Genomic DNA, 115,343 nt, shown 5'->3' on the forward strand with positions numbered 1-115,343 from the left:
GCGGAACTGGGCGGGCTGCAGCCCGGTGAACGGGAAGATCCACTCCGAGCGCGCCGCCGTGATCACCTGCACCACAACATGATCCACCATGGACCCGCCACCGAGTTACGAGACATCCCTTAGATGCGCGCCGATTTCCGCGCTTAGCTCAGCCGGGTTGCCGCGGCGGGGAACGTCCTGGCCGGGGAGATCGGCGACGGACCCACCTCGGACGCTCTGGCCATCACGCCTTGATTACCGGAAGGTGAATTTCGCGCGGTGTCGCGCTCGCCGGTGAAGGCGGTATAGCCGCAGGTGATGGAGCTTGATCGAGGAGTTCAGCCCAACCAAGGTGGTAACCTGCCGCCCTTGTTGTTGTGAGTGCAGAAAGGACGTTCGTGTGACTGACGACCCCTCCGTGGCGGAGTCCGCCGCCAAGGTGCCGAGGCGACGCCGGTGGGTCGGCCTGTTGGTGGTGTTCCTTGTTCTGCTCGCTCTGGGTGGCGGTGGCGCGGCGGCATACTGGCAGTTTGTTGACCGGAAGGATGAGGATCCGGGGGTGACCGCGTGTCGCTCGGCGGGGTTCGTGGTGCGGGCCGCGCGGGGTGAGGTTGTTCCCGACGATGAGGTGCAGCGGGTGGGGGAGCTGTTTCAGCGTTCCACTCATGAGGATCTGAAGTCTGCGGGGGTCTTCGCGGCGGGCGCGGTACAGCGGGTGCAGAATCCTCGCGCTTCGCCGGCAACAGCGGACTTCCGGCAGTTCAACCTGGCTGCCGCAGTTCCCAGGTTGATCGCTGCCTGTGGAAACCACCAGGTCACCGTCAAGGGATAGAAGCGGAGTTGGGTGTCGCTGCGGCCAGATGCATGGTCGCAGCGACACCCAATCCGATAAGCGGCCTACGGACGGAGCCGGGTTGGCGTCCGGTACGGCCCCGCGGCGGTGGTGCCGCCCGACTCGTCCAGTTGACTACCAGCCGGTGGCGATGGAGGTTCTCGGGCTCAGTAGTCCGTTGGCAGCGCCCGGGTAGAGATACACGGTGCCGGTGGAGTTGTCGCGGGCGATGACATCAGGTTTGCCGTCACTGTTGAAGTCGGTGAGGCCGAATGAGGTGAAGTTGCCCCAGCCGGTGCCGACCTGGCTGACGTTGTTGGGTGGGAAGTCGTACAGGTTGAGGATGCCGGTGCTGGTCAGGCGGGCGTATACGTCGGGTGTGCTGTCGCCGACGACGTTGGCGATGCCGAAGGTGCTGTAGTTGGTGGACCAGCCGGTGCCGAGCAGTACCCGGGTGGCCTGGCGCCTTTGGGCGAGAAGTTCAGCCAAGGCGTCTCCAGCTTCGATTTAGTGCGCTCAGATGAGCGTGAACTCGCGATGAGTATCTGTTACGAGATGGGCAACCCTGGTGGCTGTGGGAAGTGGACCGAAGAGCTCTGGAGTAAGCATTTCGATTTTATGGCAGAGAATCTTCCGGCAGACGATTCCCTGCCAATTCTCGGCCTTGCGGGAAAGCTCGGAAGTCGTGGTGTCGGGCCAGGAAAGGGTTCTCCGCTGACGGGAGCCTGTAGCTTCAGCGGGGACACGAAGGTCCTGATGGCCGACGGTGCGGCCAAGCGCCTGGATGAGGTGCAGCCAGGCGACGAAGTGATCGCCGCAGACCCAGAGTCCGGCGCACAAGGTCCACGGGTCGTTGAGCACGTGTGGATTCATCCAGACGAGTTGATCGACCTCGAGGTCGGCGGCGCACTCCTCACCACCACCGAGGACCACCCCTTCTGGAACCACACCGACCGCCAGTGGCAGCGAGCCGACCAACTCGATCCCGGTGATCTGGTCCTCAGCCCCCGTGGACTCCACACCGTCGGTGGCCTCGTCCGCTCATCGACCCAGACATCCCTCGCCTACAACCTCACGGTCAGTTCCATCCACACGTACTATGTACTCGCCGGCAACACGCCAGTGCTCGTCCACAACACCAATGGTTGTCGGACTGCCTCAAAGTATGAGGACATCACAAGCCCTGGCGCCCGCATGCCGAATAGACTTACTGATGTCGGCCCCAATGAATTCGGGCGAAACCTTGAGGCAAATGGGTGGATCCGTACCGACAAGGGCCCCAACATCATGTACGAGAAGGATGGGGCAAGGTACTTCCTTCGCGGGAAGGCTGACAGTTACGGAGGGTGGACGGCCGACTTCTACAAAGCGGGATCCAAAAAGGCCGATATTAAGATCAGATTGGGCGACGACTGATGGTAAGGGTGGGTTCGATCGTGGCTGATCGCAAAGGATATTTGGACGTTCGCACCCATGTTTCGACAGTCTTTAATCCTAATGCCAGGCTACCCAACCAGGTCTTTAGGGGGGATGCGCGGAACTCGCTGTTCTGTGAGTTTGACGCGGTCCTCGCCCCGGAGTTCTGGCCGGCGCTTCGCGCGATGGCCGGATGGCATGGCGATCGACAGGTTGAGCTGCTGGTTCTTGAACCAGATTGCGATGAGTTCTACTTTCCGGAGTATCGTGTGTATCCGGCGGTGTCGCTGTCTGTCGAGGCTGATTTAGACGACTACTGGGCGGCGATCGGTTATGAGCCCGACGATGACGTTATGGGGTCGATCGCGATCTCGGCTAAAGTCATTGCTGTGACCGGGCCCTCCGGAAGATGGGGGTGCTGGGGCGAGAGGGATGCCGAAATTGCGGTTTTCCAGGGTTTCCCGAATGCGACTGTGCGGAATGAATGGCGCACCCAGTTCGGGCCTTTTCTGGGGGTGTCAGGAGCGTTGGATACGTATCTTCCCTTGGCCTTCGCGGGTCGGACCGTCCCCGGGGAGTACGCCGCCATCTTGGCCACCAACTATGGCCCTTCGACTGATTTACCTTCATGAGATCACGAAGTCCGTACTACGTCGCTGGAATAGAACCCTTTCGGCGGTGACCCCTGCGCCGCTGGCGAAAACCTAGAATCTCACTGTAGGTGATGAAGCGTTGTCGTTGGTCGTAGCGGTCCGCCTGGGTTGCCGTCACGGCTGCCGTCAAACACCTGTAGCTAATGTCGATGTATTGATCGATGCATGTCGATTGATTGGCTGAGTGGTCAGCTGAGATGTGGTCCGGGATCGCTGCTTCTGTTGCGGCGGTTGATCCCGGACTTCCCGTGCGGCATGGCGGGTGCTTCTGTTCTGCCGGCGTGCGGACTGTGAAGCTTGTGTTCGGTATGTGCTGCCGGGCCGACCGCCCCGGCCGGGCCAGCCCGTCCGGTAGTGCGCTGCCGGCCACGATCGACCTGACCGGCGACCCCGACCGGGTCCTGACCAGCTCGGACTTCGTCGCCGCGGCGGAACTCGGTACCCGGAGCACGTATATCGGCATGCGCTACGACCTGCTCGACAAGATCGCCCGGCTGGCCGGCAGCGGGCTCCTGACCGTCACGATCGCCCGCACCTTCACCCTCGATGCCGTCCGGGAGGCCGCCGACCTCAGCTGCTCCGGGCGGCCCGTCGGCAAAATCGTCCTGCTGCCGTAGTCACCACCCGGCGAGACGACGGCGTACGCGATCGGGAGACGATCCGATCACGTACGCCGTCGAGCGGGACCGTGGCGTCTGACCGGCACGTCGTCGCCGTCGCGGAGAACATCGCGCAGGAAGAGCTGCGCCAATGGAACGAACGCCACGTGCCGCCGGCGCAGCCGCGATGGCGAGACGCCCCGGCCGGTCAGCCGGCCGTGGCGGTCAGTGCGGCGTGCAGGTGGTCCCGGGTGTCGTCGTCGAAGGCGACGAGTCGTATCCGGTGCACGTTCGTCGGTGTGGATCTGAGCGTCGCCACGGCGATCCGTGCCGCCCGCTCGGCCGGGAAGCCGTACACACCGGTGGCGATCGCGGGAAACGCCACGGTCCGGGCGTCGAGTTCGTCGGCGACCTGCAGGCTCCTGCGGTAGCAGGAGGCCAGCACCTCGTCCTCGCCGTGGCCGCCGCCCTCCCAGACCGGCCCGACCGTGTGGATGACGTGTCGTACCGGCGGGTCGAGGTCGAACGCCGGCGTCGGCATCGCGTCACCCGGCGGGCAGGGGCCGATCGCGCCTCCTGCCCTGGCCAGCCGGGGACCGGCGGCGCGGTGGACCGCCCCGTCGACACCACCGCCACCCAGCAGCGACTCGTTCGCGGCCGTGACGATGACGTCCACGTCCTCCCGCGTGATGTCGCCCAGCACCACTTCGATCGTCGCCACAGCGGAATCCTGGCACAGATCGGACGACCACGTCGTCACGACCGCGCCTGCTGCGTCAACCACCCGCCGGCCCGTGGCCACCCGTCGGCCAGCGTCCGGTGGTGACGCTGCCGAGTGCCCGGCCCACGACAGACGCGGAAGCACCAGCACGCGGCCCGCCCGCCCTCACCGACCTGTGGTGTCGATGCGGGCCAGGATGCCGTTCTCCAGGGCCGCCCACAGGGCGCCGTCGGGTCCGCGGGTGATGCCGTGCGGCTCGCAGTGCGGCGTGGGCAGGTCATGGACTTCGATCGTCCCGTCGGTGGTGATGGAGCCGACCCGGTTACCTGCCCACTCGGTGAACCACAGGGCGCCGCTGCCGCTGGTGGTGATGGCGTGGGGGCGGCCGGCGCGGTCGGGTAGCGCGAACTCGTCGATCGTGCCGTCGGGGGTGATCCGCCCGATCTGGCCGGCGGTGATCTCGACGAACCAGACGGCTGCGTCGGGGCCGGCGGTGATCCCTACCGGGGCGGCGGCCTCCGTGGGCAGCGGAAACGTGGTGACGGTGCCGTCGGTGCCGATCCGGCCGATCGCGTTCGCCTGGTTCATCGTGAACCACATGGCGTCGTCGACGCCGGCGGTGATGGCCGACGGGTAGGCACCGGTGACCGGGAGCGGGAACTCGGTGACCGCACCGTCGGTGGTGATCCGGCCGATGCGGTCGGCGTTCATCTCGGTGAACCACAGGGCACCGTCGGGTCCGGGCGCGATGCCGTACGGTCCACCGTCGCGGCTGGGTACGGCGAAGTGGGTGGTCTCGCCGTCGGTGGTGATCCGGCTGATCCGGTGGGCCCGGGACTCGGTGAACCACAGCGCGCCGTCGGGGCCGGGGACGATGATCGTGGGCTGCCCGGCGGGGTCGACGAGGTAGGTGGTGGGTTCCTCGCCCGGGACCACACGTCCGACCTGGCCGCTGTGGGCGAGGGTGAACCACAGGGCGCCGTCGGGTCCGGTGGTGACGCCGTACAGGCCGCTGCCGGCGTCGGCCACCGGGTGTTCCTGGATGACGACGGATGTCACGGGGTTCGCTCCAGTTCGTTGTCGACGGCGATGCGTCCGATCTCGGCGGGTGTGCCGGCCATCAGGAACCGGGTTCCCGCCGTGATGGCACAGAACCTGCCGAGGACCAGCTGTTCCGGCCCGAGGTGGTAGAGCACGTTGCGCTGCTCGAAGCCGGTCGGGTCGTCGGGATCGTCGTAGTACGTGTATTTCCCGACGACGATCCCGGGGGAGGTGACCGGCGGCTTGAGAAACACCACACGCGGCTGCGTCGCCATCGGGTGAGGAGCCGTCGGGTCGGGTGTCACGGAGAACCTCACTCGTTAAGGCTACGGTTGTAGCGATAACATCCTGGCATGGCGTCGCCACCACCGACAAGCGATCATCCCGACGGGACGATCACCGGCCCCGCGCGCCGACCCGGCGGACGCAGCGCGGCGGTCCGCCGCCGCGTCCTCGACGCCGCGCTCGCCCAGTTGGTCCAGCACGGCTACGACTCCCTGAGCATCGAGGTGGTCGCCGAACGCTCGGGTGTCCACCGCACGACGGTCTACCGGCGCTGGCGGGACGTCGGTGGCCTGCTCGCCGACGTCCTCAACGAGGCGGGTGCCGACGCCTGGCGTCCACCCGACACGGGATCGCTCGAAGGTGACCTGGTCGGGGTCAACCGCGAGGTCTACACCGCACTGACCACCGACCCGGTGACCATCGCGCTGATCACCGCGTCCTTCCGGTCCGAGCGGGCCGCCCAGGCCCTGAGCGCCTTCTGGGCTGGCCGGTACGACCGCTGCGCCGACATCACCCGACGCGCCGTCGAGCGCGGTGAGATTCCGCCGGGCACCGATACGCGCCGACTGCTCATCGCCACCACCGCCCCGCTGTACCACGAGCTCGTACTCCTGCGGGCGGCGACGGACGCGGACCTTCCCCACCGTGTCGCCCGTAGCGCGACCACCGCCGCCCGCGCGGGCGCCTTCGCCGACCCATAGCACAACGCCACCCCGAACGCTTGAGCCATTGTCATCGTGACGGGCAGGTCAGGGGCGCTGCGGGAGGCCGGTGTCCCATCGACCTGCCCGCCGCGACCGCCGACGAGAAGCTGGAAGCTCGTGACTCCTGTCCCTCCAGTCCAGAGGGCTCAGGGGCCCGCCGACCTGGCGTTCATCGGTGGATCGAGGCTCAGCTCGGTTCGACGTACGCCAGCTGAACGAGCGTGGGGCGACGGCCGCGACGCATCAGCCGCCCGCGGCCCGGAGGTTGGACGGAGAGGTGGGTCTGCGGCCAGAGTTGGCCCTCCTGCCGTTCACCCGAAAGTAGCAGTCCCGCGCAGCCGACTTCCTTCATTCGTTGCGGCACCGGCTCGTGGATCGCCCGGCCGGCACCTCCGCTTCGCCGCGCCAGCACCAGGTGGAAGCCGAGGTCGCGGGACTGCGGCAGGAAGTCCAGAAACGGGGCCAGCGGCCCGGCCCCGCCGCCGGGGAGCAGGTCGTAGTCGTCGCACAACACCACGACCTCCGGCCCGGACCACCAGGAGCGGGCCCGCAACTGCTCGACGGTCAGCGTGTCCGGGGGCAGCCGCCGGCGGATCTCCTCGGCAACGCCGTGCACCAACCCCTGAGCGGCGCTCGCGGTGCCCGCATAGGCACCGCGATAGGGCTCGGGTACGACGTCCAGCATCGTCCGGCGCAGGTCGATGACCGCGAAGACGACCTGGTCATCGGTGAACTGCGCGGTCAGGTCCCGCACCAGCAGCCGGAGCAGGGAGGTCTTGCCGCTGGCCGCGTCGCCGAAGACGAGCAGGTGCTGGTCGGTGCCGAACAGGTCGAGCATGGTGGGGCGCAGCTCGGCCTCGTCGAGCCCGAGCCGGATCCGCCCCTCGGGTGGCGGCCCGGCGGCCACCTCGGCGTACCCGACCATGGTGGGCAGCATCCGGATGGCCGGGGCGGGCGGCCCGGTCCAGGCCGCGGCCACCCGGGAGACCAGATCGTCCAGGCCCTTCGGCAGCGTGCCGACGTCGTCGATGCCGTCGATGCGCGGCAACGCCACATGAGCCATCAGCGCGTCCTGGGTCAGGCAGCGACCCGGGGTGTCGGCCCGCAGGTTCTCGGCCGCCTGCCGCTTGATCGTCGAGTCCAGCGGATCGTTCAACCTGAACTCGATCTTGGAGCCGATCACCGCCTGGAGCTGCATCCGCAGATCCGCCCAGCGCCCCGCGGTCAACACCAGGTGCACGGCGTAGCCGAGACCCCGCGCACCGATGTCCTGCACCAGGTCGGCCAGATCCTCGAACTCGGTTTTCAGCACCGGATAGTTGTCGATCACCAGTACGACGTCGGCGGCCGGCAACTCGGGCAGCCGACCCTCCCGGTGCATCCGCCGCATGGTGTCGATCGAGTCGATCCCCCGGGCGGCGAAGAGTTCCTCTCGCTCGGTCATCAGCATGCCGACCTCGGAAACCGTCCGGCGGATCCGGTCCGGGTCCAGCCGACCGGCCACCCCGCCGACGTGGGGCAGCCCGGCCAGCGCGTTCAATGCCCCACCGCCCACGTCGATGCAGTAGAACGCGATGTCCTGCGGGGTGTGGGTCAGCGCGGCACCGACCACCAGGCTGCGCAGGAAGGTCGACTTGCCGGTCTGTGGCGCACCGAGCACGCAGACGTGCCCTCCGCTACCGGAGAGGTCCAGGACGAACGGCTCCTGCTTCTGCTCGGTGGGCCGGTCGAGCAGGCCGACCGGGATCCGTAGCCGTCCGCGCCGCTGGACCGGGGCCACCAGCCCGTACGCCGGATCGGTCTCCAGCGGGCCGGTGACCGCGTCCAGCGGCAGCGCGGCGGGCAATGGCGGCAACCAGATCCGGTGTGCCTGCCGCCCGTGCTCACGGAGCCGGCCGACCACCACGTCCAGCGTGCTCGGTGCGGTCACGCTCTCGGAGTCCGGGTGCGGCTCGTCGGGGACCAACGGTTTCGGCAGGTGCCGGGCCACGTTGTACATCAGGAAGACCACCGGGTCGGGCGCGGCGTCGACCACCTCCTCGCCGGCCGGCGGCCGGTACGTGTCGGAGACGTACGCCGCCTTGAACCGCTCGAAGACCGTGGTGTCGACCTTCAGATAGCCGGAACCGGGCAGCGACGGCAACCGGTACGCGTCGGGCACCCCCAGCACGGTCCTGCTCTCCTGTTCGTTGAAGGTGCGCAGCCCCAACCGGTAGGACAGGAACGACTCCAGCCCGCGCAGCCGGCCCTCCTCCAACCGTTGTGAGGCGAGCAACTGGTGGACCCCGATCGACCGGCCGATCCGGCCGATGGCGATGAAGAGCTCGATGAAGTCCGGTTTGGCGGTCAGCAGCTCGCTGAACTCGTCGATGATCACCATCAGGTTGGGTAGCGGCGGCAGCGGACGGCCCGCGTCGCGCCGCCTGTTGTACTCGGTGATGTTGGCCAGTTGCCCGGCGTCGAGCAGGATCTGCTGCCGGCGTTTCATCTCGCCCTGGATCGCGTCGTGCAGCCGGTCGACCAGCCCGGCGTCGTCGGAGAGGTTCGAGATCATCGCCGAGGTGTGCGGCAGGTGTTCCAGCCCGGCGAAGGTGGCACCCCCCTTGTAGTCGACGAGGACCAGGCTCAGCCGCTCGGGCGGATGGGTCATCGCCAGGGTGAGCACCAGTGTCCGCAGCACCTCGGACTTGCCTGAGCCGGTCGCCCCGACGCAGAGTCCGTGTGGGCCCATCCCGCCCAGCGCGGCCTCCTTGATGTCCAGGTACGCCGGGCTGCCGTCCGGCCCCACCCCGAACGGGACGGTGAGGAAGTCCGGCAGCAGCCGGGGTGCCCACAGCGCTGCCACGTCGTAGGTCGCCTCGTCGACGATGCCGAGCAGGCCCCGCAGGTCGACGGTGGCCTCCAGCGGGGTGTCGTTCGTGGTGTCGGCGACCAGTCGCAGCGGCGACACCTGCCGGGCCAGCGACTCGATCTCCGACAGGCCGATCCGGTCCACCGTGCCGGCCGGTGCGCCACTCGACCGCCTCCGCCGGTCCAGGATCTCCTCGGCCCGGGTGTCGGTGACCTTCCGCAGATCCTCCACGGTGACCTGATCGCCCACACAGCGCACCCGGACGTCCACGGCGGACGGCTCGAACTGCTGCTCCTCGACCAGCACCACCACCGCCATGCCCAGGTCGTCGGGGTGCAGGCCGGCGTCGAGGTGACCGAGCGGGTCGACGCGTCCGGCGGAGACCTGGTCGACCACCACGACCAGCCGGCCGCCCCGGAACCGGTGGTGCGGATCGCCGAGGCGGCGGGCCCGGTTGACCTCACCGACGCGTCGGGACAGCTCGGCGGCCAGCAGCGACGCCAGGGCCGCAGGCTCTGCGGCGACCAGCCGTTGCGGGGCCGGGCCGTCGTACTCGCTCGGGTGCAGGCAGTGCGGAAACCACTTGAGCCAGTCGAACTCCGGCCCGGCGGTGCCACCGAGCAACCAGGCCAGCCGTACGTCGTCCGGGGCGTGCAGGGTGACCAGTTGCGCCACCAACGCGCGGACCAGGTTGCGGGTGTCGGCCGGGCTGCCGACCACCGAGACCACACCGGTGACCGGCACCGCGACCGGCATGTCGTCGAGCAGCCGGTCCCGGTCCACCACCAGCCGGGCGGCGGCGAGGGTGACCGGATCCAACTCGACGAGCGGGTTGTGCTCGTCGGCCTGGAGGGTGACCCGCCGCCAGAGGCGGTCCTGCCCGCGCCCGACCCGCAGCACGAGGAAATCCGGGTCGGCCAGCCGCCGTTCCCACCGCCGGTGCGGGTCGCGGAGCAGGTCGGGAAGCACCTCCGGAGCGGGGTGGCGGTGCCGGGCGGCGACCCGCTGGGCTGCCGCGTCCGCCCGGATCTGATCGCGTACGCCGTCGATGTACTCCAGGTACCGCTGCCGTTGCCGGGTGAACCGGCGGGCCGTTCCGGTGCGCTGGGTGACGTAGGCGGCGATCCCCCCGAACACCGTGGCGATCAGCATGCCGAGGCCGGCGATCATCATGATCGGGTTCTGGTTGGCCATCATCATGAGCAACATGCCGGCGCCACCCATGATCGGGAGGAAGACCTGCATGACGCCGGCGAACCCGCCGCCACCGTCGGGCATGCCCGGTGGTGAGACCACGTCGAGCGCGGTCGGCTCCGGCTCCGGTGGCGGAACCCGAGCCGGCCGGTGGATCACCCGTTGCGTCATCGCGACCCCTCCCGGGCCGGGCCGATCAGCGCCTCGGCCAGGTGACCGGTAGTGCTTCGACTGCCTAGAGTAGTACCGGTCGACACGCTGAGCCGACCGTGCGGGGACGGAGGGTCATGGCATCCCGATTCACCCGGGTGACAGTGGTGGCTGGCGGACGCGCCCTCGACGTCAGCCTTCCGGCGTCCCGCCCGCTGCTGGAGTTCGTGCCACAGGTGTGTGAGCTGCTCTCGCTGGCCCCCGAGGCGGCCGGTCGGTGGAGACTGTCCACGGTGGGCGCGGGCGGGCTCGACCCGCACCGGTCGCTCGACGAGGCCGGCATCGTCGACGCCGAAACGCTCTACCTGACCCCGCCCGAGCAGGCGCCACTGCCACCGATCGTCGACGACGTCGTCGACGAGGTACAGGCCACCCTGGACGACGACGGCAGCGAATGGCGGGACTCCGCCCGGATGACGGGCTGCGCCGGGTTGGCCGGGGTGGCGGTGTTGACGTTGACGTACGCGATCACCACCACGCCGGTGTCCGCGTCCGTCGCCGCGACCACGCTGGTCGCGGTGGCCGCGCTGACGGCGCTGGCCGGCCGCCTGCTCCGCGCGACCGGTGGGGAACTCCTGATCGCCTCGGCGGCACCTGCCTGGCTGGTCGCCGGCCTGGCGGTGGCCCGAACGGCCCACTGGCCGGAACCGGCCCGGTACACCGCCGCCGCTCTCGGCGTCGGGCTCGGCGTCGCCCTGCTCGCCCTGGCCGGCGAACGCTGGTACGGCGTCGCCGCCGGTGGCCTGACGATGGCGGTGCTCGGCGGGCTCGGCACCGTGCTGCTCACCGCCGGACTCGATCCGCAGCGCACGGCAGCGGTCGGTGCGGTGGTGGTCGTCTTCGCGGTGGGGCTGGCACCGCAGCTCGCCCTCGGTGCCGCCGGCCTGGTCGACCTGTTGCGCCGCCAGGAGGAGAGCCAGTGGGTCGGCCGGCAGCTGGTCGCGACGGCAGTACGCCGTGGCCAGTCCGTACTCTCCGGCCTGGTGGTCGGCATCGCCCTGGCCGCCACCGCCGTCTGCGTGGTGCTGTTGACGCGGGCCGGTGTCGGTGCGCCGCTCGGCGGGGCGCTGGGGCTGGTGTTCGCGCTGCGGTCGCGGGCCTTCACCCGGCGGGGGCAGGTGCTGCCCATGCTCGTCCCGCCAGCGGTCACGGCCACCGTGGTGGTGATCGGCGGCGTACGACTCGCCGACGCCGACGGGGTGGTCGCGGCCTGGACGACCGTGGCCGGTGTCCTGGCGGTGGCCGCGGTGGTGCTCTGGGCCGGACGGCCGCGCCTGGATGACGTCGGTGCCGCCCGGACGCGACGGCTGTTCGACCTCGTCGAGGTGGTCACGGTGGTCAGCCTGGTGCCGTTGGCGATCGCGGTGTTCGGCGGCTTCGACTGGGCGGCCGGCTGAGTGCCCCGTGTCAGCCCGCCAGGTGGGGAATCCGGCGGACGGGCCACCGGTCGAGTCCGCGGCTGCGCGCATCGACCGATCAGGCGATCCGGGTGGCCGGCGGTTCGGGCGTGACCGGTGCCTCGGGCCCGATCGGCGGGGCGGTCGTCGGCGGCTCGCTGGTGACAGGTCGCTCGGTGACGGCCGGCGTGCCCGTGGCGAACTGCGCGACCGCCCCCGCCGCCCGGGGGCGACGTTGGTCGGCGAGCAACCCACCGATCGTGGTGATCGCCCAGACCGCCACCAGCAACAGCGCGCCGACGACCAGACTGGCGATCGCTGCCGCGTAGGGACGGCGCAGTTCGCGCGGGCCACGCCGCGACCCGTGCAACAACGCGGCCTTGGCGGTGGCGGTGCGCAGCGTGTGCGCCTCGACCACCACCCGGTCCCGGTTGTCAGCCATGGCCGGCCCGGTGCCGCTCGTCGACCCGGGGCGACCCGGGCCGGCACGCGGTCACTGCGTCGTCCCGTCGGTGCCCGCCAGGTCGTCCGGGCCGGCCGGGGCGATGCTGCGGCCCACCGCGACGATCACGTCGGTGAGGACCTGGTCCAGCTCCGGATGGGGCGTCGCGGCGCTCAACAGGGCGGTCCAGGTGGTGCCGGGCAATGGCAGGAACAGTTGCAGCACCGTCGAACGCACCCGGGTCAGGCCACCCGGCGGCACCGTGGACGCGACGTCGCGGTGCAGCAGTGCCGGGCCGACCGGCGTCTCGACCTCCTGCGTCGTGCCGGTGCGCGGCAGGGTCTGCCGGACCAGGGCGAGACCGGCCGGTTGGGGCGCGGAGTCGAACCAGCCCAGGTGCAGCCCGGCGCTGCCGACCACGCCTGTCGACATCCGACCCAGCTGGATCAGGCTCAACACGGTGCCGGCGCGTTGACAGTCGGCGACGAGTTGCTCGACGAAGTCGAGCGCCGCCCTACGCTCGGCGGCGCGTAGCCGCTGCCCGAGGAACCGCTCGTCCACCAGCCGGACGGCGTTGCGCTGCCAGGACTCCGGATTGGTGTCCAGCAGCGCCCAGTCCGACGGGATGCCGATCAGCCACGCGAACCCCGGGTGCGGGGCGTGGGGGTTGAGTTTCAGGTCGTGCGCGGGCAGCGGGTCGCGCATGGACACGTCACTCATACCGCGTCCCTACGATTCCTTCGGACGTAACGCGGTGGCCACCTGGTTGTCGAAATCGGCGACCATCTTACCGATCGCGCTGGAGAGCCCACCCCACTCGCCGATGTTGTTCATCAACTCCAACAGGCTGGTCTTCCATTCGTCACGGAAATCGGAGATCGAACTCTGGATGTCGGCGTGATCGCCGGTCAGCCCGGCGCAGTCGACCACCCCTCGATGGTCGGTCTCCAATTGATCTCCGAGGGTGGTCAGATTTCCGCCTAGGCTCACCAGCGTCGCATAAGGATACTGAACGTACGTCATCCCGCCTCCCCGCTGTCGCGCAGCAAGGGTAACAACTACCGTCTATGTGGGAGAACGAGATGACCGAATACCGACAGGTCGGTCGGACAATGTTGCGGGCCCTCGATCCCCGGCTCACGGCTGTGGTGCGGGCCGAGCGGCACCGTGCGGCGGTCCTCTCGGCCCGGCTCCGGCCGGCGACGGTCGCCGTGGTCGGACCGGATCCGGGTGGCGGTCGCTCGACGGTGGCGGCACTCGTCGCCTCGCTGTTGGCCCGGCACCAGGACGTCGGGGTGCTCGCCGTGGACGCCGGTCGGGGCGGCGGCCTGCACGACCGGCTGGCGGTCCGGCCCGACGGCTCGACCCGGGCGGTGCTGGCCGGTCTCGGCCTGCGCGGCGCGGCCACCGACCGCGGGCCCGCCGTGGGCCACAGGTGGCTGCGGGAACGCCTGTCCCTGGCCGATCGGGCGCTGCTGCTGGCGAGCCCGGTGGGCGATGTCGAGCCGCCGGTCACGGCGGCCGAGTATGGGGCGGTCTCGGCTGCCCTCGGCCGGTGGTTCCCGGTCCGCGTGGTCGACACCCCGCCGTTGACCGTCGATCCGGTCGTGCCGGCCGTGGTGACCCGGGCGGACCGGGTGGTGCTCGTGGCGGCCGACGACGCGCACGCCGGCGGGCGGCTGGTCGACTGCCGGTCCTGGATCGCCCCGTTGCTGCGAGAACCGCTCGACCGGATCGTCGTGCAGGTGCTGACCCGCCGGGACGCGCGGCCCTCCGCCACGGTGCCGCAGCCCGGTGGGCTCGGTGCCGTGCCGACCGAGGTCCTGCCGTACGACCCGGCGCTGCGCGCCGAAGGTGCGCTGCGATGGCCCGAACTCGCCCCCGGCACCCGGGAGGTCATTTCTCGGCTGACCGCCCGACTCGTGGAAGATCTGCGACTGCGGTGATCAAATTTCACCTTCTGCGAGATAGGCGACTCAAGTGGTGATCAAACTTTGTCAAGCGTCTATGTTTGGGTGATTGCGGATCGAACTCATGGGAGGCTTCGATGGGCGCGAAGTTTTCGATCACTGACAATGCAGTCAATCAGCACTCCTCCAATCTGGACACATCGGTCGCCGCACTGAACAGTCAGGCGCGCTCCTTCATCAGCGCGATCGAGCCGCTGCCCGCCGTCTGGAAGGGCGCGGCCTTCCAGAGTTGGGACCAACTCACCCAGCGGTGGAACACGGCGATGGCCGACCTCAACAAGGCACTGACCGACATCACCGGACGGGTCGGCTCCGCCGGCCAGCTGTACGACACCTACCACTCGGAGCAGACCAGCCAGTTGCAGTCGACCATGGGGTCGGCCAACTGGGATGGCGCCAAGTTCCGGGCCTGACGGGAGAGGTTACGGGGATCATGGCTGATGTCTTCAGTTACGACGAGTCGACCGCCGGATCGGCGCAGGGCGACATCGCCTCGGTCGCCAACGGGGTCCAGGCGAGTCTCGACGACCTGACCAACTTCGTCACCCGGGTCAAGGCCAACTGGGAGGGCGACGAAATGGAAATATATAACGGAATCCAGACCCAGTGGAACACCGCGGCGACCACCGTCAAGCAGATCCTCGACTCGGTCAAGCAGGCCCTGGGCCAGACCACCACCTCCGTGCAGGAGATGCGCGGCCAGGTACGCGGCACCCTGCAGGGCTGATCCAGCCTACGGCGGCGGCGTCCGTCCGCCGATCAGATCCGGACGCATCACCTCAGCATGCCGGCGCTCCACCGGCGGCGTAGGGCCGTACCCGGTGAGCACCGACCGGCGTAGCTGACATCCAGGCGTGGACACGGGAAGGTCCAGGCGAGATGGCGGAATTTCCGGCGCATCTGTTCAGGATGGAAGGCGACCCGTCGGCGATCCGGTCGTCGGCGGCCAGATGGCACAGCTTCGGGTCGGCGGCGGCGCAGGCCGCCAGCGAGATCACCGGACTGGACACCAGTCAGTTCGTCGGGCCGGAGGGCGACCTGTTCCGGCAAGGGCTCAACGCCCGGATGCCGGCGCACCTGCGGATCACCGGCGACGCGTTCGGCAGGGTTTCCGGCGGCCTGACCGCCTTCGCTGACAAGCTGGCCTCGTTGCAGGACCGGATGCGTCCCCTGGCGCAGCGCGCGCCAGCCCTGTGGGCGGCGCTACAGAGTGCCCAGGGTCGCACCGAACGCGCGGCGGAGGCCGACCGGCAGCACCAACGGGAGCTGGACGACCGGCCGCCGGAGGAGAAGGCCACCGCCAAACCCGACCCGTACCGCTCGGACAGCGGGCCGGCCGGGGCGGCGCTCTCGCAGGCCCAGCGGGACTGGGACGAGTGCGTCGGCCAGGCCGGCGCGTTGCGCACCGAGCTGTCCACCGCCGTGCGGGACTGCGTCCGGGTGGTCAACGAGGCCAAGGGCCTGCGGTTCAAGGAGAACCCGAAGTGGTGGAACCTGAAAGGTCAGGCCCAGAACTTCATCCGGGACAACCAGGAACTGCTGCGGCAACTCTCCGGCGCGCTGAAGATCGTCTCGCTGGTCGCCGGACTGCTCTCGTTCATCCCGGTGCTCGCCCCGATCATGGGTCCGATCGCCCTCGTGGCCGGCGCGGCTGCCCTGATCATCGACGCCTCGCTCTACGCGGCCACCGGCAAGGGCAGTCTCACCGACCTGCTGATCGACGCGGCGCTCACCGTCCTGCCCGTCGGCAGGATCCTGAAACTCGGCAAACCGGTCCTGGCCCTGGCCAAACGAGGGTTGCCGGCGCTCGGCAGGGGCCTGGGCCGGGCCCGCTCGGCGCTCGGGGGCCTGCCCCGCCCGAGCATTCCCATGAGGGGGCGCAACTGCGCGGGTGATCCGATCGACGTGGCCAGCGGCGAGGTGGTCCTCACCCAGACCGACGTGGAACTGCCCGGCCTGCTTCCGGTCGTGCTGGACCGCAGTCACCTGTCGTCCTACCGGCTCGGCAGGTGGTTCGGGCCGGCCTGGGCGTCCACCCTGGACCAGCGGATCGAGCTCGACGAGGACGGGGTCTGCTTCGTCACCGAGGACGGCATGGTCCTCACCTATCCGCCGCCCGCGGCCGACGACGGCGCGACCGCGACCATGCCCGAGACCGGGCCGCGCTGGCCGCTCACCCCGACCACCGGCGGCTACCGCGTCGACCAGCCCGACACCGGCCGGAGCCTGCACTTCCAGGCCGTTGCCGACCAGCCCGAACCGGAGGGGGAGGGACCGCCCGTCCAGGTGTTGCCGCTGTGTGCCGTTACCGACCGTAACGGCCATCGGCTCGACCTCGACTGGCGGGCCGGCGAGATCACGGAGCTCCGGCACAGCGGCGGCTACCGCGTCGCGGTGGACACCCTGCATGGCCGGGTGGCGGCGCTGACCCTGCTCGGCGCGGATGCCACCGAGGACGCTCTGACGCTCGTCCGGTTCGGCTACGACGAGGAGGGCCACCTCGCCGAGGTGACCAACTCCTCGGGCCGTCCACTGCGGTTCACCTACGACGACGAGGGGCGGCTCACCCGCTGGCAGGACCGCAACGAGCAGGAGTACCGCTACACCTACGACGAGCAGGGGCGGTGCACGGCGGCCGACGGGTCGGGCGGATACCTGGCCGCCCGGTTGCACTACGACCCGACCGCCCGCAGGACCACGGTCGTCGACTCCCTCGGCCACAGCACGATCTATCACCTCAACGAACGCGGACAGATCCAACTGCTTACCGATCCGCTGGGTAACGCCACAGCTGCCACCTGGGACAGGCTCGACCGAAAGCTGACAGAAACCGACCCACTGGGGCGAACCACTCGTTACGCCTACGATGACGACGGGAACCTGGTCGAGGTCACCCGCCCGGACGGGGCGCGGGCGACCGCCACGTACGACGACCTGCGCCAGCCGGCGGTCGTCACCGACGTCGACGGCGCGACCTGGCGTCGCGGGTACGACGAGCGCGGCAACCTGACCATGGTCACCGACCCGACCGGCGCCACCACCCGCTACGCCTACGACGAGACGGGTCACCTGGCCGAGGTGACCGACGCGCTCGGCAACACGCTGCGGGTGTCCACCGATGCCGCCGGGCTGGTCAGCCAGCTCACCGAGCCCACCGGCGCGGTGACCAGCTACCGGCGTGACCGGGCCGGCCGGATCACCGAGCTGACCGACCCGGTCGGCGGCACCACCCACCTCGGCTGGACCGTCGAGGGACGGCTCGCCTGGCGGCGCACCCCCGACGGGGCGAGCGAGGAGTGGACCTACGACCCGGAAGGCAACCTGGTCACCCACACCGACCCGACCGGGGCGACCACCGAGTTCGAGATCGGCGCCTTCGACCTGCCGGTGGCACGTACCGGGCCGGACGGCGCCCGGCTGACCTTCGGCTACGACACCGAGCTGCGCCTCACCACGGTCACCAACCCGCAGGGGCTGACCTGGCACTACGACTACGACCCGGCCGGGCGGCTGCTCGCCGAGACCGACTTCAACGGCCGCGTCCAGACGTACACCCATGATGCCGCCGGCCAGCTGGTGGCCCGGACCAACGGTGCCGGGCAGACCATCGAGCTGGTCCGCGACCGCATCGGCAACGTCGTGGAGAGGCGCACCACCGAGGGCACCACCACCTTCGGGTACGACCCGACGGGCCGGTTGGTGCACGCCACCTCGCCCGAGGTCGACCTCCGGTTCGACCGGGACCCGCTGGGGCGGGTGCTCACCGAGATCCGGGACGGGCAGGCGGTCACCTCGTCCTACGACCCGCTCGGCCGGCGCACCCACCGACGTACCCCCTCCGGGGTGGAGAGCGCCTGGGAGTACGACGCCGGCCACCGGCCCACGGCGCTGCACACCGGCGGCGCGACGGTCGGCTTCGCCCACGACGCGGCCGGCCGGGAGACCCGTCGCACGGTCGGCAGCCTCGCCCTGACGCAGAGCTGGGACGCCAACCACCGGCTGCTCTCCCAGATCCTCACCGCGAGCCCTGCCGTCGGCGGCGTGCCCGATCTGGTCGCCCACCGCGCCTACCGGTACCGCGCCGACGACTACCTGGTCGGCGTCGTCGACCAGCTCACCGGCGAGCGTCGGCTGGAGCTCGACCGGGCCGGCCGGATCACCGCCGTGCGGGCCGCCGACTGGACCGAGCGGTACACCTACGACGACGCCGGCAACGTCGCCACCGCCACCTGGCCGGGGACCACGGCCGGCGGCGTCGCCGGGCCCGGCACAACGGATGGCGACGGCGGTGCACGGGGCGAACGGGAGTACACAGGCACCCTGATCCGTCGGGCGGGGGACGTGCGCTACGAGCACGACGCCGCCGGCCGGGTCATCCTGCGGCAGGTCAAGCAGCGTTCGACCAGGCCGTCGACCTGGCGCTACACCTGGGACAGCGAGGACCGGCTGGTCGCGGTGACCACCCCGGACGGCACCCGCTGGCGCTACCGGTACGACGCGCTCGGCCGCCGGGTCGCCAAGCAGCGCCTCGACGCCGACGGCGGGGTGGCCGAGCAGGTCGACTTCGCCTGGGACGGCCCGCGCCTGATCGAGCAGACCCACCGGGGCGCGACCGGCGACCGCACCAGCACCTGGGAGTACGCCCCCGGCTCGTTCACCCCGATCGGTCAGACCGACGCCGCAGGTGACCAGGGCGAGGTGGACCGCCGCTTCTACGCGATCGTGACCGACCTGGTGGGTACGCCGACCGAGTTGGTCAGCCCGGACGGCGAGGTCGCCTGGCAGCAGCGGACCACTATCTGGGGCCTCCCGACCCATGTCAGTGCCACGGGGGTCGACTGTCCACTGCGTTTTCCCGGCCAGTTCCACGACCCGGAAACGGGCCTGAGCTACAACTTTCAACGCCACTATGACCCCGCTACCGGGCGGTATGCCAGCAGCGATCCCCTCGGTCTGCTCGCCGCTGCCGATTCCTACGGCTATGTCAGCAACCCTACGGATCTCGTCGACCCGCTCGGCCTCGTTCCGTGCCCGCTGCGGCCGGGTGGGCACCAGGTGAACGACGTTGCGCCGCACCGCGTGCTCTCACCCGGCGTCAACCGAGCAGTCGGCAACAAAAACATTGCCGCGGACGGAATGGTGCAGAGTCACCACATCATCCAGAACGAGTGGGCGGTCAACAATAAGATCTCCGGCTATTCCCGCGGTGACGCCCCGGCGATCCTTCTCCGCTCGTCCAGTGGAGAGGCCCATGCTCTCATCAGTGCGGCTCAGCGGGCCCGCCGAACGGCGATGGGCTATTCCACCAGTATTCAGTCTGAGTTTCAGGCCTCTTATCGCCAACTCTTGAATGCCGGTGTCTCGCAGGATGTGGCTCAAAAGGCCATCAAAGATGCATATAAGTACTTCAATGACCTTGGTGCAATCTGAGTCGCCGCTTGAGGAGGTGTGGGTTGAATGACGATCGGGAGGAGATCGCCCGGCGAGTGGAGGCGCAGGCGCGGTTCCGGCCGCCGGAGGCTCTGCTGGACATCTGGACGGGCGTGCGACCGATGACCGCCGCCGAGGCGGCAGTCGATGTTTCCCTTTATGGTCCGGACGAGATCGCCGAGCGCAACCTCACATACGAGGTTGCGGAGTATGCGCCCGACATGATGCTGATCGGGGACGATGGGGGCGGCCGTGGCTTGTTCGTCGCCGGTGGCGACCCCGACCCTGAGGTCCTCCTCATCGGGTTGGGTGCGGTGGGATCCGACAGCGGTGCGCGCATCGGGCGGTTGTCGAGCCTGCTAGAGAACGACTTCCATGCACTGGGGCTGGCCGACGCAGAAGAGGAATCACCGGTACCGATCGATCCGATCGATATCTTGATCACTCATCGTCCCGGTGTCAAGGCGATGGTGGAGATCCGCAGGTTGCTTCACCTCTCGCTACCGGTAGGCGCGCTCGTCGGCGTGGATGCCCGGTTCCCGATGGTTGTGCTCACCAATGTTCGCTACGCGAGGTACGCGGAGGCCATCGATCAGCTCAACCTGAGCCATCGGTGCTTGGCTGTTCGTCCGCACATCCCCGCATAGGTTCCGCCTGCGCTCGCCGTGATTACGTTCGCGCAGAAGTAAAATCGAGAACCGTCGTTGATCTGTCTGATCCGAGTCGGTCAGTGATGCTCAGATCCGCTAGGGTCTTCAGTATGTCGTCGCAGGCTTTGGGTCCCGAATCGGCATCAGGCGGTGTACTTGTACGGCCGGGATCTCGGCGCAGGAGGATCGCCCTCTCCGTCATTCTGGCAGTTGCCCTGTTGGCGATGGTGGGCATCGGGGTCGGGGTCTATCTGAAGTCGGTGGAGTCCGACGTCGGGCGGGTGGACGCGTTCACCGAGGTGCCGACCGAGGCCCGACCGCCGAAGGCGCCCGAGGCGCGCGACGCCCGCAACCTGCTGATCCTCGGCAGTGACTCCCGCGACCCGGAGAACACCGGCGGCTCGCGCAGCGACACGATCATCCTGGCGCACATCCCCCAGGGCGGCACCAGCGCCCAACTCGTCTCGATCCCCCGGGACACCTGGGTGCACGTGCCCGCCTCGAAGAACGGCCAACACGGTAACCGGGACGCGAAGATCAACGCCGCGTTCGCCTGGGGCGGGGTCCCGCTGCTGGTGCAGACCGTCGAGGAGTTCACCAAGGTCCGCATCGACCACGTCGTCATGGTGGACTTCGCCGGCTTCAAGGAGATCGTCGACGCCCTCGACGGCGTGCAGATCGACGTCGAGCGGAGCTTCACCTCCACCCACTCGCTCAACCCCGACGGCCGCCGCGAGTTCGTCAAGGGCCCGCAGACCATGGACGGTGCCGCCGCCCTGGACTACGCCCGGGAGCGCTACGCCTTCCCCGACGGCGACTTCGCCCGGATCCGGCACCAGCAGCAGCTCATCCGGGCCGTGCTCGACAAGGCCGCCTCCGGTGGACTGCTGGCCAACCCAGGCCGGCTCGACGACTTCCTCCGGGCCACCGCCGACGCGGTCACCGTCGACAAGACACTGTCCCTCGTCGACCTGGCGACCGAGCTGCGGCACCTGCGCGGCGGCAACCTGACCTTCGCCACCAGCCCCAGCAGCGGCACCGGCATGATCGGCACCGAGAGTGTGGTGCTGGCCGACGAGGCGAAGGCCCGAACGCTCTACACCGCCATCCGCCGCGACGCCGTGCCCGACATCCTCGCCGCGAGCAAGCCCCGGTAGGAAAGCCGCCAGTACCGACAACCGTCAGCCGGTGCGGAACAGCGGGAGCGGCCGGCCCCGGTAGCCGAGCAGGAACTGCTCCGGGTCGGCGTCGAGCACCGAGTCGAGCACCGCCCCGAAGACGTCCCGGAAGTCCGTGGTCGCCTTGAGGTCACCCCGGTCCAGGTCGGTCAGGCTGGGCGGCTCGCCGTGGAAGCCGCCGGCCACCCGCGCCCCGGCCACCAGCACCGGCCCGGCCGTGCCGTGGTCGGTGCCGGCGGAGGCGTTGGCGCGTACCCGTCGGCCGAACTCGCTGTAGACGACCACCGCGACCCGCCGCCCGGCGTCGGTGCCGGCCATCCGGTCCACGAAGCCGGCCACCGCCGCGTCGAGCTGCCCGAGCAGCGCGGACTGCGCGTCCCGCTCGGCGGCGTGCGTGTCGAAGCCGCCGAGGCTCACCGAGTACACCCGGGTCGGCACCCCGGCCTCGACGCAGCGGGCGACCAGCGCGAGCTGCGCGCCGAGCGCGCCACCTCCGCCGGTGCCGGTGGCCGTGCCGGCCGGGTCCGCGTCGGCCGGGCCGGCGGCCGGCGTCCCCGCCTCGCGGACCAGCCGGCCCATCTCGACCAGATCGGCGTACGCGGCGGCGGCCCGCGCCTGCATCGCCGGCTCGTCGGCCTGCACCCGGCCCAGCGCGGCCACCATCGGCGGCTGCACCCAGTCGGGTAGCTCCAGCCCCTGGTAGCTGACGCAGGCGCCGACCCGTCGCCGCCCCACCAGCAGGGGTGGCAGCACCGGCTCGAAGCTGACCGCCGCCTCGACCGGGGCCCGGGTGTCGTCCAGCCACCGGCCCACCCAGCCGGTGTCGGCCGGCCCGCCCGGCGCGGCGGTCTGCCAGATGTCCATCGACCGGAAGTGGCTGCGGTCCGGCTTCGGGTAGCCGACCCCGTGCACGATGGCGAGCCGACCCGCCGCCCAGAGCCTCGCCAGGCCGCGTAGCGCGGGGTGCAGACCGTGCTCACCGTCCAACCTCAGCACCTGCTCCGGCGGGCAGGCCAGCTCGGGCCGGGCCGCCCGATAGACCGGATCGGCGTACGGGATGACGGTGTTCAGCCCGTCGTTGCCGCCGTAGAGGGTGACCAGGACGACGGTGTCCACCGGCCGCCGCGCCGACGGCTGTCCGGGGCGGGCGGTGTCGAGCAGGCGGGACAGGGTGAGCGCGCCGGCTCCGGTGGCGAGGGCACCGCCCCCGAGCACCCCGGAGGCGAGCAGGAACCGTCGACGGGTCAGCCGGTCCATCGTCAGGTCACCTGGTATTCCGGGCTGACCAGCCCGAGGGTGAGCATCAGTCGCGAGTTGCCGGCGGCCCGCAGCACCTGGTACGTCCGGTCGGTCCAGGTGTCCACGCAGAGCAGGTGGGCCACTTCCTCCGGGGTCAGCCGCTGCGGGCTGAGCTGGCTGGCGAGCTTACCGGCCAGCGACAGTTTCAACCGGGCGGCGGCGGAGGTCAGCCAGGCCGCCCCGGCGGGCCAGCCGCCCACGCTGGGCGGGGCGAACGGGCGCTGGCCGAGGCCGCCGAGCCCGTCGAGCAGCCCGACGATCGTCTCCGGTGGCAGGGCGGCCGGGCGCAGCCCGAGCTGTCGTAGTGCGCCGACCAGCCACTCGACAGGCTGTTTGACCATGGTGGCCCGGGTGGCCGGAAACGCCTCGTCGGCGAGCAGCACCCGCAGCATGGTCATCGGTTCGGGGAAGGCGGCGGCCATCGCCTCCCGGGTGTGGTCGGGCAGCGGTCGGGTGCTGGAGCCGTAGCGGTGCCAGAGCCGGGCGGCCACGAACCGGGGGCACGCCGGGTGCGCCAGCACCAGGTCGACCAGGCTGTCGGCGGTGAACCGCCCGGTCACGCCGAGGATGGTGTGCGGGCCGTCGTCGTGCCGGCGCGGGTCGAACACCGACCGTGGTACGCCGAGGTCGATCCGCCAGCCGGTCAGCGCCCGTCCGGCCTGCTGCACGTCCGACTCGGTGTACTGGCCGAGACCGAGGGTGAACAGCTCGAAGAACTCCCGGGCGAGGTTCTCGTTCGGGGCTTCCCGGCTGTTCGACTGGCCGTCCAACCAGTGGATCAGGGCCGGGTCGACAATCATCCGGCGGGCCAGTTCGCCGAATTCGCGGGATTCCCGCATTGCGCAATGTTGGGCCAACATTAATTGCGGGCTTTTGACCTTGACGATCGAGGTGGCCCAGTGGCCGTGCCAGAAGAAAACCAGTTTCTCCGTGGCCTGGTGGTCGGCGACTGTCATCCGATCCAGCCACCATCGGGTGAGGGTCGTCGCCTGCGCGCGTCGCCGCCCGTCGGCCGCCGCCCGTTGCGCGTCGGTGGGGCCGGGCCTGCCGGCGTACGGGTCGGGGCCGAGCGAGGGCAGAGGTGACCGGGTGGCACCGAGGTCGGGGCTGACGGGGCTGGTCAGCGCCGCCAGGGTGGCGGTGAAGCCGGCCCGCCGGGCGGCGGCCAGCTCGTCGGCGGTCGGCCCGAACCCTGCCCGGCGCAGCAGCAGCGCCACGTCGTCGGTCATGGTGACACCACGGATGAGAATTCCAACAGGGAGAGACGTCTCATGATCATCGCGATCTTCCGCCGATGGTCGGCGAGCAGATCCGTGTCGCGACCTTACCATTCCGTCGACACGGTTCGAAATCGAGTTGAGTAGATCGGTATCTGTGCTCCTGAGTGCTGTCCGGTTGCCGATCTCAGAGCTCCGACGGATGCGTGACGCTGAATATATTCGCTATCATCGGCCTCTGCGCGCTTCGCCGACCGTCCACACTTATGCGGGGGTACGAGGTGATGGATCAGCGTGTTCCGCCCGACCGACACCGCCCGCCCCCGGGGCGGACACCTGTGGCACTCGCGGGGCCCGACAGGTCGGCGGGTTGCTCGATGGCGCTGGTGCACGAGTGGTTCACCGCCACCGGCGGAGCGGAACAGGTCTTCCGGCACCTCACCGAGGTCTTCCCGACCGCCGAGCGTTTCGCGCTCTGGAGCGACGACGACTCCGACCCGCCGCAGCTGCGGGCGTCGTGGCTGGCCCGGACCCCGCTGCGGGGCAACAAGGCCGCCGCCCTGCCGTTCATGCCGCTGGTCTGGCGGACCCTCACCCGCGAGCGGTTCGACGTGGTGATCTCCTCCAGCCACGCCTTCGCGCACACCGTCCGGCTCGGGCGACCCGACCGCACCCGGCATCTCAGCTACGTGCACGCCCCGGCCCGCTACCTGTGGAACCCTGCCGTCGACGACCGGGCGACCGGCCCGCTGCTGGCTGTTCCCCGCCGGGTGATGCGGGCCCTCGACGTCGGGCTCAGCCAGCACGTGCGCAGCTACGCGGCCAATTCCATCGAGGTACGGGACCGGATCCGGCGGCACTGGCGACGCGACGCCCGGGTGATCAACCCCCCGGTGGACGTGGACTTCTTCGCCGCCGCCCCGGCCGCCGACCGAGCCCAGCCGCGCGACTACCTGCTCGGCGTCGGGCGCTGGGTCCGGTACAAGAACTTCGACCTGGTCATCGCGATCGCCGAGGCGGCCGGCATGCCGCTGGTCATCGTAGGGTCGGGGCCGGAGGAAGCCCGCCTGCGGCGTCTGGCGCACCAGGCGGGCGTGCCGGTCACCTTCGAGGTCCGGCCGGACCGGATCCGGCTGCGGCAGCTCTACTGGGGTGCCCGCGCCCTGCTCTTCCCGGTCCACGAGGACTTCGGCATCGTCCCGGTCGAGGCGCAGGCATGCCGTACGCCGGTGCTGGGGTGGCGACGCGGCGGCCTGTTGGAGACGGTCGTCGACGGGGAGACCGGGGTCCTGGTCGACTCCGCCGATCCCCGCGACCACGCGGCAGCGCTCGGTCGGCTCGACGAGCTCGACCCGACGTCGATGCCCCGGCAGGCGGCCCGGTTCTCCGCGCAGACCTTCGCCCGCCGGGTGACCGAGTGGGTCGCGTATGAGTGCGAGTGACCCGATGCGGGTGCTGCACGTCACCCACACGGCCCAACCCGGCGGCGCCGAGCTGGCCCTGGCCCGGCTGCTCACCCAGCCGCATCCCTGGCGGGCGACCCTGCACGGCCCGTCTCACGGCACTGCCTTCGACCAACTCTCCGACCAGGAGGTGCCGCAGGCCCGGGACCTGCCGGCGCTGCCCACCGGGGGCACCCGCAGCCGGGCCCCGCTGCTGGCGGCCCGCTACCTCGCGGGCCTGCGGGACGCAGCCCAGGTGCTGCGGCGCAGCCCACTGTTTCGGGAGGCCGACCTGGTGCACGCGAACACGGCCCCCGCCGCGATCATCTGCGCGCTCGCCGACCGGACCCGACGACGCCCCCTCGTGGCGCACCTGCGCGGCCCGTTGACCGTCGAGAGCCTGGGGCCGATCGGCCTGCCCGCGTTCCGCGCGCTTGCCGTCCGCCGCGCCGACGGGCTCATCGCCAACTCCCGGTTCACCCTCGCCAGCGTTCCCCGCAGCACCCGGTTCCCGGCCCACCGAACGGTGATCCAGAGCCCCAGCGGGATCACCGACCGGATCCGGCAGCCCCGGATCCGTGCGGAGGTACGGGCCGTCGGCATGGTCGGTCGCCTCCAGCACTGGAAGGGCCAGCACGTCTTCCTCCGCGCATTCGCCGCAGCCCTGCGCGGAACCGGGGTTCGGGCGTACCTGTGCGGGGCGCCGCTCTTCGGCGAGGCGGCCTACGAGACGTGGCTGCGGGAACTCGCCGGCGAACTCGGCATCGGCGAGCAGGTGACGTTTCTCGGCCACGTCGATGACCTCACCGGCTTCCTCGACTCGATCGACATTCTGGTGCACGCCTCGCTCGGGCCCGAGCCGCTGGGACAGACCGTGTTGCAGGGGTTGGCGCGGGCGCTGCCGGTGGTGGCCTCGGAGGGCGGCGGGCCGGGGGAGTGGATCCGCTCGGGAAGCAACGGGATCCTGGTCCGCCCCGGGGACCCCGACGCGCTGGCCGCGGTGCTGCGTACCCTGGTCGGCTCGCCGCGGCTGCGGCACGACCTGGCGACCGCCGCCGCCGGCACCCCGGGTCTGCTCTCCGACGCCGAATGCGTCGACCGGCACGCCGAGTTCTTCGCCACCGTCCACCGGGCGGCCGTGACGGGACCCGCCAGGTGAACCGATCCGTTCCGCGGATCGGGTACGTCCTGGCCCGCCCACCCGGGCTCACCGAGACCTTCGTCCCCGCCGAGATCCGGGCGGTGCGGGCGGCTGGGGCGACCGTCGAGGTATTCGTCGTCGCCCCGGACGCCAACCGGCACGTCGAGCTGCGCCGTGCCGCCGTCCGGCTGCTCCGCCGACCTGCTGACCTCCCGGCCGACCTGCGCCTGCTCGGTCTGCCGTCACGCCACGACGAGTGGTCGTCGTTGGCCCGTGGTGCGCTGGCCAGTGCCGCCGCCACCGCGCTCGCCGCCGAGGTCGACCGCTTCGATCCGGACGTCCTGCACGCCCACTTCGTCAACCTGCCCACTGCGGTCGCAGTCCTGCTCGGGCATCGGCTCGGACGGCCGGTGACGGCAACCGCGCACGCCGCCGACTTCCTGCTCGACCCGAACCCCGTAGCTCTGCGTCGGCGGCTGAGCCGACTACGGCACCTCTTCGTCGTCTCCGCCGCGACGGCCGACCAACTGACGGACCGGGGAGTGCCGATGTCGGCGATTCCGCACCGGATCGTCCGGGCCGCCGTCGACGGCCGACTCCTCGACGCCGCACCGGTCGATGCCCCACCAGAGGCCGTGCCGGGCACCCCGACGAGGCTCGTCACCGTCGCCCGGCTGGTTCCCAAGAAGGGAGTGGAGACCGCCATCGACGCAGTGGCCAGGCTCACCGATGACGGACACTCCGTCCGGTACGACATCTACGGCGAGGGGCCGCTACGCGACGACCTGAATCGCCGGGTCACCTCGGCGGGCCTGACCGAGGCGGTGACGCTGCACGGCGCGGTGCCACATCAGGTGGCGACGACCGCGCTGGCCGGCGCGGATGTCGCCGTCCTGCCCTGCCGACCCGCCCCGGACGGCGACCTCGACGGCATTCCGGTGTTCCTGATGGAGGCGGCCAGCCAGGGCATCCCGGTGGTCACCACTGCCGTCTCCGGCATCCCGGAACTGGTCGGCCCGGGCAGCGGCTGGCTGGTTCCCCCGGACGACCCGGTAGCCCTCGCCGCCGCGATCGGGGCGGTGGTCGACGACCCCGGCACGGCCCGACGCCGGGCCGGGGTGCTGCTGACGCGGCTCCGGTCGGAGTTCGCCCCGGCGGTGCAGGCCGACCGGTTGCTGTCCGTCTGGCGGGACCTGGCCGGGACCGGACCGACTTCGCCGATCGCGACACCTGGAGGTGGCCACCGGTGAGCCTCACGGTCGTCTCGTCCTACTTTCCCGCTCCGCCCGACCGGGGTGACCCGGTACGGGTGTCGATGACGTTGCGAGCCCTGGCTCAGCTGCCGGGCTGCGCACTGCTGGTGGTCCATCGCCCGACCACCACCGCGGAGCACGTGGCGCAGCTGCGCCGGATGCTCGACCCGATGCCGGTCCACACCTTCCCGGCGACCCCGTTCCGCGGTGACCTCCTCGGGCCGGCGGGCCGCTACCCGGAGGCCCTCGCGCACGGGCTGCCGCCCTGGATCAGGAGCCGCTACAGCGCAGCGCTGCACGACGAGCTCCGGCGACGCGACGGGGCCGCGTTGGCCCTCGGTGAGGCGGCCGGAGCCTACTTCCGGGGGACCCGGCTGCGCTGGCACTGGGACAAGGCCAACGTGCTCGCCGCCAGCGTCCGGCAGGAGATCGAGACGGCAGGTGACCCGGTGCGCCGGCTGCGCGCCCGTTATCTGACGCTGGTCTCGACCCGGTTCGAGCGGCGGGCCCTGGCACGCTGCGCGACGGTGTCGGTGACCAGTGACGACGAGGCCGACCGGCTGCGCCGGTACCACGGCCGGGACGCCACCTTCGTGCTGCCCAGCTGCGTCCCCCTCCCGACGGGGCACCTGCCCCGACCCCGGGAACGGCAGCTGGTCTGGCTGGGCAGCTTCGCCTACGAGCCGAACCTGACCGGCCTGCGGCGCTTCCTGGCCGAGGGATGGCCGCCGCTGGCCCGCGCCGGCTTCACGCTCACCCTCCTCGGTTCGGGACTTGCCGGGTCGACACGGGCCGAACTGGGACAGCACCCGGGGGTACGGGTCCGGGGCTACGTCGAGGACCTGCGCCCGGCGCTCGCCGGTGTCCGGGCCGGCATCGTGCCACTGTGGAGCGGTGCCGGCGTGAAGCTGAAGACGCTCACCCTGCTGGCCCACGCGATTCCGGTCTTCACCACGAGGGTGGGTGCCGAGGGGCTGCCGGCGAGTCCCGCCGTCCGGATCGCCCCGGACCCGGCCGCGATGGCCGGACAGATCCTCGGCACCCCACCGGGCGCACTCGACGCGATGGCCGTCGAGGCCGCCCGCCTGGTCGGGCAGGGGTTCTCCGAGGCCCGGTTCGCCGAGCGCCTGCTCACCGCACTCACCGCGCACGGGTGTCTCACCGGTGGCGACACCGGGTCGGGGCAATGAGGGCCGCCGGACGGTTGGTCACCGCCACCGCCGCGAACCTGCTCGTCCCGGTCAGCGGGCTGATCGTCAGCCCCTTCCTCTCCCGTGAGCTCGGACCGGAGGGGCGGGGACTCTTCGCCGCACTCACCCTGCCGATCGTGGTCTGCGGCTGGCTGGGCACCTACGGGCTGCAGGACGCGCTCGCCTTCCACGTGCGCCAACGCCGGTTGTCCCGACGGGACGCCGCCCGGGTCAGCATGCTGGCCGCTGTTCCGCTCGGTCTGGTCGCCGTGCTGCTGCTGGGGGTGCTGGGCCTGTTCGTGTTCGACCGGACGGCCGGCGAGCGGCAGCAGTTCATGCTGCTGACACTGCTCGCGCCGGTGCATCTGTTGACGAACCTGGTCATCGGGGCGCTCACCGGCGCCTCGGACGTCGGCGGCGTCAACCTGATGAAGGCCGTGCCGGCCGTACTCCGAACGGTTCTCATGGTCATCGCCTGCGTGGCATTCGATCTGAGCCCCTTCTGGTCGGCGCTGCTCGCCCTGACCTCGACGGCCACCGGCGTCCTCTTCGGGCTGCCCCGCCTACGCCGTCGGGCAGGCCCGGCGAGCTGCGTCGAGACGGAGAACGGCACCGCGCCGGTGGTGCCGCCCGGACCAGCCCGTCGTGCCGGGGCGGTCGACCGGCCCGGGCCGATCCCCGTGCGGTCGCTGGTCCGGTACGCGCTCGTCTGCCTGCCGGGAGTGCTGGCGGCGACCTCCAGCGCCCGGCTCGACCAGGTCGTCGGCCTGCCGCTGCTCGGTGCACGCGAACTGGGCTTCTACGCGGTCGCGGTGAGCGTGGCGGAGCTGCCGACCGTGGTCGCGACCGCCGCCCGCACCATCCTGATGGGCGGGGCGGACGCCGAGGGCGTCACCTCGGTGCTCTGGGTGGCCCGGATGGCCCTACCTGCGGCGGCGTTCGGCTGCGCGGTCCTCGCCGCCGGCGCGGGGCTGCTGGTACCCCGGTTCTTCGGCGTCGCCTTCGCCCCGGCGGTGCTGCCCACCGTCATTCTCTGCGCAGCCACCGTCGTCTACACCTGCGTGCAGGTGTTCAGCGCCCTGCTGCTCGCCCACGGTGAGCCGGCCCGGTCCTCGGCCGCTCTGGTCGCCGGCTCGCTCACCGGTGTGCTGCTGCTCGTGGTGTTGGCCCCGTCGGGCGCGGTGGGTGCGGCCCTGGCGAGCCTGGTCGGGTACGTCGTCGCTGCCGGTGCCGCGGCCAGGTCGGTACGCAGGTTGGTGGTGGTGCCGTCACTGCGCGCGGTGACCGTGCCGTACGCCGCTGATCTCCGCCTGCTGTGTGCCCGGCTCGGGTGGACCCGGCGGGAGCCCCGGCACAGTCCGACCGAGGCGCAGGACACCGTCGGTTCGCGGGTACCCGACAGCGGCAGGAGCGAGTGGTGAGCATGTTGTCCCGCGATCGGATGGTCGCCGGCCTTCAGCGGGCGGGCTTCCTGGGTCGCGGGGATCCCGCCACCGTGGACCGGGTCGCCACCGGGGGCGTGGTCGTCCTGCTGGGCCTGGCCTGGGTCAGGGTCACCATTCCCTCACTTCTGGACCTGCTGTCCAACGGGCGACCGACCTTCAACGCCGCAGTGGATTCCATGCCCGCCACCGGCCGTCTCCTCGGCGACGCCGTCACCGCGGCCGTCATCGGGCTGTCCCTGCTCCTTGCCGGGTACGGGCTGCGGAGGCGACGCCAGCACCGCCCGGGTGAACTTGTCGTGGCCCTGGCGCCGCTGGGTGCCCTGCACCTTGCCGGGCTGGTCAACGGCGAACCCCCCGGGCCGGTGGCGTTGGCTCTGCCTGCTGCCATCCTCGCGATCTGGGCGCTCCAGCCGGGAACGCCGGCACTGGCCGCGATCGGGGTGCTCGGGGCGGTCAGCGCCGCCGGTGCGCTTCTGTTGGCGGCGCTACGGCCCGATCTGGCGCTGCTCACCGGAGCCGGAGTGGGGGCCAAGAGCTGGGCTGTCGGCGGACTGCTCACCGGAGCGTACCCGCACTCGAACGTGCTCGGAATCATGCTCGCGCTCTGTCTGCCGTTCGTGTTCCGTCTGCGGCACGGATGGTCGCGCCGGGTCGCTCTGGCCATGATCCTGGTCGCGCTGGTCTGGACCGGTTCCCGGACCAGTCAACTGGCGGCCCTCGTCGTCCTGCTGACCCGGGGACTGCTCCACTGGCAGGCAGTTGGTCGGCTGGGTGTGGGGTGGCGGCGGTCGGTGCTCGTCGGTGGTCCGGCGGCGGCCGGGCTCGTCCTGACCGTGCTCAGCCCGCTGCTCGTCACCGACCCGGCCATGTTCACCAAGCGGGGGCAGATCTGGCGTGCCCTGTTGAGCCGGTGGGCCGATCGACCACTGGTCGGCCACGGACCCGGCTACTTCGAGCGGCAGCCGCAGTTGGTCGAGGCGCTCGGTGGCCGGTACACCCACGGGCACAACGTGCTGGTCCACCTGCTGGCCGTCGGGGGCCTGCTCACCGTCGTCCTCGTCGCGGTCCTGCTCGGTTTCGTCTGGCGGCGCTCGGTCCTCCTGTTCGGACGGGGCGATCCGACGCCGGCGCTCTACCTGATCGCACTCGCCTGGATCTCCTGGCTGGAAGCGTCGCACCTGGCGGTCACCCTCGCCGGATACCTGACCTGGCTGCCGCTCTGCCTGATCAGGTGGACCAGCTGGCCGGCCGGCCAGCCGGCCACGACCGGGTCAGAAGAGCAGGACGTCCCGAAGGTAGTTGGCGACCCGGCGTAGCAGGTTCGCGTTGGTGACGGGTGCCGTCATCCGCAACACCACCTGCTGGTCGATGTCGCCGTCGCCACTGCGCCAGTAGGCGACCACCACCAGGCCGTACCGTCGCGCGCCATCGACGGTGAGACTGCTGGTCTCGGCGTACGCGCAGGTGGGCCCACAGTGCACCCACTGCAGCCCCCAGGCCTCCTCGGCGGTACGCATGGCGGTCTGCCGAGGTCCGTCGCACGGTGCCGGGCATTCGCGTACGACCAGCTCGCCACCGAGTTCTTCGCCGCTGTCCGACGGCCCGCCGCACCGGTGCCTGCTGAGCCCGTCGGCTCGCTCGACGAGCGTGCACCGCCACCGTGGCGGCAGCCTGACCGGGAAGCTCACGCCATCCAGCCCGGTCACGGTGTGGATCCGGTCGGCGGGGGTGAACCTCACCCACCCGGCCGGCCAGCGGCCGGCGACCGGCGGTTCGAGCCCGGGGCTCAGCGGCGCGGACGTGGGAGCCGGCGGCGGTAACGGCGAAGCGCTGGCCGCCGCCGGCGGGCGGGGTGGGTCCGTGCCTGGATCTACGAGCAGGACCAGGCCGCCGCCAGCCAGCAGCCCCACGATGAGGCCGATGGCAGGCAGCGCCCACCGGCCGGCCCGAGGCGGGGGCCGCAGCGGCAGCGGCTCAGCGGGAGGGTGAGGCGGGGAGTCCGACGGGGGTGACGGGTCGGTCGGCGGGAGGGTCCTGCCCAGTCGCGCCGGAGACGTCTGCTCGGCCGTCGTCAGTGGTCGGTCGGTCGGGCGCGGCGTCGGCGCGGCGTCCGGCTGCACGTGGCGCTCTGCCGTGGGGGGATCGTCCGCATGGGCCACAACTGGCGCGTAGGACATTCCGAGGGCGAGGAACGTGCGTTCCGCAGTGGGAAGAAGTTCCTGTGGATAGGCGACCCACGGTGTGGCGGCGGAGAAGTCTGCGCCGACGTAGGTCGGGCCGGCCGAGGCCGATTGCGCGATAGCGTTGGTGGTGGCCGCGAAGGCGTCCCGCCAGCGTGGCTCGCCCGCGACACCGGCGTCGAGCACGGCGACGACGAGAGAATGCTCGTTCTCGTCGACGGCCGACCATACGCCGCCGATCTGGCAGGCCCCGAGCTTCGCGATGAGCTGGAACGGAACGACCGGCTGCATACGCGACCTCCTTCGTTCCTCAGCGATGATATCCGGGCCGATCTATCGGGGCAGTCCCCGCAGCGGCACGCACCGATCCTGGCCGGCCAGGTCGAGGTGGTTTCACGGGTCGGGCCAGCCACGGGATCCCCTCGGCGGCCGACTCACTGGTGGCCGTGCCGGGCGTGGTCCCGGCATCGACGTCGGCCCGGCGTTGCCACTGGCACAACGTCGGCGACCCGCCAGCGCGTACGCGGCAGGGAAATCCGTGCAGCAGCGCGCTATCCGAAGGCCAGCAGGAACGTGTCCACGGCTGCCGCGGTGACGGCCTGCTGTTCCTGCACGGTCGCACTACGGTTGCCGTAGTGCGACCGGGTCTCCAGCGGCCCGGTGATCAGCGCGAGAAACTGCTCGGCGGCCAGGGCCGGATCGGAGATCCGCAACCGACCAGCCAGCGCGAGGCGGGCGAAGCGGTCGGCCAGCGCCTCGGTGAGCCGGTCCGGCCCGTACCCCGGGACGGCGTCGAGGAGTTCGGGAAAGCGGGCGGCTTCGGCGTAGAGCAGCCGCCGCAATGCTTGGGCCTGCTCGTTGCAGGCGAGCCGGGCCAGCTCGCTGCCCACCGCGAGCAGTGTTCCCCGGATGTCGTCGCCCGGATCGGCGAGTCGGCCGATGGTGGCGAGGTTCTGCGAGATGAGGGCGTCCGAGGCTGCCTCGACCGCGTGCCGGAAGAGGTTCACCTTGTCGGTGAGGTGGTTGTACACGGTGGGCTTGGCGACCCCGGCCTCGACGGCGATCTCGTTGACGCAGGCCTGTGCGTAGCCCTTACGCGCGAACACGGCGAACGCGGCGTCGAGGATCGCCTTCCGCTTGTCGATGCGCCCCCGGTGAACCCGTTTTCGCTGCTCCTCACGCTCCGCGACCTCCGCCATCTGGACATCCTAACCGACGTCCAGCAACTTGAACCGGTGAGTCCAGTGGATTGAACGGAGTTCTTGCGATCGGTCCGGCTGGACCGGTAATTTGAACCCGCAGGTTCATTAAGTCGAGCGGGAGAGCGCCGTGACCCAGGCAGACAACAGATTGGATCCAGCGCTGATCAGGCTGGTCAGCGTCGTGCTGCTGGGCGGCATCATGGGCATCCTCGACGGCACCATGGTTGCCGTCGCCGTGGACACCCTCACCACCACCTTCCAGGCCTCGGTCAGCGCCATCAGCTGGGCATCCACCGGATATCTGCTCGCCCTGACCGCCACCATCCCGATCACGACCTGGGCGGTGGACCGCTTCGGCGCGCGACGGCTCTGGCTCTTCGGCCTCCTGCTGTTCATGGCGGGATCGTTGGCCTCCGGCCTCGCCGGGAGCGTGGCGAGCCTGATCGTGTTCCGCGTCGTCCAGGGCGTGGGGGCCGGCATCCTCGATCCGCTCGTGCTCACCCTGCTGGCCCGTGCGGCGGGCCCACACCGCGCGGGGCGGGTGATGGGCCTCATGGGTGCGGTCCTGCCACTGGGGCCGGTGCTGGGCCCGGTGATCGGTGGCCTCGTCCTTGACACCACCAACTGGCGGTGGATGTTCCTGGTCAACATCCCGATCGGTCTGGTCGCGTTCGCCTTGGCGCTGCGTGTGGTGCCGGCCGACGCGCCGGAGACGCTCAACCCCCGCAGCCGCCTGGACGTGCTGGGTCTCGTTCTGGCCGGCCCGGGGGTGGCTGCCGTCGTGCTCGCCCTGTCCCAGGTCGCCACAGCGGGTACGTTGACCGCCTGGCGGGTGCTGGTTCCCCTGGTGGTCGGGGTGGCCGCGTTGGTCGCCTACGCCACGCACGCCCTGCGTCCCCGGACCGTGCCGCCCCTGATCGACCTGCGACTGTTCGCCAGCCGAAGCTTCTCCGCCAGTGTCACGGTGCAGGGCCTGGTCGGGGTCGCCACCTACTCGATCCTGTTCGCGCTGCCCCTCTACTACCAGCAGTTGCACGGTCAGGGCGACGGTGCCCTGGCCGCCGGTCTTCTCGTCGCACCACTGGGGCTGGGCTCCGTCCTGGCCATGCCGGTCGCCGGCCGGCTCAGCGACACGGTCGGGGCGCGGGGTCCAGCCCTTACCGGCGCTGTGGTTGCCGCGCTCGGCGCGTTGGCGCTCACCCAGGTCGACGCCGGGACCAACGGGGCGTGGTCGGCGCTGTGGGCGTTCGTCATCGGCGTAGGGCTCGGTGCCGTGGGCGCGCCGACCATGGGCGCGCTGTACCGGACGCTTCCCAGCCACCAGGTGCCGCAGGGCAGTTCGGTGCTGTACATGCTCAACCAGCTCGGCGCGTCGGTCGGCATCGCCGTGGTCGCGCTGATCGTCGATGTCGCAGGTGAGGCCGATCCGATGGGCGGATTCCGGCTCGTGTACTGGTGGATCGTGGCCTGCGTCCTGGTGATTCTGGCGGGTAGCAGCCTGCTGCCCGGCCGCCCGAACGACTCCCGCAACGACGTGGGACCGGCCGACACCGCGGATTCGGCGGCGACCCGGCAGGGCGGCAGCGTGCTGAGTCGGGAACGGTTGATGGCAGAGGTGTGGGGCGATCCCACCCCGCACGTCGCGAACAGCCGGAGCAGTCGCACCATCGACACGCACGTCAGCTCACTGCGAAGCACGATTGGCAGCGGTTGGATCCGGACGGTCCGCGGAGTCGGTTTCCAGGTCGGCCGCAGCTGACGTACGCCGGCGACGGTTACGCCTCCGCTCACGCCGACAGAGGCATCTGGACCGCACCGTTCACCCGCCCAAGTGGACCGCAAGCACCGCGGTTCCGGTGACGTCAATCGGCAGTGAGCGGAATCGGACGGCGCATTCAGCCAATCAGCAGGCGATGAGAAGCTTGTCGCAGGGGCATCGGCGGCGGCGGTGCGGCATGGTTGAGCGGTGACAACCGCGAACCGTTCCGGTCCGGGGCGATCGGGTGAGGTCGGCCCGCGCGCCGCCGGACTCGTCGCTCTGCGTCCGGCCCGGGTGCTGGTGGTCGAGGACGAAGCGGCGATCGCGGAGGTGCTGATCGCGATGCTGTCGTTCGCGGGCTTCACCGTACGGGCGGCGGCGAGCTGCGCCGAGGCGCGGGTGCTGGCGCGCGGGTTCAGGCCGGAGCTTGCGGTGCTGGACGTCATGCTGCCCGACGGTTCCGGTCTCGATCTCTGCCTGGAGCTTCGGGCCCGCGACGAACAGTTGTCGGTGCTGCTGCTGACCGCCCGCGACGGGATCGAGGACAAGGTGACCGGCCTGGCGTTGGGGGCCGACGACTATGTGACGAAGCCGTTCAGCACCGCTGAGGTGGTCGCCCGGCTGAACGTGCTGCTGCGCCGTACGGTGTCGGCGGCGGAACCCGCCACGTGCCTGCGGGTGGGGGATCTGGAGCTGGACGAGCAGACCCACCGGGTCGTCCGCGCCGGTCGGTCGATCACGCTGTCGCCTACCGAGTTCCGGCTGCTGGAGTACCTCATGCGGCACGTCGAACTGGTGCTGTCACGCCGTCAGATCCTGCGCGAGGTGTGGGGCTACGAGGGCGGCGACACCTCGGTGGTGGAGAAGTTCGTCAGCCAACTGCGCGGCAAGATCGACGCGGACGGCGTGCTGCCGCTGCTGCACACCGTCCGGGGATTCGGTTACGCGATGCGGGAGCCCCCGGCGTGAGGCTGCCGGCGGTGCCGCGTGTCACCAGCGCCTGGCAGGGGCTGCGGGGGCGTCTGCTGGCCGGGACCCTCGCGCTGCTCGCCGCCGGGCTGCTCGTCGCCGACGTCACCGCCTACGCCGCGTTGGAGACGTTCCTGCGTAACCGGCTCGACGCGACCCTGGAGTCGGTGGCGGACCGGATCGGTGACCAGGTCGGCAGGGACAGCGACGTTAAGATCAGCTGGGGCACGGTGCGGATGCTGACGCCCAGCACCCAGTACGTCGCCGTGGTGGGTGACGACGGGTCGATGCTGGTGGCGCACGAGGCGGTGTCCGCCAACGAGGATCTGACGCCGCCGGTCCTGCCGGACTCGATCAGGGCCACCTCCGGGCCGTTCACCGCCGCCAGCACGGGCGGCGGCCCCGGTTACCGACTGACCATCATCGACCTTTCCGGCGTGGCCGCGGGGATCACGCTGAGCATCGACGGCCTACGCGTGCGGCCGGCCGCCCTGATCGTCGGGATCTCCCTGGCCGACGTGGACGCCACGCTCAACCGCCTGCTGCTCGTCGAGGTCATCGCCTCCGCGGCGATCCTCGCGGCCGGGGTGCTGACCGCGAACCTGGTCCTCGGGATCGGTCTGCGCCCGTTGCGGGTCGTGGCCGACACCGCACGAGCGATAGCCGGCGGACAGCGTGGCCGCCGTATCCCGGTGCCGCATCCGCACAGCGAGATCGGTCGGGTGGCGGCCGAGCTCAACGCGGCCTTCGGCGCGCGGGAAGATGCCGAGGACCGGGTGCGCCGCTTCGTCGCCGACGCGTCACACGAACTCAGGACACCGTTGACCACCGTCGGCGGCTGGAGCGACCTCTACCTCAACGGCGGCGTCGCCGACGGGGAGCAGGTGGACCTCGCCATGGCGCGCATCAGTGCGGAGACCACCCGGATGCAGCGCCTGGTCGAGGAGTTGATCCTGCTGGCCCGGCTGGATGCCCGCCGGCCGCTGGAACGGATGCCTGTCGACGTCGGTGCCGCACTCGGCGGCTTGGTCACCGATCTCCGCATGATCGAGCCCGGCCGGACGATCTCACTTCGGGTGGAGCCGCCCCACGCGATCGTGCCGGGCGACGAGACGTCGCTCGTCCAGGTGATGCGTAACCTGCTGGGCAACGCCGTCCGGTACACACCGGCGGGCAGCCCGATCGACGTCGTCGTCGCCCACGCGGGCGACCGTCTCGTGATCCTCGTCCGGGATCACGGGCCGGGCCTCGACCCGCTGTCGATCGCCCGCGCCTTCGAACGTTTCTGGCGGGCCGACGGCGGTCGCGTGGCCAACGGTGGCAGCGGTCTGGGGCTCAGCATCGCGCGGGAGATCACCGAGCAACACGGCGGGACGCTGAGCCTGCACGACCGGCGGGACGACGGGGGAGGCCTGGAGGCACGCGTCACCCTGCCGGCTCACGGTGCGCCGTCACGCACCGTGTAGCCGAATCCGCGTACGGTGTGCAGCAGCCCTGGCCCGATCTTGCGGCGCAACTGGCTGACGACCTTCTCCACGGCCGTCACGTCGCCGAACTGATGCCCCCACACCTCGCTGAGCAGGTGCTGTTTGCTGACGACAAGTCCAGGGCGACCCATGAGGTAGGTGAGCACCCTGAACTCGGTCGGTGTCAGCTCCACGTCGTCTCCCTGGCGGCTCACCCGGTGACTCCGCACGGCCACCTCCAGGTCGCCGACCCGGAGCACCGGATCGACCGTCTGGTCGGGCCGCCTGGCGTCCAGACGACGCAGCAGCACGTTGAGCCGGGCGATCACCTCGGCGACACTGAACGGTTTGGTGATGTAGCCGTCCGCCAGACCGAGCCCGGTCAGCCGATCGCTGACGGCGTCGCGGGCCGTCACGAACAGCACGCCCAGCTCAGGCTGAACCTCCCGTAACGAGTCGCAGAGATCGAAGCCGGAGCCGTCGGGGAGCAGGACGTCCAGGAGGGCCACCCGGGGCCGGTATTCGGCGGCGACCTGTCGGGCCTCGGCACCCGAGCGCGCAGCCCGTACCTCGAACCCGGCGAACGTCAACGTCGCCGCCAGCACCTCGACGATGTGCGCCTCGTCGTCGACCACCAGGATCCGGGCCGGCGTGCCTGGCCGGCTGGGGTGCAGGAGGGAGGTGGGGCCGGTGGTACTCATCGGCCCATGATGCCGCAGCGGCCCTCAGACAACCGTCAGCCTCAGCGGCGGCTGCCGGTAAGCATCCGCTGGTTCGCTGAGCTACGTGACAACGACAACGGCCGTGCGGCCCCGCAACGACGAGTCCCGGGTGAGCGCAGCGAGATGACAACCTTCCTCTACCGGACGGGCCGGTTCTGTGCACGTCACGCCCGCGCGGTGACCGTCGGCTGGGTCGTCCTGGCCCTGGCGCTCATCCTCGCGGGCAGCCGTTTCGACGGCGGCAACGCCGACGCCATCGCGGTCGACGGCAGCGACAGCGCGGTCGCGCAGACCCTGCTGGACCGGGCGTTTCCCGGTAGGTCGGTCGACCCCAGCCCGGTCGTGGTCGAGGCGCCGAGCGGCAGACTGACCGACCGGACGTACCAGGATGCCCTGAAGGCCACCGCGGAGAGGATTCGCGCAGTCCCGGGCGTCGGCACGGTGAGTGGTCCGCCGGCCGCCGGCACCCCCGCCCTCAGCCCGGACGGCCGCATCGGCTACCTGACCGTGACACCACAGTCGCCATCCGCGGCGACCCTCGATCTCGCCGAGCAGGTACGGGAGGCGACCGCCCCGGCCACCGACGCCGGGCTGGACGTGTCCATCGGCGGGCAACTGGGCCAGCGACTGTCCAGGAGCCCGGTGCACACCAGTGAGCTCATCGGCATCGTGATGGCCGTCATCGTCATGCTGCTGGCCTTCGGATCGGCCGTCGCCATGGGGGTCCCCATCCTCACCGCCGTCCTGTCCGTCGGAAGCGGTCTGGCCCTGCTCAAACTGCTGGGCAACGCGGTCGACATCCCGACGGTGGCGGCCACCCTGGCCACCATGATCGGCCTCGGGGTCGGCATCGACTACGGACTGTTCCTGGTCGTGCGGTTCCGACGCCTGCTGGCCGGTGGCCTGTCGGCCGAAGAGGCCGCCGCCCGTACGACGGCGACATCCGGCGGGGCGGTCGTCTTCGCCGCCGGCACCGTCATCATCGCGGTGTGCGGGCTGGCCCTGTCCGGCGTCTCCTTCGTCGGCTGGCTGGGATACTCCGCCGCCATCGTCGTGGCCGTCAGCCTGGGATCGGCCGTCACCCTCACACCGGCGATGCTCGGCTGGCTCGGTCCCCGGATCAACCGGTTCTCCCTGCCGGGCAGCCGGCACACCACCACCGGTGCCGATCACGCAGGACTCGACACCACGCTCTGGGCCCGCCTGGCCGTACGCGTGGCGAAACGGCCCCTGCTGACCGCGCTGGCCGCCACCGCGGTGCTGCTCGCGCTCAGCGCCCCGGTGTTCGCCCTGCGGCTCGGCCAGATGGACTCCGGGAGACTGCCCACCTCCACCGAGTCGCGCCGCTCCCACGACGCCCTCGCCGAAGGCTTCGGGCCTGGCGCGAACGGCCCGCTGCGGGTCGTCGTCGAGATGGTCGATCCAGCCACCGCCCCGCCCGGCGCGAAGAACGTGGCCGGCCAGGACCCGCGGGCCCAGGACCCCCGTCTGGTCGCGCTGGTTGCCGCACTCGCCGACACCCCCGGCGTACGGGAGGTCAGCGCCCCGGTCGTCAGCGCCGACTCCGCCGTGGCGGTCTTCAACGTGACCGGACAGACGTCGCCCTCGGACGACAGCACGGTCGAGCTCGTGCACCGGCTTCGCGACACGACGCTGCCGCAGGCCCTGACCGGTGAGGACGCCGAAGGTCACGTGGGCGGGCTGACCGCCACCAAGGCCGATCTGGCCGAGCGCATCTCCCAGCGGCTGCCGCTGCTGATCGGCGCCGTGGTGGCGTTCGCCTGTGTGCTCGTGCTGCTCGCCTTCCGGTCGCTCTGGCTCGCCGCCAAGGCCGCCGCCATGAATCTGATCTCCATCGCCGCCGCCTACGGTGTCGTCGTCGCGGTCTTCCAGTGGGGCTGGGGGATCCATCTGCTCGGCCTGGACGGGCCGGTGCCGATCGAGTCCTACGTGCCGATGATGATGTTCGCCATCCTGTTCGGCCTGTCCATGGACTACGAGGTCTTCCTGCTCAGCTCGGTGCAGGAACACTGGCATGCCACCAGGGACAACCGTCGGGCGGTGAGCCTCGGACTCGCCGACACCGGCCGGATCATCAGCAGTGCGGCCCTCATCATGGTGGCTGTCTTCGCCAGCTTCCTGATCAACTCGAACCCCGTCGTCAAGATGTTCGGACTCGGACTCTCGGTCGCCGTGGCGGTCGATGCCACCATCGTGCGTTGCCTGCTCGTGCCGGCGGTGATGGTGCTGGTCGGCGACCGGCAGTGGCAGTTGCCCCCGCTCCTCGACCGGCTCCTGCCCAGCATCTCGATCGAGGCCGACCCGGCGGCCTTCGACAGGCCTCCGGCAGAGGCTGCCGCAGGAGAGCTCCTGCCGGCCGGTGACGACCGTACGGCCGTGTTCACCGGGGACCGGTAGCGCGCCGGTTCGACGACTTCGCCCCAGGTCCCTGCCCTGTGCACCGCCATGCTCCAGCGTGCCGGCCGGCCTGGTCCGGCGGGGGCCACAGTCCTGACTCACCTGGAGGTATCGGCCGTGCACAGAAAATGGATCATCGCGGGAGCACCGGTCGTGCTGGTGCTGGGCATCGGGTTCACCGCCGACCGGGTCGTCGCCGGCGACGCATCCGACCGTCTCGCCGCCCGGCTGCAATGCGCCGCCGGGCTCAGTGAGCCGCCCGAGGCCGACTTCGGGGGCGGCCCGTTCCTGATCCAACTGGCTCGCGGGACCTTCCGCACCGTCCACGTCCGGGTGCCGCAGGTGACGGTGGGCCGGTTCTCCGCGGCGGTGGAGGCGACCGCGCACGACGTGCGGCTGCCCGGCTCCGGGGGGATCAGCGCCGGGTCGGTCGTCGCCGACGTCACCCTGCCGTACGCCCAGCTCGGCACGGCCGCCGCCGCCCACGGCTCCCCGGGCCCGACGAGCCCGGCCGGCTACGGCGCGGACGACGCCGGACGTCTCACCGTGCAGATGCAGATCCAGTTGCTCGGGCGCTCCCAGCAGGTGACGGTGTACGCCGATCCCGAGATCGTCGACGGGGTCCTGCGCATCGAGCCCGAGGAGGTGGAGATCCCGTTCCTGGGCGTCCGGCTGCCGGCCAGCCGTCTCGGCGACAGGGCCCAGTCGCGTACGGTCGATCTGCCGACGCTGCCCGCCGGCCTCGTCTACCGGGGGGCCGCCGCGACCGCCGACGGGCTCCGACTGACGATCACCGGGAACGACGTCCGTCCGGCCGGGAGCGGCTCCGGGACGGCGTGCCGGTGAACCTCTCCCGGGATGCGGGTGTCCCGTCGCCTGGTGGCTGCGGCGGGACCCGAGAGTCGCAGCAGCGGCCAGGCGGTGAGGGCCTGGACGCTGACCCGGGTGTCGCCGGTGGTCCGGGCATGTCCGACGACTCAGCGAAGCCGCGCCGTACCCGTCGTCGCTTCCTCGCCATGGGTGGGGGCGTCATCGTGGCCGCCGCGGTAGGTGTTCCGGCGACCCGGGCGCTCACCAGGAGGGAGCCCGACCGGGTCGTGTTCCCGACGGCGTCGCCGATCCGGATCGACAACGTCACGGTGATCGATCCGGTCGACGGTTCCCGGCGTCCACACCGGTCGGTGCTGGTGCGCGACGGCCGTATCACCGCCGTGACCGGCTCCGCGGCGGCCACCGCCGGGGACGTGCGCGTCGTCGATGGCGGCGGCCGCTTCGCCGTCCCGGGCTACAACAACATGCACGTCCACACGTTGCAGGGCGGCGACGCCCGGGGCTACCTCGCGACGATGCTGGCCGAGGGCGTCACCGGCATACGCCAGATGGCCGCCTCGGAGGAGCTGTTGCGCTACCGGGCGCAGCGCCGGCTGCCGCTGACCGAGTACGCCCCCGCCCTGCTCGCCATGCCGGGAGCACTGCTGTCGCCGTTCAACGCCGGATCCGCCGACGACGCCCGGGCCGAGGTCGAGCGACAGAGGAAGCAGGGTGCCGACTTCATCAAGATCGTCGTGTACGACCGCGAGCCCTTCCTCGCGGCGCTCGAACAGGCGCGGGAGGAGGGCCTCCCGACGGCCGGGCATCTGCCGCCCGACGTGAGCGTGACCGAGGCGTCCCGGCTCGGCTACCACTCGGTCGAGCACTTCGGCACCGGCAGCAACATCTGGATCACCTGCTCCACGGAACGCGACACGTTGTGGGGCCGGGAGAGGCCGGCGCTGCCCGTACCGCAATGGGCGCTGGGCCTGCCACTTGCCGACGACGTCCTGGCCGGCCAGCAGAACAGGCGGCTCATCAATCCGGCCGCCTTCGCCAAGGAGGAAGCCGTAGCCCTGCTGGGGCAGGCTCTCGACACCTTCGACGAGGCCAGGGCGCGGGAGCTGGCCAGCACCTTCGCGGCCAACGGCACCTGGCAGACACCCACCCTCGTACGCCTGCGTACCCAGTACCTCGCCGACGCCCCGGAATACCGGCAGGACCCCGGTTCCGCCCTGCTGTCCGCCGAGGAACGAGCCGAGCGTCAGGACGTTCTCAGGACCTTCGACGGCCTGCCGGCCACGACACGCGAGACCTACCGCAAAGCGTACGAGCTCTGTGTGCGCATGGTCGGCATCTTCCACGCGGCCAAGGTGCCCATGATGACCGGCACCGACGGTCAGGGCGCCACCCCGGGCCAGACGATGCGCCTGGAGTTCGGCGAGTGGGCGGCCGCCGGGATCCCGCCGCTGGACATCCTGCGCGCCGCCACGACCGGTCCGGCGGCGTATCTCGGCCGGTCTGACCGGATGGGCCGGATCGCGGCCGGGATGGACGCCGACTTCCTGCTGCTGGACGCCGACCCGCTCGCCGATGCCGCGAACCTGTCCTCGATCTCGGCCGTGATCCGCGCCGGCCACCACCTCACCCGCGACCAGATCCGGGCCGTCGCCGCTCAGGCCGCCTCCGGCGACCACGCCGCAGGGCTCCGCACCGTCACCTGCTGCTGAAGCTGACTGCCGCCGCCCGTGGCGGGCGGAAATCCACCGGTGCCCGGTGGTACCGACTACCGGTATTCGGTGATACCGTGTACCAGTAGTTGGTGACACTGAATAGTGGATGGGGGCGCGGTGGAGGATCTGACCGAGATGCTGAAGGGCACGCTTGAGGGCTGCGTGCTCGAAATCATCAGCCGTGAGGAGACCTACGGCTACGCCATCACGCGCCGCCTGAACGCGCTCGGCTTCGCTGACGTCATCGACGGCACGGTGTACACCATCCTGCTGCGTCTGGAACGCGGCAAGCTCGTCCAGGTGTCGAAGCGACGGTCCGAAGTGGGTCCGCCGCGCAAGTTCTACACGCTCAACGACGCTGGGCGCAGGGAGCTCGCGACGTTCTGGGCGAAATGGCAGTACGTCTCCTCGCGGATCGACAAACTCAAGGAGGGCGGGGCATGAGCTTCTGGGAGACCATCACGGGCAGCGATCTGACCCGAGACTGGAAAGCGTTCGAGGATCGGGCGCAGGCGTTGCCGGCCGACTATCAGGCGGCGTGGGGACAGATCACGGCGGGCCTCTTCCCGTACGGGAGCTTCACGGGCCGCAACCTGACCCCTGTCGCCGATGCCGCCCTCGGGTTGCTCGAAGAGGCCGCAGCCGACGGGCAGCGCGTTGACGAGGTGCTCGGCGACGACATCCCCGGCTTCGCAGCGGCGCTGGCCGGCGGAGCGGGGGCCCGCACCTACCGCGACCGGTGGCGGGAGCAGCTGAACCGGAACGTCGCACGCAAACTGGCCCGGTTGGGAGACTGACATGAGCATTCGAGACATCGTCGAGGGCAAGAAGCAGTGGCGGGCGCACGTCGCCCGGGTCAAGGCTCTCCCGCCTGACTACCGGATCGTCTACCAGGAGATGCAGCGCTACCTGTTCAAGGTCGGGCCGACCGATCTGGTGGACGGGGGTCTGCTGCCGGGAATCGTCGACTTCTTCGAGGAGGGTGTCGCGGCCGGCAAGGGCGTTCTGGAGGTCACGGGCACCGACGTCGCCGCCTTCTGCGACGATCTGATCAAGGGCACGCGCACCTACGCCGACATCTATCAGGAGTCCCTCACCCGCTAGGCAACCGCGTGTCCGGCGACGACCTGCCGCTGCTCCGTCGCGTACCGGAACCCGCCGGCGGCACCCTCTCGGCAGCATGCCGCAGACAGCGGTTCTGCGGCATGCTGCCGGCCGAGCCGGAACGGGCCGGCAACGAGCGCGACGAGACCCACCGGGTCCACCGCACCGGCAGCGGGAAGCACGTGGTCCACCGTGAGTAGCCCGCGAAGCATGTGAGCCGTTTCATCTGATCAGCGTGCGGTGTTAAAGGCGCGTCAAGAAACGCCCGGACGGCGTGATGGTTGCGTTAACGACCCTGTTCGTCGCACGTCGGAGGCGTTGTGATTGCCCGGCGCGACCGGATGGCGGTCGTGACGATCTCATTGCCGGTCAGAGGAGTCAGCGGTGTCTGACGTGCTGTTCGTGGTGTTGACGGTGGGGCTGTTCGCAGCGCTCGCCCTCGTGGTGAGGGGTGTGGAGAAGCTGTGAGCGCCGTCAACGCCGTCGGTTTGGTGCTGGCGATCGGGCTGGCCGTGTTCCTGGTGGTCGCCCTGCTGTTCCCGGAGCGGTTCTGATGACCACGACGACAGCGGGCGTCGTCTTCGCCCTGTCCCTGGTCGCGGGCCTCGTCGCGGTCTACAGGCCGTTCGGCGACTACATGTTCCGGGTGGTGTCCGGCACCAGGCAGTCCCGCCTGGAGCGGGGCGTGTACCGCCTGGTCGGGGTCAACCCGGCCGCCGAGCAGTCGTGGGGCGTGTACGCCCGCAGCGTGCTGGCGTTCTCGGCGGTCTCGATCCTGTTCCTCTATCTGTTCCAGCGGGTGCAGGACAGGCTGTGGCTGTCGCTGGGCTTCGATCCGGTGGTGCCGCACGGCGCGTGGAACACCGCGGTGTCGTTCGTGACCAACACGAACTGGCAGTGGTACTCGGGTGAGTCGACCATGGGCCACCTGGTGCAGATGGCCGGCCTGGCGGTGCAGAACTTCGTCTCCGCCGCGGTCGGCGTCGCCGTCGCGGTGGCGCTGGTGCGGGGCTTCGCCCGCAGCCGCACCGGCGAGCTGGGCAACTTCTGGGTCGACCTGACCCGGATCGTGCTGCGGATCCTGCTGCCGATCGCGGGGCTCGGCGCACTCGCCCTGATGGTCGGCGGCGTGGTGCAGAACCTGTCGGCCGGCACCGACGTGACCACCCTGACCGGCGGCAGCCAGACGATCACCGGCGGGCCGGTGGCCAGCCAGGAGGTCATCAAGGAGCTGGGTACCAACGGTGGTGGCTTCTACAACGTCAACAGCGCCCACCCGTTCGAGAACCCCACCCCGTGGACCAACTGGCTGGAGATCTTCCTGATCCTGCTGATCCCGTTCAGCCTGCCCCGGGTCTTCGGCCGGATGGTCGGCCAGAACCGGCAGGGTTACGCGGTCGCCGCCGTGATGGGCATCCTGGCTGTCGCCAGCGTCGCCCTGACCAACGTGTTCGAACTCGGCGGGCACGGCACGGTGCCGCAGGCGGTCGGCGCGGCCCTCGAAGGCAAGGAGGTCCGGTTCGACGTGTCGAACTCGGCCACCTTCGCCGCCGCCACCACGCTCACCTCGACCGGCGCGGTCAATTCGTTCCACGACTCGTACACGGCGCTGGGCGGCGGGATGCTGCTGGGCAACATGATGCTCGGCGAGGTCGCCCCCGGCGGTGTCGGCGCTGGCCTCTACGGCCTGCTGATCCTTGCGGTGATCACCGTGTTCGTCGCCGGCCTGATGGTCGGTCGTACCCCCGAGTACCTGGGCAAGAAGATCGGCTCAAGGGAGATCAAGTTCGCCTCGATGTACTTCCTGGTCACCCCCGTGCTGGTGCTGGCCGGGACGGCGGCGGCCTTCGCGACGGGTAACAACTCCACAGCCCTCAACGTCGGCCCGCACGGCCTGTCCGAGGTGCTCTACGCGTTCACCTCGGCGAGCAACAACAACGGCTCCGCGTTCGCCGGCATCACGGTCAGCACACCGTGGTGGAACACCGCGCTGGGCCTGTGCATGCTGCTCGGCCGGTTCCTGCCGATCATCTTCGTGCTCGCGCTGGCCGGCTCGCTGGCCCGCCAGAAGCCGACTCCCGCGTCCGAGGGCACCCTGCCGACCCACAAGCCGCTCTTCGTCGGGATGGTCGTCGGCGTCACGGTGGTCCTCGTCGCGCTCACCTTCCTGCCCGCGCTCGCGCTCGGCCCGCTGGCCGAAGGGCTGTGACCACCATGAGAGAGAAGGACATGACCACGTCCACGTCGGCACCGCACGGCACCGCCGACGCGGCCACCGCCGGTACACCCGCCACCCAGGGCAACCGGGTCGGAGGCGGTCTGCTCGATCCGAAGCAGCTGCTCCGGTCCCTGCCCGACGCGCTGCGCAAACTCGACCCGCACACGTTGTGGCGCAACCCGGTGATGCTGATCGTGGAGATCGGCGCGCTGTTCACCACGGTGCTCGCCGCCGCCGACCCGTCGGTGTTCGCGATCGCGATCGCGATCTGGCTCTGGCTGACCGTGCTCTTCGCCAACCTCGCCGAGGCGGTCGCGGAGGGCCGGGGCAAGGCGCAGGCAGCCACGCTGCGGCAGGCGAAGAAGGACACCATCGCGACCCGGCTGGTCGGCTGGACGCCGGGGGCCGCCGCGAACACCTACACCGACGAGGCTGTGCCGGCACCGGAGCTCAGGCAGGGCGACGTCGTGCTGGTCGAGGCCGGCAACATCATCCCCGGCGACGGTGACGTGGTCGAGGGCATCGCCAGCGTCGACGAGTCGGCGATCACGGGGGAGTCCGCCCCGGTGATCCGGGAGTCCGGCGGCGACCGTAGCGCGGTCACCGGGGGGACCAAGGTCCTCTCCGACCGGATCGTCGTGAAGATCACGCAGAAGCCTGGCGAGAGTTTCATCGACCGGATGATCGCCCTTGTGGAGGGCGCCAACCGGCAGAAGACGCCGAACGAGATCGCGCTCAACATCCTGTTGGCCGCGCTGACGATCATTTTCCTGCTGGCCGTGGTAACCCTGCAACCGCTCGCCATCTTCGCCAAGGGCTACCAGGCCGCCGCGCCGGACTCCGGGGCGATCACCGACTCCGGGGTCACCGGCGTGGTGCTGGTCTCGCTGCTGGTCTGCCTGATCCCGACCACCATCGGCGCGCTGCTCTCGGCGATCGGCATCGCCGGTATGGACCGCCTCGTCCAGCGCAACGTGCTGGCGATGAGCGGTCGGGCGGTCGAGGCGGCCGGCGACGTCAACACGCTGCTGCTGGACAAGACCGGCACGATCACTCTCGGCAACCGGCAGGCCGCCGAGTTCCTGCCGGTGGACGGCGTGGACGCGGCCACCGTCGCGGACGCGGCCCAACTCTCCAGCCTGGCCGACGAGACGCCCGAGGGGCGCTCCGTGGTGGTACTGGCCAAGAACGGGTACGGGCTGCGCGAGCGCGAACCCGGCCTCATTCCGCACGCCACCTTCGTGCCGTTCACCGCGCAGACCCGGATGAGCGGCGTCGACCTCACCGCCGACGCCGGTCAGGACCCGGCGCGCCGGGTCCGCAAGGGCGCCGCCGCCGCCGTGATGAAGTGGGTACGCGAGAACGGCGGCCACCCCACCGAGCAGGTCGGGCAGATCGTCGACGAGATCAGTGGCATCGGCGGCACCCCCCTCGTCGTGGCCGAGCACGTCGACGGGGAACCGGCCCGCGCCCTCGGGGTGATCCATCTCAAGGACGTGGTCAAGGCCGGCATGCGCGAGCGCTTCGACGAGATGCGCCGGATGGGCATCCGGACCGTGATGATCACCGGCGACAACCCGCGTACCGCGAAGGCCATCGCGGACGAGGCCGGCGTGGACGACTTCCTCGCCGAGGCCACGCCGGAGGACAAGCTCGCGCTGATCAAGAAGGAGCAGGAGGGCGGCCGGCTGGTCGCGATGACCGGCGACGGCACCAACGACGCCCCCGCCCTGGCCCAGGCCGACGTCGGCGTGGCGATGAACACCGGCACGTCGGCGGCGAAGGAGGCCGGCAACATGGTCGACCTGGACTCCGATCCGACGAAGCTGATCGAGATCGTCGAGATCGGCAAGCAGTTGCTGATCACCCGGGGCGCGTTGACCACGTTCAGCATCGCCAACGACATCGCGAAGTACTTCGCGATCATCCCGGCCATGTTCGCCGGCATCTACCCGAGCCTGGACACGCTGAACGTCATGCGGCTGGCCAGCCCGGAGTCGGCGATCCTGTCGGCGGTCATCTTCAACGCCCTGGTGATCATCGCACTGATCCCGCTGGCCCTGCGCGGTGTGCGCTACCGCCCGGCCAGCGCCTCGAAGCTGCTCAGCCGCAACCTGTTGCGCTACGGCCTCGGCGGCATCGTGGTGCCGTTCGTCGGCATCAAGCTCATCGACCTGCTCATCCAGTTCGTCCCGGGGATCTGACATGCGACTTCCCAGTTGGCTCACCCAACACCTGGCCGCCCTGCGCGCCGTACTCGTCTTCACCGTGCTGCTCGGCTTGGCCTATCCGCTCGCCCTGGTCGCGGCCGGGCAGCTTCCCGGCCTGTCCGGCACGGCGGACGGCTCCCTGATCACCGTGGACGGCAAGACCGTCGGCAGCTCGCTGATCGGGCAGTCGTTCACCGACGGGGACGGCAACCCCGTCCCGCGCTATTTCCAGTCTCGCCCGTCCGCCGCCGGCGACGGCTACGACCCGACCTCCACGGCGGCCGGCAACCTTGGCCCGGAAAGCGTCGTCGACACCCTCTCGACCGACCCGGAGGCAGCCTCCGAGAGCCTGCTCACCCAGGTCTGCACCCGCTCCAGGGCGGTGGGTGCACTGGACGGGGTGGACGGACGACGCCCGTACTGCACACCGGACGGGGTCGGCGCGGTGCTTGCCGTGTTCCGCGCCGACGGGCTCACCGGCCCGGTCATCCGCGTGGTCAGCGTCAACCAGGTCGCCCCGGCCACGCCGTTCGTCAGCTCCTGGCAGGGCGTGCCTGTCGAACTGGCCAGGCCGGACGAGGACTACGTGGCCGCCGGCGGGCTGATCGTGCCGGTGCGGGGTGACGCTCCGGCGACACCCGCGGTGCCGGCCGACGCCGTCACCGCCAGCGGCAGCGGCCTCGACCCGCACATCTCCCCGGCGTACGCCCAGATCCAGGTGGCCCGGGTCGCGCGCGAGCGCGCCGCGGACCCCGCAGCGGTCCGGGCACTGGTGGCGAAGCACACCACCGGCCGGTCGCTCGGCTTCATGGGCGAGCCCGGCGTGAACGTACTGGAACTCAACCTGGCCCTCGACGAGAGGTTTCCCGCCCGCTGACGGACGACGTCGGGCAGGGCCGGCTCCCGGGTCGGCCCTGCCCGGACCTACCCACGGGCCACCGGCCGGCTCGTCGGCCCCGTGTCGTCCCCGGCCCGCCGACCACGTCAGCCTGCCAGACCCGGTGCTGCCGAGCCCACGTGCCGACCGGTCCCCACCGGCCGTCGAGTCCGCTGCCCGCCGGTCAGGTGTGCCGGTTCCTGACGGCGACCATGTCGACGAGGGTGTCGGTGAGCTCTTCGGCGCTGACGCCTCCCCACTTCGGGTCGGCGAGCTGGCCACTGGCCTGTAGGCCGGCGATCCCGTTGGCGCTGCTGATGAGCAGGGCCGCGTACCGGCGGGCGTCCTGCTCGCCCACCAGTTCGGCGACGACGGCCAGGAACTCGGTCTGGCTTCGCTGGGCGGCCCGGGCGAGTGCGCTGGGGTCGCCGGGCGGGTTGCTGAACATGAGCTTGTAGAGGTGCGGTTGACGGCGGCCGACGTCGACGAGTGCGAGGAGGCCGCCGCGGAGCTTTTCGGCGGCCGACAGGCCAGGTGTCGCGCGAAGGGTCTGCATGCGATCCCCGAGCGTGTCCCAGGCCCGGGTCCCGACGGCGATCAGCAGGCTTTCCTTGTCGGGGAAGTGCCGGTAGGGCGCTCCGCGCGTCACTCCGGCGCGTGCTCCCACCGCGCGCAACGTCACCGCGTCGAGGCCACCGGAGTCGAGCAGCTCGGCGGCCGCTTCGAGCAGGGCGCGGCGGGTTGCGGCGGCTGATTCGGCGCGGCTGGTCACGCGGACGATGCTAGTCCGCCGGTGATGACTAAGTCACTTCACTCGGTTGACGTTGTCATCTGATTGGTGCAGACTTGAGAGATGACAACGTCAACTGAAAGTCGGGAACTCGTGGTCGTGACCGGCGCGTCGACCGGCATGGGTGCGGCCACCGCGCGGGAACTGGCCCGGCGTGGTTTCCACGTCCTCGCCGGCGTGCGGCGCGAGGGCGACGCCACGCCCCTGCGGACCGACCGCATCGAGCCGGTGATCCTCGACATCACCGACCCCGACCACGTCGCCGCGCTCGCCGCACGCGTCGGGCGGGATCCGCTGCCGCTGCGGGCGCTGGTCAACAACGCCGGCGTCCCCGGTGCCGGCCCGGTCGAGGTGGTGCCGCTGCACGAGTGGCGGCGCATCTTCGAGGTGAACCTCTTCGGTCACGTCGCGGTCACCCAGGCCCTGCTCCCCGTGCTGCTGCGCGGCAAGGGGCGCGTCGTCAACATCAGCTCCCTCAACGGCAGGGTCTCCATGGCCGGCTACGGTCCGTACGCCGCCAGCAAGTTCGCCATGGAGGCGATGAGCGACGCGCTGCGCAACGAACTGGCCCCGTACGGCGTGCGGGTGGTGGTGGTCGAACCGGGCGGCGTCAAAACCGAGATGTCCCGCGTCGGCCTCGCCGCCCTCGGCCGTCTCGACGAGACGATGACCCCGGAGCAGAACGAGCGCTACGGTGCCCTGATGCAGGCGATCCCCTCCCACGTGGCGGCGTTCACCAGGGCCGGGGTGACCTCCGCCGTCGCCGCGAAGAGGATCGCCGCGGCGGTGACCGACCGCAGGCCCCGCACCCGCTACACCATCGGCGCGACGGCTGCCCTCCTCATCCGGGCCTCCCGCGTCCTTCCCGACCGGATGCTCGACCGGATGACGACCTCCGACCTGCGCAGGCACTACCCGACCGGGAACCGTGGCCGCACCACCGCCACCCGTACGTGATCCACCGATAGCATCGGCGGCGGCATGATCGTGCGAGGTGCCCCGCAACTGCGGGGAGAATCGGGAAGCCGGTGTGAATCCGGCACGGGCCCGCCGCGGTGACCGGGGAGCGACCGTCCAGGCGCGAGGAGCGCAGCCACTGGCCGTACGGCTGGGAAGGCGGACGGGTCGGCGTTGATCCGGGAGTCCGAAGACCGGCCTCGCGTCGACCGCCCACCCGTCGGGGGTGGGCCGAGCGCAGCGGGAGCCTGCCTGTGGAACTCTACGACGCCATCCACCGCCGCCGGGACGTCCGGGCCGAGTTCACCGGGGATCCGGTGCCGGCTGACACCCTGCACCGGATCCTCGACGCCGCGCACGCCGCGCCCAGCGTCGGCCACTCGCAGCCGTGGGACTTCGTCCTGGTGCGGGACCCTGCCGTCCGTCGTCGGTTCTACCGGCACGTGCAGGCCGAGCGGGCCACGTTCGCCGCCACTCTGGACGGTGCCGCGGCCGAACGGTTCGCGCGCATCAAGATCGACGGGGTGCTGGAGTCGACGCTCTCGATCGTCGTCACCTACGACCCGCAGCGCGGGGGCCCGGCGGTGCTCGGGCGGCACGCCATCGCCGACGCCGGCCTCTACTCGGTCTGCCTGGCCATCCAGAACCTCTGGCTCGCCGCGACCGCCGAGGGGTTGGGCGTGGGGTGGGTCTCCTTCTACCGGGAGTCGTTCCTGGCCGACCTGCTGGGTGTGCCGGCCGGCATCCGGCCGGTGGCCTGGCTCTGCGTCGGGCCGGTCACCCATCTGGAGGCCGTGCCCGACCTGGAGCGGCACGGGTGGCGGCGACGCCGGCCGCTCGCCGAGGCGGTGCACCACGACCGCTGGCTGCACCGGGCGACCGACTGACCGAACAGCTAATTCGGGTACGTCGATGCAACGGTTAGGCTGACGTCGCGCTCAGTCGTTGCCTGGCTACGTTGGGAGGAGTTCCATGCGTACCACCGTCACGGCCCTGGCCACATCCGCGCTTGCCGCCCTGGGCCTCGTGGCCGCCGGGGCCACGCCGGCCCTCGCCGCCGCCCCGGCGCCCTTCTGCGAGTCCGGCGCGTCGCAGTTCTACTGCGACGGCAGCAGCACCGGCACGACGACCTGGAGCATCACCTGGTACTCCGGCAGCGTCGGCACCTTCACGACCGCCGGGCCGACCCTCTTCGCCACCTGCCCGGCCAGCAACCTCGGCCACCCGGTGCGGGCCAGCTACAGCTACGTCGACGGGGGTACCACCCAGTACAGCGGCACCACCCAGTTCATCTGCCGCAGCGGCGCCTGGCAGTAGAGCCGTCCAACGTCCGGCGTACGCGTCACCCACGCGTACGCCGGACGGGCTCGTGCTGCGGCGCAGCTACTCCGCGACCGCCGGACCCTCATGCCCGCGATGAGCACCGCACGGTGCCGGAATGGGGCCCGATGACAGCCGAGCCGGTCCGCGAGGGGAAGTACGCTCGCATCGAGCGGCCCGCCGCGACGCTGTCCAAGACCCCGCCGCTGGGCATCGACATCTTCGACCCGCCCCTGCACTGTCTGGTCCTGGCCGAGGTCGAGCCTCGCATCACCGCTCGGGCCGCGGAGGGCGTCGGACGGCGTCGGGTGGTCACCGGGCGTCGATCGCGTCCGTTCCGAGCCGGCCGGTCAGGCGCGCTCGGGTGGCCGCTGTCGCCGGGTGGTCGACGCCGAACCACCGGATCTGCTCCTGGAGCAGCCTCCGGAGTATGTCGGCGGCCTCGACGTGCCGTCCCTGGCCCTGTAGGGCGCGGCCGAGCCAGTAGCGGGGGCAGTTGTCGAGGGTCTCCGGATGTTCGGGGCCCAGCAGGCGAACACGTCTGGCGACGACCATGCGCAACACCGCCTCGGCTTCCTCGTGACGGTCGTCGAGCACGTAGCCCTCGGCGAGGGATTGGTAGGCGTCGAGGACCTCCACGTGGTCGTCGCCGAGCACCGCCCGGCGGTCCGCGATCACCCTCCGGTACTCGGCCTCGGCCTCGGCGGGTGATCCGGTACGCCATGTCGCCCAGGCGAGGCAGCACCTGGTGTGCAGCGTGTCCGGATGGTCGGTGCCCAGCAGGCGTCGACGTGCTTCGCCGACCGCGGTCAGTCCCGCTCGTGCCGATTCCCAGTCGCCGGTCTGGCCGACCGCCCAGGCGAGCTTGTGCCGCACGTCCAGCACGTTCAGCGGCGGCGGGTCCGCCTGGCTCTCCCAGGTCCGCAGCAGCGCGGCCAGCATGGCGCGGGCGGCGTCCCAGTCGCCGTTGCGGCCGGTGGCCCAGGCCAGTTCCGCTCGGAGGTTCAGGCGCGAGGGATGGTCTTCGGGCAGGGGAGTGACGCGGGCGAGCGCATGGGAAGCGAGTTGTCCGCTGGCGTCGGCCGCACCGCTCCAGGCTGCGGCTGCCACGAGCCGGGCTGCGACGTCGAGCAACGCCGCGAGGTGTTCCTCGTCGAGGTAGGCCGGACTCGTGTCGAGTAGCTGCCGGACGTGTGGGCTGACGACGGCGGCCAGTGGCCAGGTGCGACTGTCGTCGGAGCGGAGCGGATCGAGTGCCGCGACGACTGCTTCCACGGCCACCTGGTGCGGTGCGCCCACCGTCCGGCTGCGGCTGGCTTCGCTGACAAGCGGATGCAACGACGCCGTCCGTGGCCATGCTCCGTTCCGCTCCGGGCGTCCTTCGGTGATGAGGCTCAGTTGCGCCAGACCACGAAGCGCGGTGTGGAGGTGCCGCTGTCGGCCCGCTTCGTCCGTCGGGCCGCCGAGCAGCGCGTTGACCGTCTCGCAGGCGAGGAGGCCGACCGGGATCGGCAGGTTCGGCGCGTAGCAGGACAGCAGCCGGAGAAGCGGCGTCGCGTGCGGCAGGCCCCCTTCCGTGAGACTGGCCAGGGACAGCTCGAAGGTCGTTGCCGGGACCTGGCGCGGATCCGCGGGCCCGCCGGCACCCCGGTCCACGTGGAGCAGGCCGGTCGCGTCTCCGGAACCGAGTGCGCTCTCGTAGGCCGCGAGCGAGTCCCATCGGGAGAACTCCCAGGCGACGGCGCTGCCGGCGACCCTGAGCGCCAGCGGTAGGCCGCCGAGACGGTGCGCGAGACGGCGCGCCGCCGCCTCGTTACCACCGCCGGCGAGGTCCAGCAGCATCCGCGCGGCCGGTCCTTCGGCGAGTGGCCCGAGCCGGATCACCTCGGCGGTACGTCCCCACAGGTGCGCACTACCGACCCGGCTGGTGACCAGGACCAGCCCTCGTCTGCTCGGCCGGAGCCAACCGGTGCCGTCCAACGCGCCGAGCACCCGGAGTTCGTCGGCGTCGTCGATGACCAGCAGCCAGCCGCGACGCGCCCGGGACAGCAGTTCCCACCAGAGGTCCTGGGCCCGCGCGGTGCCTGCCCTCAGTTCGTCCGTGTCGGCAGGGGAGGCACCGAGGGTCTGTGCGACGTGGACGAGCCCGTCGGTGAAGGTCTCCGGCGTACGCGCCGAGATCCACCAGGCGCTGCCGCCGCGCCGGGCGGCTGCGTGTTCGTGCAGGGCCAGCGCCAGCGCGGACTTCCCGACCCCGGCGAGGCCGGCCAACACCAGAAATCGTCCTTCCGGACGGGCCAGCGCCGTCCGTAGCCGGACCAGTTCGGTCTCGCGTCCGTGCAGCACCCGGGGCGCATCACCGGTCGGAGCGGTTACCGATCGGCGAGCCGAGCTGGCCCCGCCCCCTGCCGCCTGCGTCGCACCCTGTCGCAGCGTATGCCAGACTCCGAGCACACCGGCTACCGCGGCGAGCACGCCGGTTACCGTGCCGAGCGCGGTGTTGACCGTCGCGAGGATCTTGTCATCCAGGGCGGTGGCGACGGCAACGGCGACGAGCGTGACCACGACGACCACGGCACCGCCCCGCCGGAGTCGAACCTGGCGAGAGCTGAGGGGTGCTGCCACCACCAACATTGTGGTCGGTCGGATCAAATCCGGTGTTCCCGTCTGGCACTTGCCCCAGCAGAGCGAGGCTTTCCGGGGCCTCGTCCGCCCCTGCGCTGGGAAAGTCGAGAAAGGACAATCGGGTGACTGACGACCACTCCGGGCCCGGGTCAGCCGTCGAGGTGCCGCGGCCTGACGTACGCTCGCGGCGACGCCCCGACCCGGCGGGCGGCACCACCGGACAGGGCCGATCCCGCTCGCGCCGGCCTCACCCTTCCGAAGCGACCTGACCGTTCGAGGTGGGCAGCCCTTCCAGCTCGGTCCGCAAGGTCGCGAGTGCGGCGTCGATGATGTCGCCGAGCCGGCGACCGTCGTCGGTGTCGAGCCATGCGGCGACGGACACGTACATCAGGGTTCCCGCCGTCTCGGCGAGCAGGTCGGCCCGCAGCGGATCGAGGCCGCCGGCCCGGAAGCCGTCCCGCATCACCTGGGCCAGCATCGCGCGCTTGTGCTGGTCGCGTTCGCGCAGCCCCGGGTCGGACGCCACGATGGCGCGCCGCTGCCGCAGGTCGTCCTTGCGACCTTCGAAATACGTCTCGGCGAGCGTGCGCAGGCCCGCGACGATGAACGCCAGCGGTTCGTCGGCGGGCGCCGTGGCCATGAGTTGCTTGGCGTAGGCACCGATCTCGGCCTCGTCCGCGAAGAGCACCTCGCGCTTGTCGGCGAAGTGCCGGAAGAACGTGCGCGTCGTCAGGCCGGCCCGCGCGGTGATCGCCGGCACCGTGGTCGCGGCGAAGCCCTGCTCGGCGAAGAGTTCGAGCGCCGCCTGCCGCAGCCGCTCGCGGGCATCCGGTCGCCACCTGGCCATGATCCCAGTGTAGTCGTGATGACATCGCATGTCGTCGCCGGTATGGTGATGACACGGCGTGTCGTCACTGGGGCGGATGCCGCACCAGGGCGGAGCTGTGCCATGACCGACGTATGGATCCTCGGCGGCACCGGCCGCAGCGGCCGCGCTATCGCGGCCGAACTGCGCCGACGGAACATCGAGCCGGTGCTGGTCGGCCGGGACGCCGAACGGCTCGAGGCCGCCGCCGGCGGGCTGCCGACGATGCTCGCCGGTACGGTCCGCGAGACCGTGGCCGCGATCCGCCGGGAGCAGCCGGCCGTGGTGGTCAACACCGTCGGACCGTTCATCGAGACGGCCCTGCCCCTGCTGGACGCGTGCCTCCCGACCGGCCACTACCTCGACCTCGCCAACGATCTGGCCTCGGTGTCGGCGGTCCTCGGCCGGCACGGCGAGTTGACGGCAGCGGGACGCACGGCCGTCACGGGAGCCGGCTTCGGCGTGACCGCCACCGAGAGCGTCGTGGTGAAGCTCTGCCAGGGGCAGCCGACACCCCGGCGGGTCCGGGTCGACATGGTGCCCTCGTTGGCCACCGAGGACGGCGTCGTCGGCGACGCCCTCGCCGCCACGATCGTGGAGGGCATCCCCGGGGTCGAGGACGGTGGGCGGTTCCAGGGCCGCCGGTACCGCGACGGACGACTCGCCCCGGCCCGTCTCGGCAGCGACCCGATGAAACTGGTCCTGCCCGACGGGTCCACGGTGACCACCGCCGGCATGCCGCTCGGCGAACTGATGGCCGCCCAACGGGCCAGCGGCGCAGCGGACGTGCTCGCCGCATCGAGCGAGGCCCCGTCCTCCCCGGTCATGCGCGCGGTGCTGCCCGTGGCGACCGCGCTGCTCGCGATCGGCCCGGTGCGCGCCCTCCTGCGGCGACGGCTCGCCACGGTAGCGACCAGGGCCCGCCCGAAGCCCCGCGAGCACTCCTGGGGCCACGCCGTCGTGGAATGGCCGGACGGCAGCATCCGCGAGGGCTGGCTGCGGGTCGGCGAGGCCCAGTCCTGGACGGCGACGGTGCCCGCCGAGGTGGTCCGGCGGCTGCTCGACGGGCAGGGGAAACCGGGCGCGTACACGCCGGCGGCGCTGTTCGGGTCGACCCTCGCCGAGGCGTGCGGCGGCGCGTACCAGGTGCGGTGAACCGCTGACGGGTTCCCGTGACCGGCCAGCCGCCGGCCGCGACGAGCCGCCGACTCGTGCGCGGTCCGACGAGACCGCTCGTCCCGTGTCCGGTTGCATCCGGCTTCTGTGCGGCGTCGTACTGGCACCGGAGGCGGTCGGTCGTGAGGATGGGGATGTGAGTTCACCGAAGCCCTCCGCCGGCCCCGGGTCCGAGCCGCAGCCGACCGTCACCCGGGGGCACGTCGACCGGCTCGGGATGCGGGCGGGCTGGCGGTGCTGGGAGGTCGGCGCCGGTGGCCCCGGCATTGCGCAGGCGAGTCCCCACCCGGTCACTGCGGTGCGGGGTCAGGGTCGGTCGGGGAGCGGGGCTCCGTGCGGCGGGTCGGCCTGACCGGCTGCGGCCGGAAGGCGAAGGGTGAACACCGCTCCCGTCCCGACGGTGCCGGAGACCGCCGAGGTGCCGCCGTGTGATTCGGCGATCTTGCGGACGATGGCGAGCCCGAGACCGCTGCCGCCCGTCCGCCGGTTGCGGGATTTCTCGGCCCGCCAGAACCGTTCGAAGACGAGGTCACGCTGTTCCTCCGGAATCCCCGGCCCGGTGTCGGCCACGACGATCTCGACGTACGCTGCCCGGTGTCGGGCGGAGAGCGTGACCCGGCCGTCGGCGGGCGTGTGCCGGATCGCGTTGGTGATCAAATTGCCGATGGCCTGCCGGAGCCGGATCGGATCGGCGTCGAGCGTGCCGGGTACGGCATCGACGACCAGCGTGACCCCGGCGGACTCGGCGGCGGGAGCGAAGGCGTCCGCGACCTCGCGCAGCAGCCTGGGCACCTCGACCTGTTGCCGGTGCAGTGTCAGCTCGCCCGCGTCGGCTGCGGCGAGATCCTGAAGGTCGTCGATCACGTGCTGGAGGAGCAGCGCCTCGTCCAGCAGCGAGCTGACCAGGTCCACATCGAGTTCGACCACCCCGTCCTCGGCTGCCTCCAACCAGCCGCGGATGTTCGTCACCGGCGTACGCATCTCGTGGGCGATGTCGCCGACCATGTCGCGGCGCAGTTGCTCGACCCGGCACCGCTGTTCCGCCATCTCGTTGAACGCGGTGCCGAGCCGGGCGATCTCGTCGCGTCCGGCGACCCGCACCCGGGCCGTGGTGTCGCCGTTGCGCATCCGCCCGGCCGCGGCGGTCAACGCGTGTAGTGGTCGGACCAGGCGCACCCCCACCAGCACCGTGACGCCGACCGCGACGAGCAGCACCACCCCGGCCACCCCGAAGATCCGCAACCGGTTGGCCGGGGTGAGGTCGAACGCGCCGACCGGCGCCGGGGTACCCGGGTCGGTGACGAACAGCAACACGGGTGGCGCGACGTGGCCGGCGATCTGGGTGCGTCGGGCCCCGGCGACACAACCGTCGACGTCGTCGCGTCGTTCGGTGGCGATCAGGCCGGACCCGGCCGGGGTCCACTGTCCGTCGAGGTCGGTTCGCACCGCCGGAATCCGCCGGCGGCCCAGGCAGGTGTTGACCAGGTCGTCGAGCTGGTCCAGCGCTTGTCGCTCGGTGGCGGTCGGCTCAGCCAACGCGTCGAATTCCCCGGCGCACCGCGCGTCGCCGATGACGGTGGTGCCTCGGGACACGATGCGGGGCCGGCCGCTGGGGGCGACGACGATCTCCGCGTCGGTACGGACCGGAAACAACCCTTCCGCCGCAGTCAGCGGGGCGGGGTCGAGCGGACCGTGCAGACAGTCCAGTGCCCGCACCGCCAATCTGCGCAGCGCGGTCCGTTCGGCGTCCGGTAGCTGGTACGGGCCGGTGGCCCGCGCGTCGATGCCGCCGGCTCCCGCCGTGCCCGCCAGATCGGTGTCGACGTCGAGCGGGTCGACGGTGGCAGAGGCCCGCTGCGGCAGGGCTCCCGCACCGGACGCGGCGAGCGGGGTGCGGTTGCGGTCGGTCAGGACGATCCGTCGCTCGGTGTCGGCCGCGAGGGACCGCACCAGTGGCGACACGCCCGTCCAGTCGTGGTGTGTCGCGGCGTGCCCGAGCAGGGCGTCGTAGATCCGCGCGTCGTCGGCGAGCGCCCGGCCGCGTTCCTGTTGCAGCGCCCGGGTCGTGTCGCGTACGGCGAGCCAGGCGGTCGCCGAGATCGAGAGTACGGAGATGACCACGCTCAGGGCGAGCAGCCGGACCAGGAGGCTGCCGCGTCCGCACCACTCAGCCATCGGCGAGTTTGTACCCGATGCCGTACACGGTGAGCAGCCGTGCCGGCCGTCGCGGATCCGTCTCGATCTTCCGGCGCAGGTTCATCACGTGCACGTCGACCGTGCGGGCGGTGACGTACGAGTCGAGCCCGTGCAGCCGGCGGAGCAGCTGGTCGCGGCTGAACGCCCTACCCGGCTCCGCAGCGAACGCGCTCAACAGGGCGAACTCGCCCGGGGTGCACACCACCGGGCTGCCCGCGACGGTGACCTCGTGGCGTACCGGATCAAGGAGGAGGTCGCCCACCCGCAGCACCGGCGTGACAGGCAGCGCAGGCGTGGACCGGGTTCGGCGGAGCAGGGTGCGCACCCGCGCGGCCAGTTCCCGCGGGCTGTACGGCTTCGTCAGGTAGTCGTCGGCGCCCAGGTCCAGGCCCAGCAGCAGGTCGTCCTCGGTGCTGCGGGCGGTGACCATCAGCACCGGCACGTCGGAGTCCCGACGCAGGATGCGGCACACGTCGAGGCCGTCGACGCGCGGCATCATGACGTCCAGCACCAGCAGGTCCGGCGGGCGGTGGCGGATCTCGTCCAGGGCGGCCCGGCCGTCGTGGACCACCGACACCCGGTGACCCTCGTGCTCCAGATACCGCCGGAGCAGTTCGGCCTGCTTGGGGTCGTCCTCGGCGACGAGCACGTTCGCGTTCACGGCGGCGAGTCTAGGAGGCGTCAGGACATCGAAACAGGTGGAGAACGGGACCACTACCGGATCACCACAGGTTCCTGACAAGGGTTCGCCAGGATGTGGCACGTACCAGCCCCCGGTCCCCGTGAAGGAGAAAAGGTTGTCATTGCTGAAGGGCCTGGCCGCAGTGGCCCTGGTCGCCGCCGGCCTCGTGCCCACGTCACCCGCCCAGGCGAACGACCGCACCTATCCGGTCAGGTCGCTCGACTACACCCTCGGCGACCGCGCGTTCACCGTCGCCGGTTTCCACACCGACGGCCCGGACTCGTCGACCCTGGCACCGATCGAGCTGACCGGCAACGTGCACTACCCGGCCGCCGGCAAGGGGCCGTTCCCGCTGGTGGTGCTCTCGCACGGCTACTGGTCCACCTGCGCCGACCGGGCTGCCGACGCCGAGGCGGCCCGTATCGAGAAGGAGTCGCCGGACGACTACTACGACGACCCGCGCTGGTTGGACGCCCTCCACCGGCTCTGGCAGTGGCCCTGCGCGCCCGGTGTCGCCGCACTGCCCAGCTACCGGGGCTACGACTACCTCGCCCGACAGCTCGCCGCCCAGGGAATGGTCGTCGTCTCGATCAGCGCCAACGGGATCAACGCCGGCCAGATCGGCACCGAGGCCGACAACGCCCGCGCGAAGCTCATCAACAAGCATCTCGCGCTCTGGACCGAACTGGCCCGCACCGGCCGTGGCGCCCTGGCCGGTCACTTCAACGGCCCGACCCCGGACCTCAAAGGCAGGATCGACTTCTCTCGTACGGGGACACTCGGCCACTCACGCGGCGGCCGGGCGGTGGCCTGGCACGCCGCCGACGTCCACCGCGCCGACCTTCCGGCCGGCGTACGCGTGGCCGGCGTCCTCGCCCTCGCCGCCGCCGGCTCGGGCACCGCCACCAACCCTGGTTCCCCCGATGCCAAGCTCTACCGGGTGACCTCGGCACCGCTCGCGGTCTGGGTCGGCGGCTGCGACAGCGAGCAGGGTCTCGACTATGCGAAGTTGGCGATCGGCCACACACGCGAGCCGGTCTACACCTGGCATGTCCGTGGCGCGAACCACAACTTCCTCAACACCCAGTGGTCCCCCGGCAGCGGGCAGGTCGGCGCCGTCGACGACCAGGGCTTCGGTCCGGCACCGGGCTGGTGTGGCACCCCGACGTTCCCGGACTGGGACCCGGACAGCGGCACCCCCGAACCGCCGATCGAGTGGTCACACGTGACCCGCAAGCTGACCGAGACCGAACAGCGTCAGGTCAGCGCCGGATACGTCACCGCGTTCTTCCGTGCGGTGCTCCTGGGCGACCGGCAGGCCGACGCGGTCGTCAGCGGCGGCGTCCACCCGTACGCCTCGTTCACCGTGGTCGACGCCGAGAAGATCGTCCCCCGACCCCGGCGGGGCCCGCGCTAGCGCCACACGGTGGTGAAGCCCCCGTCGGTCATGACTGGTAGGTAGTGATGTCCGGGGGCCGGGGCTTCCGCCGCCGACCGGGCGGGCTGCCGCATCGGCGGCCCGCCCTCGGCGGGGGTGGTCCGCTCATCCACCGGGCACCACCACGGGGCCGGTCGGGTGGGGGCGGGACGACTCGGGGAACACCGCGGGCGTGCCCGTCACCGGGTCGGGCACGATCCGGCAGCGCAACCCGAACACGTCGGCGACGAGGTCCGGGGTGAGCACCGTCGCCGGGCGGCCGGTCGTGACGACCTGGCCGTCGCGCAGCACCACCAGGTCGGTGGCGTAGCGGGCCGCCTGGTTGAGGTCGTGCAGGACGGCGACCACGGTCCGGCCGCCGGCGTGCAGGTCGGCGAGCAGGTCGAGGACCTCGTACTGGTGGGCGATGTCGAGGTAGGTGGTCGGTTCGTCGAGCAGCAGGACCGGGGTGTCCTGCGCCAGCAGCATGGCCAACCAGGCCCGTTGCCGCTGGCCCCCGGAGAGTTCCGCCAGCACCCGGTCGCCGAGGTCGGTGGTGCCGGTGGCGGCCAGCGCCGCGGTGACCGCCCGTTCGTCCTGCGCCGTCCAGCGGCTCAACGCCGACCGGTGCGGATGCCGCCCGCGCAGCACCAGGTCGGTGACGGTCATCCCCGCCGGTGCCTCGATGCCCTGGGGTAGCAGGCCCACGGTGCGGGCGTACTGCCGTCGGCGGTAGCCGCGCACGTCGCGGCCGGCCACGGCCACCCGGCCCGCGCTGGGCCGCAACACCCGGGCGATGGTGCGTAGCAGGGTGGACTTGCCGCACCCGTTGGGCCCGATGAAGACGGTGAAGCTGCCCTCGGCGATCCGCAGGGAGACGTCCCGGCAGACGGTCCGCCGGTCGTAGCCGACGGTGACCGAGTCCAGTTCGATCGTGGGCGGGGTGGTCATGGTTGCCTCCGGAATGGCGGTGTGGTGCGGGGCGGGCGGCGGCTCACCCGGGCCGCCCCCGCCAGGTCCAGGCCAGAACGAGAGCCAGGTAGCCACCGCCGACCACGCCGGTGACCGCGCCGACGGGCAGCTGCTGCCCGGGGACGAGCCGCTGGGCGAGCTGGTCGGCGGCGAGCAGCAGCACCGCGCCGAACACCGCGCTGGTGGTCACCAGGGGAGCGGCGACGCGGGTGAGCCGGCGGGCCAGGTGGGGGGCGGCCAGGGCGACGAAGCCGACCGGCCCGGCGCCGGCGACCCCGACGGCGGTGAGCGCGACCGCCAGGGCCGTCGCGGTGAGGCGTTGCCGGCGTACGGGTACACCGAGGCTGAGTGCCTTGTCCCCGCCGTTCTCGATGAGTCGCAGCCCCCGGGCCGCCAGCACGGCGGGTGGCAGCAGTGCGGCGAGCGCCCAGAGCAGCAGCGGCAGGTGCGTACCGCTGCCGTTGAGGCTGCCGACGAGCCACACGGCGGCGTTCTGCGCGTCGGTCACCTCGGCGCGGGTCAGCAGGTACGCATTGACGGAGGTGAGCAGGGCGGACAGGCCGATCCCGACGAGGATGAGGCGTTGCCCGGTTCCGCCGAGCAGCAGGGCCGCCCCGGCGACGGCGGCACCGCCGAGCACCGCGCCCACGGCCGGGGTGAGTCGGGTGTCGTGGAGCACCAGCAGGACGACGAGTGCGCCGGTGGCGGCGCCGACGGTGAAGCCGACGATGTCGGGGCTGCCGAGGGGGTTGCGGCTGGCGCTCTGGAAGAGTGCGCCGGCCGCGCCGAGGGCGGCTCCGACGGCGAGTGCGGTGCCGATCCGGGGCAGCCGCAGCTCGAACAGGACGAACCGCAGGCCGGGGTCGCCGCCCCCGGTCAGCACCGGCCACAGGTCGTGCGGCGGGGTGGCGTACCGGCCGCTGGCCAGGGCGACGACGGCCAGCCCGGTGCCGAGGGCCAGCGCGACGAGGCAGGCCAGGGCGGCGCGGCGGGTGTGCCGACGGCGGGTGCGGCGACCCGGGGCGCTGGTCGGGGCGGTGGTCATGGGCGGGGAATCCTCCGGGCGCGGACCAGGGCGATGAACACGGGGGCACCGATGGCGCCCATGACGATCGCGACCTCGATCTCTCCGGGGCGGGCCAGGAGCCGGCCGAGCACGTCGGCGGTGATCAGCAGGATCGGGCCGAGCAGGCAGGCGTAGGCGACGATCCACCCGAGCCGGGGGCCGCAGATCGCCCGGGCGGCGTGCGGGACGGCGAGCCCGAGGAAGCCGATCGGGCCGGCCACGGCGGTCGCGCCGCCGCAGAGCAGGGTGGTGGCGACCAGCGCGAGCAGCCGGGTGCGGCCGGGGCTGACCCCCAACGCGGTGCCGCCCTCGTCGCCGAAGCGCAACACGTCCAACGGCCGGATCACGCCGACGGTGACGAGCAGGCCGGCGAGCAGCGCCGGTGCCGCGGTGAGCAGGGCGGACGGCGGCTGGTCGGCGAGGCTGCCGACGGCCCAGAAGCGGTACCTGTCGAACGCGGTCTGGTCGATCAGGGTGACCCCGGCGACGGCCCCGGTCAGGCAGGCGCCGACGGCCGCGCCGGCCAGGACCAGCCGGCCGTCCTCGGCCCTGCCCGGCCCCCGGGTGCCGCCGATGGCGGTGACCAGGCCGGCGGCGAGGCCCGCGCCGAGCAGGGCGAGCAGCAGGTGTCCGCGTTGGCTGCTCACCCCGGCGAGGATGCCGGCGACCACGGCGGCGGCTGCTCCGGCGTTGACGCCCAGCAGCCCGGGGTCGGCGAGGGGGTTGCGGGTGAGGGCCTGCATCAGGGTGCCGGCCAGGGCCAGGGCCGCGCCGACGCAGACCGCGATCGCCGTACGGGGCAGCCGGACCTCCCAGACGATCAGGCCCGCCTCACTGTCGTTGTGGGCGACGAGTGCCCGCAGCACGGTGCCGGTCGTCAGGGGCAGTGCGCCGACGGCGAGGCTGGCGGTGATCGCGGCCAGCAGGGCGAGCGCGCAGGCGAGCAGCCCGGCGGCGAGCAGGCGGGGGCGGCGTAAGCCGGCGGGGGTGGCGACCGACACTGTGACTCACTTCATGGTGGAACGTTCCATCACTGGCTAAGGTAAACCTACCCTAAGCCACTGGGAACGTCGTTCTCGCTGCCCCTCCTGAGGATCGAATGCCATGTCACACTCCCGCCCACGCCGGCTGAGCACACTCCTGACCGCCGCCGCACTGGCGCTCGCCCTGCTGGTGGCCGGCGGTTGCGCCGCCGACGGGGCGAGCCCCGCCGACCCCGCGTCCGGCTCGTCCGACGCCGCGTTCCCCACCACCCTCACCCACGCCTTCGGCGCAACCACCCTCACCGCCAAGCCCGAACGGATCGTGGTGGTGGGCCTCAAGGAGCAGGACTACTTCCTCGCCCTCGGCGAGGTGCCGGTGGCGATCCGCGACTGGTACGGCAACATGCCGAACGCGACCTGGCCGTGGGCCCGGGAACGACTCGGCACGGCCAAACCGGAGGTGCTGGCCCGCGCCGAACTCGACTACGAACAGATCGCCGCGCTACGCCCCGACGTCATCGTCGGCCTCTCCTCCGGCATGTCCCGCCAGGAGTACGACCTGCTCACCAAGATCGCCCCCACCGTCGCCCAGCCGGCGGGGGACGGCAGTTGGGCGGTGACCTGGCAGCAGATGACCCGGGCCGCCGGTCAGATCACCGGCCGCAGCGCCGAAGCCGAGAAACTCGTCACCGACCTGGAACAGCGGATCGCCTCGGTCGCCGGCGCGCATCCCCGCCTCAAGGGCGCCAGCACCGTGTTCGCCTCCACCTACGAAGGCCAGTACTACCTGTTCAGCCCCGAGACCACCGCCTCGAAGGTGCTGCTCGACCTGGGGCTGACCATGACGCCCGAGGTCACCACCCTCACCGCGAACGCCAACCAGTCCGCCACCATCAGCCGCGAACGGTTCGACCTGGTGGACGTGGACGTCGCCGTCTGGTCCGAGGCGGCCACCGACCCCGGCGTGACCACCCTGCTCGGCGACCCGCTCTACACCCGGCTGGACGTCCGTACCCAACGCCGGGACGTCTTCCTCGGCACCGAGGCCAACGGCGCGCTGGCGTTCGCCTCCGTGCTGAGCCTGCCCTACGTCCTGGACAAGATCGTCCCCGCGCTCGCCACCGCGGTCGACGGCGACCCGGCCACCGACTCGGAGTTCAGCGCGAAATGACCGACACACTCACCCGTCCCGGCTTCTGGACCGCCACCGTGCACGAGGTCCGCCGGCTGACCCCGCACCTGCAACGGGTCGTCCTCGGCGGCCCCGACCTCGTCCGCTTCCCCGCCCTGGGCCTGCCGGACGAGTCGGTGACGCTCTACTTCCCCCGCCCCGGCGAGTCGGCCCCGCCGCCGATGACCCTGCGCGGCGAGGTGTGGGGCTACCACGACGAGCAGCACCCGCCCATCGGCCGCAACTACTCCGTCCGCGCCGTCGACCCCGCCGGGGCACGGCTGACCATCGACTTCGCCCTGCACGACCACGGCCCCGCCACGTCCTGGGCGCGGCAGGCCGAGACCGGCGCCGGCCTGCTGCTGTGGCGGTGCCGCGCCTGGTTCCGTCCCCCCGCCGACACCCGCTGGCTGGTGCTCGCCACCGACCTGTCCGGGCTGCCCGCCGCGACCCGCGCCGTCGCGGAACGCACCCCCGGCCTCCCGGTACGGGTGCTGGTGGACCTGCCGGACCTGGCCGACGCCCGGGACCTGCTCGCCGCCGCCGGCGACGACCCCACGGTGCACGTCGACGTCCGGGTCGGGGTCGGTAACGGCCGGGGCCCGGGCAGCCTCGTCGACCGGCTGCGGGACACGACCCTGCCCGACGGCCCCGGCTACGTGTGGGTCGCGGGCGAGGCGGGGGAGTGCCGACAGGCCCGGTCCGTGCTGCGCACCGTGCACCGGCTGCCCCGCGACCGCGCCGTCTGCGTGGGCTACTGGCGCACCGACTCCGCCGACTGGGAACGCCGCTACGCCCGCTTCCGCCCCCTGCTCGACCAGGTCTACCAGGACGGTCTCGCGGCCGGACTCAACCCGGTGGAAGCGGGCGACCGGATGGAGGAGGCACTGGAACGGATGACCCGGTGACCTACCCCCGGGTCGACTCCCGCCACCACAGGTGGACCGGATGCTCGTAGACCCCACCCGGGCCGCCACCGATCAGCTCGTCGAGCAGGTCGGCGCAGCGGCGTCCGGCGTCCAACGGCGACAGGTCGAGCGCGGTGACCGGCGGCTGGCCCAGCCGCAGGGCGCTCGACTCGGTGGCGCTGGCCAGCAGGACGTCCCGCCCGACCCGGCGGCCGAGCCGGTGCAGCACCTGGACGGCCGTCGGCGCGGTGTCCACCGAGGCGCACACCAGGGCGTCCACCCCCGGCCGGGCGAGCACCTGTTCGACCGCCCGGGACACCTCCTGCGGCGACGGCACCCACGGATGGTGCGCCACCACGGCGGCGACGCCGTGCCGGGCGCACCAGTCCCGGTGCGCCGCCGCCAGTTGGGCCGCCCAGTCACCGGTCTCCGGCGGCACCACCAGGGCGGGACACCGGGACCCGGCCCCGGCCATCCGGTCCAGCAGCCCGGTGAGTGCCCGGTGGTGGTCCGCCCAGAGCACGACGTCCGGCTGCATCCCGGCCGGGGGGCGTTCGAAACACACGACCGGCATGCCACCCTGCATCAGGACCGGCACGAACGCGTCGTCCCGGTGCGGATCGGCCACGATCACCCCGTCGAGCGCCCGGGGCGAGCGGTGTTCCGAGGCGGTCAGGATGGTGACGTCCCGGTCGCGGGCGGCGGCGCGTTCCATGACGCCGAAGACGAACCGCATGTAGAACTCCGACGTGGACGGCACGCCCGGGACGTAGACGCCGATGATGCCGGTCCGCCCGCCCCGCAACTGCCGGGCCGCCCGGTTCGGGACGTACCCCAGTTCCTGCATCGCCGCGCGGACCCGTTCCCGGGTCGCCTCGGAGACCCGGCCGGAACACGACAGCACATTGGAAACGGTGGACTTGCCGACACCCGCCCGGCGCGCGACATCGTGCAGCGTGACGGGACGGGCCATCAGCCCAGTCTAGGTAACCGGGCGTCGGTAGGGACACGCCGCCACCACACCCCCCACGGAAGACGGTGATCCTCATGTCCGAGCACCATCCCGCCCCGCCGCGTACGACGGCACCCGTCGGCAACGACCACCGGCGGCGACCCGCGGTGCTCGGCGCGGCGGGCGACGGGTGGGTCGACTTCGACCTGCCCGGCGTGGCGATCGGCACCGCCGAGTATCCCGACGGCCCGACCGGCGTCACCGTGCTCAGCATCCCCGGTGGCGCGCGGACCGCCGTCGACAAGCGGGGCGGGGCCGTCGGGGTCAGCGGCGGTTTCCCGTACCACCACGCGTTGTGCTTCGCCGGCGGGTCGAGCTTCGGGCTCGCCGCGGCGTCCGGTGTCTACGACGAACTGCTCCGCCGCACCGGCTACGCGACCGACTTCGGTAGCCTGCCGGTGGTGTCCGGGGCCGTCGTCTACGACTTCACGCCCCGGGACAACGCCATCTACCCCGACGCCGGGCTCGGCGCCGACGGGCTGCGCGCGGTACGCGCCGACCGGGTGGCCGTCGGGCGGGTCGGCGCGGGTGTCGGCGCGACCGTCGGCAAGGTCGACAACGCCCGCGCCGAGTGGGGCGGGCAGGGTGCCGCCTTCGCCCGCGTCGGCCCGGCCCGGCTGCTGGTGCTGACCGTGGTCAACGCGATAGGTGTGATCGTCGACCGCGACGGCGGGATCGTGCGCGGCAACCTCGACCCGGCGACCGGCCGGCGTCGCCACCCGGCCGAGGACTACGCCGAGCTGGTCGCGGCGGCCACCCCGGATCTCGCGCCCACCGGCGGGAACACCACCCTGACCGCCGTGGTCACCAACGTCCGGATGACCGACACCGAACTCGCCCAGTTCGCCACCCAGGTGCACAGCTCCATGCACCGGGCGATCCAGCCGTTCCACACCATCGCCGACGGTGACACCCTGTTCGCCCTGACCACCGACGAGGTGACGGTGCCCGCCCCGTCGCTGCGGCTGGGCACGGTCGCCGCCGAACTGGCCTGGGACGCCGTCCTCTCCAGCGTCGACGCCGCCTGACGACGACCCCGCCCACGCCGCCCAGGCGATCAGACCGGGTTCAGTCGATTCCGTCGACCCCGCTGACGCTCTTGATCCAGCCGGCCAGGAAACCGGTGGGAACGGACAGTCCACCCAGCGCGTCGTCGGAGTGGGTGAACACGGCCTGGACGCGGTTGTTCTGCCAGACCGCCGCCCCGGAGTCACCGTCCAGGGGAACCCCGTTGATTCCCTCCAACTCCAGCTCCGAACCGATGGATCGCTCGACCCGCAGGCTGCACACCCGCAGGGTCGCCGCCGGAGGCCCGTTCTCCTCGGTCTGCCCCCAGCCGCGGATGGCCACGGTGACCCCGGTCTTGAGCAGAGCCGTGTCTCTGCTGTAGGGAACGACGAGATTGCTCTGGGTGACGTTCGACGCCAGATGCAGGACCGCCATGTCGTAGCCCTTCGGCGCCGCCGCCGTGCCGTCGACGATGATGCGCTGACCGCTGCCGAGACGCTTGTCGCCCGCCTTGACCACGAGGCGGCTGCTGTGGAGGCAGTGTGCCGCGGTGAGCACGTAGTGCACATGGATGAGCGAGCCGGTACAGCGGAAGTCGGCCCCTCCGTTGTTCCAGATCTGCACCTGCCCGTGCAGTGACGACGTGGTGGTGCCGCCGGCGATCGCCGATGCGGGGGTCTGCGGGCCGACCACCAGCACGGCTCCGCACAGCACGGCGAGAATAGCTCTCCAGAACGGTTTCACCGGAACTCCTCCATGCATGTGGAAACAGCAGATTCGCGGCAGAAATCGGGAGACGCGGATGGTGTGACGTGCCGTTGCCTCACTCCGGCAGGCACATCCCCGCCCGCCCGGCGCGGTCCGGGCACTCTGTCTGCACCCTGCACCCCGACGAGCCGAACGGCCCGACCGCGCGGTGTCAGCATGCCCGATCCAGGCACCGTCCACAATCACCACTGCGACCCGACGCGCAACACCCGTGCTCCCGTCGCGGGAACCAGGCCGCGAGTTTTCCGGCCGTCGTCGTCGCGACCGGTCGGTGACGACGGCCCGCGAGACGCCGCCCTGCGACGCCTCACCCGCCACCACCGGTAGTCGGCCGCCGGAGCGGCGTCACGGGACGAAGCTGGCGTGGTACGAGGCCGCCATGTCCTCGTCGCCGTGCCCCTGCGCGGCGGCGCGTCGGAACCGCTCCGCACCGGCGGCCAGGACGTCGAGGCGTACCCCGTGCTCCTCGCCGGCCGTGACGATCAGCCGGGCGTCCTTCTCGGCCGTCTCCACCGCGAAGCTCGCCGGCGACAACCGGCCCTGCCGGACCAGGTCGGTCTTGGCGTGCAGGTAGCCCATGTCCAGCGGACCGCCCTCGATCACCGCGAAGAACCGGTCCGGGTCGACGCCGAGTGCCCCGGCCAACGCCAGCATCTCGACCGCGCCGTGCGTCACCGTCAGGACCCAACTGTTCGCCACCAGCTTCAACCGGGTGCCGTCGCCCCGCGCGCCGTCCTCACCCAGCCACACCACCCGGGACGCGATCGCGTCGAACACCGCGGCGAGCCTCTCCCGGCCGGTCTGCGGCCCGGCGGCGAGCACGGTCAGTTGGCCGGCCTCGGCGGGTTGCCGGGTGCCGAGCACCGGTGCGTCGTAGAACGCCACCCCGTGCCCGGCGGCGACCTCGGCCAAGCCGGCGGTGTCGGCCAGGCCCACCGTGGTCGTCTGCAACCAGGCCGCGCCCGGCCGCAGCCCGGGTGCGGCCCGCCCGATCACGTCGCGGACGGCTGCCCCGTCGTACAGCATCGTGATGATCACGTCGGCGTCGCGGACGGCATCGGCCGGGGTGTCCGCCACGGTCGCGCCGGTGGCCGCCGCCTTGTCCGGGGACCGGTTCCACACGCGCACGACGTGCCCCGCCCGGACGAGATTGCCGGCCATGGCGGCACCCATGATGCCTGTGCCCAGTACCCCTACGGTCAACTCGTCGGTCATGGGTCCATCCTCGCCCACCACCGGTCGTCGCACCGTGCGGTCGGGGCGGTGTCCTCCCCGCCGACCTGGCAGCCCCGTCCGAGCCCCTGGGTGAGGTGTCGCCTGCGGTGGGCCGGCCTCCTACTGCCGGTAGGTGGACAGGAAGGTGCGGATGCGGCCGATCGCGTCGTCGAGGACGTCGGTCGGGGCCAGGAACACCATGCGCAGGTGGTCCGGGGTGTCGATGTTGAAGCCGCTGCCGTGTGAGATCAGCAGGTGCTGCTGCTCCAGCAGGTCGATCACGAGCTTCTCGTCGTCGTGGATCTTGTGGACGGCCGGGTCGAGGCGGGCGAAGAGGTAGAGCGCGCCGTCCGGCTTGACGCAGTCGACGCCGGGGATCGCGACGACCTCGCGCCAGGCGTGGTCGCGCTGTTCCAGCAGCCGCCCGCCGGGCCGGATCAGCTCGTCGATGCTCTGGTAGCCGCCGAGCGCGGTCTGGATGGCGTGCTGGGCGGGCACGTTCGGGCAGACCCGGAGGTTGGCCAGCAGTTGCAGCCCGCTCACGTAGTCGGTGTCGGTGCCGGTGAACCCGCTGGTGGCGAGCCAGCCGGAGCGGAAGCCGGCGGCCCGGTAGACCTTCGACAGGCCGCCCATGCTGACCACCGGCACGTCCGGGGCGAGTGCCGCGAGCGTGTGGTGGGTGGCGCCGTCGTACACGATCCGGTCGTAGATCTCGTCGGCGAAGATCATCAGGCCGTGCCGGCGGGCCAGTTCGATCATTCCGAGCAGGGTCTGCTCCGAGTACACCGCGCCGGTCGGGTTGTTCGGGTTGATCACCACGAGGGCGCGGGTGCGTTCGGTGATCCGCGAGGCCAGGTGCTCCAGGTCGGGCTGCCAGCCGGCGCTCTCGTCGCAGCGGTAGTGCACGGCCTGCCCGCCGCACAGGTTCACCGCGGCGGTCCAGAGCGGGTAGTCCGGGCTGGGCACCAGCACCTCGTCGCCGGAGTCGAGCAGCGCCTGCAGGACCATCATGATCAGCTCGGAGACCCCGTTGCCGAGCAGCACGTCGTCCGGCTGGACGCCGGTCACGCCCAGGTTCTGGTAGCGCTGGGCGACGGCGACCCGCGCCGAGTAGATGCCCCGGGCGTCGCTGTAGCCCTGCGCCTCGACGAGGTTCTGCACCACGTCGGCGACGATCGGCGCGGGGGTGGCCAGCCCCCAGGGCGCCGGGTTGCCCAGGTTCAGCTTGAGGATCCGGTGGCCGGCGGCCTCCATCTCCTGCGCCCGCCGCAGCACCGGGCCCCGGATGTCGTACCGGACGCTCTTCAGCCGTTTGGCCTGCCGCATCGGACCCCCTCGACCACCTGGACACTTTGCCCCGGAAAGCACCCTAGTACGGCCACCGGACGGGTGGCTGCTCCGGCCCACCGCCGCAGCCTGCCGGGTTACGGAGCGTAGCGGTATCCGCACCGATATTCATGTACGATCGTCTATCTCATTCGTGCGAGGACGGGGATGCTTGTGCTGCTTCGTTCGTCATCGGATTCGACCCGTACGGCGCGCGACCGCCGGTACGGGACCCACGGCACCCGCCGGCCGGATCCGACCGTGACCGGCACCACCCCCTGATTCCGTCGGCGGCCCCGGTGGCCGCCGTGGAAACGCGCGTCGTCGTGCACCATCCCTGCGTGGCTACGGCCGGAACGGCAAGGTGGCAGAGACATGAAGGTCCTCGTGATCGGTGGTGGCCCCGCCGGGAGCACCGCGGCAACGGCGATGGCCCAGGCCGGCCTCGACGTGCGACTCGTCGAGAGCGCGCACTTCCCGCGATACCACGTGGGGGAGTCGCTCACCCCGTCGTGCCGGGTGGTGCTGGACGCCATCGGCATGTCGAAGATCCTCGACGACCACGGCTTCGTCAAGAAGAACGGCGGCGTCATCCACTGGGACGACGACCAGTGGACGTTCGACTGGCAGGCGCAGTCCGGGGTGCAGTCGTGGCAGGTCGACCGCAGCGAGTTCGACGCGCTGCTGCTGGAACACGCCCGCAGCAACGGGGTCGCCGTCACCACCGGGGTCACCGGCCGGTCGGTGCGCTTCGCCGACGGCCGGCCGGTGGCCGTGGAGTGCACCCCGGACGACGGCGAACCGTTCACCATCGACGACTTCGACTTCCTGGTCGACGCCACCGGGCGCAACGGACTGCTCAGCGCCCGGCACTTCGGCAACCGCGAGCCGCTGAACAACCTGCGCAACGTCGGCATCTGGGGCTACTGGACCGGTGCCACGCTGCTGCCCGAAACGCCGTCCGGAGGGATCAACATCATCTCCTCGCCGGAGGGCTGGTACTGGGTGATCCCGATGGCCGGCGGGCGGATGAGCATCGGCTACGTCACCACCAAGGACGCCTTCGCCCGGGACCGTCACGAGCACCAGTCGTCAGACGACCTGTACCGGCACCTCATCGCGGTCTCGCCGACCATCGCGGGCCTGACCGCGGGGGCGGAGTTCCTCGGCGTGACGAGGGTCGAGACCGACTACTCGTACATCGCCGACCAGTTCTGCGGGCCGGGTTACGCGATAGTGGGCGACGCGGCGTGCTTCCTGGACCCGCTGCTGTCCACCGGCGTGCACCTCGCGCTCTACAGCGCGTTGACCGCCGCCGCATGCGTCGCCTCGGTGGACCGTGGTGAGGTCGACGAGGCCGAGGCGCTGAGGTTCTTCGAGTTCGCCTACCGGCGCGCGTACATGCGGCTGTTCGCGCTGGTGACCATCATGTACGAGCGCTACCTGGGCAAGGACGGCTTCTTCCGCACCTCCGACCGGCTGATCGGCGACGAGCAGTCCGCACAGCCGGACGCCGACGTCTCCTCCCGCTCCTTCGCGGAGATCATCGGTGGCCTGTCCGACCTGCGGGAGGCGGCCGACTCGTCCACCCGCGTCATCACCGACCGGTTGCGGGAGGAGGCGGTGCGGGCGCAACTGCAGGTGGTGCACGCACCCGGCTCCGACGGACCCGACTTCACCCCGGTCCGGGGCGACCCCCTGTCCGACGCGGAGTCGGCTGACTACCGCCTCGTCACCAGTCCCCGGCTCGGCCTCGAACGGGTCCGCGCGGCACGCCCCTGAACCGCGCCGCCGGCCGCCAGGGTGCCGGCCGGGACGACGCGGGGTGCCCCGGCCGGACGGCCGGGGCACCCCGAGGTCCCACCGGGAAGCTGCCGACCTACCCGTCCAGCTGGCCGGTGGCGACCAGCCGGCGGTACCAGTGGGCGCTGTCCTTCCAGGTGCGCTCCTGGGTGTCGTAGTCGACCCGGATGATGCCGAAGCGGCGGTCGTAGCCGTAACCCCACTCGAAGTTGTCCAGCAGCGACCAGACGAAGTATCCCCGCACGTCCACGCCCTGCGCGCGGGCGTCGGCGACCGCGCCGATGTGCCGGCGCAGGTAGTCGATCCGCCGGTCGTCGTGGACCCCTGCGTCGGCCGACACCACGTCGTCGAACGCCGCGCCGTTCTCGGTGATCATCAAGGGCTGGCCCGGGTAGTCGTGCCGCAGCCGCAACAGCAGCTCGGTCAGGGCCGGCGGGTCGATGTTCCACCCCATCGCCGTGTACGGGCCGGGCTGCGGCAGGAAGTCGACGTCCTCGGCCCCCACCCACGGCGAGTGGGCCGACGCGCCGTGCCCGTCGGCGGCCGAGCGGGCCGAGTGCCCGTCCCAGGCGCGGACCAGGGTGCTGGAGTAGTAGTTCACCCCGAGCACGTCCAGCGGCACCGCGATCAGCTTCTCGTCACCGGAACGGACGAACGACCAGTCGGTGACGGCGGCGGTGTCGGCCAGCAGGTCGGCCGGGTACGCCCCCTGAAGCATCGGGCCCAGGAACGCCCGGTTCGCCAGCGCGTCGATCCGCCGGACCGCGTCGGCGTCGGCGGCCGACCCGGACGCGCCCCGCACGACGTGCAGGTTCAACGTCACCGACAGCTCGGCGCTCGGCGTCAGCTCCCGCACCACCCGCCCGGCCAGGCCGTGCGCCAGGTTCAGGTGGTGCACCGCCGCCAACGCCGCCGCCGGTTCGGTGCGGCCGGGCGCGTGCACGCCGGAGCCGTACCCCAGGTACGCCGAGCACCACGGTTCGTTGAGCGTCGTCCAGGTGTGCACCCGGTCACCGAGCGCGCCGACGATCCCCGCCGCGTACTCCTCGAAGCGCAGCGCCGTGTCCCGCGCCGGCCAGCCGCCGGCGTCCTCCAGTTCCTGCGGCAGGTCCCAGTGGTACATGGTCGCCACCGGTCGGATGCCGCGCTCCAGCAGGCCGTCGACCAGCCGCGCGTAGAAGTCCAGGCCGGCGGGGTTGAACCGGCCGGAACCGCCAGGCTGCACCCGGGGCCAGGAGATCGAGAAACGGTACGCGGACAGCCCCAGCGCCGCGATGTGGTCCAGATCCTGCGGCCACCGGTGGTAGTGGTCGGCGGCCACGTCGCCGGTGTCGCCGTTCAACGTCCGCCCGGGGGTGTGGCTGTAGGTGTCCCAGATGGACCGACCCCGGCCGTCCTCGGTCGCCGCGCCCTCGATCTGGTACGCCGCCGTCGCCGACCCCCAGACGAAGCTCTCCGGGAAGTTGCGTGCCGTCATCGTCCCGCCCTCTCCGCGCCGACCACCACGCAGTGGTACGCCGACGACTCGCCCGCCACCAGTTCGGCGGTCGCCACCCCGCCCCGGAATCCCACCTCGAACTGCGCACCCGGGCCCCCGTCGGGCGACGGGATGCGCACCCGCTGCCGTTGCCCCTCGGCCGGCGCGTAGAGCCGCAGCTCCACCCCGTCGGCCCAGGCGTAGTCGGGCCGGTCGCAGCGCGATCCGAACCCGATGACCGCGCCGGGCCGGGCGAGCACCGGCAGGCTGTCGTACCCGTGTTTCTCGGTCACCCACGCCGGGCCGGTGAGCTGCGCCCCGGTGACCAGGTGGGTCCAGGTGCCGGCAGGCACGTAGAAGGTGACCTGCCCGTCGGCGCTGAGCACCGGCGCGACCAGCACGTCGGGGCCGAGCATGTACTGCCGGTCGAGGTGCGCCACGGCCGGGTCGTCCGGGAACTCCACGATCATCGGTCGCATCATCGGGACGCCGTCGCGGTGCGCCTCCTCGGCGGTCGCCGCCAGGTACGGCATGAGGCCGAGCTTGAGCCGGGTGAAGTGACGCAGCACGTCCACGGCCTGCTCGTCGTACGCCCACGGCACCCGGTACGAGCCGGAGCCGTGCAGCCGCGAGTGCGACGACAGCAGGCCGAACGCGATCCACCGCTTGAACACCGCCGGGTCGGGGGTGCCCTCGAAGCCGCCGATGTCGTGACTCCAGTAGCCGAACCCGGACGACGCCAGGGACAGCCCGCCGCGCAGCGACTCGGCCATCGCGACGAACGTCGACTCGCAGTCGCCACCCCAGTGCACCGGGAACTGCTGGCCGCCGGCGGTCGCCGAGCGGGCGAACAGCACCGCCTCGCCCTCGCCCCGTTCGGCCTCCAGCAGTTCGAAGACCGCCTTGTTGTAGAGGTAGGAGTAGTAGTTGTGCATCCGCTGCGGGTCCGACCCGTCGTGCCACACCACGTCGGTCGGGATCCGCTCGCCGAAGTCGGTCTTGAAGCAGTCGACGCCCATGTCCAGCAGCGCCCGCAGCTTGCCGGTGAACCAGGCCACCGCGTCGGGGTTGGTGAAGTCGACGAGTGCCATACCGGCCTGCCACTTGTCCCACTGCCACACCGACCCGTCCGGGTTGCGCACCAGGTAGCCGGCCTGGCGGCCCTCCTCGAACAGGTACGACCGCTGGGCGATGTACGGGTTGATCCACACGCACACCTTCAGGCCGCGTTCGTGCAGCCGGCGCAGCATGCCCTCCGGGTCGGGGAAGGTCGCCGGGTCCCAGACGAAGTCGACCCAGTGGAACTGGCGCATCCAGAAGCAGTCGAAGTGGAACACCGACAGCGGCAGGTCCCGTTCGGCCATCCCGTCGACGAACTCGGTCACCGTCTTCTCGTCGTACGACGTGGTGAACGACGTGGACAGCCACAGCCCGTACGACCAGGCGGGCACCCGGGCCGGGCGGCCGGTCAGCGCGGTGTAGCGGCGCAGCACGTCCTTCGGGGTGGGCCCGTCGATGACGTGGTAGGTCAGCGACTGGCCCTCGACGCTGAACTGGGTCTGCGCGACGACCTCCGAGCCGACCTCGAACGACACGTGCTCCGGGTGGTCCACGAACACCCCGTAGCCGGCACTGCTCAGATAGAACGGCACGTTCTTGTACGCCTGCTCGCTGGCGGTGCCGCCGTCGGCGTTCCACACGTCGACGGTCTGCCCGTTCTTGACGAACGGGCCGAACCGTTCGCCCAGCCCGTACACCGTCTCGCCGACGCCGAGCGCGAGCCGTTCGTGCACGTACCGGCGGCCCTCGCCGTCGGTGACGATGCCGATGCTGCGCCCGGTGGACGCGGTGACCAGCCGGTCGCCGTGCCGGAACTCGACCCGCCAGCCGTCGACCAGCGCGACCCGCACGGTCAGCTCGCCGGTGGTCAGCGACGCGCTGAGCCCGGTGATGTCGACGGTGACCGGGTGCGTGTCGTCGGTCTCCAGCCCGAAGCGGGGTTCGCGGGGCAGCCCGCCGCTGTGGTGGCCGATGGTCACCCCGACCACGCCGGGTGCGGGGGAGAAGAAGCGGACGGTGACGACCGGCCGGTTGAGCGTGTCGCCCCGGCCGTTGATCTGACCGGCCGGCGCGAAGACGGTGAAACCGCGGTCGTCCGGTTCGACCGATTCGACAGTGCCGGGGCGCAGCACGCTGACCCCCGGGCGCAGTTGCCAGTACCCGTCGGTGAACTTCACTTCTCGGCTCCTGCCGTGATGCCGCGCGCCAGGGTGCGCTGGAAGATGAGGAAGAACAGGATGGCCGGCACCAGGCTGATCAACGCGCCGGCGTTGGTGGTGGGGGCGTCCATCAGCCGGTCACCCTGCAACGACGCGAGGGCCACCGGGATGGTCTGGGTCTGGTTGTCGATCAGCATGACCAGCGGGATGAGGAACTCGTTCCAGGTCCAGATGAAGAAGAAGATGAGCAGCACGGCGAGGGTGGGCCGCAGGTTGGGGAAGACCACCCGCCACAGCACCGTCCACCTGCCGGCGCCGTCGAGCGCGGCGGCCTCCAGCAGTGCCCGGGGGAACGTGCCCAGCACCGAGGCGAGCAGGTAGGTGCCGAACGCGCTCTGGATCACGGTGAAGATGATGATCACCGACAGTCGGGTGTTGTAGAGGCCGATCTCCTTGGCGACGTAGTACAGCGGATAGATCAACGCCTCCTGCGGCAGCATGTTGGCCAGCAGGAACACCCCGACGATCCACAGCCGGCCGCGGACCCGGCCGATGCCCAGCGCGTACGCGTTGAGCAGCGACACGACGACGCCGAGCACCGCCACCGACCCGGCGATGAGCGCCGAGTTCCACAGTTTGAGCGGGAAGTTCACCTCCGACCAGTACGTCCGCAGACCCGTGGTGTAGAACTCCGACGGCCAGCTCAACGGGCCGCCCGACGAGTAGTCCCCGGGCGACTTGAACGCGTTGAGCAGCATGAACGCGAACGGCACCAGCATGACCAGCGCGCCCACGGTGACCCCGGCGAGCACCACCCAGCGGCTGACGCCCCGGTGGTGGCGGTCGCGCACCTTCTTCCGGCGGACCGGGACCTTGGCGATCGTCACGGTCATCTCAACGCCCCCGTTCCCGGCGCTCGCTGCGGGCCTGCACGACGATGAAGGCCACGGCCACCACCACGATGATCGCCGTGAGCACCGTGGAGATCGCCGAGCCGTAGCCGACCTGGAGCTTCTTGAAGAACGTGTAGTAGGCGAAGTACGACGGCACGTTGGTGGCGTTCTCCGGGCCGCCCCGGGTGAGCGCGAAGATCGGCCCGAACACCTTCAGCGCGGCGATTGTGCAGGTCAGGGCCACCACGAAGGTCTCCGGCCGGATCTGCGGCAGGGTGATCGCCCGGAACCGGTGCAGCCAGTTCGCCCCGTCGACCTCGGCCGCCTCGTACAGCTCCGGGTCGACCCGCTGCAACGCCGCCATGAACACGACCACCGGGTAGCCGATCTGCACCCAGATCATCACCGCCATCACCGCCGGCAGCGCGGTGTCCGGGTCGCCCAGCCAGTCGTGGCGCAGCGCGCCGAGACCGACCACGTCGAGGACACTGTTGAACGCGCCGTCGGGGCGCAGGATCCAGCCCCAGACGATGCCGGCCACCACCACGGGCAGCACCTGCGGCAGGTAGAACGCGGCCCGCAGGGCCGCCGCCGTCCGGGGCCGGAACCGACGCCCGACGACGTCGAAGAGCACCGAGGCGAGCAGCAGCCCGAGCAGGGTCGGTACCACCACCATCGCGACGATCATCGCCACGGTGTTGCGGAACGACGCCCAGAACACGTCGTCGTCCAGCAGCCGCCGGTAGTTGTCCAACCCGACGAAGGTGGGGTCGCCGACGCCCGACCAGCGGGTCAGCGACAGGTAGCCGGTGCCGACCAGCGGCACGCCGATGACCAGGACGAACAGCACCGCCCCGGGGAGCAGATAGAGCCAGTACGCCGCGTCGCGGCCGTCGTGTCGGCGGCGGCGTGGGGACGCGGGGGAGGGGGTCGGGGGTGCCGCCGGTGGGGTGCCGGCGACGGTGTCGGGGACTGTCATGGAGGACCCTTCCGGGCGGGGGTGGGCGGGCGCGCCGGTCGTGCCGGTCGCGCCCGCCGCTCGCCGTGTCACTTGCCGGTGATCTCCTTGACGCCGTCGGCGTACGGCTTGGCGATCGTGTCGAGCACCTGGTCGGGGGACTTGGACCCGTTGATCAGCGCCTGGAACCCGCCGACCAGCACGTCGTAGTAGCCGGGCACCGGCCAGTCCGGGTAGAAGGCCAGGCCGTCCTGCTTGCTGACCGTGTTGAAGTCCTCGATCAGCTTGCGGTCCTTCGGGTCGGTGATCTTCGCGGGGTCACCGGCCACCGGGATACCGCCGTTGTTGCCGATCAGGTCCTGGATCTCCGGACGCAGGGTGATGTCGATGAAGTCGTACGCCAGGCTCTTGGCCTTGCTGTTGGTCGGGACGACCCAGAGGTTGCCGGACGAGCCGGCGGTGAGGGTGTTGCCCGGGAACAGGAAGGTGTCCCAGTTGGCCTTCATTTCGGCCTTGAACCGGCCGTACCACCAGCTGCCCGAGACGATCATCGGGGTCTTGCCCGCGATGAACGCGGTGCCCATGTCCTCGGCCTTGAGGCTCGCCGAGTCCTTGGCGACGTAGCCCTTGCGCACCCACTCGGCGAAGGTGTCCGCGCCGTACTTGAGCGGGTCGGCCTTGAAGTCGACGGGGTTCTTGTAGAGCTGGTAGTTGTCGACGAACTGCCGGTCGGCCTTGGACAGGGCCAGCTGGTAGAACAGCTGCCCGGCCGGGTACTCGGCGCCGGCCATGCCCAGCGGGGTGATCTTCTTGCTGACGAAGGTGTCCATCGCGGCGGTCAACTCGGCCAGCGTGGTCGGCACCGTGACGCCATTGCGGTCGAACAGGTCCTTGTTGTAATAGACCGTGACGTACTCGCCGTAGTTCGGCACGCCGAACCAGTTGCCCGACCCCATCACGCCCTTGTCGCTGTACCGGGCGGTGGTCTGCAGGCTGGGGCTGAGCTTGCCGGCCCAGCCACGTTTGTCGGCCTCGTCGCTGAGGTCGGTGAGCAGGCCCTGGGACGACAGCAGGCCGGCCGTCGCATTGCCCTTGTTGTACTCCATGATGTCCGGACCCTCGGACGAGTTGATGATCATGCCGGCGTTCTGCTGGATCTGCTCGAACGCCTTGCGTTCGAAGCGCACCTCGACGCCCGGGTGTTCGGTCTTGAAGATCTCGATGGCCTTGGCCCAGCCGACCCCCATCGCGCTGTTCTCGCCCTCGTAGTGCCACAGCTTGAGGGTCTTGGCCCCGCTGTCGTCACCGCTGTCGTCGCCGCCGCACGCGGCCACGGTGGTCGTCGCGGTGGCCGCCAGGGCGATCGCGGCGACGATCCGGCGGAATCGCTGCATTGCTATCCTCCTCGTTGAGTATCGAGCCCGGTACTTCACTGGGTCCGTCGTCGCGTTGCCGCGCGGCGACGGGCCGTTTTACCTGGTCAACCCCCATCGGGGTGACGGCTTCGGGGTGCTGCGGTCGATCCCCGGATCTCCAACGCGCACGGCAGCAACTGCTGGTGGCGCTCGTCGCCGGCCCCGTCCAGGTGGCGTACCAGCGCCTCGATCGCGATCCGACCCAGCGCCGAGCCGGGCGACGTCATCGCGGTCAGCGCCGGGGTGGCCAGCTCGGCGACCTGCGGCGAGGTGACCATCGAGACCACCGACACGTCGTCGGGCACGCTCAGCCCCCGCGCGGTCAACTCGCCGAGGATGCCGAAGATCGCCGTCTCGTTCATGGCCAGCACCGCGGTCAGGCCCGGTGCCCGTGCGACGGCGGCGGCCAGCGCGGCCCGCCCGCCGGCGGCGCTGTCCTGCGCCGGGATCATGACCGGCTCCAGGCCGTGGTCGGTCATCGCCGTGACGAACGCGTCCCGGGTCCGCAGCGCCGGCCCGTAGCCGCTGGCCAGGGTCTCGGCCGAGTGGTTGACGTAGACGATCTGCCGGTGCCCCAGGCCGACCAGGTGCGCCACCGCCTCCCGCACGGTCTGCTCGAAGTCGATGTCGACGTAGGAGAGCGCGTCGGTGTCCCCGGTTCGCCCGATCAGCACCAGCGGCACCCCGGCCTGCTGGAGCGCGTCGACCCGTTCGTCGGCGAGTTGCACCTCCATCAGCACGACACCGTCGAACATCCGCTGGCTGGCCAGCCGGCGTAGCTCGTCGAGGTCGCCGCCCCCGCCGACGGGCGACAGCACCAGGTGGTAGCCGACGGCGCTGGCCGCCGCGGCGGCCCCGGTGACGAACGCCGCCTCGGTCGCGCCGAGCCCGCGCTCGTCCATCGGCAGCAGCAGGCCCAGGATCCGGCTGCGTCGGCTGGCCAGGCCCCGGGCCATCGCGTTGGGCTGGTAGTCGAGCTGGGCCATGGCGGCGAGCACCTTGGCCCGGGTGGCCTGTGAGATCGGCCGGGCCCCGGTGAGAACGTAGGACACGGTGCTGACCGAGACCTGCGCCAGGCGGGCGACGTCGTGCATGGTGGCCATCGCGCACCTCCCCGGGCAGCGTCGAACCGCACGGAAATGATCGTCGAAGCGGTTCGACGAAGCGGTTCGACAGACGCTAAGCCCCCTGTTACGGCGACGTCAATAGCCGATGTCGAACCGGCGTCGCCGCCGGTGGCGGGTGCCGCCCGCCGCCGACTACGACGCGGTGACGGTGGGTGCGCGGCGGGTCGGTGTTCCCGGCCCGGCGGGTGTCGGGCGGCCGCCGGCACCCGACCGGTTCGTCGCCCCGACCGCCGGAGGACGACGGTTCGCCGTCGCGCTTCCTCGCCGCCCCGAACCGCCGCCGGCATCAGCGTGATCGATCGGAAAGTTTCCTCTTTCACGCCGATAGTTTCCAGGAGCTGGGCTCCTCCCAATTGACGAACATCCATGTCAAGCGTAGTGTCCGCTATGGAAATGTTTCTTGACGGGGTCCTTTGTCGGCTCCGTTTCCCCGCCGCGACGAAAACATCGCGACCCGGAAGGGCTCGTCGGGACGGGGGCGGATCCCGCCCCACCCGGGCGGCGGTCGCCCCGGTGCCGGCGCCGGTGTCGGTATCGGTGTTCGAGCGGCGGCGGTCGTCCGGGCGGCACCCAATCCATTCCCGAGAAGGGTCCCCATGAAGAACAGACGCCTCGCGATCTGGGCAACGATCGCTCTCCTCGCCGTCGGCGGTGTCGCGACGGGCGCGGTGGTGGCACCGGTCCACGGTGCGACCGCGGCGGCCGCGAACGGCTCGTCAGGTGCGGCCGCCGGCGGCTGCGTCGCCGACCCCGCCCTGCGCGGCGCGACGAAGAGCACGCTCTACACCGTCACGGCGGACGCCAACCCGCTGTTCGTCGAGAAGATGACCAAGTACGCCCCGGAGATGCAGGTGCACTACGCGCACTGCTCGATGGCGGCGGCGGGGACCGCCCAGTTCTCGGTCACCGTCGCCGAGAGCTTCAGTTCGTACACCGTCAGCCCCAAGAGCCGGAAACTCGCCGTCGCCCGCAGCGGCAACACGATCAGCTTCACCAGCGGCCCCAACTACCTGATCGTCCAGTTCGACGCCAAGGAGCTGCTGTTCGTCCTGATCGACGCGCCCGAGGCGGACGCGCCGCAGGTGGGTGACGCCGACGTCAAGAACCTGGCCGACTACGGCGTCGACAACACCGGGGGAACGCTGGTCACCTCCAAGATCCAGAGCGCCATCAACGCCGCGTCCGGGGCCACCCGGAACATCCTGTACGTGCCGCCGGGCCGTTACCAGGTCGGTGAGCTGTGGATGAAGAGCAACATGACCCTCTACCTGGCCGCCGGTGCCGTCCTCTACGGCTCGAACCAGAAGGCGGACTTCAACACCGGCAGCGGCGGGGTGAACATCGAGGGCATGCAGCACGCCTCGCTGCGGATGTACCAGGTGCGCAACGCGAAACTGCTGGGCCGTGGGGTCATCGACGGCAACGGCAAGTACCTGCGGGCCCAGGGCATCAACCTGGCCGTGCTGAAGATCGAGGAGAGCTCCGACGTCCTGGTCGACGGCGTCACCGTCCGTGACTCCAGCTACTGGAACACCCTCGTCTACCGCAGCGACCGGGTCACCATCAGGAACTACAAGCTGATCAACTGCCGGCCGAACTCGGGGTACAACAACACCGACGGGGTGGACTTCGACGAGTCGACCAACAGCCTGCTGTCGAACGCGTTCCTCTACACCGGCGACGACAACATGGCGACCAAGAACGAGTTCGCCAGTGGCATCGTCAACACCAGGAACGTCGTCCACGAGCACGTCGTCTGCTACAGCAACTCCGCCTGCGCGAAGATCGGCACCAAGACCGAGGGCACGTCGATGGACGGGATCGTCTTCCGCGACATCGACGTGGTGAAGGCGGGGCGCTCGATGGTGATCGACGCCGTCGACACCGCCGTCGTGTCCAACACCCGGTGGGAGGACGTCCGGGTCGAACAGACCGACAGTCTGATCGACCTCCAGGAGGACCGGCCGCCGTCCTGGCGGACGGTGAAGAACACCTCGACGATCCGCAACGCCTACTTCACCAACGTCTCCTCGGACGTGAAGAAGGTCGTCAACCTGCACGGACGCTCCTCGACGGTCAACATCAGCGGGGTGCACTTCACCAACTTCACCGTCCAGGGTCGACCGGTCACCAGCCAGACCGACTCGGACGCGAGCTGGAACATCAACTCCTACGTCTCGAACATCACCTTCACCACCACGCCGCCGACCACCCCGCCCCCCACCACGCCGCCGCCCACCACGCCGCCGCCCACCACGCCGCCGCCCACCACGCCCCCGCCGACCACGCCTCCCCCCACCACGCCGCCGCCGGGCCAGTCCGGTGACTGTGCGGTGGGCTACACGATGAACTCCTGGAACGACGGGTTCACCGCCAGCATCCGCATCACCAACCTCGGCACGTCGGCGATCGACGGGTGGACCCTGGCCTTCACCCTGCCCGCCGGGCAGACGCTCACCAACGGCTGGAACGCCACCTACACCGGCACCAGCGGCCAGGTCTCCGCCCGCAACGTCTCGTACAACGGGACGCTGGCGGCCGGTGGCTCCACCGAGATCGGCTTCCAGGCCACCCACACCGGCAACACCGGCCGGCCCGCCTCCTTCACCCTCAACGGGGTCAGCTGCGTCGTCTCCTGACCCGACCGTCACACCGGCCGGTGTGACCGCCTCCCCTCGGAGCCGCGGTCACACCGGCCGTCCGTGTGTGCACGCGGGTCCCGTGGTCCATCCGCCCGCCCGCCTCCCGTCCGGCCCGGTCCTCCCGGCGGACGGCCCGACCGGAGGCCCGACCCGGGACGCCTCCGGTCGGCGACGGTTACCCGTTGCGCTCGGTCGACTACCCCACAAGGTGTATCCCGTCAGGTGAGAAGGTCATTGCAAGCCTACTAATCCTATCGGCAGGATAGGAAATGAACGGGCTGGCATTGTCGTGCTGGTCACCGGTCTGCCGGCGTCGAGAACGACGCGGCCCATGTACCGAAGGATGGGATGTCGATGACCGTCACGCACCCCGTCGGCGTCGAGGAGGTCGTGCTCGGCGGCGGGCGGTCACCCGCACCGCCGGACCGTCCACCCGTCACCGGCGTCGCCGCGCGCCTCACCCGGCCACTGCCCGCGCTGCTGCTCGTCGGCCTGCTCGCGGCCGGCTGGCAGCTCATGGCACAGACCGCCGACAGCGCCCTGATCCCCGGCCTCGGCGCGGTCGCCCGCAACCTGGCCGACATCACCACCAGCGGCGCGCTGGCGGAGAACGTCCGGGTCACCCTCACCCGCGTCGTGCTCGGCTTCGCGGCGGCCTTCGTCGTCTCCGTCGCCGCCGGCATCGCGATGGGCCGCAGCGAATGGCTGCGCCGCTTCCTGGAGCCCGCCGTGCTCATCGGACTGGCCACCCCCGGCCTGGTCAAAGCCCTGCTGTGCGTCATCTGGTTCGGGGTGAGCCTGCTCAACCCCGTCCTCACCGTCGCACTCGCGGCGGCCCCCGCACTGACCATCAACGTCGCGCAGGGCGTCCGGTCGGTCGACCCGGCGCTGGGCGAGATGGCCCACGTCTACCGGTTCGACGCGCTGACCCGACTGCGCTACGTGTGGCTGCCCGCCATCGTCCCCGACCTGTTCACCGGGGCGCGCCTGGGCATCGCGATGGCCTGGAAGGTCATCGTGCTGGTGGAGATCTTCGGCCTCGCCGACGGCGTCGGCTACCAGCTCAACCTGGAGTTCTCCCAGCACAACGTGGCCGGCGTGCTCGCCTGGACCGTCGCCTTCGCCCTGGTCATGGCCGCCATCGAGTACGGGCTGCTACAGACCCTGGAACGCCGCTCGGTGCGCTGGCGGCGGGTGGCGCTGCGATGAGCGTCCGGATCAGCGTCGACGGCGTCGACAAGGCGTTCACCAGCCGGCGCACCGGCGAACGGCAACAGATCTTCCGCGACTTCTCCCTCACCCTCGCCCCCGACGAACTGGTCGCCGTGGTCGGCGGCTCCGGCACCGGCAAGACCACCCTGATGCACCTGATCGCCGGCCTGGAACGCCCCGACGCGGGCACCGTCTCCACCGGCGGCGGACGGCCCCGCCTCGGCATGGTGTTCCAGCAGCCCCGGCTGCTCGACTGGACCTCCGTCGGGACCAACGTGCGGCTCGCCGCCACGGCGGCCGGGGTCGACCCCGCCGAGGTCGCCCCGATCCTCGACGCCGTCGGCCTGACCGAGTACGCCCGGTCGTACCCGTCGGTGCTCTCCGGTGGGCAACGTCAACGCGTCGCCGTGGCCCGCGCGTTCGTCGTCCGCCCCGAGGTGCTGCTGCTCGACGAGCCGTTCAGCGCGCTGGACGAGCTGACCGCCCGCCGCCTGCGGCTGCTGTTGCAACAGCTCTGGCTGCGCACCCCGCGCACCGGCCTGCTGGTCACCCACAACGCGCTGGAGGCCGCGTTCCTCGCCGACCGGGTGGTGGTGCTCGGCGGACGCCCCGCCGAGGTGGTCGGGGAGTACCGCATCGACCGCCCGCGCCCCCGCAGCCCCGAGGACCCCGACCTGTTCGACGTGCATCGCCGCATCGTCGCCGCCCTCACCTGAACCCGCCCCACCCCTCGGCGCGGCCACCGGCCCGCCACCCTCACCCCGCGAGCCGGGGCACCCCTGAACCACCTGGAAGGAACCCCCGTGTCCACGACACCCCTCACCCGACGATCCCTGCTGCGTGCCGCCGGGCTTGTCGCCGGCGGCGCCGGCGCGGCCACCCTGCTGAGCGCCTGCGGCACCGACGAGCCGGCCGCCGCCGGCACCCGCAGCGCCAAGGTACAGCCCCGCAGCCCCGGCACGGCGGGGGCGATCCGCGACTCCGTGGCCGAGCAGTTCGGCCTGGAGGCCAAACACGGGCTCCGCCTCGACCGCAAGGCCGGCGGCGGTCCGGGCGCGGGACAGGAACAGTTGCTCACCGGCGTGCTCGACATCTACGCCTTCGGCCCGCTGGGCGCGACCGAGGTCAACACCAGCGGCCACGACGTGGTCATCGTCGGACCGTCCCTGTGGAACCACGGCCGCTGGATCGTCCCCGCCGACAGTCCCTACCAGAGCATCGCCGACCTGAAGGGCAGGAAGGTCGGCGTACAGCCACCCAGCAGCGACACCTACCGGGCGGCGGCGCTCGCCGCAGCCGTCAACGGCATCCGCTTCGACCGGGAGTTCAAGCTGTTCACCGGGCAGCCCATCGCCAACCTCGCGCTGTACGAACGCGGCGACCTCGACGCGATCATCGCCATCGAACCCAACGCCACCCGCCTGGTCGGCTCCGGCAACCGGCAGCTCGCCTCCGTCGACGAGCTGTGGCGTAAGGGCACCGGCGAGCGCAGCCCGCTGTTCCTCAACGGCACCGCCGTCCGCCGCGACTGGCTGGCCGCCCACCGGGAGACCGCCAGGGCGTACGTCGACTTCACCCTGGAAGCCTGGCAACTGATCAAGCAGGACCCCACCCTGATCGGGAGGTACCACGCCGACTACGGCGTCCCCGCCACCGAGAAGAAGGCCATCGAACTACTGCCGGAACGGCTCGCCCCCGTCTACGCCGACGTGTGGGACGACACCGTCTTCGCCAACCTGGAGAAGCAGATCGACCTGGCCGTCGAGGTCGGCGTGCTGAAGAAGCGGGCCGCCAAGCCGGTGTACGAGAAGCTCTGAGCCGGCGATGTCCCTGCCCCGGCGCCGCCGCGCCGCCCTGCTGGTGTGCTGCGGGACGCTGTTCCTCGGCGTCCTCGACGGCGCGGCGTTGAACCTGGCCCTGCCGTCGGTGCACCGCGAACTGCGGCTGAGCACGACCGAGTTGCAGTGGGTGGCGACCAGCAACGCGCTGGTGCGGGCCAGCCTCACCCTGCTCTGCGGTGCGGTCGCCGACCGGTACGGGCGGCGGCGGACGTTCCGGGTCGGGCTGCTGGTGTTCGCTGTGGGGTCGGTGCTGTGCGGGGCGGCCCCGCACGCGCCCGCCCTGATCGCCGCCCGGGGCGTGCAGGGCGTCGGGGGAGCGTTGATGGCCCCGCCCGCCCTCGCCCTCATCGCCAACCTGTTCCCCGACGCGGTACACCGCGGCCGGGCGCTGGGCACCTGGAGCGCGACGGCCGGGGTGTCGGCCGCCTGCGGACCCCTGGTCGGCGGGGTGCTGGTGCAGGCCGCCGGCTGGCGCAGCCTGTTCGCCGTGAGCGTCGGCGGCGCGGCGCTGCTGTACCTGGGCACCCGGCTGCTGCCGCCGGGCGTCGTCGACGGCCCACCCCGCCGCCTCGACGCGTTGGGCAACACGCTGGCCGCCCTGGTGCTGGTCGGCTTCACGTTCGCGCTGATCGACGGCCCGAGCCGGGGCTGGCTGACCGGGCCCGTCCTGGTCGCCGTGGCCGTGGCGGTGGCCGCCGCCGTGGGCTACCTGCCGGCCGCCCGCCGCCGCCCCGACCCGGTGCTCGACCCACGCCACCTGGCGATCCCCGCGCTGCGTGGCGCGGTGCTCACGGCGGTCGTGGCCTACCTGACGCTGGGCGGCTTCACCTTCGTCAACACGTTCTACCTGCAACAGGTACGCGGGTTCAGCCCGCTGGCCACCGGCCTGCTCACCCTGCCCACCACCCTCGGCACGCTGGTGCTGGCCAACGTCTCCGGCCGGATCGTGGGCCGGTACGGCGGCCGGCGGCCCGCCACCGTCGGGCACCTGGCGTTCGTGGCGTCGATGACCCTGCTCGCCCTGACCGTCACCGCCGACGCGGGCCTGGCCCCGCTGCTCGTCGGCTATCTCCTGCTCGGGGCGGGCATGGGCCTGGTCAACCCGCCGGCCACCAACACGGCCGTGAACAGCCTGCCCCGGGAGCGGGCCGGGGTGGCCAGCGCCATCACCAGCGCCTCCCGGCAGATCGGCACCAACCTCGGCGTCGCCGTCCTCGGCGCGGTGGTGGTCTCGGTGCTGGCCCTGACCGGCCAGCCGACCGACGACATTGCCCGGGTCGCCGCCGAGGCCGGCGACGACTTCACCACCGCCCTGCGCGTCGCGTACGCGCTGGTGGCGGTGACCGCCGCGTACTGCGCGTACGCGACGTGGCGGCTGTTCCGGCCGCCACCGGACCGGCCGGTGGGAGAGGAGGTGGTGGGGATCGAGGACGCGCCGACGGCACCACCGACCGCGACAACCGCCAGCTAACGCACAACAACGAAGCAGAAGGGACCACCCCGGTGACACTCAAGAAGGTCAGGAGCGTCCGCAGCGGCGCCATCTTCACCCTGCCGTACCTCGTCGGCCTGGAGCACGGCTACTTCGCCGAGGAGGGCATCGACCTGGAACTGGTCGCCCCCGGCTCGTACGACGCGGTGCTCAAGCCGATCGAGGAGCACGAGCTGGTCAGCTCGTTCGGCGGCATCTCCACGCCGTTCGAGAGCGGCGACGTCTCCCTCTACCGGGCCTGCGAGTGGGGGCAGATCCGCCGCTCCCACGACAGCGGACGCGGCGGCCAGATCATCGCCAAGCGGGCCTCCGTGGCCAGCCAGGCGATCTTCGTCCGGCCCGACTCCGGCATCAAGCATCCGCAGGCCCTGGCCGGCAGGACCGTCGGCGTCAACTTCCACCACGGCTCGCACTACCTGGCCATCCAGTCCCTGGAGGGTTTCCTGGACCCCGACGAGATCAAGGTGGTGCACGCCGGCGGGCCGGCCGAACGGTTCCGCAAGCTGCGCGACGGCGAGATCGACGCGGTCGCGCTGATGGAGCCGTGGACCACCGCCGCCGAGAAGCTCGGTTACGTACTGATCACCGAGGCGTTCTACGTCGGCTCGGAGATCGCCAGCGCCGATGTCGACCCGGAAACCTTCGCCGCCGTCGACCGGGCCGTCCGCCGAGCCGTCGCGAAGATCAACGAGGACATCCGGCCGTACCTGCACCACTTCGTCGCCGAGGTGCCCGAGGACCTGGTGAAGCTGGAGCCGGCGGACTTCCGGCTGGGCCGGTTGCGCTACGTCGACCCGGAGCCGTACCCGGAGGCCGAGTTCGAGCGCACCTACCGGTGGATGGTGAAGTGGGGTCTCATCGCTCCCGAGTCGACGTTCACCTCGATCGTGGACAACCGGGTCGTCCCGGTCTGATCCGGGTGCTGGGCCGGCCCGGCCGACGGCGTCCGGGCCGGCCCAGCGCTGCCTGCTCGGCGCGGCCGGCCCGGCGATGGCCTGCCGGTCAGCTCGGCGGCAGGTCGACCAGGCGGTGCAGGAGGCGGCTGAGCCGGGCGCGTTCGGCCGGGGTGAGTCCGCTGAGCAGTTCGTCCTGGGCGGCGTCGACCAGGGCGTCCAGCTCCCGCATCCGGGCGGTCCCGGCGGCGGTGACGTGCACGACGTTGCGACGCCGGTCCGCCGGGTCCGGCTCGCGGCGCAGCAGTCCCTCGGCCTCCATCCCGTTGAGCGTGTCGACGGCGTCGCCCCGGTCGATGCCGAGCCGGCGGCACAGGTCCGCCTGGCTGGTGTCGCCGAACTCGTCGAGCGCGGCGAGGATGGCGTACCGCATCCGGTCGGCGGGACGGTCCAGGTGCCGGGTGACGACCCGGTTGGCGCGGGCCGCCGCATGGTGGAGCAGCCAGCTGGTCAGCCGTCGGAGCCGGGCCGGCGGTGCCCCCGGTGCGAGTTCGGTCCGCTCTGTCACCCGCCCAGTGTACCCAAACGTTGGAGCTCCAATGATTCTCTGATATCGTTGGAGGTCCAACAATATTGGGTCGGGGGTGGTGATGGCGGCAGCCGGCGGGAACGCGGACACGGCACCCGCGCCGGGGCGGGTGCCCGCTGCGGCGGCGCCTGTCCCGGTGTGGTGGATCGCGGCCGTCCTGGCCTCGGGCTCCGTACTGACCGGCCTCGACACCTCGCTGGTCAACGTGGGCATCGAGACCATCGGGCGCGACCTGGGCGCCTCGTTGACCGAGGCACAGTGGATCAGTAGCGGCTACCTGCTGGCACTCGCCGCGACACTGCCGGTCTGCGGCTGGCTCAGCCGGCGGATCGGGCCCGGTCGGCTCTGGCTCTGGTCGCTGGCCGGGTTCACGCTCACCTCCGCAGCGTGCGCGTTCGCCCGCAGTGCCGACATGCTCATCGTCACCCGGGTGCTCCAGGGGCTCACCGGCGGACTGCTCATCCCCGCCGGAATGGCCATCCTCGGCCAGGTCGCCGGCCGGGAGCGGATGGGTCGGGTCGTCGCCGTCGCCAGCGTCCCGTCGATCCTGGCCCCGGCTTTCGGGCCGATCATCGGTGCCCTGCTCGTCGACCACCTCTCCTGGCACTGGATGTTCCTGGTCAACGTGCCGATCGGGATCGTCGGACTGCTGCTGGCGCTCCGGCTGGTCCCGCGCGGCGAGGCCGGTCGGGCCGGCCGGCTCGACCTGCCGGCCCTGCTGCTGGTCGCGCTCGGGCTGCCGTTGCTCACCTACGCCGTCGCCGGGGCGATGGACCACGGCGGGCTGCTCGCGCCGCCGGTGCTGGTGCCGCTGGTGGCCGCACTGGTCGCGTTGGCACTCTTCGTCCACCGGTCGTTGCGCGCCGACGAGCCGCTGATGGACCTACGCCTGGCGCGGGACCCGGTCTACGCCGCCGCCGCGGGCACCATCGCCTTCTCCGGCGCCGCCCTGTTCGGTGGACTGATCGTGATGCCGCTCTACTTCCAGCTGGGGATGGGCCGGAGCATCGTCGACACCGGGCTGTTGCTGATGGCGTTCAGCATCGGCGCCGCAGCGACGTTTCCCCTCGCCGGCCGGTTGGCAGACGAGCACGGTGGCGGCGTCGTGGCCCTGGTCGGCCTGGCGGTCGTCGTGGTCGGCACGGTCCCGATGGCGCTGCTGCCGGCCGACCCCGACCCGGTGCTCGTCGAGGCGCTCCAGGTCGTTCGGGGCGTCGGTCTCGCGCTGGCCGGGTCACCCGCCGTCTCCACCGCGCTGGCCCGGGTGCGGCCCGACCAGATGTCGGACGCCAGTTCGCAGGTGAACATCCTGTCCCGGGTCGGCGGCGCGCTCGGCAGCGCGCTGTGCGCGGTGGTGCTCTCCGGCGCGCTGGCCGACGCGGACTCCGCCGCCGAGGTCGCCGCGGCCTTCCGGGTCACCTTCTGGTGGCTGACCGGGATGGCGCTGGTCGCCCTCGTCCTCGCCGCCCGGCTGACCCGCGCGCAGCGACGGGTGCGGGTCCGGTGACCGGGACACCGCCGGGCACCTTCACCTTCCATCGATCAGGAGGCCAGTTCATGCGTATCGCCGTCATCATCGGCAGCACCCGCCCGGGACGACGGGGCGCGGCGGTGGCCCGCTGGGTCCACCGGCTCGCCGCCGAGCGGGGCGACGCGGTCTACGAGGTCGTCGACCTGGCCGACCACGACCTGCCGCACCTCGACGAGTCGGTGCCGGCAGCCATGGGCCCCGAGCACTACACCGCCGCGCACACCCGCCGCTGGGCCGAGACCGTCGCTTCGTACGACGGGTACGTCTTCGTCACCCCGGAGTACAACCACTCCTATCCCGGCGTGCTGAAGAACGCGATCGACTATCTCTACGCCGAGTGGCACGACAAGTCGGCGGGATTCGTGGGGTACGGCCTCAACGGCGGCGTCCGGGCCGTCGAGCACCTGCGGCTGGTGCTGGCCGAAGTGCACGTCGCCGACGTCCGCGACCAGGTCGGCCTGCACTGCTTCACCGAGATCGACGCGGATGGCGAGGTGCGGCCCGCCGGGAACCAGGTGGAGGTCCTGCACCGGATGCTCGACCAGGTGGTGGCCTGGGGCGGCGCCCTGGCCACCCTGCGCCAGCGGTGACCGGCACCGGCCCGGCCATGTCCATTTCGTTGACGCTCGTCGATGTTTAGGTTAACTTTCCAGGGAACGTCGAGGTGACATCCTCGACGGTGTTCCGCCCCGGTCGGGCCGGCCGCAGCGGACGCCCCGACCGGCACGGCCTGCGAGCGGGCCGCCCGACGCCCGACCCAGGGAACCGTCATGACCACTACGCTCCGCGCCGTACCCCCGGCACCCGTCCGCCGCCTGGTGTTGATCGCCCTGTCGACGGTGCTGGTGGTCGCCGGCATCGCCACCGGATCACCGTCGGCCTCGACCGCCGCGCCCCGGGTGGCGGCCACCCCCACCACCCCACCCGCCGCCTACCCCGGACCGGGTCGGGTCACCGGGGACGTCGGGGTGCACGACCCGACGATCGTGATCCGCCCCGGCGGCGGCTACCTGGTCGCGCACACCGGCACCAACATCGCGCTCAAGACCTCCACCGACCGGACCGCGTTCCGCAACGCCGGCACGGTCTTCCCCAACGGCGCACCCTGGACCACCACGTACACCGGCGGCAGCAGCAACCTGTGGGCACCGGACCTGACCTACCGCGACGGCCGGTACTGGCTGTACTACTCCGCCTCCACGTTCGGCTCCAACCGGTCGGCGATCTTCCTGGCCACCAGCACCACCGGCACCTCGGGCAGCTGGACCAACCAGGGTCTGGTGATCGAGTCCCGCACGTCCGACACCTTCAACGCCATCGACCCGAACCTGGTCGTCGACGCCACCGGCAGGTGGTGGCTCAGCTTCGGGTCGTTCTGGTCCGGCATCAAGATGGTGGCGCTGAACCCGGCCACCGGCAAACGCTCCGACACGACCATCCTCAGCATCGCCGGGCGCAACGGCGGCGCCATCGAGGCCCCGGTGATCGTCAGGCACGGCAACCACTACTACCTGTGGGTGTCGTTCGACAGGTGCTGCCAGGGTGCGGCGAGCACCTACCGGGTCATGGTGGGCAGGTCGACCTCGGTCACCGGGCCGTACGTCGACCGCAACGGGGTGGCGATGACCGCCGGCGGTGGCACCCAGGTGCTCGCCGGGCACGGCAGCATCCACGGACCCGGGCACCAGGCGGTGTTCACCGACACCGACGCCGAGGTGCTCGTCTACCACTACTACGCCGACAACGGCACGTCGTTGCTCGGCATCAACCTGCTCGGCTACGACACCGCCGGCTGGCCGTTCGTCTACTGACCGGACGGGCGGCGATCCGGCGCGTCCTCCGGCGCGCGGGGGCCACGCCGCCGTCCGCCGGGCGACCCGACCCGGCGACGACACCCCAGGCCCCCGGAGGGCGGGGCCGCAGGTCGTCGCCGGGCCGGGGCTCAGTCCCGGTCGGCGGCCACCAACCGCAGGGTGTCCTCCAGGTACCGGCGGCCGGCAACGAGCCGTGGATGCGGATCACCGTCGCCGCAGTACTCCACGCAGATGTCGGTCACCGCCGGCATCTGCGCCAGCCGGGCCAGCCACCGGTAGTTGTCGACGACGCCGGCGGCGGCATCCACGGTGAAGTCGGTGACACCGTCGCGGATCAGGCAGTTCTTCAGATGGAAGAAGGCCACCCGGTCGGCCACCAGGTCGATGACCGCGGGATCCCGGTCGTCGGCACCGAGGGCGGCGGCGTTGGCGGGATCGAGGGTGACGACCAGGTTGTCGTGTCCGGCGAGGTCGAGGAGGTGTGCGGTGGCGGCCACCGTGTCGTGGACCGTGTTGGGGTGCACCTCCACCGCCACGCGTACGCCCCGCTCGGCGGCATGCGCGGCCACCCGGTGGTAGCAGTCGGCGACCCACCCGCGCTGCACGTCGGACGCCAACGCGCTGCCGTTGCCCGCCCAGTCACGGTCCCAGTCCGTCCCGTCGCGCACCAGCCACCCGCCGGCGCCGTTGACGAGCGTGATGCCGTTGTCCGCGCAGGCGTCGACGACCAGACACGCCTTCTCCACCCACATGGCGCGTTCCCGCTCGTCGGCGGCGGTGAAGACGGCCCAGTAGTCGGCGCAGAACACCTCCACGCCGTACCGGCGACCGATCCGTACGGCGGTGGCGATGCCGGTGCGGATGTTGTCGGCATCGAACTCCGGGTCGAAGTGCCACGAGGACAGTTCGATCGCCGGCCATCCGTCGGCGGCGGCGACCCGCAGCACATGCTCCAGCGGATAGTCGCGCAGTGCGTAGCTGTGCAGGACCGGACGCACGCCACTCACCTGACCTCGGCCAGCGGTACGCCACCGGACAGCCGGACATCGGCGGCACCCGCCCCGGCAGCGGCAGTGTCCGCGATCGCGTACAGGATCTCCAGGTCGCGTAGCCCACGTTCCAGGCACACGTCCCCGGGCACCGGCTCGCCGGCCGCGCACCGGGCGAGCAACTCGTACTGGCTGCGGTACGGATCGCTCGGCGTCAACCGGGCGGCCGGGTGCCAACCCGAGGCGTCGCACCTGTTCAACGCGCCGGTGCCGTCCATCTGCCAGGCCCCTGTGACCTGGATGATGCCGCCGTCACCGACGACCGTGTAGCTCGCCACCTCGGCGGAGGCGGGCTGCTCGTGGAACGTGGCAGCAGTCTCGAAATGCAGGTAACGGCGGTCGTCGAACCAGAGGGTGGCCTGCGCGTAGAGGTCCGTGCGGGTCGGGTCGCCCACCGGCCAGGCGGTGGCCTGGCAGCGCACCGGGTCGGCGCCGAAGATGTCGATCGCGGTGAGGACGGGGTAGATGCCGAGGTCGGCCAGGCAGCCCAGGCCGCTCTCGGCCGGTCTGCTGCGCCAGTCGTCCTTGCGCCAGCCGAGGCGGGCCGCGACCATCGTCTGCGGCGTGCCGATGGCACCCGCCCGCACCAGGCGGCGTGCCTCCTGGTTGTAGACGTTGTGTTTCGACATGTAGCCGACGATGGCGGGCAGCCCGGCGGCGGTGGCGGCGGCGACGATGTTCCGTCCGGACGCGACGGTGTGCGCCAACGGCTTGTCCACCACGACGGCGAGGCCGCGCCGCAGGGCCCCGACGGCGAAACGTTCGTGCAGTTGATTGGGGGTGGCCACGTGCACGGCGTCCATGGCGACGGCGAAGAACGCCTCCTCGTCGGTGGTGAACAGGGCGTCCGGGCAGTCCCGACGCGCCATCTCGAGGGCCTGTGGGTCCGGGTCGAGCACGGCGGCGAGGCAGCCACCGGGCATGTCGCGCAGGGCCGGGATCAGCGAATGTCGGGTGAGGAAGCCCGCTCCGACGATACCGACGCGGTAGCTCATGGCGTACTCCAATCGAGGGGTGGGGCGACCGCCGGCTGCCGGGCGCCATAGAGGAAGGACGGTCCGTGGTCGAGGCTGCCCGCGACGTTCCCGGCCAGGTGGCCGATCAGGGCGTCCAGGCCGTCACGCAGGCCAGCCCAGTCCCTGCCGGCCAACGGCGGAAGGTCGGGGCGTGGCCGCCGTCGTGCCGTGCCGGCACCCGCGTGCCAGCGCCGCAGCGCCCTGCCCAGGGCGTGGGTGCCGGCACGTACCCGGTCGGCGTCCGCGCCGAACATCGCCGTCGCCACCTCCGGCTCCGCGCCGATCGCGTGCAGCATGCGGTAGCCCAGGCGCAGCTCGGCCGGGTTGATGAGGAATCCGGCGTACGGGCCCCAGTCGGTGCTCCGCTGCTCCTCCCACCCGTCGTCCCGCCAGGAGAGCGCGTGGACCCCGGGGCGGATCGCACCGGCCTCGGTCAGGGCGTGAGCCAGCCAGGCGTGGTCGTACCCCCAGGCGAACTGCTGGCTACGGGTCGCACCGGGGGTCCGGCGCGCTTCGTCGACGACCTCGGCGGCCGGCACCGTCCACAGCTCACCGAGGCGGGACAGCACCGCCATCGCGAGCATGTCCTCGGTGCTGCCGTAGGGGGTGCCCTCGTAGAACAGCGGCCCCCGGTGGCGGACCCACCACAGCACCGGGTCCTGCCGCACGAGCAACCCGACCGTGCGGCCGGTGACCAGGCTGCCGTGGGAGGTGACCGACAGCAGGTCGTACCCGTCGCGGTTGAGCGCGCCGGGCAGCCGCCGCGCCGCGGTGGCGGGGGGCGACGCCGGCCGACGCCGACGCCAGTCGTCGAGGCTCGGTACCGGAACGACCCGGGGGCAGGCGGCCACGGCGCGCGGGCTCGCGTCCAGGACGGCCCGGAGCCGGTCCAGCGAGTCGGACGCCAGGGCGGTGTCGTCATCCAGGAAGAGCAGCATCCGGCGGCGTAGCACCGCCCCGTCCGGGTGCGCGAGCAGCGCCAGGCCCGCGTTGCGTGCCTGCGCCGCCGTGTAGCGCGTCCCCGGCGACCGGGGCGCGGCCACGATCCGGTGATCGCAGCCGGTCGCCCGTAGCAACTCGCCGACGATCCGGGCGTCCGATCCGGACAGGCCGTTGTCGACGACCAGCACGACGGCGTCCGGTGCGGCGGCGAGGACGGTGTGCAGACACAGCGACAGGCTCCCGGTACGCCCACCGCCCGGGGGGCTGTAGGTGGGGATGAGCACGGTCACGCCGCGAGTCGGTCCGTCGCCGTCGAACGACCGGGGCGCTGCGGGCTCCGCACCCGGGGCGAGCCGGGCGAGATATCCCGAGGAGGCCACCCGCGTCGTCGGCGCGACGTTCGGCGGCACTGTGGTCGTCGGCATCGCCGTCACCCACCCTCACTGGTAGCGGCTGACGAAGCCGCGCCGCTGGAACACCCACAGCGAGAACGTCGCGAACGCCAGCGCCGCCACCGCCAACGCCGTCGTGGCCAGGGCGGCCACGCCGATCTCGCCCCAGGGTGAGGGGTCACCGGTAGCCACCGCACGGGCCGCGCCGAAGGTGTACGTCGTCGGCAGCACCGCCGAGACCGGCCGGACCACCGCCGGCAACACCGACACCGGGTAGAACGCGCCGGACAGCGGCAGCACGATGAACAGCACCGTGAAGGCGAGTGTCTCGGTGCCCGAGCCGAGGATCATCACCACGCCCATCACGATCAACGCGATCGCCCAGCCGGTGAGCAACAGCAACGCCATCACCGGCACGATGGCGCCACCGGAGTCGCTGAGGTCGAAGCCGAACATGAGCGCCGCCGCCACGGACACCGCGGCGATGCCCACGCCGACCCGGATCAGTCCCTGCAGGGCCGCACCGGCCACCCACTCGACCGGACGCAGCGGCGTGGTGAGCAGGCTCGGCAGCTGCCGGGCGTAGATCTCCTCGAAGAAGCTGGCCGAGACGGCGATCTGGGACTGGTAGACGACGTGCCACATGACGATGCCGGCCACCACCGACAGGGCGGTACGGCCGGCCGCGTCACCGCCGGCACTGCGCACGTACATCGCGATCGAGCCGTACAGGAGCATGTCGAAGACCGGCCAGACGCCGATCTCCAGGAACCGGTGCGGGCTGCGTCGGGTCACGTACCAGTGCCGGACCACCACGGCGGCGATCCGGCGCAGCGCGCCACCCGTCGTCGCGGCCGTCGCCCCGGTGCTCACGAGGCCGCTCCGGCGTTGGTGGCCTTGCCGCCCGCGTTGGCCTCCTGGAGCCGCAGGTACACGTCCTCCAGGCTGGACTGCCCGAGTTGGGCGGCGATCGCCGCCAACGGCCCGTCGACCAGCACCCGACCGGCGGCCAGGAAGATCACCCGCTGGGCCATCCGCTCCACCTCGACCATGTTGTGGCTGGTTATCAGCAGTGCGGTGCCCTGTTCGCGGCACATGCCGAGCAGGCCGGTCCGCACCCGTAGCGCGACGTCGGGGTCGAGTGAGGCGGTGGGCTCGTCGAGCACCAGCAACGCGGGGGCGTGCATGGTCGCCTTGACCACACCGATCACGGTGCGTTGGCCGCTGGAGAGGTCGCTGCCCCACCGGTCGGCCAGACCGTCCATGTCGAACTGTCGCAGCCCGGCGCGGGCCTGCTCGCCCGGGTTCGCCGCGCCGTACAGGCGGGCGTACAGCGTCAGGAACTCCAGCACCCGCAGATGCGGGGGGAGCGGCAGATATCCGGAGGCGAACCCCACCCGGGCGAGCGCCGCCCGGCGGGCCCGGCGGGTGTGCTGACCCAGCAGCTCGATCGTTCCGGCGTCCGGCGCGACGGCACCGAGACAGCTCATCAGCGTGGTGGTCTTGCCCGCGCCGTTGGGCCCGACCAGCGCGACGCGCTCACCGGCGGCCACACTGAGGTCCACCCCGTCGACGGCGGTCACCTGCCGGAATCGTTTGCGCAGGCCGCGTACCCGCAGGGCCATCTCGTCAGTCATCCGTGACCTCCTCGTTCCGTGCCGTCCACAGCAGCTCACGCACCGCGGCGAGGGTCGGTGCGCACGCGTCGGCCCCGGCGAGCTGCGCCGGCGTGTGCGTGGTGCTGACCGCGAGGACCGTGCATCCGGCGTCCTTGGCCGCCCGTACGCCGTCGGGCGCGTCCTCGACCACGACGCAGCGTGCGGGGGCGACGCCCAGCCGACGGGCCGCGGTGAGATAGCCCTCGGGGGAGGGCTTGCCGTGCCGGACGTCCTCGTCGTAGACGGCGACTGCGGGCAGCGGTAGTCCGGTCGAGCGGAAGCACTCGCCGACGAACCATCGGCTGCCGGAGGTCACGATGGCCCAGGGCACCCGTCGGCAGTCCCGCAGCAGCGGCACGGCCCCCGGCACCGGACGTACCTCGGCCATCCGCTGCCTGGTGAGACCGTCCAACGACAGCCGTTCGACCCGGGGATCGAGGTGCGGGGCGAACTCGCCGAGCACGTCGACGGTGCGCCGCCCGGACGTGCGGGCCAGCACCTGCTCCGGATCCAGTCCGTGGCCGGTCGCCCAACGGCTCCACACCTGCCGGAACAGCTCGCCGGTGTCGAGCAGCACGCCGTCGACGTCGAAGAGCACCGCTGCGGGAAGGGGCATCTCAGTCACCTCCGGCGACCGCTGCGGGGTGACCGCTGCGCCCGTGCCCGGTCGTCACCAGCAGGCTGCGTCCCGGCAGCGACCCGTGGGTGGCTGCGGCGATCGTGTGCAACGTCCGGGCGGCGGCGCGGACCGGCGGTGAGGCGCCGGTGTCGGTGTCGGTGGTGGCGATCAGCACCGCGACGGTCGGATCGGCGTAAACGGCCTGGAAGGAGTGGTGGTTCCAGGCGCTACCCTCGTGCACCTCGCAGGGGCGTCCGGTGACTGCGGCGAACCGACCTGCGGACGGGAGGGTGCGCGCCGCGGCCGACCAGTATCCGACGACGTGCAGCCGGGTCAGCTCCGGACGTCGGGTCAGCCAGGTCGCGGCGAGGCCGGGCAGGTCGGCTGCGGCGACGGGCCGGTGGGACGGGCGGTCGGCACAGGCGTGCGCCAGGCGATCCTTGTAGGCGCGCACGTTCGGATGGTCGACGACGTCGAGGCCCGCGCGGATGCCGACACAGGCGACGAACACCCCGGCGGCGTAGAGCCCTTCGATCAGCGCGGGCAGGTCACGACGCAGCTCACCGAGGTCGAGCACGACGTCGGGCGGGACGGAGCCGACGTCGTCGGCTGTCACCTCGACCGTGGGCCGGAAGTCGTCGGTCTTTCCCCCGAGCACCTGCCGCCCGAGTTGCAGCAGCCAGTTCCGCAGCCCCGGCCCGCCCCAGGACGGCACGACGATCCGTATCCTCGGGGCGCCCTGCGTCGGCACCGCCACCGCCCTGCGGGCCGCGGCGAGGCCGATCCGGTGACAGCGGGCCACGAGACGCGGATACGCGGCGGCGAGCGCGGCGGCGTCCAGGACGGCGGCGGCGGTCAGGAAGGCGGTGGACAGCGGGGCACCGAGCATCGCCACCTGGTCGGGGACACCGCGTGGGGACAACGCGAACGCGTCCGGGGGCGTCCCCTCGTCCCGCAGCCAGACGAGTCGTCCGCCACCGCCCGGTGGTACCGCCCCGGCCAGCAGCCGGGTCTCCAGCGTCGTCCCGGAGCCGGACACCGCGAGGACCCCGCGCGGCGTCCCGGCGCGCGGGTCCAGGACGCGCCCGATCGCTGCCGGGTCGAGACTGTCCAGCGGGGTCAGGCCGGCGGATCCGCCGATCGTCTCGATCAGCGCCCGGGCGGCGAAACACCAGCCACCGGTGCCCAACAGCACCACCTCCGCCCCGTCCGGCACGCCGAGGGCGGCCCGGACGGCGGCGACGCCGCTGTCGACCACGGGCCACGGCGGCGGCGAGACCCAGCCCAGCCGCGCCGAACCCGCAACCGTGCAGCGGTCGGCCACGGCGCGTGCCGCGCCCGCCCGCGAGCCCGCCGCGGCGGCGCGCAGCGCGGACCAGAGTTCGTCGGCGTCGAGTCCGGCGAGGCCGACCCCGCTGCCGCGTACCGGCCCGGCCGGGCGCGGGTGGCCGGTCACGACGCCGCTTGCAGGTGGGGGAGCGCGGTGCCGTCGACCGCGCGTACCGACCGGCCGGGCAGCGTCAGGTCCACCACCACCCGCAGGGTCGGATCACCGTTCACCCGACCGGTCGCCGCGAGACCGTCGAGGACCGACGGTGCGGCGTCGAGCGACACCACGTGGCTGACCAACGGACCGAGGCGCAGCCCGTCCGGGCCGGCACACAGGTCCAGCGCTTCCCGGTACTCCTCGGCCGAGGCACCCCGCGAGCCGAGCAACGTGCTGGTGCGTCCACCCGGCAACCGGACCGTGCGCCGTTGTCCGGACCGGATCGGGTGGGTCGGCACCGCGTCGCCCCCGGGCAGGTGAACGGTGTCGCCGGGCAGGAAACCCCCGAACAGGTGGACGGTGGCATCGTCGGCCATCGCGGGCCAGAGGCCCGTCAACAGGTCGGGTCCGCCGCCGGAGACGCACACCACGACCGTGTCGACGCCGGCCCCGCCGGTGGCGTCCAGCACCGCCGTGGGCAGTCCGGCGGACAGGGGCAGGCAGTCCTCGTCGGGCAGCACACCACGGTCGACGGCCAGGCGCAGCCGGTCGCCGCCGCGATTGGCCAGCAGCACACGTTCCGCACCCCACCGGCGCGCCAGCAGCACGTGTAGCAGGCCGGAGATCCCGCCGCCGATCACCAGCACCCGCCCGCCGCGTCCCCGGTCGCGGGCCAACCGCAGGGAGCGCACCGCGCACGCGAGCGGCTCCAGCAGCACCCACTCGGCCCGCCCCTCATCCGGCAGCCGCACCGCCTGGCCCCGCTCGGCGAGGGCGCCGTCCCACACCGCGATCTCCCGCAGGACTCCGGGCTGGTTGTGGCCGATCTTGTCGTGGTCGTCGTGGGGATGGTTCGGGTTGACCCCGATGACCTGGCCCGGGGCGACGGCGTGCACGGCCGATCCGACCTCGACGACCTGGGCGACGCACTCGTGGCCGAGCACACCGGGCTCGCATCCGCGTTCGCCGCGCAGCATCTGCAGGTCGGTGCCACAGATGCCGGCATAGGCCACGCGGGCCAGGAACTGCTCACGGCCGCAGCGTGGCCGGGGCCGCGAGTGCACCCGGGTGGTCGGTTCACCGACCGGCTTACGCAGTTCGCGGTACTGGTCGCGGCGGGCGGCCAGGAACTCCGCCATGCCGAGGAGACTGTCGTCGTCGTCCTGCGACGGGCACACCAACGCGGCCACGTCCGCCGCGGACCATCCGGTGAACCAGCCGCCCTGTGGCAGCAGTTCGTCGAGGTTGGCGCGCAGCGCGGCGTACCAGGGTGTGCCCACCCCGTTGGCGAATCCGCCCATCACCACGAAGCGCCGCAACCCGAGCAGCGCCGACATGTGCAACAGCTGCGCGGCGAGCGGGCGGGTGGACACCCGGAGCACGGCGGCGGTGAACTCGTCGCCGCTGCCGGCGACGCGGGCGAGATCACGACTGGTCAGGTGTTCCGGGACGCCTCCGGCGCAGGCGGACAGCTTCGAGTCGCGCCACCGCTGCGGCCAGGCCCCGGCGAGCAGCGCCACGAGCCGCATGGTGGCCGGCCCCGAGACGTACGAACAGAGGTCGCTGGTGTTGCCGCACTCGCACCACGGCGTGCCCGCGCCGAGGAGCCCGGCCGGCGGGTCGACCCGGACGTGGCCGACCTCGCCGCCCAACCCGTCCGCGTCGAGGAGCAGTTTGCGGTCGACCGGCAGGGCATCGTCGAAGACCTTGACCGCGACTCCGGTGCTGACGGTGACCAGGCCGAACCGCCCCAGTGCCCGGTACCGCCAGGCGGCGGCGGCGATGTCGTTCGCCACCGTGATGGTGGCCCACGGCAGCCGGGTGGCCAGGGCTCCGCAAAGGTCGAAGCCGTCGCTCGACTCGTGCCACAGCATGGACGCGTTGCGGATCCGGCCCGTGGCGTCGACGGTGGCCCCGACCGCGATTCCGACCTCGCGCAGCTGACCCGGCGTCGCGTCCCGCAGGCGGGTCACCGCCCCGGCGATCCGGTCCAGGTGCTCGTCGCGGATCGAGCCGCCCGGCGACGGCTTCGGGGTGGCGAACCGTACCACCTCGGTCAGCCGGCGTCCGCCGGCGAAGGCTCCGATCCGCGTCGTGGTGCCACCCATGTCGACACAGATCACGGGATCGGTCAGCGACATCACCGTTGTCCTCCTTCGCGCGGGTTCGTCACCGCGCCGGCTCCTGGGCCCTGACCGCGAGCGCCGTACAGGCCTCCGCGACCAGATCGGCACTGATCTCGTCAATCGAATCGATGAAGTCGCCGACGCCGATGCGGCGCGGCACCACGAGATGCAGCGCCCCGGCCTTGTGCGGCACCACCTCCCCGTGCAGTCGCCGCCAGAGCGCGGCCGGGTCGCACACCGGACTCCACAGCGCGAGGCCGCTGCGGCGTAGCAGCACCAACAGCCGGTCGAGGTCGTCGTGGTCCAGGTAGCCGATCAGGAACGCCAGGTACGACGAGAGCGCCATGCCGATCGCGACCGCCTCGCCGTGGCGCAGCCGGTAGCCGGACATGGACTCCAGGGCGTGGCCGAACTCGTGACCGAAGTCGGGCAGCCGGCGCAGGTCCTCCTCCCACGGATTGGCAGCGAGTTGGTGGAGCATCGCCCGGGTCGCGCGGTCGAGGATCTCCCTCACCTGCGGGGTGTCGCGGGCCGCCAGCACGTCGGCGTGGTGCCGCTCGACCAGGGCGAACAGGTCGGCGTCGCAGACGACCGCTATCTTGATCACCTCGGCGAGTCCGCAGCGCAGCTCCGCCGGGGCCAGGGTGCGCAGGAATGCCACGTCGCGCAGGCAGGCGAGCGGCGGATGGTACGCGCCGACCAGGTTCTTGTGCCCGTTGAGGTTGACGCCCACCTTCAGGCCGACACCGGCGTCGATCATGCCGACGAGAGTGGTGGGCACCCGGATGTACGGGGTGTCGCCACGGTAGAGGTAGGCGGCGTAGCCGACGCTGTCCATCAGGGTGCCGCCGCCGATCACCAGCAGCCGGTCGTCCGGGCCCAGCCCGAGCCCTTCGGCGACCCGCAGCACGGTGGCCACCTGGGTCAGGTTCTTGGTGTGCTCGGTCGCGACGACCGGCAGCACGGTGAACCGGGCGAGGTGCCCGCGGTCCCGGAACCCGGACAACAGCCGCTGCACCCGGTCGACCTGGTCCGGCGCGTACGGGTCGACGACCGCCAGCAGTTGACAGCGCTCGGGCAGCAGGTCGGTCAGGGCGTCGGTGTGGGGTGTCAGCACGTCGTCGGTGAAGCGCACCGGGAAGTTGGCGGACACGTCGACCCGCAGCCGGGTGCCCAGCACCGGCCGGACACCGCGGCGCGGCGTCTGCGCCACCGCCGTGCCGCCCGGGGTCGACACCTCGTCCGGGGTCGACCCCCCGTCCGGGGCACCCGGTGTCGACGGGCCTGGCGTACCGCAGTCGTCCACCCGGTCGCTGAGTAACCGGGCCAGGGTGTCCCGAGCCAGGGTCACCGACGCGCCACCGCCGTCCGTGCTGGGCAGCATCACCGCGACCGGGCCGTCGCCGGGTGCGGCGTTGGCAGCCCACCGCCGCGCCGTCGGGGCGTCCACCACGGTCGTGGCGCGGTGCAGACCCAGCCGCCGGGCCACCCCGTCGAGGGCGCTCACCACAGGTGCCGGCAGCCGCCCGAGTCGGCTGGCGACCCGGGCGGCGGTCAGCAACGACCAGGCGCGTCGTTCGGCTCCGGTCAGCGTGGTGGGGGCCAGCGGCAGCCATGCCTCGCCGATTCGCCACGCCGGGTGGCCCGTGTGGAACCGCCGGCACAGCCGGAGGACGGCGGCGAGCGCGTCGGCCTGGCAGCCCGTCACGTCGGCCCGCACCAACCGGTCGCGCAACCGCGCGTCGAGCAGCGCCAGCAGGAGCAGCGCGGCCGGTTCCGCCGGGCGCGCCAGCAACCCGTCCTCGTCGACGAGGACATGGGTACGGCGGGCCATCGCGGTGATCCCCTCCTCGTGCAGGGATGCGCTCAGGCCGTCCCGCAGGCAACTCAGCACGGCGGCCAGGTCCCCGTGGATGCGCATCGCCGCGGTGTGCCGCCGGAACGAGGCCGCCGCCACCGCCACCACCCGACCGGTGCGCTCGCCCCCGAACGCGACCACCGCGTCGCGGCGTCCGAGCTGTGCCTTCACGGCGGCCTCGACGACGTAGCCGCAGGCACCCACCCCGGCGGCCCTGGGCTCACCGGCGGCCGCGTCCGCGTCGATACAGTGGAAGTCGTCCAGGTCGCCCCGGCGTCGCGCGGCGCGCAGGTACTCGACCAGCAGTTCGCTGCGCTCACCGGCCACGTCGTCGCGGACCACGAGCAGCCGCCGGGCCGGCCCCCAGGCGTACGACAGCGTCGGGTTGTCCGGGGCGAAGAGGGCGGAGACGACGTCGAGCCGGAACCCGGCGGTCATGGTCGCCCGCAGTGCCGCCCCCGCCCCCACGGTCGGGGCGCCCGTTACCGCGTCAGGCATCGCCAGGCCTGCTTCCTCGTGTCCCGCGTCCCGGTCAGGCGGTGACGGCGGCGGACTGCGGACTGCGGGTCGCGATGTCACGCCGCAGCAGGTCGACCAGCGGCTGCCAGGGCTGGCAGTTCTCCAGTCGGAAGGACTGCATCATCTGGTCGATGTCGTCCTCGCCCATGCCGCGGAACAGCTCGCCGAACTGCGGAAGCAACGCCTCGGAGAAGAGGATCTGCAGGACCAGACGGCAGACCATGAACTCGCTCCCCCAGGGGTACGGGTTCCAGTCGGGACACTCCTGGGCCAGGGCCTGGTGGATGGGGCCGAGCACGTGGCCCATCTTCCGGCGGTCGCCACCCCAGAGGTCGACTGCCAGGCGTGCCTTCTTGTCCAGGATCGGCCGGATGCGCTCCAGGTACGGACCGTTCGCGGCGAGCCGTAGCGGGGCCGCGAATCCGACGTCCTTGTACGACCAGTACGTCCAGCTCGCGTTGTACTTGCGGAACACGTCGAGCTGGTCGCCGAGCAGCCGCAGGCGTTCCTCCTCCACGTCCGGCCACACCGCGTTGAACTCGCCGACGACGATGGGTGTGCCCGTCTCCCGCATGTAGGTGGTGCGGTGCAGGAAGCTGCGTTCGACCTCCGCCCGGTCCCAGTACGCCTCGTTCTCGGCCGCGGCGGCCAGCCCCCGGCCGGCGTCGAGCACGTGGATGGGTCGGTGCTTGCCCGGGTAGCGGCTGCCCGGGGTGTACCCCGGTGCCGGGTAGTCGTGCGGGCAGTAGACGGTGTTGGGCAACGGCTCGCCGAAGAAGTCGAAGTCGAGGGCGTACCGGTTGCCGTCGAGAAAGAGGATGTGGTCCTGGTCGATCTCCCGGATCGCCGCCACGAGGCGTTCGTAGAACGGGCCCACCTTCTCGGCGCTCGGGTCCGCCGGCTCGTTGATCGGATTGTAACCGGCCACCCACGGATTGTTCCTGTACCGCGCGGCGATCGCCTGCCACAGGTTGACGACCCGATCCTGGAACGTCCGGTGCACCCAGAACTGGGAGGTGTGCGTGGGGTTGTCGCAGTGCCAGTCCTGGTGCTGCCATCCGGGGACGGTGTGCAGGTCGAGCACCGTGCGGATGCCCTGGGCGCCGCAGAGGTCGATCACCCGGTCGAGGTAGCGGAAGCCGTTCTCGTTGATCTCGAAAGGTGCGTCGTCGCTTTCCAGGTACTTGTAGCTGAACGGCAGGCGCACCATGTTGATGCCGAGGGAGGCGAGATAGGCCGCGTCGTCGGCGGTGAAGAAGTGTTCGAGGAAACGGTCGAAGAAGAAGTCCCGCAGCCCTGGCCCGAGTACCTGCCCGACCGCCGCCCGCTGTCCCTCCTCGTACGCCGGAAAGCCGGTAATCCAGTTCTCCATGTTGAGCCAGCCGGCGACGCCGATGCCGAATAGTGTTACGGGCGTGCCGCTGGAATCGACGATATTGGAACCGCTCACCTGCAGGAAGGACGCATTGCTGATGGACACCCGAACACCTCCGCCATTCGTGCCCGTGCTGCGCGACTGGCAGAACAGTAGCGAACTGACGTAGACCGACGCCAATATACGAAAGTAGTAGCCGACCCTACGACCAAAGCTGTAGCCGGTGGATCTGATGATCGTCGGGCGTGGTTCGTCGGCACTGTCCCGCTGCGCCGACGCTCGACCCGAATATTGCCTAATGTCCGTCCTCGTGCATCGGCGATTCAGCCGTCGACGCCGATGACCGTTGGGTGTTTTTTGGGTACTTTGGCTGGGAGCGCTTCCAGCGCATCCGATAAGTCGTGCTCAGGGTCCCTCCAGGAGGCTACGGGTGCCGAAAACTGTCGATAAAGCTCTGGATGTCCCGAGAAGTCAACTGACCCGGGAGAGCGACGCTCCTCTGTGGAGCGCACAGGCCGGAGGAAATGGTGGACGCCGGGGGGCCGACGTACCCGGGATCACGTCCGGGCCCGCCCTGGCGTCGGCCGGCGGACGGCGGTGAGCCGCCCCGCCAGCGAGCAGGTCACGGTCGCCCTCGCCGACGACCAGACCCTGTTCCGCGACGGGGTCCGCGAGATGCTCGCCAACAACCCGGGTCTGCGGGTCGTCGGTGAGGCGGCGCACGGCGACGCGGCCATCGCGCTCTGCGTCGAGCGGCAGCCGGACGTGCTCCTGCTCGACGTGGAGATCCCCGGCCCCGGCATCGTCGCGGTGCTGCGGCAGCTCCGCCGGTTGTGCCCGCGCACCCGGGCCGTCGTGCTCGCCATGCACGACGACGCCGACGTGGTGTACGAGGCGCTCGAATGCGGGGCGGTCGCCTACCTGGTCAAGACCATCCACCGGGCCGAACTGATCGCGGTGGTGGTCGCCGCTGCCGACGAGCCGGCAACCATCAGGTTGTCGGTGTCCCGGCGGACCGTCGAACGCCTGGTCAAGCAGCGGCGCATCCCCTACGAGGGCGAGCTGACCGAGCGGGAGCTGGAGGTCCTGCGGCTGACCGCCCAGGCCCTGAGCAACGCCCAGATCGCCACCCGGCTACGGATCACCGAGGCGACGGTCAAACGTCACCTGACCAACATCTACGGCAAGCTGGACGCCGTCTCCCGGGTCGACGCGGTACGCAAGGCCGCAGCCGCCTACCTGATCGAAGGAAATCAGGGCAGGTCCGCCAAGTGACCCCCGGCGTCGCCCAGCCACCGGTAGTAGCTCCACAGGTCGCCGTGCGGCAGCTCGACGCGGTCGCCCCGTTCGAGTTCCCACCACATGCCCGCCCAGTGCACCAGGAAGACCGGCGGCGATCCGGGCGTCACCAGCCGGCCGTCGCGTACGGGGCCGATCGGGTCGCCGGCCCACCGTTCCTGCGGGATGTCGCCAGGTGGGGGTTCGCCCCCACCTTCCGCGCCGGCCAGCACCCGAAGGCTGGTGTACGGCCGACCCGACGTCACCATCAGATAGTTCAGCAGCGGCATCTCCAGCGTCACCAGCGCCATGTGCCCCGAAAGAGCCAGTGCGGCATCCATTCGGGGAAGCACCTCGGCGAACCGCAGGCACTCCTTGCGGGAGGCGATGAACTGGGTTCCGGCTGCATATTCTATCTGCTCGGCCGTCAGCACCCCGGTCCCGCGGACGGATTGCTGCCACACCCATTTCGTGTTGGCCGGGACGTTCGAGGTGGTCGTCACGAAACCGTACGTGTCGAGAAGGTCGTAGGCGAAGCTCAGGTCGCGTAGCAGGATCGTGTCCGTGTCCACGTAGACGAACTCGTCGTACCCGCCCTCCCAGGCGGCCAGCTTTCGATAGTGCCCCTTGACCTCACCGTGGAACGCCCGGCTGATGTCGTCGCAGGCGGCCAGGACGGCCGGGTCACCCGACCAGACCGAGAAGTCGAAGCGGGACTGCAGCTTCAGCACGTCGTCGATATCGTCCGCAAACGGGATCAGGCACAACGGCAACGACTCGTGGTGGGCGCGAAAGCTGTTCAGGAAGGCGATTGCCCGATCCAGTACGTAGTCATTGGCCAGGAAGTAAACGCCGCGCCGGACGGTCATTTCGGAAACACCCGCCTCTCCCTACTACGGCATCAAACTAGCAGAGCGGGCAGGGGCGTTTCAGGTAGCGGATCGGCGTAGCCCGAATACCCAGTAGGTCGTACGCCACGTACTACCGCGGCGACCGGCGGGACCGGGGCCCGTCCGAACGGGTGGCGCGGTCGGTGACCACCGGTCGGGGGGTGTCCGCCACGGCGGCGGTGAGGCGGGCGGCGAGCGCGGCCACCGCGGCCCGCAGTTCGGGCCCCTCCTCCACGGTGAACCCGAACGGGACGGCGGCCAGCCACTCCCCGGCGTACATCCGGGCGTTGGTGGTGCTGCCGGTGAGCACGCAGCGCTCGCCGGCCGGCTCCAGCCGGCCCATCGTCGGTCCGACCCAGGGGGCCACCCGTTCGTAGGGTTCGTGGAAGACCACCCGGGTCGGGTACTTCCACCCGGAACCCAGGTGCGCCTCCAGGGTGGCGACGGGGTCGAGGTCGGCGGGCGGGGTGAACGGCCGGGCCAGGTGCCGCACCGCCCCGATCCGGTCGATGCGGAACGTACGGACCGCGTCCGCCCGGTGCGAGTGGCACAGCAGGTACCAGCGGCCGTGACGCACCACCACCGCCCACGGGTCGACCTCGGCCTCCCACGACGTGCCCCGCTCGGTGGTGTAGCTGATGGCCACCCGGCGACGGTCGGCCACGGCGGTGACCAGCGCGCTGGTCGTGATCGGGTCGGCCTGCACCGCCCGCCGGTCGGCGGCGGCCGCCGCGTACGCGCGCAGCGCCGCCGCCTGCCGTCCGACGCTGTCGGGCAGCGCCCGGATGAGTTTGCTCAACGCGACGCCGACCAGCCCGTCGGCGTCGACCGCGGCCGGCTGCCCGTCGAGCACGGCCATCACCAGGCCGAGGACCTGCTCCTGGGTGAACACGACGGCCGGCAACCGCGCCGCCCGGCCGAGCCGGTAGCCCCCGTACGGCCCCCGGACGGACTCGACCGGGATGCCGGCCTCCCGCAGGACCTCGACGTAGCGGCGCGCGGCCCGCTCGGTCACGCCGAGGCCCGCGGCGAGCTGGGCGGCCGTCGTGCCGGGCCGGTCGCGCAGGATGTCGAGCGTCCGCAGGGCACGTGCGGTGGGGCTGACGTTCTCCACGCCCGGACGGTACCGGAAGGAAAACGTCCGGAACCCGTTCTAGGTTGACCGTATGACGGATGAACAGATCGTCCTCGTCGGTGGGCTCTGGCTCGACGCCCCGGTGTGGGACGGGGTGCTGGCCGAACTGGCCCGGCGTGGCCGGCACGCGGTGGCGGTACGCCTGCCCGGCCAGGGTGACGGGAAGACCACGGCGACGCTCGACGACCAGGTCGACGCGGTGCTGGCCGCCGTCGACGCGGCACCTGGCGGATCGCTGGTGGTGGGGCACTCGGCCGCCTGCTCCCTGGCCTGGCTGGCCGCCGACGCCCGTCCCTCGACGGTGCGCAGGGTGGTGCTGATCGGCGGGTTCCCCCCTGCCGACGGGGACTCCTACGCCGACTTCTTCCCGATCGAGGACGGCGTGATGCCCTTCCCCGGCTGGGCGCCCTTCGAGGGCCCGGACGCGGCCGACCTCGACGACCGGGCCCGGCGGGAGTTCGCCGACGCCGCCGTCCCGGTGCCCGAGGCCGTCGCCCGGGGGACCGTCCGGCTGACCGACACCCGGCGGTACGAGGTGCCGGTCGTGCTGGTCTGCCCCGAGTACTCCCCGGCCGATGCGCAGGCCCTGATCGACGCGGGTGACCTGCCCGAACTCGCCAAGGCCCGGCACGTCGACCTGGTCGACATCGACTCCGGGCACTGGCCGATGCTCAGCCGCCCGGTCGAACTGGCCGGCATCCTGGCCGACCTCTGACGGGTCCGACGCGCACCCGACGGACCCTGCCGGGCGCGACGGGTGACCCCGGCGGTACCGGGCGACGGTGAACGGGGGCGCACCGGTGCGGTCGGGTGACCCGGCCCGGGCGGGGTACGCGTGGGCGGCATCGGGACGGGACGCCGGCCCGGCGGTCCGGGTACCGTAGCCGGCGAGTCGAGAGGACACCGCGTGCAGGATCAACCCGAGCCGCTCACCGCGACCACGGTGGGGATCAGTCCGGCCACCCCGCCCAGCGGCCCCGGCTGCGTCGAGTGCGAGTCGTCCGGCGGGTGGTGGTTCCACCTGCGCCGCTGCGCGGCCTGCGGCCACGTCGGCTGCTGCGACTCGTCGCCGGGCCAGCACGCCACGGCGCACGCCACCAGCGAGGGGCATCCGGTGGTGCAGAGTTTCGAACCGGGCGAGGACTGGTTCTGGGACTACCCGGCCGACCAGTTCCACCCGCACGGCCCACAGCTGGCCCCGCCGCAGTCGCGTCCGTCCGACCAGCCCGCCCCCGGCCCCGAGGGTCGGGTGCCGCCGGACTGGAAGCGTCGACTGCACTGACGGGCACGCCTGGCGGGACGGCCCGTTTGACTCGGTGCCCTGCTGCGCCGGGGGTTGGCCCGCCGCCTGCCCGGCCCGGCCGCCGACGGCCGGTAGAGCCGGGTGCCCCGGTCGCGGGTCACCGGCCCACGGCAGGCCCGACGCCCGGCCGCCGCACCGGGGTCGGTGCGGCGACCGGACCGGTCGTCAGACGGCCGTACGGGACCACTGCTGGTTGGCGCCGCTGTTGCAGGTGTACTGCTTGAGCACCTGGCCGTCGGCGGTCGACGAGGCCGGCACGTCCACGCACTTGTTGCTGTGCCGGGCCCGGAGCTGGAAGTAGCTGCCGTTGGTGACCATCTGGAACTGCTGGTTGGTGCCGCTGCCGCAGGTGTACTGGATGAGTTCGGCACCGTCGGCGGTGGAGGCGCTGGTCACGTCGAGGCACTTCCCGCTGTGCCGGCTCACGACGCGCCAGTAGCCGCTGCCCGCGTCGACGAACTGCCACTGCTGCCAGGCGTTGCCGGCGTAGGTGTACTGGCCGACCCGCGCCCCGTTGTCGGTGTTCGGCTGCTGGACGTCCATCGTCTTGCCGCTGTGCCGCACGGTGACCCGGTAGTACGTTCCGCTGCTCGGGGGCGGCGTGGTGGGGCCGTCGCCGACGGTGTCGCCCCACCCGTAGCGGACCCGGTCGGCCCCGGAGGGGTTACGGATGCTCAGGTTGAGGTCGGTGCCGCTGCCGCTGAGCGCGTACATCGAGTACCAGTCGTAGCCGATGGTGCCGGGCTTGCCGCCGAGAGCGGGCCAGTAGGTGCCGCCCATCTGGTTGTCCCGCATCACCTGGGCCATCGCCCGGATGTGCCGGACGAAGTTGTCGGTGCTGTTCGGGTCGGCGTAGTTGCGGCCGTCGTTCATCGGCGCGCCCCACTCGGTGGCGACGGCGCGGGAGGCGCAGTTGCCCAGCCGGGTCTGGATGTGGCTGCGGAAGGCGTCGTAGCTCATCTCGCTGTAGAAGAACGCGTAGTGGTGGAAGGAGAGCAGCGTCGCGTTGAACCGGCTGTCGTTGCAGATGTCCCGCAGGTCCTGGCTGAAGCCGGTGCCGCCGATGAGGACCCGACCGGGCACCGCCGAGTAGTGGTAGCTGAGCCAGTTGGCGGCCACCGTGCGCCACTCCGCCGAGCTGTAGCCGTGCGGCTCGTTCATCGGTTCGAAGTAGACGTTGGGGTTGCTGCCGTACGTGTTGGTCACCGTGGACCACATCGCGTTCCAGGCGGCGAGGTTGGTGATCCGGCCACCGGAGGCGGCGCCGTCCTCCCAGTACGCCAGGATGACCTTGAACCCGCGTGCGGTGGCGGCGTCGATGGCCCCCCGGTACGCCTCCCACCACGCCGTACCGACCGTGTGCGTGTTGATCGGCAGCCGGACGGTGTTCACCCCCATGGTGGCGGCCATGTCGTCGTAGAGGGCGTTGGCCTTGGCCCGTACCGTCGCGTTGCTGTCGGAGGAGCTGAGGCCCTGCACGACGAGCGGACCGGTGCTGAAGTTGTCGCCCAGCACGGCCCAGTTCATGCCACGGAACCCACTGGTGGCGGCGGCGGCCGGGGACGACACGACGACCGCGCCGCCGACCATCGCGGTCGCCACGGCGGTCAGCGTGACCAGCAGCCGGCGGAGCGGACGGTGTCGCCGCGACGCCGCCGAGGGTGACGTGGTCCGGGGCGGGGAGTGGTCGGTCACGTGATCGGGCCTCTCTGGTCGGGACATCGCGCCGATGTCGTCCGAGCATGCCCACCGGGTGTGCCGGCGGCGGGCGACCACCGCTGTTAGCGTTAACATGAGCGGGTCGCGAAGGGTGTCCTGAATGTTGCCTGCGTGTTGCTGGCAAGTCTCACCGAACGCCCCCGGGGTGTCAAGCATCGACAAGTGTCGTTCGCGCTGCCGGGCGTGTGGTGCGATCAGGGTGGACCGACGCGCCCCGGCGGCCCCTCGTCGGCGGCCCGTGGCCGCGCCCCCGCTCCGCCCCGACCGGCCGTGCGGCGGCGGTGCCGCAACTCCACCGCCAGGCAGCCCACCGCCGTCGCGGCGGCGACGAGCAGCAGCACCACGACCAGGTTGCGGCCGTACGGCAGCGGCAGCACCGAAGGATCGTCAGACGGCCGGCCGAAGCCCAGCACCAGCGGCAGTGCCACGACGGTCAGCGCGGCGGCACCGACCGCCCCGGCCCGCACCACCGGCCGGTGCCGGCGCGGCACGAACCGGGCGAGCAGCGCCCCGACGGCCAGCAGCCCGGCCATCCAGACCACGTCGTGCCCGACCAGCACCCCGGCCAGGAACACCAGCACCCCCGCCGGGGCCAGCCCCGGGTCGGTCGACGCGCCCACCACGGCGTACCCGATGAGCAGGACGCCGGCCGCGACCAGCGCCACCCGGGTCCTCACTCCGCCTCCCGTACGACGAGCCGGCCGACCCACTTGGTCTGGAGCACACCCGGCCGGTTCGGGGCGATCAAGCGGGCCGGGTAGCCGTGGTCGGGATGCAGGGGCTCCCTGCCCAGCCGCAACGCGATCAGCGTCAACGGGTCACGTACGTGCGCCGGCCCGACCGTCGACGCCCGGTAACGGCCGGCCGCCTCCAACGACTCGACGCGGACGCTCGCCCGGTCCGGGTCCGCCCCGACCAGCGCGACCAGGTCCCGCAGCCGCACCCCGGTCCACCGCCCGGTCGCGCTCCACCCCTCCACACAGGCGACCGGCAGGTCGGCGGTGTGCTGCGGCAGGGCACGCAGCGCGGCGAGATCCAACCCGACCCGTCCACCCGGGCCCTCGACCACCAGCCGGTACGCCGGCTCCGCGACGTCCACCCCGGCCCGGCGGGCGGTCCGGTTCACCGGCAGCCCCTGCGGGCCCACGTCGGGCCGGCGCGGGGCGAGCACCGCCAGGCCGGACAGCGGCCGGACGGTCTGCCCGACCGTGGTCAGGGTGATCAGCCCGGCCGCGGCGGCCACCCCGGCGAGCAGCCCGCGCCGGCTGAGCCGCTCCTGCGGCGACCCACCGCCCGGGCGGGCCAGCGCGGCCCGGACCGCCGGCAACTGCACGCCGACGTGCACCAGCAGCGCACCCACCGCCAGCCAGGCCACCCGGTAGTGCCCGGCGGTGAAGAAGAACGGCAT

General features: G+C 71.6%; 98 protein-coding genes, 3 pseudogenes and 1 riboswitch (1 of these 102 running past the window's edge). Of the genes and pseudogenes, 54 read left to right on the forward strand and 47 right to left on the reverse strand.

Annotation, left to right across the window (positions count from 1 at the left end; translation table 11 throughout):
- Positions 1 to 379: 379 nt before the first annotated feature.
- Entirely contained in the window at positions 380 to 811 is a 432-nt protein-coding gene (locus JQN84_RS28400) for a hypothetical protein (protein ID WP_204961641.1), read from the forward strand.
- Between the two features lie 135 nt (positions 812 to 946).
- On the opposite strand, the gene JQN84_RS28405 is transcribed toward JQN84_RS28400, so the two are convergent.
- Complete coding sequence (locus JQN84_RS28405; RefSeq protein ID WP_204961642.1) at positions 947 to 1,300, reverse strand: FG-GAP repeat domain-containing protein; 354 nt, start codon at positions 1,298 to 1,300, stop codon at positions 947 to 949.
- On the opposite strand from JQN84_RS28405, the gene JQN84_RS28410 reads away from it, so the two are divergent.
- From JQN84_RS28410 to JQN84_RS32010, 3 genes are all read left to right on the forward strand, one after another.
- Entirely contained in the window at positions 1,280 to 2,227 is a 948-nt protein-coding gene (locus tag JQN84_RS28410; protein ID WP_307821465.1) for a Hint domain-containing protein, read from the forward strand. The genes JQN84_RS28405 and JQN84_RS28410 overlap by 21 nt on opposite strands.
- A 20-nt stretch (positions 2,228 to 2,247) precedes the next feature.
- Positions 2,248 to 2,859 (forward strand): hypothetical protein, encoded by a 612-nt coding sequence (locus JQN84_RS28415; protein WP_204961643.1) that lies wholly within the window; start codon positions 2,248 to 2,250, stop codon positions 2,857 to 2,859.
- 311 nt (positions 2,860 to 3,170) lie between these two features.
- Entirely contained in the window at positions 3,171 to 3,497 is a 327-nt protein-coding gene (locus JQN84_RS32010) for a zinc-binding dehydrogenase (RefSeq protein ID WP_204961644.1), read from the forward strand.
- 190 nt (positions 3,498 to 3,687) lie between these two features.
- Here the strand turns inward: JQN84_RS32010 and JQN84_RS28425 are convergent, their stop codons facing one another.
- The 3 genes and pseudogenes from JQN84_RS28425 to JQN84_RS28435 form a co-directional block, all read right to left on the reverse strand.
- Entirely contained in the window at positions 3,688 to 4,200 is a 513-nt protein-coding gene (locus tag JQN84_RS28425; protein WP_204961645.1) for an O-acetyl-ADP-ribose deacetylase, read from the reverse strand.
- Positions 4,201 to 4,365: 165 nt separating this feature from the next.
- Positions 4,366 to 5,259 (reverse strand): Vgb family protein, encoded by an 894-nt coding sequence (locus JQN84_RS28430; RefSeq protein WP_204961646.1) that lies wholly within the window; start codon positions 5,257 to 5,259, stop codon positions 4,366 to 4,368.
- A gap of 53 nt (positions 5,260 to 5,312) precedes the next feature.
- Positions 5,313 to 5,516 (reverse strand): annotated as a pseudogene (locus tag JQN84_RS28435) (antibiotic acetyltransferase); the annotation flags it as partial.
- A 78-nt stretch (positions 5,517 to 5,594) separates the two neighbouring features.
- Here JQN84_RS28435 and JQN84_RS28440 point away from each other — a divergent pair.
- The gene (locus JQN84_RS28440) at positions 5,595 to 6,227 is read left to right on the forward strand and encodes a TetR/AcrR family transcriptional regulator (protein ID WP_204961647.1); all 633 of its coding nucleotides are present in this window, start codon (positions 5,595 to 5,597) and stop codon (positions 6,225 to 6,227) included.
- A gap of 190 nt (positions 6,228 to 6,417) precedes the next feature.
- Here the strand turns inward: JQN84_RS28440 and eccCa are convergent, their stop codons facing one another.
- Positions 6,418 to 10,446 carry a type VII secretion protein EccCa gene (eccCa, locus tag JQN84_RS28445; RefSeq protein ID WP_204961648.1) on the reverse strand — a complete coding sequence of 1,343 codons (4,029 nt, stop codon included), beginning with the start codon at positions 10,444 to 10,446 and terminating at the stop codon, positions 6,418 to 6,420.
- Between the two features lie 116 nt (positions 10,447 to 10,562).
- Here eccCa and eccD point away from each other — a divergent pair, with 116 nt between their 5' ends.
- Entirely contained in the window at positions 10,563 to 11,882 is a 1,320-nt protein-coding gene (gene eccD / locus JQN84_RS28450) for a type VII secretion integral membrane protein EccD (protein ID WP_204961649.1), read from the forward strand.
- A gap of 79 nt (positions 11,883 to 11,961) precedes the next feature.
- On the opposite strand, the gene JQN84_RS28455 is transcribed toward eccD, so the two are convergent.
- Genes JQN84_RS28455 through JQN84_RS28465 form a run of 3 tightly spaced genes read right to left on the reverse strand, consistent with a single transcriptional unit; the run spans position 11,962 to position 13,347 of the window.
- On the reverse strand, positions 11,962 to 12,324 hold the full coding sequence (locus tag JQN84_RS28455) for a hypothetical protein (RefSeq protein WP_204961650.1): 363 nt from the start codon (positions 12,322 to 12,324) through the stop codon (positions 11,962 to 11,964).
- 51 nt (positions 12,325 to 12,375) lie between these two features.
- Complete coding sequence (locus JQN84_RS28460; protein WP_204961651.1) at positions 12,376 to 13,044, reverse strand: hypothetical protein; 669 nt, start codon at positions 13,042 to 13,044, stop codon at positions 12,376 to 12,378.
- A 9-nt stretch (positions 13,045 to 13,053) separates the two neighbouring features.
- Positions 13,054 to 13,347 carry a hypothetical protein gene (locus JQN84_RS28465; RefSeq protein WP_204961652.1) on the reverse strand — a complete coding sequence of 98 codons (294 nt, stop codon included), beginning with the start codon at positions 13,345 to 13,347 and terminating at the stop codon, positions 13,054 to 13,056.
- Positions 13,348 to 13,406: 59 nt separating this feature from the next.
- On the opposite strand from JQN84_RS28465, the gene JQN84_RS28470 reads away from it, so the two are divergent.
- The 6 genes from JQN84_RS28470 to JQN84_RS28495 all read left to right on the forward strand — a co-directional run bounded on the left by JQN84_RS28470 (position 13,407) and on the right by JQN84_RS28495 (position 21,531).
- Complete coding sequence (locus JQN84_RS28470; RefSeq protein ID WP_204961653.1) at positions 13,407 to 14,270, forward strand: CpaE/TadZ family protein; 864 nt, start codon at positions 13,407 to 13,409, stop codon at positions 14,268 to 14,270.
- Positions 14,271 to 14,371: 101 nt separating this feature from the next.
- Entirely contained in the window at positions 14,372 to 14,707 is a 336-nt protein-coding gene (locus JQN84_RS28475; protein WP_204961654.1) for a WXG100 family type VII secretion target, read from the forward strand.
- Positions 14,708 to 14,727: 20 nt separating this feature from the next.
- Complete coding sequence (locus JQN84_RS28480; RefSeq protein ID WP_204961655.1) at positions 14,728 to 15,021, forward strand: WXG100 family type VII secretion target; 294 nt, start codon at positions 14,728 to 14,730, stop codon at positions 15,019 to 15,021.
- 152 nt (positions 15,022 to 15,173) lie between these two features.
- Positions 15,174 to 19,724: a DUF6531 domain-containing protein gene (locus JQN84_RS28485; protein WP_204961656.1), complete on the forward strand. Its 4,551-nt coding sequence runs from the start codon at positions 15,174 to 15,176 to the stop codon at positions 19,722 to 19,724.
- Between the two features lie 23 nt (positions 19,725 to 19,747).
- Positions 19,748 to 20,371 carry a hypothetical protein gene (locus JQN84_RS28490; RefSeq protein ID WP_204961657.1) on the forward strand — a complete coding sequence of 208 codons (624 nt, stop codon included), beginning with the start codon at positions 19,748 to 19,750 and terminating at the stop codon, positions 20,369 to 20,371.
- 227 nt (positions 20,372 to 20,598) lie between these two features.
- Entirely contained in the window at positions 20,599 to 21,531 is a 933-nt protein-coding gene (locus tag JQN84_RS28495) for an LCP family protein (protein WP_307821466.1), read from the forward strand.
- Positions 21,532 to 21,555: 24 nt separating this feature from the next.
- Here JQN84_RS28495 and JQN84_RS28500 read toward each other — a convergent pair whose 3' ends face one another.
- Together JQN84_RS28500 and JQN84_RS28505 are read right to left on the reverse strand one after the other, a co-directional pair.
- Positions 21,556 to 22,809 carry a DUF1501 domain-containing protein gene (locus JQN84_RS28500; protein ID WP_204961659.1) on the reverse strand — a complete coding sequence of 418 codons (1,254 nt, stop codon included), beginning with the start codon at positions 22,807 to 22,809 and terminating at the stop codon, positions 21,556 to 21,558.
- A gap of 2 nt (positions 22,810 to 22,811) precedes the next feature.
- Positions 22,812 to 24,080, reverse strand: coding sequence for a DUF1800 domain-containing protein (locus tag JQN84_RS28505; protein ID WP_204961660.1), 1,269 nt, complete (start codon positions 24,078 to 24,080; stop codon positions 22,812 to 22,814).
- A gap of 365 nt (positions 24,081 to 24,445) precedes the next feature.
- On the opposite strand from JQN84_RS28505, the gene JQN84_RS28510 reads away from it, so the two are divergent.
- The 6 genes from JQN84_RS28510 to JQN84_RS28535 are packed head-to-tail and all read left to right on the forward strand — an operon-like array spanning position 24,446 to position 31,855.
- A complete protein-coding gene (locus JQN84_RS28510) occupies positions 24,446 to 25,510 on the forward strand; it encodes a glycosyltransferase (protein ID WP_239486376.1) in 1,065 nt (354 codons plus the stop codon).
- The gene (locus tag JQN84_RS28515; protein WP_204961662.1) at positions 25,497 to 26,669 is read left to right on the forward strand and encodes a glycosyltransferase; all 1,173 of its coding nucleotides are present in this window, start codon (positions 25,497 to 25,499) and stop codon (positions 26,667 to 26,669) included. The genes JQN84_RS28510 and JQN84_RS28515 overlap by 14 nt, the downstream gene beginning before the upstream one ends.
- Positions 26,666 to 27,901, forward strand: a complete 1,236-nt coding sequence (locus JQN84_RS28520; protein ID WP_204961663.1) for a glycosyltransferase — start codon at positions 26,666 to 26,668, stop codon at positions 27,899 to 27,901. Before JQN84_RS28515 ends, JQN84_RS28520 begins: the two co-directional genes overlap by 4 nt.
- The gene (locus tag JQN84_RS28525) at positions 27,898 to 29,094 is read left to right on the forward strand and encodes a glycosyltransferase (protein WP_204961664.1); all 1,197 of its coding nucleotides are present in this window, start codon (positions 27,898 to 27,900) and stop codon (positions 29,092 to 29,094) included. Before JQN84_RS28520 ends, JQN84_RS28525 begins: the two co-directional genes overlap by 4 nt.
- A complete protein-coding gene (locus JQN84_RS28530) occupies positions 29,091 to 30,515 on the forward strand; it encodes a lipopolysaccharide biosynthesis protein (protein ID WP_204961665.1) in 1,425 nt (474 codons plus the stop codon). The genes JQN84_RS28525 and JQN84_RS28530 overlap by 4 nt, the downstream gene beginning before the upstream one ends.
- A 2-nt stretch (positions 30,516 to 30,517) precedes the next feature.
- On the forward strand, positions 30,518 to 31,855 hold the full coding sequence (locus JQN84_RS28535) for an O-antigen ligase family protein (protein ID WP_372446023.1): 1,338 nt from the start codon (positions 30,518 to 30,520) through the stop codon (positions 31,853 to 31,855).
- On the opposite strand, the gene JQN84_RS28540 is transcribed toward JQN84_RS28535, so the two are convergent.
- Positions 31,811 to 33,010 carry a hypothetical protein gene (locus tag JQN84_RS28540; protein ID WP_204961667.1) on the reverse strand — a complete coding sequence of 400 codons (1,200 nt, stop codon included), beginning with the start codon at positions 33,008 to 33,010 and terminating at the stop codon, positions 31,811 to 31,813. The genes JQN84_RS28535 and JQN84_RS28540 overlap by 45 nt on opposite strands.
- Before the next feature lie 260 nt (positions 33,011 to 33,270).
- Entirely contained in the window at positions 33,271 to 33,918 is a 648-nt protein-coding gene (locus tag JQN84_RS28545) for a TetR/AcrR family transcriptional regulator (RefSeq protein ID WP_204961668.1), read from the reverse strand.
- A gap of 130 nt (positions 33,919 to 34,048) precedes the next feature.
- Between JQN84_RS28545 and JQN84_RS28550 the strand changes: the two genes are divergently transcribed.
- The 3 genes from JQN84_RS28550 to JQN84_RS28560 all read left to right on the forward strand — a co-directional run bounded on the left by JQN84_RS28550 (position 34,049) and on the right by JQN84_RS28560 (position 38,115).
- Positions 34,049 to 35,680, forward strand: a complete 1,632-nt coding sequence (locus tag JQN84_RS28550) for a DHA2 family efflux MFS transporter permease subunit (protein ID WP_204961669.1) — start codon at positions 34,049 to 34,051, stop codon at positions 35,678 to 35,680.
- Positions 35,681 to 35,887: 207 nt separating this feature from the next.
- A complete protein-coding gene (locus JQN84_RS28555) occupies positions 35,888 to 36,649 on the forward strand; it encodes a response regulator transcription factor (RefSeq protein WP_204961670.1) in 762 nt (253 codons plus the stop codon).
- Positions 36,650 to 36,660: 11 nt separating this feature from the next.
- A complete protein-coding gene (locus JQN84_RS28560; protein ID WP_204961671.1) occupies positions 36,661 to 38,115 on the forward strand; it encodes a sensor histidine kinase in 1,455 nt (484 codons plus the stop codon).
- On the opposite strand, the gene JQN84_RS28565 is transcribed toward JQN84_RS28560, so the two are convergent.
- Complete coding sequence (locus JQN84_RS28565; RefSeq protein WP_204961672.1) at positions 38,088 to 38,816, reverse strand: response regulator transcription factor; 729 nt, start codon at positions 38,814 to 38,816, stop codon at positions 38,088 to 38,090. The genes JQN84_RS28560 and JQN84_RS28565 overlap by 28 nt on opposite strands.
- Between JQN84_RS28565 and JQN84_RS28570 the strand changes: the two genes are divergently transcribed.
- The 11 genes from JQN84_RS28570 to JQN84_RS28620 all read left to right on the forward strand — a co-directional run bounded on the left by JQN84_RS28570 (position 38,784) and on the right by JQN84_RS28620 (position 50,207).
- The gene (locus JQN84_RS28570) at positions 38,784 to 41,255 is read left to right on the forward strand and encodes an MMPL family transporter (protein WP_204961673.1); all 2,472 of its coding nucleotides are present in this window, start codon (positions 38,784 to 38,786) and stop codon (positions 41,253 to 41,255) included. The two genes, JQN84_RS28565 and JQN84_RS28570, sit on opposite strands and share 33 nt — an antisense overlap.
- Before the next feature lie 117 nt (positions 41,256 to 41,372).
- Complete coding sequence (locus tag JQN84_RS28575) at positions 41,373 to 42,101, forward strand: LmeA family phospholipid-binding protein (protein ID WP_204961674.1); 729 nt, start codon at positions 41,373 to 41,375, stop codon at positions 42,099 to 42,101.
- A 119-nt stretch (positions 42,102 to 42,220) separates the two neighbouring features.
- The gene (locus JQN84_RS28580) at positions 42,221 to 43,795 is read left to right on the forward strand and encodes an amidohydrolase family protein (protein ID WP_204961675.1); all 1,575 of its coding nucleotides are present in this window, start codon (positions 42,221 to 42,223) and stop codon (positions 43,793 to 43,795) included.
- 120 nt (positions 43,796 to 43,915) lie between these two features.
- Complete coding sequence (locus tag JQN84_RS28585) at positions 43,916 to 44,242, forward strand: PadR family transcriptional regulator (protein WP_204961676.1); 327 nt, start codon at positions 43,916 to 43,918, stop codon at positions 44,240 to 44,242.
- On the forward strand, positions 44,239 to 44,595 hold the full coding sequence (locus JQN84_RS28590) for a DUF1048 domain-containing protein (protein ID WP_204961677.1): 357 nt from the start codon (positions 44,239 to 44,241) through the stop codon (positions 44,593 to 44,595). Before JQN84_RS28585 ends, JQN84_RS28590 begins: the two co-directional genes overlap by 4 nt.
- 1 nt (position 44,596) lies before the next feature.
- A complete protein-coding gene (locus JQN84_RS28595) occupies positions 44,597 to 44,902 on the forward strand; it encodes a DUF1048 domain-containing protein (protein ID WP_204961678.1) in 306 nt (101 codons plus the stop codon).
- A gap of 8 nt (positions 44,903 to 44,910) precedes the next feature.
- Positions 44,911 to 45,102, forward strand: a complete 192-nt coding sequence (locus JQN84_RS28600; protein WP_204961679.1) for a hypothetical protein — start codon at positions 44,911 to 44,913, stop codon at positions 45,100 to 45,102.
- A 264-nt stretch (positions 45,103 to 45,366) separates the two neighbouring features.
- Positions 45,367 to 45,456 (forward strand): K(+)-transporting ATPase subunit F, encoded by a 90-nt coding sequence (gene kdpF / locus JQN84_RS28605; RefSeq protein WP_074475088.1) that lies wholly within the window; start codon positions 45,367 to 45,369, stop codon positions 45,454 to 45,456.
- Positions 45,456 to 47,111, forward strand: coding sequence for a potassium-transporting ATPase subunit KdpA (gene kdpA, locus JQN84_RS28610; protein WP_204961680.1), 1,656 nt, complete (start codon positions 45,456 to 45,458; stop codon positions 47,109 to 47,111). Before kdpF ends, kdpA begins: the two co-directional genes overlap by 1 nt.
- 20 nt (positions 47,112 to 47,131) lie before the next feature.
- Positions 47,132 to 49,324, forward strand: coding sequence for a potassium-transporting ATPase subunit KdpB (gene kdpB, locus JQN84_RS28615; protein WP_204961681.1), 2,193 nt, complete (start codon positions 47,132 to 47,134; stop codon positions 49,322 to 49,324).
- A 1-nt stretch (position 49,325) separates the two neighbouring features.
- A complete protein-coding gene (locus tag JQN84_RS28620) occupies positions 49,326 to 50,207 on the forward strand; it encodes a potassium-transporting ATPase subunit C (RefSeq protein WP_204961682.1) in 882 nt (293 codons plus the stop codon).
- Positions 50,208 to 50,391: 184 nt separating this feature from the next.
- Here JQN84_RS28620 and JQN84_RS28625 read toward each other — a convergent pair whose 3' ends face one another.
- Positions 50,392 to 50,979: a TetR/AcrR family transcriptional regulator gene (locus JQN84_RS28625; RefSeq protein WP_204961683.1), complete on the reverse strand. Its 588-nt coding sequence runs from the start codon at positions 50,977 to 50,979 to the stop codon at positions 50,392 to 50,394.
- An 81-nt stretch (positions 50,980 to 51,060) separates the two neighbouring features.
- On the opposite strand from JQN84_RS28625, the gene JQN84_RS28630 reads away from it, so the two are divergent.
- From JQN84_RS28630 to JQN84_RS28640, 3 genes are all read left to right on the forward strand, one after another.
- Positions 51,061 to 51,954, forward strand: coding sequence for an SDR family oxidoreductase (locus tag JQN84_RS28630; RefSeq protein WP_204961684.1), 894 nt, complete (start codon positions 51,061 to 51,063; stop codon positions 51,952 to 51,954).
- Between the two features lie 18 nt (positions 51,955 to 51,972).
- A riboswitch (cobalamin riboswitch) is annotated at positions 51,973 to 52,171 on the forward strand.
- 37 nt (positions 52,172 to 52,208) lie between these two features.
- Entirely contained in the window at positions 52,209 to 52,841 is a 633-nt protein-coding gene (gene bluB / locus JQN84_RS28635; RefSeq protein ID WP_204961691.1) for a 5,6-dimethylbenzimidazole synthase, read from the forward strand.
- A gap of 85 nt (positions 52,842 to 52,926) precedes the next feature.
- Positions 52,927 to 53,271, forward strand: a complete 345-nt coding sequence (locus JQN84_RS28640; RefSeq protein WP_088645963.1) for a hypothetical protein — start codon at positions 52,927 to 52,929, stop codon at positions 53,269 to 53,271.
- Between the two features lie 315 nt (positions 53,272 to 53,586).
- Here the strand turns inward: JQN84_RS28640 and JQN84_RS28645 are convergent, their stop codons facing one another.
- Both JQN84_RS28645 and JQN84_RS28650 read right to left on the reverse strand, forming a co-directional pair.
- Complete coding sequence (locus JQN84_RS28645; protein ID WP_204961693.1) at positions 53,587 to 55,620, reverse strand: tetratricopeptide repeat protein; 2,034 nt, start codon at positions 55,618 to 55,620, stop codon at positions 53,587 to 53,589.
- 526 nt (positions 55,621 to 56,146) lie between these two features.
- Positions 56,147 to 56,746 (reverse strand): TetR/AcrR family transcriptional regulator, encoded by a 600-nt coding sequence (locus tag JQN84_RS28650; protein WP_239486379.1) that lies wholly within the window; start codon positions 56,744 to 56,746, stop codon positions 56,147 to 56,149.
- Positions 56,747 to 56,848: 102 nt separating this feature from the next.
- Between JQN84_RS28650 and JQN84_RS28655 the strand changes: the two genes are divergently transcribed.
- The gene (locus JQN84_RS28655; protein ID WP_204961697.1) at positions 56,849 to 57,919 is read left to right on the forward strand and encodes a saccharopine dehydrogenase family protein; all 1,071 of its coding nucleotides are present in this window, start codon (positions 56,849 to 56,851) and stop codon (positions 57,917 to 57,919) included.
- 327 nt (positions 57,920 to 58,246) lie between these two features.
- On the opposite strand, the gene JQN84_RS28660 is transcribed toward JQN84_RS28655, so the two are convergent.
- Both JQN84_RS28660 and JQN84_RS28665 read right to left on the reverse strand, forming a co-directional pair.
- Positions 58,247 to 60,115: a sensor histidine kinase gene (locus JQN84_RS28660; RefSeq protein WP_204961699.1), complete on the reverse strand. Its 1,869-nt coding sequence runs from the start codon at positions 60,113 to 60,115 to the stop codon at positions 58,247 to 58,249.
- Positions 60,108 to 60,797: a response regulator transcription factor gene (locus JQN84_RS28665; protein WP_204961701.1), complete on the reverse strand. Its 690-nt coding sequence runs from the start codon at positions 60,795 to 60,797 to the stop codon at positions 60,108 to 60,110. The genes JQN84_RS28660 and JQN84_RS28665 overlap by 8 nt, the downstream gene beginning before the upstream one ends.
- 136 nt (positions 60,798 to 60,933) lie before the next feature.
- Between JQN84_RS28665 and JQN84_RS28670 the strand changes: the two genes are divergently transcribed.
- On the forward strand, positions 60,934 to 62,235 hold the full coding sequence (locus JQN84_RS28670) for an alpha/beta hydrolase (RefSeq protein ID WP_204961703.1): 1,302 nt from the start codon (positions 60,934 to 60,936) through the stop codon (positions 62,233 to 62,235).
- Positions 62,236 to 62,361: 126 nt separating this feature from the next.
- On the opposite strand, the gene JQN84_RS28675 is transcribed toward JQN84_RS28670, so the two are convergent.
- From JQN84_RS28675 to JQN84_RS28685, 3 genes are read right to left on the reverse strand one after another with little or no spacing between them, the layout of a single operon-like run.
- A complete protein-coding gene (locus JQN84_RS28675; protein ID WP_204961705.1) occupies positions 62,362 to 63,186 on the reverse strand; it encodes an ABC transporter ATP-binding protein in 825 nt (274 codons plus the stop codon).
- A gap of 43 nt (positions 63,187 to 63,229) precedes the next feature.
- Complete coding sequence (locus JQN84_RS28680; RefSeq protein ID WP_204961707.1) at positions 63,230 to 64,252, reverse strand: FecCD family ABC transporter permease; 1,023 nt, start codon at positions 64,250 to 64,252, stop codon at positions 63,230 to 63,232.
- A complete protein-coding gene (locus JQN84_RS28685) occupies positions 64,249 to 65,274 on the reverse strand; it encodes a FecCD family ABC transporter permease (protein ID WP_204961708.1) in 1,026 nt (341 codons plus the stop codon). Before JQN84_RS28685 ends, JQN84_RS28680 begins: the two co-directional genes overlap by 4 nt.
- Positions 65,275 to 65,377: 103 nt before the next feature.
- Between JQN84_RS28685 and JQN84_RS28690 the strand changes: the two genes are divergently transcribed.
- Positions 65,378 to 66,427, forward strand: a complete 1,050-nt coding sequence (locus JQN84_RS28690) for an iron-siderophore ABC transporter substrate-binding protein (protein ID WP_204961709.1) — start codon at positions 65,378 to 65,380, stop codon at positions 66,425 to 66,427.
- Positions 66,424 to 67,335 (forward strand): siderophore-interacting protein, encoded by a 912-nt coding sequence (locus JQN84_RS28695; protein ID WP_204961710.1) that lies wholly within the window; start codon positions 66,424 to 66,426, stop codon positions 67,333 to 67,335. Before JQN84_RS28690 ends, JQN84_RS28695 begins: the two co-directional genes overlap by 4 nt.
- Before the next feature lies 1 nt (position 67,336).
- Here the strand turns inward: JQN84_RS28695 and JQN84_RS32165 are convergent, their stop codons facing one another.
- Positions 67,337 to 68,308, reverse strand: a complete 972-nt coding sequence (locus tag JQN84_RS32165; protein WP_204961711.1) for a LacI family DNA-binding transcriptional regulator — start codon at positions 68,306 to 68,308, stop codon at positions 67,337 to 67,339.
- 74 nt (positions 68,309 to 68,382) lie between these two features.
- Between JQN84_RS32165 and JQN84_RS28705 the strand changes: the two genes are divergently transcribed.
- Positions 68,383 to 69,375 carry a P1 family peptidase gene (locus JQN84_RS28705; protein ID WP_204961712.1) on the forward strand — a complete coding sequence of 331 codons (993 nt, stop codon included), beginning with the start codon at positions 68,383 to 68,385 and terminating at the stop codon, positions 69,373 to 69,375.
- Positions 69,376 to 69,415: 40 nt separating this feature from the next.
- Here JQN84_RS28705 and JQN84_RS28710 read toward each other — a convergent pair whose 3' ends face one another.
- The 3 genes from JQN84_RS28710 to JQN84_RS28720 form a co-directional block, all read right to left on the reverse strand.
- On the reverse strand, positions 69,416 to 70,099 hold the full coding sequence (locus JQN84_RS28710; protein ID WP_204961713.1) for a trypsin-like serine protease: 684 nt from the start codon (positions 70,097 to 70,099) through the stop codon (positions 69,416 to 69,418).
- A gap of 369 nt (positions 70,100 to 70,468) precedes the next feature.
- On the reverse strand, positions 70,469 to 71,338 hold the full coding sequence (locus JQN84_RS28715) for an NAD(P)-dependent oxidoreductase (protein WP_204961714.1): 870 nt from the start codon (positions 71,336 to 71,338) through the stop codon (positions 70,469 to 70,471).
- Between the two features lie 120 nt (positions 71,339 to 71,458).
- On the reverse strand, positions 71,459 to 72,664 hold the full coding sequence (locus tag JQN84_RS28720; protein WP_204961715.1) for a pyridoxal phosphate-dependent aminotransferase: 1,206 nt from the start codon (positions 72,662 to 72,664) through the stop codon (positions 71,459 to 71,461).
- Positions 72,665 to 73,039: 375 nt separating this feature from the next.
- Between JQN84_RS28720 and JQN84_RS28725 the strand changes: the two genes are divergently transcribed.
- The gene (locus JQN84_RS28725) at positions 73,040 to 74,446 is read left to right on the forward strand and encodes an NAD(P)/FAD-dependent oxidoreductase (RefSeq protein WP_204961716.1); all 1,407 of its coding nucleotides are present in this window, start codon (positions 73,040 to 73,042) and stop codon (positions 74,444 to 74,446) included.
- 97 nt (positions 74,447 to 74,543) lie between these two features.
- Here JQN84_RS28725 and JQN84_RS28730 read toward each other — a convergent pair whose 3' ends face one another.
- The 6 genes from JQN84_RS28730 to JQN84_RS28755 form a co-directional block, all read right to left on the reverse strand.
- On the reverse strand, positions 74,544 to 75,944 hold the full coding sequence (locus JQN84_RS28730) for a GH1 family beta-glucosidase (RefSeq protein ID WP_204961717.1): 1,401 nt from the start codon (positions 75,942 to 75,944) through the stop codon (positions 74,544 to 74,546).
- Positions 75,941 to 78,181, reverse strand: a complete 2,241-nt coding sequence (yicI, locus tag JQN84_RS28735) for an alpha-xylosidase (protein ID WP_204961718.1) — start codon at positions 78,179 to 78,181, stop codon at positions 75,941 to 75,943. Before yicI ends, JQN84_RS28730 begins: the two co-directional genes overlap by 4 nt.
- On the reverse strand, positions 78,178 to 79,056 hold the full coding sequence (locus JQN84_RS28740) for a carbohydrate ABC transporter permease (protein WP_204961719.1): 879 nt from the start codon (positions 79,054 to 79,056) through the stop codon (positions 78,178 to 78,180). The genes yicI and JQN84_RS28740 overlap by 4 nt, the downstream gene beginning before the upstream one ends.
- A gap of 1 nt (position 79,057) precedes the next feature.
- Positions 79,058 to 80,035: a carbohydrate ABC transporter permease gene (locus JQN84_RS28745; protein WP_204961720.1), complete on the reverse strand. Its 978-nt coding sequence runs from the start codon at positions 80,033 to 80,035 to the stop codon at positions 79,058 to 79,060.
- A gap of 68 nt (positions 80,036 to 80,103) precedes the next feature.
- Positions 80,104 to 81,408: an ABC transporter substrate-binding protein gene (locus tag JQN84_RS28750; protein WP_204961721.1), complete on the reverse strand. Its 1,305-nt coding sequence runs from the start codon at positions 81,406 to 81,408 to the stop codon at positions 80,104 to 80,106.
- Positions 81,409 to 81,494: 86 nt separating this feature from the next.
- Positions 81,495 to 82,532, reverse strand: coding sequence for a LacI family DNA-binding transcriptional regulator (locus JQN84_RS28755; RefSeq protein WP_204961722.1), 1,038 nt, complete (start codon positions 82,530 to 82,532; stop codon positions 81,495 to 81,497).
- 896 nt (positions 82,533 to 83,428) lie between these two features.
- On the opposite strand from JQN84_RS28755, the pseudogene JQN84_RS31780 reads away from it, so the two are divergent.
- The 7 genes and pseudogenes from JQN84_RS31780 to JQN84_RS31785 form a co-directional block, all read left to right on the forward strand.
- Positions 83,429 to 84,676, forward strand: a pseudogene (locus tag JQN84_RS31780) (glycosyl hydrolase family 28 protein); the annotation flags it as partial.
- 84 nt (positions 84,677 to 84,760) lie between these two features.
- Positions 84,761 to 85,195, forward strand: a pseudogene (locus JQN84_RS28760) (cellulose binding domain-containing protein); the annotation flags it as partial.
- Between the two features lie 357 nt (positions 85,196 to 85,552).
- A complete protein-coding gene (locus JQN84_RS28765) occupies positions 85,553 to 86,407 on the forward strand; it encodes an ABC transporter permease (protein WP_204961723.1) in 855 nt (284 codons plus the stop codon).
- Positions 86,404 to 87,126, forward strand: a complete 723-nt coding sequence (locus tag JQN84_RS28770; RefSeq protein ID WP_204961724.1) for an ABC transporter ATP-binding protein — start codon at positions 86,404 to 86,406, stop codon at positions 87,124 to 87,126. Before JQN84_RS28765 ends, JQN84_RS28770 begins: the two co-directional genes overlap by 4 nt.
- A gap of 87 nt (positions 87,127 to 87,213) precedes the next feature.
- Complete coding sequence (locus JQN84_RS28775) at positions 87,214 to 88,227, forward strand: ABC transporter substrate-binding protein (protein ID WP_204961725.1); 1,014 nt, start codon at positions 87,214 to 87,216, stop codon at positions 88,225 to 88,227.
- 7 nt (positions 88,228 to 88,234) lie between these two features.
- Positions 88,235 to 89,722 (forward strand): MFS transporter, encoded by a 1,488-nt coding sequence (locus JQN84_RS28780; RefSeq protein ID WP_204961726.1) that lies wholly within the window; start codon positions 88,235 to 88,237, stop codon positions 89,720 to 89,722.
- 32 nt (positions 89,723 to 89,754) lie between these two features.
- Positions 89,755 to 90,657, forward strand: a complete 903-nt coding sequence (locus JQN84_RS31785; RefSeq protein WP_204961727.1) for an ABC transporter substrate-binding protein — start codon at positions 89,755 to 89,757, stop codon at positions 90,655 to 90,657.
- Between the two features lie 88 nt (positions 90,658 to 90,745).
- Here the strand turns inward: JQN84_RS31785 and JQN84_RS28790 are convergent, their stop codons facing one another.
- Positions 90,746 to 91,204 carry a MarR family winged helix-turn-helix transcriptional regulator gene (locus JQN84_RS28790; protein WP_204961728.1) on the reverse strand — a complete coding sequence of 153 codons (459 nt, stop codon included), beginning with the start codon at positions 91,202 to 91,204 and terminating at the stop codon, positions 90,746 to 90,748.
- Between the two features lie 157 nt (positions 91,205 to 91,361).
- Here JQN84_RS28790 and JQN84_RS28795 point away from each other — a divergent pair, with 157 nt between their 5' ends.
- The 3 genes from JQN84_RS28795 to JQN84_RS28805 all read left to right on the forward strand — a co-directional run bounded on the left by JQN84_RS28795 (position 91,362) and on the right by JQN84_RS28805 (position 94,567).
- The gene (locus tag JQN84_RS28795; RefSeq protein WP_307821469.1) at positions 91,362 to 92,732 is read left to right on the forward strand and encodes a DHA2 family efflux MFS transporter permease subunit; all 1,371 of its coding nucleotides are present in this window, start codon (positions 91,362 to 91,364) and stop codon (positions 92,730 to 92,732) included.
- 50 nt (positions 92,733 to 92,782) lie between these two features.
- Positions 92,783 to 93,346, forward strand: a complete 564-nt coding sequence (locus tag JQN84_RS28800) for an NADPH-dependent FMN reductase (RefSeq protein ID WP_204961730.1) — start codon at positions 92,783 to 92,785, stop codon at positions 93,344 to 93,346.
- A 180-nt stretch (positions 93,347 to 93,526) separates the two neighbouring features.
- Positions 93,527 to 94,567: an arabinan endo-1,5-alpha-L-arabinosidase gene (locus JQN84_RS28805; RefSeq protein ID WP_204961731.1), complete on the forward strand. Its 1,041-nt coding sequence runs from the start codon at positions 93,527 to 93,529 to the stop codon at positions 94,565 to 94,567.
- Positions 94,568 to 94,698: 131 nt separating this feature from the next.
- On the opposite strand, the gene JQN84_RS28810 is transcribed toward JQN84_RS28805, so the two are convergent.
- From JQN84_RS28810 to JQN84_RS28855, 10 genes are read right to left on the reverse strand one after another with little or no spacing between them, the layout of a single operon-like run.
- Entirely contained in the window at positions 94,699 to 95,568 is an 870-nt protein-coding gene (locus JQN84_RS28810) for a sugar phosphate isomerase/epimerase family protein (protein WP_204961732.1), read from the reverse strand.
- Between the two features lie 5 nt (positions 95,569 to 95,573).
- Complete coding sequence (locus tag JQN84_RS28815) at positions 95,574 to 96,614, reverse strand: Gfo/Idh/MocA family protein (protein WP_204961733.1); 1,041 nt, start codon at positions 96,612 to 96,614, stop codon at positions 95,574 to 95,576.
- The gene (locus tag JQN84_RS28820; protein WP_204961734.1) at positions 96,611 to 98,002 is read right to left on the reverse strand and encodes a glycosyltransferase family A protein; all 1,392 of its coding nucleotides are present in this window, start codon (positions 98,000 to 98,002) and stop codon (positions 96,611 to 96,613) included. Before JQN84_RS28820 ends, JQN84_RS28815 begins: the two co-directional genes overlap by 4 nt.
- Before the next feature lie 15 nt (positions 98,003 to 98,017).
- On the reverse strand, positions 98,018 to 98,842 hold the full coding sequence (locus JQN84_RS28825; RefSeq protein ID WP_204961735.1) for an ABC transporter permease: 825 nt from the start codon (positions 98,840 to 98,842) through the stop codon (positions 98,018 to 98,020).
- A complete protein-coding gene (locus JQN84_RS28830; RefSeq protein WP_204961736.1) occupies positions 98,839 to 99,606 on the reverse strand; it encodes an ABC transporter ATP-binding protein in 768 nt (255 codons plus the stop codon). Before JQN84_RS28830 ends, JQN84_RS28825 begins: the two co-directional genes overlap by 4 nt.
- Positions 99,599 to 100,243, reverse strand: a complete 645-nt coding sequence (locus JQN84_RS28835) for an HAD family hydrolase (RefSeq protein ID WP_204961737.1) — start codon at positions 100,241 to 100,243, stop codon at positions 99,599 to 99,601. Before JQN84_RS28835 ends, JQN84_RS28830 begins: the two co-directional genes overlap by 8 nt.
- Before the next feature lies 1 nt (position 100,244).
- Positions 100,245 to 101,702: a hypothetical protein gene (locus tag JQN84_RS28840; RefSeq protein ID WP_204961738.1), complete on the reverse strand. Its 1,458-nt coding sequence runs from the start codon at positions 101,700 to 101,702 to the stop codon at positions 100,245 to 100,247.
- Positions 101,699 to 103,873 carry an ROK family protein gene (locus JQN84_RS28845; protein WP_204961739.1) on the reverse strand — a complete coding sequence of 725 codons (2,175 nt, stop codon included), beginning with the start codon at positions 103,871 to 103,873 and terminating at the stop codon, positions 101,699 to 101,701. The genes JQN84_RS28840 and JQN84_RS28845 overlap by 4 nt, the downstream gene beginning before the upstream one ends.
- Positions 103,874 to 103,901: 28 nt before the next feature.
- Positions 103,902 to 106,214, reverse strand: a complete 2,313-nt coding sequence (locus tag JQN84_RS28850) for a 3-dehydroquinate synthase family protein (protein WP_204961740.1) — start codon at positions 106,212 to 106,214, stop codon at positions 103,902 to 103,904.
- Positions 106,215 to 106,248: 34 nt separating this feature from the next.
- On the reverse strand, positions 106,249 to 107,715 hold the full coding sequence (locus JQN84_RS28855; protein WP_204961741.1) for a glycoside hydrolase family 5 protein: 1,467 nt from the start codon (positions 107,713 to 107,715) through the stop codon (positions 106,249 to 106,251).
- 492 nt (positions 107,716 to 108,207) lie between these two features.
- Here JQN84_RS28855 and JQN84_RS32450 point away from each other — a divergent pair, with 492 nt between their 5' ends.
- The gene (locus tag JQN84_RS32450; RefSeq protein ID WP_281896196.1) at positions 108,208 to 108,885 is read left to right on the forward strand and encodes a response regulator; all 678 of its coding nucleotides are present in this window, start codon (positions 108,208 to 108,210) and stop codon (positions 108,883 to 108,885) included.
- On the opposite strand, the gene JQN84_RS28865 is transcribed toward JQN84_RS32450, so the two are convergent.
- Positions 108,864 to 109,757, reverse strand: a complete 894-nt coding sequence (locus JQN84_RS28865) for a hypothetical protein (protein WP_204961742.1) — start codon at positions 109,755 to 109,757, stop codon at positions 108,864 to 108,866. The two genes, JQN84_RS32450 and JQN84_RS28865, sit on opposite strands and share 22 nt — an antisense overlap.
- 112 nt (positions 109,758 to 109,869) lie before the next feature.
- Positions 109,870 to 110,892 carry a helix-turn-helix transcriptional regulator gene (locus JQN84_RS28870; protein ID WP_204961743.1) on the reverse strand — a complete coding sequence of 341 codons (1,023 nt, stop codon included), beginning with the start codon at positions 110,890 to 110,892 and terminating at the stop codon, positions 109,870 to 109,872.
- Between the two features lie 52 nt (positions 110,893 to 110,944).
- On the opposite strand from JQN84_RS28870, the gene JQN84_RS28875 reads away from it, so the two are divergent.
- Together JQN84_RS28875 and JQN84_RS32170 are read left to right on the forward strand one after the other, a co-directional pair.
- Positions 110,945 to 111,628, forward strand: a complete 684-nt coding sequence (locus JQN84_RS28875; RefSeq protein WP_204961744.1) for an alpha/beta fold hydrolase — start codon at positions 110,945 to 110,947, stop codon at positions 111,626 to 111,628.
- 192 nt (positions 111,629 to 111,820) lie between these two features.
- Positions 111,821 to 112,195 carry a UBP-type zinc finger domain-containing protein gene (locus tag JQN84_RS32170; RefSeq protein WP_281896204.1) on the forward strand — a complete coding sequence of 125 codons (375 nt, stop codon included), beginning with the start codon at positions 111,821 to 111,823 and terminating at the stop codon, positions 112,193 to 112,195.
- A gap of 186 nt (positions 112,196 to 112,381) precedes the next feature.
- Here JQN84_RS32170 and JQN84_RS28885 read toward each other — a convergent pair whose 3' ends face one another.
- From JQN84_RS28885 to JQN84_RS28895, 3 genes are all read right to left on the reverse strand, one after another.
- Positions 112,382 to 113,911, reverse strand: a complete 1,530-nt coding sequence (locus JQN84_RS28885) for an RICIN domain-containing protein (RefSeq protein WP_307821470.1) — start codon at positions 113,909 to 113,911, stop codon at positions 112,382 to 112,384.
- Positions 113,912 to 114,129: 218 nt separating this feature from the next.
- A complete protein-coding gene (locus tag JQN84_RS28890; protein WP_204961746.1) occupies positions 114,130 to 114,612 on the reverse strand; it encodes a hypothetical protein in 483 nt (160 codons plus the stop codon).
- Positions 114,609 to 115,343 carry the 3' portion of a molybdopterin-dependent oxidoreductase gene (locus JQN84_RS28895; RefSeq protein ID WP_307821471.1) on the reverse strand. It continues 426 nt past the right edge of the window, so only the last 735 of its 1,161 coding nucleotides appear in the window; its start codon lies off the right edge, out of view; its stop codon occupies positions 114,609 to 114,611. Before JQN84_RS28895 ends, JQN84_RS28890 begins: the two co-directional genes overlap by 4 nt.

It is taken from the genome of Micromonospora humidisoli, assembly GCF_016900955.1.
Taxonomy (GTDB): domain Bacteria; phylum Actinomycetota; class Actinomycetes; order Mycobacteriales; family Micromonosporaceae; genus Micromonospora; species Micromonospora wenchangensis.

Bases quoted from the DNA above. Each gene is read 5' to 3' on its own strand.
- JQN84_RS28480 (WP_204961655.1), top strand. From the start codon at position 14,728: ATGGCTGATGTCTTCAGTTACGACGAGTCGACCGCCGGATCGGCGCAG.
- JQN84_RS28545 (WP_204961668.1), bottom strand. From the start codon at position 33,918: ATGGCGGAGGTCGCGGAGCGTGAGGAGCAGCGAAAACGGGTTCACCGG.
- JQN84_RS28650 (WP_239486379.1), bottom strand. From the start codon at position 56,746: ATGGCCAGGTGGCGACCGGATGCCCGCGAGCGGCTGCGGCAGGCGGCG.
- JQN84_RS28540 (WP_204961667.1), bottom strand. From the start codon at position 33,010: ATGCAGCCGGTCGTTCCGTTCCAGCTCATCGCGAAGCTCGGGGCCTGC.
- JQN84_RS28510 (WP_239486376.1), top strand. From the start codon at position 24,446: ATGGCGCTGGTGCACGAGTGGTTCACCGCCACCGGCGGAGCGGAACAG.
- JQN84_RS28690 (WP_204961709.1), top strand. From the start codon at position 65,378: ATGTCACACTCCCGCCCACGCCGGCTGAGCACACTCCTGACCGCCGCC.
- JQN84_RS28580 (WP_204961675.1), top strand. From the start codon at position 42,221: ATGTCCGACGACTCAGCGAAGCCGCGCCGTACCCGTCGTCGCTTCCTC.
- JQN84_RS28705 (WP_204961712.1), top strand. From the start codon at position 68,383: ATGTCCGAGCACCATCCCGCCCCGCCGCGTACGACGGCACCCGTCGGC.
- JQN84_RS28640 (WP_088645963.1), top strand. From the start codon at position 52,927: ATGCGTACCACCGTCACGGCCCTGGCCACATCCGCGCTTGCCGCCCTG.
- JQN84_RS28660 (WP_204961699.1), bottom strand. From the start codon at position 60,115: ATGGCTGAGTGGTGCGGACGCGGCAGCCTCCTGGTCCGGCTGCTCGCC.
- JQN84_RS28475 (WP_204961654.1), top strand. From the start codon at position 14,372: ATGGGCGCGAAGTTTTCGATCACTGACAATGCAGTCAATCAGCACTCC.
- JQN84_RS28730 (WP_204961717.1), bottom strand. From the start codon at position 75,944: ATGACGGCACGCAACTTCCCGGAGAGCTTCGTCTGGGGGTCGGCGACG.
- kdpB (WP_204961681.1), top strand. From the start codon at position 47,132: ATGACCACGTCCACGTCGGCACCGCACGGCACCGCCGACGCGGCCACC.
- JQN84_RS28835 (WP_204961737.1), bottom strand. From the start codon at position 100,243: ATGCCCCTTCCCGCAGCGGTGCTCTTCGACGTCGACGGCGTGCTGCTC.
- JQN84_RS28485 (WP_204961656.1), top strand. From the start codon at position 15,174: ATGGCGGAATTTCCGGCGCATCTGTTCAGGATGGAAGGCGACCCGTCG.
- JQN84_RS28455 (WP_204961650.1), bottom strand. From the start codon at position 12,324: ATGGCTGACAACCGGGACCGGGTGGTGGTCGAGGCGCACACGCTGCGC.
- JQN84_RS28460 (WP_204961651.1), bottom strand. From the start codon at position 13,044: ATGAGTGACGTGTCCATGCGCGACCCGCTGCCCGCGCACGACCTGAAA.
- JQN84_RS28720 (WP_204961715.1), bottom strand. From the start codon at position 72,664: ATGCGGCAGGCCAAACGGCTGAAGAGCGTCCGGTACGACATCCGGGGC.
- JQN84_RS28470 (WP_204961653.1), top strand. From the start codon at position 13,407: ATGACCGAATACCGACAGGTCGGTCGGACAATGTTGCGGGCCCTCGAT.
- eccCa (WP_204961648.1), bottom strand. From the start codon at position 10,446: ATGACGCAACGGGTGATCCACCGGCCGGCTCGGGTTCCGCCACCGGAG.
- JQN84_RS28630 (WP_204961684.1), top strand. From the start codon at position 51,061: ATGACAACGTCAACTGAAAGTCGGGAACTCGTGGTCGTGACCGGCGCG.
- JQN84_RS28745 (WP_204961720.1), bottom strand. From the start codon at position 80,035: ATGACAGTCCCCGACACCGTCGCCGGCACCCCACCGGCGGCACCCCCG.
- JQN84_RS28755 (WP_204961722.1), bottom strand. From the start codon at position 82,532: ATGGCCACCATGCACGACGTCGCCCGCCTGGCGCAGGTCTCGGTCAGC.
- JQN84_RS28765 (WP_204961723.1), top strand. From the start codon at position 85,553: ATGACCGTCACGCACCCCGTCGGCGTCGAGGAGGTCGTGCTCGGCGGC.
- JQN84_RS28680 (WP_204961707.1), bottom strand. From the start codon at position 64,252: ATGACCACCGCCCCGACCAGCGCCCCGGGTCGCCGCACCCGCCGTCGG.
- JQN84_RS28505 (WP_204961660.1), bottom strand. From the start codon at position 24,080: ATGACCGACGACGTGGCGCTGCTGCTGCGCCGGGCAGGGTTCGGGCCG.
- JQN84_RS28655 (WP_204961697.1), top strand. From the start codon at position 56,849: ATGACCGACGTATGGATCCTCGGCGGCACCGGCCGCAGCGGCCGCGCT.
- JQN84_RS28800 (WP_204961730.1), top strand. From the start codon at position 92,783: ATGCGTATCGCCGTCATCATCGGCAGCACCCGCCCGGGACGACGGGGC.
- JQN84_RS28830 (WP_204961736.1), bottom strand. From the start codon at position 99,606: ATGACTGACGAGATGGCCCTGCGGGTACGCGGCCTGCGCAAACGATTC.
- JQN84_RS28465 (WP_204961652.1), bottom strand. From the start codon at position 13,347: ATGACGTACGTTCAGTATCCTTATGCGACGCTGGTGAGCCTAGGCGGA.
- JQN84_RS32165 (WP_204961711.1), bottom strand. From the start codon at position 68,308: ATGGCCCGTCCCGTCACGCTGCACGATGTCGCGCGCCGGGCGGGTGTC.
- JQN84_RS28805 (WP_204961731.1), top strand. From the start codon at position 93,527: ATGACCACTACGCTCCGCGCCGTACCCCCGGCACCCGTCCGCCGCCTG.
- JQN84_RS28515 (WP_204961662.1), top strand. From the start codon at position 25,497: ATGAGTGCGAGTGACCCGATGCGGGTGCTGCACGTCACCCACACGGCC.
- eccD (WP_204961649.1), top strand. From the start codon at position 10,563: ATGGCATCCCGATTCACCCGGGTGACAGTGGTGGCTGGCGGACGCGCC.
- JQN84_RS28875 (WP_204961744.1), top strand. From the start codon at position 110,945: ATGACGGATGAACAGATCGTCCTCGTCGGTGGGCTCTGGCTCGACGCC.
- JQN84_RS28750 (WP_204961721.1), bottom strand. From the start codon at position 81,408: ATGCAGCGATTCCGCCGGATCGTCGCCGCGATCGCCCTGGCGGCCACC.
- JQN84_RS28770 (WP_204961724.1), top strand. From the start codon at position 86,404: ATGAGCGTCCGGATCAGCGTCGACGGCGTCGACAAGGCGTTCACCAGC.
- JQN84_RS28740 (WP_204961719.1), bottom strand. From the start codon at position 79,056: ATGACCGTGACGATCGCCAAGGTCCCGGTCCGCCGGAAGAAGGTGCGC.
- JQN84_RS28595 (WP_204961678.1), top strand. From the start codon at position 44,597: ATGAGCATTCGAGACATCGTCGAGGGCAAGAAGCAGTGGCGGGCGCAC.
- JQN84_RS28500 (WP_204961659.1), bottom strand. From the start codon at position 22,809: ATGGACCGGCTGACCCGTCGACGGTTCCTGCTCGCCTCCGGGGTGCTC.
- JQN84_RS28675 (WP_204961705.1), bottom strand. From the start codon at position 63,186: ATGACCACCCCGCCCACGATCGAACTGGACTCGGTCACCGTCGGCTAC.
- JQN84_RS28865 (WP_204961742.1), bottom strand. From the start codon at position 109,757: ATGACCGTCCGGCGCGGCGTTTACTTCCTGGCCAATGACTACGTACTG.
- JQN84_RS28565 (WP_204961672.1), bottom strand. From the start codon at position 38,816: ATGAGTACCACCGGCCCCACCTCCCTCCTGCACCCCAGCCGGCCAGGC.
- kdpA (WP_204961680.1), top strand. From the start codon at position 45,456: ATGACCACGACGACAGCGGGCGTCGTCTTCGCCCTGTCCCTGGTCGCG.
- JQN84_RS28590 (WP_204961677.1), top strand. From the start codon at position 44,239: ATGAGCTTCTGGGAGACCATCACGGGCAGCGATCTGACCCGAGACTGG.
- JQN84_RS28815 (WP_204961733.1), bottom strand. From the start codon at position 96,614: ATGAGCTACCGCGTCGGTATCGTCGGAGCGGGCTTCCTCACCCGACAT.
- JQN84_RS28440 (WP_204961647.1), top strand. From the start codon at position 5,595: ATGGCGTCGCCACCACCGACAAGCGATCATCCCGACGGGACGATCACC.
- JQN84_RS28620 (WP_204961682.1), top strand. From the start codon at position 49,326: ATGCGACTTCCCAGTTGGCTCACCCAACACCTGGCCGCCCTGCGCGCC.
- JQN84_RS28695 (WP_204961710.1), top strand. From the start codon at position 66,424: ATGACCGACACACTCACCCGTCCCGGCTTCTGGACCGCCACCGTGCAC.
- JQN84_RS28845 (WP_204961739.1), bottom strand. From the start codon at position 103,873: ATGTCGCTGACCGATCCCGTGATCTGTGTCGACATGGGTGGCACCACG.
- JQN84_RS28850 (WP_204961740.1), bottom strand. From the start codon at position 106,214: ATGCCTGACGCGGTAACGGGCGCCCCGACCGTGGGGGCGGGGGCGGCA.
- JQN84_RS28820 (WP_204961734.1), bottom strand. From the start codon at position 98,002: ATGCCGACGACCACAGTGCCGCCGAACGTCGCGCCGACGACGCGGGTG.
- JQN84_RS28530 (WP_204961665.1), top strand. From the start codon at position 29,091: ATGAGGGCCGCCGGACGGTTGGTCACCGCCACCGCCGCGAACCTGCTC.
- JQN84_RS28780 (WP_204961726.1), top strand. From the start codon at position 88,235: ATGTCCCTGCCCCGGCGCCGCCGCGCCGCCCTGCTGGTGTGCTGCGGG.
- JQN84_RS28535 (WP_372446023.1), top strand. From the start codon at position 30,518: ATGTTGTCCCGCGATCGGATGGTCGCCGGCCTTCAGCGGGCGGGCTTC.
- JQN84_RS28495 (WP_307821466.1), top strand. From the start codon at position 20,599: ATGGTGGGCATCGGGGTCGGGGTCTATCTGAAGTCGGTGGAGTCCGAC.
- JQN84_RS28725 (WP_204961716.1), top strand. From the start codon at position 73,040: ATGAAGGTCCTCGTGATCGGTGGTGGCCCCGCCGGGAGCACCGCGGCA.
- JQN84_RS28715 (WP_204961714.1), bottom strand. From the start codon at position 71,338: ATGACCGACGAGTTGACCGTAGGGGTACTGGGCACAGGCATCATGGGT.